This is a genomic window from Actinoplanes sp. KI2, from assembly GCF_025630775.1.
Classification (GTDB): Bacteria; Actinomycetota; Actinomycetes; order Mycobacteriales; family Micromonosporaceae; genus Actinoplanes.
The window spans coordinates 169876-265988 of the sequence record NZ_JAOSZE010000005.1; the positions used below are offsets into that span (position 1 = coordinate 169876).

82 protein-coding genes, 2 pseudogenes and 1 riboswitch (1 of these 85 running past the window's edge) are annotated in these 96113 nt (G+C 72.2%); of the genes and pseudogenes, 23 read left to right on the plus strand and 61 right to left on the minus strand.

The features are described 5' to 3' along the window. Positions 1–604, minus strand: partial view of an anthranilate synthase component I gene (locus ODJ79_RS07210; protein ID WP_263022519.1) — the 5' portion only. Its footprint begins 929 nt before the window's first position; the window shows 604 of its 1533 coding nt (coding positions 1–604); it begins with the start codon at positions 602–604; its stop codon lies off the left edge, out of view. After that, positions 601–984: a phosphoribosyl-AMP cyclohydrolase gene (gene hisI / locus ODJ79_RS07215; protein WP_411267272.1), complete on the minus strand. Its 384-nt coding sequence runs from the start codon at positions 982–984 to the stop codon at positions 601–603. The genes ODJ79_RS07210 and hisI overlap by 4 nt, the downstream gene beginning before the upstream one ends. 983 nt (positions 985–1967) lie before the next feature. Between hisI and ODJ79_RS07220 the strand changes: the two genes are divergently transcribed. The 4 genes from ODJ79_RS07220 to ODJ79_RS07235 all read left to right on the plus strand — a co-directional run bounded on the left by ODJ79_RS07220 (position 1968) and on the right by ODJ79_RS07235 (position 5947). Next, positions 1968–3635, plus strand: a complete 1668-nt coding sequence (locus tag ODJ79_RS07220) for a hypothetical protein (protein WP_263022521.1) — start codon at positions 1968–1970, stop codon at positions 3633–3635. A gap of 219 nt (positions 3636–3854) precedes the next feature. Further along, positions 3855–4583, plus strand: coding sequence for an ABC transporter ATP-binding protein (locus ODJ79_RS07225; RefSeq protein WP_263022522.1), 729 nt, complete (start codon positions 3855–3857; stop codon positions 4581–4583). Continuing rightward, entirely contained in the window at positions 4580–5317 is a 738-nt protein-coding gene (locus ODJ79_RS07230; protein ID WP_263022523.1) for an ABC transporter permease, read from the plus strand. The genes ODJ79_RS07225 and ODJ79_RS07230 overlap by 4 nt, the downstream gene beginning before the upstream one ends. 9 nt (positions 5318–5326) lie before the next feature. Then, the gene (locus tag ODJ79_RS07235) at positions 5327–5947 is read left to right on the plus strand and encodes a TetR family transcriptional regulator (RefSeq protein WP_263022524.1); all 621 of its coding nucleotides are present in this window, start codon (positions 5327–5329) and stop codon (positions 5945–5947) included. A gap of 33 nt (positions 5948–5980) precedes the next feature. Here the strand turns inward: ODJ79_RS07235 and ODJ79_RS07240 are convergent, their stop codons facing one another. After that, complete coding sequence (locus ODJ79_RS07240) at positions 5981–6706, minus strand: DUF2470 domain-containing protein (protein WP_263022525.1); 726 nt, start codon at positions 6704–6706, stop codon at positions 5981–5983. A gap of 94 nt (positions 6707–6800) precedes the next feature. Between ODJ79_RS07240 and rpsD the strand changes: the two genes are divergently transcribed. Then, positions 6801–7409 carry a 30S ribosomal protein S4 gene (gene rpsD / locus ODJ79_RS07245; RefSeq protein WP_263022526.1) on the plus strand — a complete coding sequence of 203 codons (609 nt, stop codon included), beginning with the start codon at positions 6801–6803 and terminating at the stop codon, positions 7407–7409. 42 nt (positions 7410–7451) lie between these two features. Here rpsD and ODJ79_RS07250 read toward each other — a convergent pair whose 3' ends face one another. Together ODJ79_RS07250 and ODJ79_RS07255 are read right to left on the minus strand one after the other, a co-directional pair. Next, on the minus strand, positions 7452–9248 hold the full coding sequence (locus tag ODJ79_RS07250) for an ABC transporter ATP-binding protein (RefSeq protein ID WP_263022527.1): 1797 nt from the start codon (positions 9246–9248) through the stop codon (positions 7452–7454). Beyond that, a complete protein-coding gene (locus ODJ79_RS07255; RefSeq protein ID WP_263022528.1) occupies positions 9245–11035 on the minus strand; it encodes an ABC transporter ATP-binding protein in 1791 nt (596 codons plus the stop codon). The genes ODJ79_RS07250 and ODJ79_RS07255 overlap by 4 nt, the downstream gene beginning before the upstream one ends. A 99-nt stretch (positions 11036–11134) precedes the next feature. Between ODJ79_RS07255 and ODJ79_RS07260 the strand changes: the two genes are divergently transcribed. Further along, positions 11135–11767 carry a TIGR03085 family metal-binding protein gene (locus ODJ79_RS07260; RefSeq protein ID WP_263022529.1) on the plus strand — a complete coding sequence of 211 codons (633 nt, stop codon included), beginning with the start codon at positions 11135–11137 and terminating at the stop codon, positions 11765–11767. Between the two features lie 68 nt (positions 11768–11835). After that, positions 11836–13119 carry an APC family permease gene (locus ODJ79_RS07265; RefSeq protein WP_263022530.1) on the plus strand — a complete coding sequence of 428 codons (1284 nt, stop codon included), beginning with the start codon at positions 11836–11838 and terminating at the stop codon, positions 13117–13119. Here the strand turns inward: ODJ79_RS07265 and ODJ79_RS07270 are convergent. Further along, on the minus strand, positions 13011–14414 hold the full coding sequence (locus ODJ79_RS07270) for a PLP-dependent aminotransferase family protein (protein WP_263022531.1): 1404 nt from the start codon (positions 14412–14414) through the stop codon (positions 13011–13013). The two genes, ODJ79_RS07265 and ODJ79_RS07270, sit on opposite strands and share 109 nt — an antisense overlap. A 200-nt stretch (positions 14415–14614) precedes the next feature. On the opposite strand from ODJ79_RS07270, the gene ODJ79_RS07275 reads away from it, so the two are divergent. Beyond that, the gene (locus tag ODJ79_RS07275; protein ID WP_263022532.1) at positions 14615–15832 is read left to right on the plus strand and encodes an MFS transporter; all 1218 of its coding nucleotides are present in this window, start codon (positions 14615–14617) and stop codon (positions 15830–15832) included. Here the strand turns inward: ODJ79_RS07275 and ODJ79_RS07280 are convergent. Then, the gene (locus ODJ79_RS07280) at positions 15829–16722 is read right to left on the minus strand and encodes a carbohydrate kinase family protein (protein ID WP_263022533.1); all 894 of its coding nucleotides are present in this window, start codon (positions 16720–16722) and stop codon (positions 15829–15831) included. The two genes, ODJ79_RS07275 and ODJ79_RS07280, sit on opposite strands and share 4 nt — an antisense overlap. A gap of 140 nt (positions 16723–16862) precedes the next feature. On the opposite strand from ODJ79_RS07280, the gene ODJ79_RS07285 reads away from it, so the two are divergent. After that, the gene (locus tag ODJ79_RS07285) at positions 16863–18686 is read left to right on the plus strand and encodes an AMP-dependent synthetase/ligase (protein ID WP_263022534.1); all 1824 of its coding nucleotides are present in this window, start codon (positions 16863–16865) and stop codon (positions 18684–18686) included. 2 nt (positions 18687–18688) lie between these two features. Here the strand turns inward: ODJ79_RS07285 and ODJ79_RS07290 are convergent, their stop codons facing one another. Next, entirely contained in the window at positions 18689–19543 is an 855-nt protein-coding gene (locus ODJ79_RS07290; RefSeq protein ID WP_263022535.1) for a sigma-70 family RNA polymerase sigma factor, read from the minus strand. Between the two features lie 76 nt (positions 19544–19619). On the opposite strand from ODJ79_RS07290, the gene ODJ79_RS07295 reads away from it, so the two are divergent. Together ODJ79_RS07295 and ODJ79_RS07300 are read left to right on the plus strand one after the other, a co-directional pair. Then, on the plus strand, positions 19620–19961 hold the full coding sequence (locus ODJ79_RS07295) for a VOC family protein (RefSeq protein WP_263022536.1): 342 nt from the start codon (positions 19620–19622) through the stop codon (positions 19959–19961). Beyond that, positions 19954–20406, plus strand: coding sequence for a pyridoxamine 5'-phosphate oxidase family protein (locus ODJ79_RS07300; protein ID WP_263022537.1), 453 nt, complete (start codon positions 19954–19956; stop codon positions 20404–20406). Before ODJ79_RS07295 ends, ODJ79_RS07300 begins: the two co-directional genes overlap by 8 nt. Positions 20407–20527: 121 nt before the next feature. Here ODJ79_RS07300 and ODJ79_RS07305 read toward each other — a convergent pair whose 3' ends face one another. Then, positions 20528–21982, minus strand: coding sequence for a PLP-dependent aminotransferase family protein (locus ODJ79_RS07305; RefSeq protein ID WP_263022538.1), 1455 nt, complete (start codon positions 21980–21982; stop codon positions 20528–20530). Positions 21983–22041: 59 nt separating this feature from the next. On the opposite strand from ODJ79_RS07305, the gene ODJ79_RS07310 reads away from it, so the two are divergent. Both ODJ79_RS07310 and ODJ79_RS07315 read left to right on the plus strand, forming a co-directional pair. Then, positions 22042–22659 carry a YczE/YyaS/YitT family protein gene (locus ODJ79_RS07310; protein WP_263022539.1) on the plus strand — a complete coding sequence of 206 codons (618 nt, stop codon included), beginning with the start codon at positions 22042–22044 and terminating at the stop codon, positions 22657–22659. Positions 22660–22734: 75 nt separating this feature from the next. Next, positions 22735–23163, plus strand: coding sequence for a hypothetical protein (locus tag ODJ79_RS07315; protein WP_263022540.1), 429 nt, complete (start codon positions 22735–22737; stop codon positions 23161–23163). A gap of 50 nt (positions 23164–23213) precedes the next feature. Here the strand turns inward: ODJ79_RS07315 and ODJ79_RS07320 are convergent, their stop codons facing one another. Further along, on the minus strand, positions 23214–24047 hold the full coding sequence (locus tag ODJ79_RS07320; RefSeq protein WP_263022541.1) for a hypothetical protein: 834 nt from the start codon (positions 24045–24047) through the stop codon (positions 23214–23216). Between the two features lie 58 nt (positions 24048–24105). Here ODJ79_RS07320 and ODJ79_RS07325 point away from each other — a divergent pair, with 58 nt between their 5' ends. Continuing rightward, entirely contained in the window at positions 24106–24585 is a 480-nt protein-coding gene (locus ODJ79_RS07325) for a MarR family winged helix-turn-helix transcriptional regulator (protein ID WP_263022542.1), read from the plus strand. An 18-nt stretch (positions 24586–24603) separates the two neighbouring features. On the opposite strand, the gene hisF is transcribed toward ODJ79_RS07325, so the two are convergent. Next, positions 24604–25365, minus strand: a complete 762-nt coding sequence (gene hisF, locus ODJ79_RS07330) for an imidazole glycerol phosphate synthase subunit HisF (RefSeq protein WP_263022543.1) — start codon at positions 25363–25365, stop codon at positions 24604–24606. A gap of 175 nt (positions 25366–25540) precedes the next feature. Next, the gene (locus tag ODJ79_RS07335) at positions 25541–26461 is read right to left on the minus strand and encodes an EamA family transporter (RefSeq protein ID WP_263022544.1); all 921 of its coding nucleotides are present in this window, start codon (positions 26459–26461) and stop codon (positions 25541–25543) included. A 71-nt stretch (positions 26462–26532) separates the two neighbouring features. On the opposite strand from ODJ79_RS07335, the gene ODJ79_RS07340 reads away from it, so the two are divergent. Continuing rightward, a complete protein-coding gene (locus tag ODJ79_RS07340) occupies positions 26533–27456 on the plus strand; it encodes a LysR family transcriptional regulator (RefSeq protein WP_263022545.1) in 924 nt (307 codons plus the stop codon). Here ODJ79_RS07340 and priA read toward each other — a convergent pair. From priA to hisD, 7 genes are read right to left on the minus strand one after another with little or no spacing between them, the layout of a single operon-like run. Next, positions 27408–28127 (minus strand): bifunctional 1-(5-phosphoribosyl)-5-((5-phosphoribosylamino)methylideneamino)imidazole-4-carboxamide isomerase/phosphoribosylanthranilate isomerase PriA, encoded by a 720-nt coding sequence (gene priA / locus ODJ79_RS07345; protein WP_263022546.1) that lies wholly within the window; start codon positions 28125–28127, stop codon positions 27408–27410. The two genes, ODJ79_RS07340 and priA, sit on opposite strands and share 49 nt — an antisense overlap. Before the next feature lie 12 nt (positions 28128–28139). Then, on the minus strand, positions 28140–28457 hold the full coding sequence (locus ODJ79_RS07350) for a hypothetical protein (RefSeq protein WP_263022547.1): 318 nt from the start codon (positions 28455–28457) through the stop codon (positions 28140–28142). A gap of 6 nt (positions 28458–28463) precedes the next feature. Continuing rightward, positions 28464–29084, minus strand: a complete 621-nt coding sequence (hisH, locus tag ODJ79_RS07355; RefSeq protein ID WP_263022548.1) for an imidazole glycerol phosphate synthase subunit HisH — start codon at positions 29082–29084, stop codon at positions 28464–28466. After that, complete coding sequence (locus ODJ79_RS07360) at positions 29081–29233, minus strand: hypothetical protein (protein WP_263022549.1); 153 nt, start codon at positions 29231–29233, stop codon at positions 29081–29083. Before ODJ79_RS07360 ends, hisH begins: the two co-directional genes overlap by 4 nt. Next, on the minus strand, positions 29233–29844 hold the full coding sequence (gene hisB, locus ODJ79_RS07365; protein ID WP_263022550.1) for an imidazoleglycerol-phosphate dehydratase HisB: 612 nt from the start codon (positions 29842–29844) through the stop codon (positions 29233–29235). The genes ODJ79_RS07360 and hisB overlap by 1 nt, the downstream gene beginning before the upstream one ends. Next, on the minus strand, positions 29841–30902 hold the full coding sequence (locus tag ODJ79_RS07370) for a histidinol-phosphate transaminase (protein ID WP_263022551.1): 1062 nt from the start codon (positions 30900–30902) through the stop codon (positions 29841–29843). The genes hisB and ODJ79_RS07370 overlap by 4 nt, the downstream gene beginning before the upstream one ends. Further along, the gene (gene hisD, locus ODJ79_RS07375; RefSeq protein WP_263022552.1) at positions 30899–32209 is read right to left on the minus strand and encodes a histidinol dehydrogenase; all 1311 of its coding nucleotides are present in this window, start codon (positions 32207–32209) and stop codon (positions 30899–30901) included. Before hisD ends, ODJ79_RS07370 begins: the two co-directional genes overlap by 4 nt. 141 nt (positions 32210–32350) lie before the next feature. Here hisD and ODJ79_RS07380 point away from each other — a divergent pair, with 141 nt between their 5' ends. Further along, complete coding sequence (locus ODJ79_RS07380; RefSeq protein ID WP_263022553.1) at positions 32351–33058, plus strand: LON peptidase substrate-binding domain-containing protein; 708 nt, start codon at positions 32351–32353, stop codon at positions 33056–33058. A gap of 187 nt (positions 33059–33245) precedes the next feature. Here the strand turns inward: ODJ79_RS07380 and ODJ79_RS07385 are convergent, their stop codons facing one another. From ODJ79_RS07385 to mraZ, 26 genes and pseudogenes are all read right to left on the minus strand, one after another. Next, entirely contained in the window at positions 33246–34142 is an 897-nt protein-coding gene (locus tag ODJ79_RS07385; RefSeq protein WP_263022554.1) for a hypothetical protein, read from the minus strand. A 78-nt stretch (positions 34143–34220) separates the two neighbouring features. Then, the gene (gene dnaE, locus ODJ79_RS07390; protein ID WP_263022555.1) at positions 34221–37754 is read right to left on the minus strand and encodes a DNA polymerase III subunit alpha; all 3534 of its coding nucleotides are present in this window, start codon (positions 37752–37754) and stop codon (positions 34221–34223) included. A 77-nt stretch (positions 37755–37831) separates the two neighbouring features. Then, positions 37832–39283: a MinD/ParA family protein gene (locus tag ODJ79_RS07395; protein ID WP_263022556.1), complete on the minus strand. Its 1452-nt coding sequence runs from the start codon at positions 39281–39283 to the stop codon at positions 37832–37834. 214 nt (positions 39284–39497) lie between these two features. Continuing rightward, complete coding sequence (locus ODJ79_RS07400; RefSeq protein WP_263022557.1) at positions 39498–40469, minus strand: hypothetical protein; 972 nt, start codon at positions 40467–40469, stop codon at positions 39498–39500. A gap of 17 nt (positions 40470–40486) precedes the next feature. Next, complete coding sequence (locus ODJ79_RS07405; RefSeq protein WP_263022613.1) at positions 40487–41371, minus strand: RluA family pseudouridine synthase; 885 nt, start codon at positions 41369–41371, stop codon at positions 40487–40489. A 79-nt stretch (positions 41372–41450) separates the two neighbouring features. Beyond that, on the minus strand, positions 41451–42035 hold the full coding sequence (lspA, locus tag ODJ79_RS07410) for a signal peptidase II (RefSeq protein ID WP_411267277.1): 585 nt from the start codon (positions 42033–42035) through the stop codon (positions 41451–41453). Beyond that, a complete protein-coding gene (locus ODJ79_RS07415; protein ID WP_263022559.1) occupies positions 42032–42454 on the minus strand; it encodes a TraR/DksA family transcriptional regulator in 423 nt (140 codons plus the stop codon). Before ODJ79_RS07415 ends, lspA begins: the two co-directional genes overlap by 4 nt. Before the next feature lie 315 nt (positions 42455–42769). Next, positions 42770–44488, minus strand: coding sequence for a potassium/proton antiporter (locus ODJ79_RS07420; RefSeq protein WP_263022560.1), 1719 nt, complete (start codon positions 44486–44488; stop codon positions 42770–42772). Further along, a complete protein-coding gene (locus ODJ79_RS07425; RefSeq protein ID WP_263022561.1) occupies positions 44485–44784 on the minus strand; it encodes a DUF167 domain-containing protein in 300 nt (99 codons plus the stop codon). Before ODJ79_RS07425 ends, ODJ79_RS07420 begins: the two co-directional genes overlap by 4 nt. 49 nt (positions 44785–44833) lie before the next feature. Further along, the gene (locus ODJ79_RS07430) at positions 44834–45691 is read right to left on the minus strand and encodes a hypothetical protein (RefSeq protein WP_263022562.1); all 858 of its coding nucleotides are present in this window, start codon (positions 45689–45691) and stop codon (positions 44834–44836) included. Between the two features lie 69 nt (positions 45692–45760). After that, positions 45761–46576, minus strand: coding sequence for a DivIVA domain-containing protein (locus ODJ79_RS07435; RefSeq protein ID WP_263022563.1), 816 nt, complete (start codon positions 46574–46576; stop codon positions 45761–45763). Between the two features lie 44 nt (positions 46577–46620). Further along, positions 46621–46926: a YggT family protein gene (locus tag ODJ79_RS07440; protein WP_263022564.1), complete on the minus strand. Its 306-nt coding sequence runs from the start codon at positions 46924–46926 to the stop codon at positions 46621–46623. 23 nt (positions 46927–46949) lie between these two features. Continuing rightward, positions 46950–47654 (minus strand): cell division protein SepF, encoded by a 705-nt coding sequence (locus tag ODJ79_RS07445; protein ID WP_263022565.1) that lies wholly within the window; start codon positions 47652–47654, stop codon positions 46950–46952. A gap of 208 nt (positions 47655–47862) precedes the next feature. Further along, a complete protein-coding gene (locus ODJ79_RS07450) occupies positions 47863–48567 on the minus strand; it encodes a YggS family pyridoxal phosphate-dependent enzyme (protein ID WP_263022566.1) in 705 nt (234 codons plus the stop codon). After that, positions 48564–49685, minus strand: coding sequence for a cell division protein FtsZ (gene ftsZ, locus ODJ79_RS07455; protein WP_263022567.1), 1122 nt, complete (start codon positions 49683–49685; stop codon positions 48564–48566). Before ftsZ ends, ODJ79_RS07450 begins: the two co-directional genes overlap by 4 nt. Positions 49686–49946: 261 nt before the next feature. Continuing rightward, entirely contained in the window at positions 49947–50714 is a 768-nt protein-coding gene (locus ODJ79_RS07460; protein ID WP_263022568.1) for a cell division protein FtsQ/DivIB, read from the minus strand. Positions 50715–50718: 4 nt separating this feature from the next. Further along, positions 50719–52146 carry a UDP-N-acetylmuramate--L-alanine ligase gene (gene murC / locus ODJ79_RS07465; protein ID WP_263022569.1) on the minus strand — a complete coding sequence of 476 codons (1428 nt, stop codon included), beginning with the start codon at positions 52144–52146 and terminating at the stop codon, positions 50719–50721. Between the two features lie 43 nt (positions 52147–52189). Next, on the minus strand, positions 52190–53299 hold the full coding sequence (gene murG / locus ODJ79_RS07470; RefSeq protein ID WP_263022570.1) for an undecaprenyldiphospho-muramoylpentapeptide beta-N-acetylglucosaminyltransferase: 1110 nt from the start codon (positions 53297–53299) through the stop codon (positions 52190–52192). Further along, a pseudogene (locus tag ODJ79_RS07475) lies at positions 53220–54699 on the minus strand (FtsW/RodA/SpoVE family cell cycle protein); the annotation flags it as partial. The gene murG and the pseudogene ODJ79_RS07475, both read right to left, overlap by 80 nt. Before the next feature lie 71 nt (positions 54700–54770). Further along, a complete protein-coding gene (gene mraY, locus ODJ79_RS07480; RefSeq protein ID WP_263022572.1) occupies positions 54771–55874 on the minus strand; it encodes a phospho-N-acetylmuramoyl-pentapeptide-transferase in 1104 nt (367 codons plus the stop codon). Then, positions 55871–57256, minus strand: coding sequence for a UDP-N-acetylmuramoyl-tripeptide--D-alanyl-D-alanine ligase (locus tag ODJ79_RS07485; protein WP_263022573.1), 1386 nt, complete (start codon positions 57254–57256; stop codon positions 55871–55873). The genes mraY and ODJ79_RS07485 overlap by 4 nt, the downstream gene beginning before the upstream one ends. Then, positions 57253–58770 carry a UDP-N-acetylmuramoyl-L-alanyl-D-glutamate--2,6-diaminopimelate ligase gene (locus ODJ79_RS07490; RefSeq protein ID WP_263022574.1) on the minus strand — a complete coding sequence of 506 codons (1518 nt, stop codon included), beginning with the start codon at positions 58768–58770 and terminating at the stop codon, positions 57253–57255. The genes ODJ79_RS07485 and ODJ79_RS07490 overlap by 4 nt, the downstream gene beginning before the upstream one ends. A 48-nt stretch (positions 58771–58818) precedes the next feature. Beyond that, positions 58819–61191 carry a penicillin-binding transpeptidase domain-containing protein gene (locus tag ODJ79_RS07495; protein WP_263022575.1) on the minus strand — a complete coding sequence of 791 codons (2373 nt, stop codon included), beginning with the start codon at positions 61189–61191 and terminating at the stop codon, positions 58819–58821. Positions 61192–61193: 2 nt separating this feature from the next. After that, entirely contained in the window at positions 61194–62258 is a 1065-nt protein-coding gene (locus ODJ79_RS07500; RefSeq protein WP_263022576.1) for a hypothetical protein, read from the minus strand. Between the two features lie 410 nt (positions 62259–62668). Further along, a complete protein-coding gene (gene rsmH, locus ODJ79_RS07505) occupies positions 62669–63727 on the minus strand; it encodes a 16S rRNA (cytosine(1402)-N(4))-methyltransferase RsmH (RefSeq protein WP_263022577.1) in 1059 nt (352 codons plus the stop codon). A gap of 260 nt (positions 63728–63987) precedes the next feature. After that, complete coding sequence (mraZ, locus tag ODJ79_RS07510; protein WP_203807536.1) at positions 63988–64419, minus strand: division/cell wall cluster transcriptional repressor MraZ; 432 nt, start codon at positions 64417–64419, stop codon at positions 63988–63990. Between the two features lie 523 nt (positions 64420–64942). Between mraZ and ODJ79_RS07515 the strand changes: the two genes are divergently transcribed. Continuing rightward, a complete protein-coding gene (locus tag ODJ79_RS07515; protein WP_263022578.1) occupies positions 64943–65950 on the plus strand; it encodes an endonuclease domain-containing protein in 1008 nt (335 codons plus the stop codon). A 31-nt stretch (positions 65951–65981) separates the two neighbouring features. On the opposite strand, the gene ODJ79_RS07520 is transcribed toward ODJ79_RS07515, so the two are convergent. From ODJ79_RS07520 to ODJ79_RS07530, 3 genes are read right to left on the minus strand one after another with little or no spacing between them, the layout of a single operon-like run. Next, positions 65982–66704 (minus strand): TVP38/TMEM64 family protein, encoded by a 723-nt coding sequence (locus tag ODJ79_RS07520; RefSeq protein WP_263022579.1) that lies wholly within the window; start codon positions 66702–66704, stop codon positions 65982–65984. 37 nt (positions 66705–66741) lie between these two features. Beyond that, positions 66742–67455: a type 1 glutamine amidotransferase gene (locus ODJ79_RS07525; protein ID WP_263022580.1), complete on the minus strand. Its 714-nt coding sequence runs from the start codon at positions 67453–67455 to the stop codon at positions 66742–66744. Beyond that, a complete protein-coding gene (locus tag ODJ79_RS07530; protein ID WP_263022614.1) occupies positions 67445–68668 on the minus strand; it encodes a Mur ligase family protein in 1224 nt (407 codons plus the stop codon). The genes ODJ79_RS07525 and ODJ79_RS07530 overlap by 11 nt, the downstream gene beginning before the upstream one ends. A 364-nt stretch (positions 68669–69032) precedes the next feature. Next, a riboswitch (cyclic di-AMP (ydaO/yuaA leader) is annotated at positions 69033–69237 on the plus strand. 21 nt (positions 69238–69258) lie between these two features. Here ODJ79_RS07530 and ODJ79_RS07535 point away from each other — a divergent pair. Both ODJ79_RS07535 and ODJ79_RS07540 read left to right on the plus strand, forming a co-directional pair. Then, entirely contained in the window at positions 69259–70053 is a 795-nt protein-coding gene (locus tag ODJ79_RS07535) for a C40 family peptidase (RefSeq protein ID WP_263022581.1), read from the plus strand. A gap of 96 nt (positions 70054–70149) precedes the next feature. Further along, entirely contained in the window at positions 70150–70974 is an 825-nt protein-coding gene (locus tag ODJ79_RS07540) for a hypothetical protein (protein WP_263022582.1), read from the plus strand. 61 nt (positions 70975–71035) lie between these two features. On the opposite strand, the gene leuS is transcribed toward ODJ79_RS07540, so the two are convergent. Both leuS and ODJ79_RS07550 read right to left on the minus strand, forming a co-directional pair. Continuing rightward, on the minus strand, positions 71036–73834 hold the full coding sequence (leuS, locus tag ODJ79_RS07545; RefSeq protein WP_263022583.1) for a leucine--tRNA ligase: 2799 nt from the start codon (positions 73832–73834) through the stop codon (positions 71036–71038). A 182-nt stretch (positions 73835–74016) separates the two neighbouring features. Continuing rightward, positions 74017–76863 (minus strand): M36 family metallopeptidase, encoded by a 2847-nt coding sequence (locus ODJ79_RS07550; RefSeq protein WP_263022584.1) that lies wholly within the window; start codon positions 76861–76863, stop codon positions 74017–74019. A gap of 349 nt (positions 76864–77212) precedes the next feature. Between ODJ79_RS07550 and ODJ79_RS07555 the strand changes: the two genes are divergently transcribed. Genes ODJ79_RS07555 through ODJ79_RS07565 form a run of 3 tightly spaced genes read left to right on the plus strand, consistent with a single transcriptional unit; the run spans position 77213 to position 82007 of the window. Further along, entirely contained in the window at positions 77213–78259 is a 1047-nt protein-coding gene (locus ODJ79_RS07555; RefSeq protein ID WP_263022585.1) for an AAA family ATPase, read from the plus strand. 2 nt (positions 78260–78261) lie between these two features. Further along, positions 78262–79557: a DUF58 domain-containing protein gene (locus ODJ79_RS07560; protein ID WP_263022586.1), complete on the plus strand. Its 1296-nt coding sequence runs from the start codon at positions 78262–78264 to the stop codon at positions 79555–79557. After that, entirely contained in the window at positions 79554–82007 is a 2454-nt protein-coding gene (locus ODJ79_RS07565; RefSeq protein ID WP_263022587.1) for a DUF3488 and DUF4129 domain-containing transglutaminase family protein, read from the plus strand. Before ODJ79_RS07560 ends, ODJ79_RS07565 begins: the two co-directional genes overlap by 4 nt. Here the strand turns inward: ODJ79_RS07565 and ODJ79_RS07570 are convergent. Beyond that, complete coding sequence (locus ODJ79_RS07570) at positions 81970–82269, minus strand: hypothetical protein (RefSeq protein ID WP_263022588.1); 300 nt, start codon at positions 82267–82269, stop codon at positions 81970–81972. The two genes, ODJ79_RS07565 and ODJ79_RS07570, sit on opposite strands and share 38 nt — an antisense overlap. Positions 82270–82284: 15 nt before the next feature. Continuing rightward, positions 82285–82791 (minus strand): YgaC family protein, encoded by a 507-nt coding sequence (locus ODJ79_RS07575; protein ID WP_263022615.1) that lies wholly within the window; start codon positions 82789–82791, stop codon positions 82285–82287. A gap of 45 nt (positions 82792–82836) precedes the next feature. Between ODJ79_RS07575 and ODJ79_RS07580 the strand changes: the two genes are divergently transcribed. Beyond that, on the plus strand, positions 82837–83142 hold the full coding sequence (locus ODJ79_RS07580) for a hypothetical protein (protein ID WP_263022589.1): 306 nt from the start codon (positions 82837–82839) through the stop codon (positions 83140–83142). A 659-nt stretch (positions 83143–83801) separates the two neighbouring features. Here the strand turns inward: ODJ79_RS07580 and ODJ79_RS07585 are convergent. The 9 genes and pseudogenes from ODJ79_RS07585 to ODJ79_RS07625 form a co-directional block, all read right to left on the minus strand. Then, positions 83802–84188, minus strand: a complete 387-nt coding sequence (locus tag ODJ79_RS07585) for a DUF3040 domain-containing protein (RefSeq protein ID WP_263022590.1) — start codon at positions 84186–84188, stop codon at positions 83802–83804. A gap of 98 nt (positions 84189–84286) precedes the next feature. Beyond that, on the minus strand, positions 84287–85582 hold the full coding sequence (gene dinB / locus ODJ79_RS07590; protein ID WP_263022591.1) for a DNA polymerase IV: 1296 nt from the start codon (positions 85580–85582) through the stop codon (positions 84287–84289). 37 nt (positions 85583–85619) lie between these two features. Further along, a complete protein-coding gene (locus ODJ79_RS07595) occupies positions 85620–86780 on the minus strand; it encodes an alkaline phosphatase family protein (RefSeq protein WP_263022616.1) in 1161 nt (386 codons plus the stop codon). After that, positions 86780–87526 (minus strand): methyltransferase domain-containing protein, encoded by a 747-nt coding sequence (locus tag ODJ79_RS07600; protein WP_263022592.1) that lies wholly within the window; start codon positions 87524–87526, stop codon positions 86780–86782. The genes ODJ79_RS07595 and ODJ79_RS07600 overlap by 1 nt, the downstream gene beginning before the upstream one ends. A gap of 50 nt (positions 87527–87576) precedes the next feature. Beyond that, the gene (locus tag ODJ79_RS07605) at positions 87577–87984 is read right to left on the minus strand and encodes a subtilase-type protease inhibitor (protein WP_263022593.1); all 408 of its coding nucleotides are present in this window, start codon (positions 87982–87984) and stop codon (positions 87577–87579) included. A gap of 77 nt (positions 87985–88061) precedes the next feature. Further along, complete coding sequence (locus tag ODJ79_RS07610) at positions 88062–91499, minus strand: error-prone DNA polymerase (RefSeq protein ID WP_263022594.1); 3438 nt, start codon at positions 91497–91499, stop codon at positions 88062–88064. Positions 91500–91508: 9 nt separating this feature from the next. Then, positions 91509–93413, minus strand: a complete 1905-nt coding sequence (locus ODJ79_RS07615) for a DNA polymerase Y family protein (RefSeq protein WP_263022595.1) — start codon at positions 93411–93413, stop codon at positions 91509–91511. Between the two features lie 505 nt (positions 93414–93918). After that, positions 93919–94560: pseudogene (locus ODJ79_RS07620) on the minus strand (hypothetical protein); the annotation flags it as partial. Positions 94561–95188: 628 nt separating this feature from the next. After that, positions 95189–95590 carry an SAV_6107 family HEPN domain-containing protein gene (locus ODJ79_RS07625; protein WP_411267278.1) on the minus strand — a complete coding sequence of 134 codons (402 nt, stop codon included), beginning with the start codon at positions 95588–95590 and terminating at the stop codon, positions 95189–95191. Between the last annotated feature and the right edge of the window lie 523 nt (positions 95591–96113).

Genomic DNA, 96113 nt, shown 5'->3' on the forward strand with positions numbered 1-96113 from the left:
GCCGGCCGACCGCGTTGTGGTACGCCGCGAGCCGGGCCCTGTCGTCGGCGTCCTCGGCGAGCAACGCGTTCGCCACCAGGATCGCCGAGCCGTCGTAGTGGTCGAGCACGACCAGGTCGGTGGCGAGCATCATGCCCAGCTCGGGCAGCGACAGGTCGTCCTCGGCGGTCGCCGGCAGCCGCTCGAACCGGCGGACCAGGTCGTAGCTCAGATATCCGACCATGCCGCCGGTCAGCGGGGGCAGGCCCGGCTCGGCCGGGCCGTCGGCGAGCGCGGCCACCGTCTCGCGCAGGGCGGTCACCGGGTCGCCGTGCAGCGGCACGCCGGCCGGGGGCGCACCCAGCCAGGCCGCCTCGCCGCCCCGCTCGACCAGGGTGGCGGCGCTGCGCACGCCGATGAACGAGTACCGCGACCAGGCCGCACCGGACGGGCCGGCACCCTGCTCGGCGGACTCCAGCAGGAAGGTGCCGGGGCCGCCGGCCAGCTTGGTGTAGACGCCGACCGGGGTCTCGCCGTCGGCCAGCAGCCGCCGGGTCACCGGCACGACCCGCCGGCGCTGCCGCAGGAAGGTCGCCTCGTCGGGACTCACCGCACCGCTGGTCACTGATCCTCCCTCGGGGCCGAGACCGGAAGCTGTGTAAAGAAGCAGTCGTGCGCGCCGGTGTGGCAGGCCGCGCCGACCTGCTCGACGGTGACCAGCAGGGCGTCGCCGTCGCAGTCGAGCGCCACCCCGCGCACATATTGATAGTGGCCTGAGGTGGCGCCCTTCACCCAATACTCCTGGCGGCTGCGCGACCAGTAGGTGGCCCGGCCGGTGGTGAGGGTGCGATGCAGCGCCTCGTCGTCCATCCAGGCGAGCATCAGCACGTCGCCGGTGCCGTGCTCGCGCACGATCGCCGCGACGAGCCCGTCGGGGGTGCGCTTGAGCCGGGCCGCGATCGCCGGATCCAGGTCGGTCTTGACTGCCACGCTCCGATTCTCCACCCCGCCGGAACCGGGGTCGGCACGGCCCGCGGCGCGGCCCACGATCCGGGCACGGGGGATGACCCCGGACGTCCAGGACGGTACCGTCGTCGTGCGCCGCGCCCGGCCCAGGACGCGGCCGCCCGCCCGCCGGATGGGGTCTGCGCAGCTCACGGGCGCGGGTGGGGCAGCCTCGCGACGGGAGTCTTAAGCCCATGGAGCCCACGTCCAACCCCGACAACACCCGGTCGTCGCGCGGTCTCTCGCGCTTCTGGCCGGTTCATCGGGAGGGCGAAGACCCGTCCAGCGACGCCGAGCATCCCGAGATAACCATCGCTCATCCGGGTGAAACTCAGATGGTTGCGCTCGGTTCGAGACGTCTGCCCGATCCCGCGACGGCCGCCGAGGGCGGCCCGATCCCGGTCGCGGCGGTGCACGGCACGCCGGTGCCGACCACATCGCCCTTTTCCGGTACGCCCTTTTCCGGTACGCCCGTCGCGTCGGCGACTCGCGGACCGGTCGGCGGTCCGGACGGTCCCCCGCCGAACGGCCCGGGCTCCTCACCGGCGTCCAGCGGAGCCAGCGGCGGCCTCGGCCCGGTGGGGGCGTCAGGCGGGCCGGGATCGCGGGGCGGCCCGGAAGGGTCCGGCGGCCCAGGAGCATCCGGCGGATCGGGAGGGCCGGGCGGATCGGGAACGGCGGGGCTCGGCGGGGACGAGACAGGCCCCGGAGGCGGTGGGCAGCACCAGGTACGGGATGGCGATCCAGATCACTCCGGCGCGTCGGAGCCCGGCGAAGGCGCAGCTCAGGCCGTAGAGTCCTCGCGACCTAATCCGTGGGACCGGGACACCGGCACGTTCGGCGGCTTCGGGCTCGGCGGGCGCAACGGGCGCTTCCTGTTCGGCGGGCGGACCATCGCCGGCGAGCATCAGCCCGGTCTGAACGGGCACCGCGGTCCCGAGGCGAACGGACGGCCGACCAAGCCGAAGGCCGATCCGTCTACTGTGGATAACCCGGCCGCGAAGACCACCGAGCCGGCGACGACGGCAAGCGACGAGAACGGGCGTGACGACATGAACGGACGGGCCGGCGTTTCCGGTTTCCCCGCACCCGGCTTCGCGGCACCCGGCTTCGCCGCGCCCGGCGACACCCACGTCGACGGCGACGCCGACGCGCCGCCGCCCGGTCGGCCGGGCGCGTCCGACCAGCCCGGCGCCGACCCCGGCCGGCAGACGGCCGGCTGGGCGTCCATGCCGACCTCCACCAACCCGATCGTCACGCCGACCTCGGGCGCCCCAGCCTCGGGCACGCCCTCCCCCGGCTCTCCGGCCTTCGGCACGACCAACCCCGGCTCTCCGGCCTTCGGCACGACCAACCCCGGCTCACCGGCCTTCGGCACGACCAACCCCGGCTCATCGGCCTTCGGCAGCCCGGCGCCGGGCGCCCCGGCCTTGGGCGGGCCCGTCTCGGGTGCCCCCGGTTCGGGCGGCCCGGCCTACGGCTCGCCCGCCTCGGCGGCCCCGATCTCGGGCGGGCCGACCCTTGGCGGGTCCACCTCCGGCGCCCCGGCCCTGGGCACACCCACTTCTGGCGCGCCGACCTTCGGCACACCCACCTCGGGGTCTCCGGCCTCGGGCGGACCTGCCACGGGCGGGTCGGCCATCGGCGCATCCACCTCCGGGGCTCCGACCCCCGGCCTGCCCGCCTCCGGAGCTTCGGCCCTCGGCACGTCCACTTCGGGCGTGCCCACCCAAGACGCTCCGGCCGAAGGGACGCCCGCCTCAGGCACGCCGGCCCAGGGCACGCCCACCCTCGGCACGCCGGCCCAGGGCACGCCCACCCTCGGCGCGGCGGGCTCGGTGCAGCCGCTCTCCCCCGGTTTCACTCCCGCCTACGGCCAGCCTCCGTCCTATGTGCCCGCGCTGCCCGACCCGGCGGCCGGCCCGGTCTCCGGCGTCCCGGCCCCGCGTGCGGCCGCCGCCCTGCCGCCGGCGCCGTCCGTGCCGCCGCAGCAGTCCCTGCCACCGCAGCAGTCCCTGCCACCGCAGCAGTCCCTGCCACCGCAGCAGTCCGTGCTGCCGGCGCAGCCCGTGCTGCCCGTGCCGTCCGGGCCGTCCGGGCCGTCCGGGCCGGCGTCGGCCAAGGCGTCGGTGAGGGCCGCCGAGCAGCCCTCGCCGCTGGTCACGCCGCCGGGCGAGCCGCGGATCGCGTCCCTATCGGCCGGCCTGCGGATCAGCGACGACGATCTGCGGCCCTGGGACGACCAGAACGCCCTGCGGCCGCCGTCACCGCGCCGGTCGGCCAGCCTCGAGGACGCCGAGCCGATCCGGCGTGGCCGCCGCGCTGCGCCCGACGACGGGCCGGGCGGCGCCGAGGCGCTGCGCCCGGGTGACGTCGCGGCGGGGCACATCGCGTTCTGGGACGACGACGCGACCCGGCACTTCCGGGCGGCCTGGCACGAGGTGAAGGCCGAGTTCGTGGACGACCCGGTGCAGGCGCTGACCCGGGCGCACGACCTGCTCACGGACGCGGTGAACGAGTTGACCGAGGCGCTGCTGGCCGAGCGGGACGAGCTCGACCCGCTGCGCGGCACCGCCACCCCGGACACCGAGAGCATGCGGATGGCGATGCGCGGCTACCGGGAGTTCCTGGACCGCATCCTTTCCCTGTAACCCCGCTCTCCGGAGCCCCTGTCACCTCGTTCTCCGAAGCGCCCGCCGTCGATCGACGGCGGGCGCTTCGTTTTGGGCCATGCAGGACAACCCGGCGGCCGGGGTCGGGGCGCAACCATGCACCCGGGCCGTCCGCTGCACCGGGGACTTGTCATATCCCGTACATCTTGGTGTTTTGCTCTTGCCGTCGAATTCAACATGCGGTGAAATCAACGTGTGATGAATTACCAGAGTGCGATCGAGGTGTCCGGCCTCGTGGTGGAGCGGGGGAGGCGGCGCGTGCTCCACGGGATCGACTGCTCGATCCCGGTGGGGAGCGTGACCGGGTTGCTCGGGCCGAGCGGCAGCGGCAAGACGACGCTGATCCGGGCGGTCGTCGGGGTGCAGATCGTCAAGGCGGGCACCGTGACGGTGCTCGGGCAGCCGGCCGGGAGCGCGGCGCTGCGGCGCACGGTCGGGTATGTGACGCAGGCCCCGAGTGTTTATGCGGATCTGTCGGTGCGGGAGAACGCGCGGTACTTCGCCTCGCTGTACGGGCTGGGCGCGACCGAGGCCGACCAGGCGATCGCGGATGTCGGGCTCGCCTCGGCGGCGCGGCAGCTGGTCGGGAACCTGTCCGGCGGGCAGCGCAGCCGGGCGTCGCTGGCCTGCGCGATGGTCGCCTCGCCGGAGGTACTGGTGCTGGACGAGCCGACGGTGGGGCAGGATCCGGTGCTCCGCGCCGACCTGTGGGCGAAATTTCATGAGATGGCGGCTCGGGGGACGACCCTCCTCGTGTCCAGCCACGTGATGGACGAGGCCGGTCGGTGCGACCGGCTGCTGCTGATCCGGGACGGCGAGATGATCGCCGACGACACCCCGGCCGGGGTCCGCGCCGCGGCCAGCACCGAGGACCTGGACGAGGCGTTCCTGCGCCTGATCCGCGAGCGCGAGGAGGTTGCGGCGTGAGTATCGGGATCACCCTGTCGACGTCCGGGCGCATCGTCCGGCAGCTGCGGCACGACCGCCGCACGGTGGCGCTGCTCATCGTGGTGCCGGCCGTGCTGCTGACGATCCTCTACTACATGTACGAGGACGTGCCGCTGCTCTTCGACCGGATCGCGCTGACCATGCTGGGCATCTTCCCGTTCGTGATCATGTTCCTGGTCACCAGCATCGCGATGCTGCGCGAGCGGACCAGCGGCACCCTGGAACGGCTGCTCACCACCCCGCTCGGCAAGGTCGACCTGCTGTTCGGGTACGGCATCGCCTTCTCGGTGGCGGCGGCGGTGCAGGGCGCGGTCGCCACCGGCGTGGCCTACTGGCTGCTCGGGCTGGACACCGCGGGCACCGCCGGGCTGGTCCTGCTGATCGCCGTGGTCGACGCGGTGCTCGGGGTGGCGCTCGGCCTGTTCTGCAGCGCCTTCGCCCGCACCGAGTTCCAGGCCGTACAGTTCCTGCCGGTGGTGGTCATCCCGCAGCTGCTGCTCTGCGGGCTGTTCGTGCCGCGCGAGGCGATGGCCGGCTGGTTGCAGGCGATCTCCAACGTGCTGCCGCTGACCTACGCGGTCGACGCGCTCCTGCAGGTCGGCAAGTCGGCCGAGGCCACCGCCACGATGTGGCGCGACGTGATCATCGTGGCCGGGGCCGCGGTGCTCGCGCTGGTCCTGGCCGCCGCGACGCTACGGCGCCGCACACCCTAGGAGAGGTCGTTGGTGAAGCGGAGCGGGCGGCGCCCCGGCAATCAGGACACTCGATCGTCCATTCTGGACGCCGCCCGCCGGAACTTCGCGGAGAAGGGCTTCGACAAGGCGTCGATCCGCGCCATCGCGGGCGACGCCGGGGTCGACCCGGCCCTCGTGCACCACTATTTCGGTACGAAGGAGAAGCTGTTCCTGGCTTCGATGAACGCGCCGATCAACCCGGGCGAGTTGATCCCCGAGGCCCTCGCCGGCCCGCGCGCGCAGGCCGGCGAGCGGCTGATCCGGCTCGCCCTGACCGTCTGGGACTCGCCGGCCGGCTCGGCGGCGCTGGGCATGTTCCGGTCGGCGCTGTCCAACGAGTGGACGGCCCGGCTGCTGCGCGAGTTCGTGATCACGCAGATCCTCCGGCGGGCGATCGGCGAGCTGATCGTCGATCCGGCCGAGGCGCCGATGCGCGCGTCGCTGGTGGCCACCCAGATCGCCGGCGTCCTGGTCGCGCGGTACGTCCTGAAGATCGACCCGCTGGCGGGCGCCGACCGCGAGGTGATCGTGGCCGCCATCGGGCCGAACATCCAGCGGTTCCTCGACGACCCGATGCCCGAGGTGTTCAAGCGGGACGCCGCCACCTAGGATCTCTCCCGCCGATCGCGCGGGCGGACAGACCTAGCCGGCGCAGCGGTGGCAGAGCACCGGGTGCAGCAGGTGGGCCAGGTCGTGGCGGTCGGTGACCGGGCGCGGGAAGGCGAGCCGGGCCAGCCTGTCGTCGAGGCGTACCAGGAAGCCGTACCGGTCCATCCGGACCACCCGGGGCTCGCTCTCGGGCTGGAACGCCGAGCCGAGCTGGCGGCGCACGTACGCGCTCATCTCGGCCAGGTGATGGTCGGCCAGGTCGGCGATCAGGTCGAACTCGATCTGCCGCAGCGGGTCCGGGGTGGCCGCCGCGAACTCGTCGGGGTCCACGTCGACCAGCTTCTCGCCGCGCTCGTGCCGGACCTCGGCGACGTCCATCCGGTGCAGCACCTGGGACTCGCCGACGTCGAGCAGGTCACCGGAGGCGTCGATCTCGGCGTAGGCGAGCGCGGCCTGCCGGGCCTCGTCACCGTCGAGCCGGGTCGCCCAGCCGGAGACCCAGACCCGGCCGAACGCGGGCGAGCCGGCGACCGGCGGCACGTCGGTGACGTCCAGCACCAGCGCCGTGTCCCCGGCGCCCGGCTGCGGCCGGAGCGCGGTCGCGACGGCCCCGCCGGCCGGGGAGAGCAGCAGCACCCGGCCCTGAGCGTCGGTCACGTGGCGCACCGGGATCGGGCCCGGGCGGCAGGCGATGTGCGCGACCGCCGGCAGGTGGCCGGCCGCGATCGTGCGGGCGACCTCGGCAGTAGTGGGCTGCATGGCTGGTACCTCCGCGGACGGGTTAGGCTTGCCTTAGTAAGGTGAGGCTAACCGTAGCACCGGCCTCGAGCGCAAGTGACCCTTCGGAGACTTCATGAACAACTCTCGGCCCAAGGCCAAGCTGTCCCGTGCCCTCGGCATCCCGCTGACGCCCAAGTGCGTGAAGTATTTCGAGAAGCGGCCGTTCCCGCCCGGCGTGCACGGCCGCGCCCGCCGCAAGGCCTCGGACTACCAGGTGCGACTGCTGGAGAAGCAGCGCCTGCGGCACCAGTACAACATCAGCGAGGCGCAGATGCGCAAGGCGTACGAGGACGCCCACCGCGCCGAGGGCAAGACCGGCGAGGCCATGGTCACGCTGCTGGAGCGCCGGCTCGACGCTGTGGTGCACCGGGCCGGGCTGGCCCGCACCATCTACCAGGCGCGCCAGCTGGTCGTGCACGGCCACTTCACGGTCGACGGCAAGAAGGTGGACCGGCCGGGCTTCCGGCTCAAGCCGGGGCAGGTCGTGCAGGCGCGCGAGTCGAGCCGGGCGAAGCCGCCGTTCCAGGTCGCCGCGGCCGGCGCGCACCTGGACGGGCCGACCGCGCCGTACCTGTCCACCGCCCTCGAGGAGCTGCGCACCACCCTGCTGCGCGTCCCCGAGCGCAGGGAGGTCCCGGTCCTCTGCGACGAGCAGCTGGTCGTGGAGTTCTACGCCCGATAGCCGCGGCGGTGGAGTCGGCCGGATCGTCGGCCAGAGCGCGTCCTACTGACCGGCGCCTTGGCCAGGGCCATGGGACGAGCGGGTCTGCTCGAGCCAGGACGCGTAGAGCTTGGCGTAGATCGAGCCCTCCTCGGCGACGAGCACGGCGTGCGGGCCGCGTTGCACGACGCGGCCCGCGTCCACCACGATCACCTCGTCGGCCGCCTGCGCGGTGGAGAGCCGGTGCGCGATCGCCACCGTGGTCCGGCCGCGGGTCACCAGGTCGAGGGCGCGCTGCAGGCGTACCTCGGTGGCCGGGTCGACCGCGCTGGTCGCCTCGTCCAGCACCAGCAGGTCCGGGTCGGCGACGTAGGCGCGGACCAGCGCGACCAGCTGCCGCTCCCCCACGCTGAGCGCCTCGCCACGCTCGCCCACCGGGGTCTGGGTCCCGGCGGGCAGGCCGGCCAGCCAGTCGGCGAGACCCAGCTCGTCGAACGCGATCCGCAACTGCTCGTCGGTGAGCGACGGCTCGGCGAACCGGATGTTCTCGGCGATGGTCGCGTCGAACAGGAACCCGTCCTGCGGCACCATCACCACCCGCGAGCGCAGCGACGAGAAGCGCACGCTCGTCAGCGGCGTGCCGGAGAGCAGCACCTCACCGGAGGCCGGGTCCATCAGCCGGGTGAGCAGCTTCGCGAACGTGGTCTTGCCGCTGCCGGTCTCGCCGACGACCGCGTACTTCTTGCGCGCCTCCATCGTCAGGTCGACGTCGGCGAGCACGATCGGCCCGCCCGGATAGCGGAACGACACGTCCCGGAACCGCACCGACAGCGGGCCGGGCGGCAGCGCGACCCCCTCGTCGTCCGGGTCGGCGACATCCGGCGAAAGATCAAGCACATCGAGGACGCGACGCCAGCCCGCGACCGCGTTCTGCGCCTCGTTGAGCATGTCGGTCGCGATCTGCACCGGCTGGATGAACAGCGTCACCAGGAACAGGAACGCGGTCAGCTCGCCGACCGTGAGGTGACCGCCGACGCCGAGCAGCGTGCCGACCACCACCACCGCGGCCAGCGCCAGACCGGCGCCCAGCTCGCCCGAGGAGAAGCTGGTCACGCTGGTGCGCAGGGCCCGCTGCTGTGCCACCCGCAGGCTCTCGATCGAGGTGTCCAGGCGCTTGCCGGTGCGGCCGGAGACCCCGTACGCCCGGATCACCATCGCGCCGACCACGCTCTCCGCGACCGCGCCGAGCATGACGCCGGTCCGCTCGCGGACCGCGCGGTAGACGGCCGCCAGCCGCTTCTGGAAGAGCCGGATCACCGCGACCGCCGGGCCGAAGGCGAGCAGCACGACGATGGTCAGCTGCCACGAGTAGAAGAGCATGACCACGGTGGACACCAGCAGCTGACCCGAGGAGAGCAGCAGTTGCACGCCGCCGAACTGCAGGAACTGGGAGATCTGGTCGACGTCGCTGGTCACCCGGGACACCATCGAGCCGCGCCGTTCGGACTGCTGGTGCAGCATCGACAGGTCGTGGATGTGCCGGAAGGTGCGCGAGCGCAGGGCGCCGAGCGCGGTCTCGCTGACCGTGAACAGCCGGCGGGTCATCAGGTAGCCGGCCCCCGTGGAGATCATCAGGACCACGAGGCAGGCCGCCACGACCTCGAAGACGTAGCCGAGGTCGGGGCCGCCGGCGGCCCGGATGCCGTGGTCGATGCCCTGCTGCACGGCGATCGGGACGGCCACTTTGCCGAGCATCTGCACGATGGCCAGCGCGATCGTGCCGGCCAGCCCGGGACGCAGCTCGGGCGAGAGCGACAGCCCTCGCTTGACGGTCGCAAAGGTGCCCTCGGCGCTGCTCATGCCTCGACCCGTTCCTGCTCGGCCTTCTCGTACGCGGTCACCAGGTCGGCGTACCCGGGGTGGGTGGCCAGCAGATCGGTGTGCGTGCCGGTGGCGACCACCTTGCCCTGCTCCAGGTAGATCACCTCGTCGGCCAGCGCGATCGTGGCCCGCCGGTACGCCACCACCAGGATCGAGGCACCGGCGTCCCGGCCGCGCAGCGAGCCGAGAATGGCCGCCTCCACCCGCGGGTCGACGGCGCTGGTCGCGTCGTCGAGCACCAGCAGCCGGGGCCGGCCGGCCAGCGCCCGGGCCAGGGTGATCCGCTGGCGCTGGCCGCCGGAGAGGGACGTGCCGCGCTCGCCGACCGCGGTGTCCAGGCCCTCGGGCAGCTTCTCGACGAACCGGTCGGCCTGGGCCAGGCGCAGCGCCCGCCAGGCGTCGTCCTCGCCGACCCCGTCCCGCTCGAGGGTCACGTTGCCGCGCACGGTGTCATCGAAAACAAACGGAATTTGCGGTACGAGCGCGGCCGTGCCCGCCAGCGACGCCTCGGTCAGCGACGGCAGCGCTTCGCCGTCCAGCCGGATCGTGCCGTCGGCCGGGTCGACCAGGCGGATGGCCAGCGAGGCGATGGTTGATTTGCCGGATCCGGTCGGGCCGACCAGGGCGACGGTCTTCCCCGCCGGGACGGTGAAGGACACGCCGTTCAGGACCAGCGGGCCGTCCCCGTACCGGAAATCGACGTTCTCAAACGCCAAAGCCGCCGCTTCGCCCGATTTTTCCAGCTTTATCGGGCCGTAGTGCAGATCGCCGGTGCTACTCAAAACCGCCTGCACGCGATCCCAGCCGGCGACGCTGCGCGGCAGCTCGGCGACCACCCAGCCGATCGCCCGCACCGGGAACGCCAGCACGGTGAACAGGAACGCGACGGTGACCAGCTCGGACACGCTGATCGCCCCGGATTGCAGCCGCCACGCCCCGAGCAGCAGCACCGCCAGGGTGCCGACGCTGGGCAGGCTGTCCATCACCGGGTCGAACAGGCCGCGCAGCCGCCCCACCGAGATCAGAGCGTCGCGCAGCTCGGTCACGAACACCGCGAACCGGCGGGACTCGTCCTCCTCGCGGCCCATCGTCTTGACCACGAGCGCGCCGTCGAAGCTCTCGTGCGCCACCGCACTGACCTTCGCGCGCATGTGCTGGGCCCGGATCTGCCGGGGCGACATGTGCCGGGAGTAGACCACGTTCAGCCCGAACAGGGCCGGGAACAGCGCCACCCCGACCAGCGCCAGCACCCAGTCGGTGAGAAACAGCGCGAGCACCGCGGCCAGCACCATCACGATCGTGCCGACCGCGAACGGCAGCGGCGCGATCGGCACGAACGCGGCCTCCACGTCCGAGTTCGCGTTGGACAGCAGGGTGCCGGTGGCGTGCGACTGGTGCCAGGACGGCGGCAGCGACAGGTAGCGGCGGGTCACCGCGCGGCGATAGCGGGCCTGCAGCCGGAACTGCATGAACCCGGCGCCGAGCCGGCGGCCGAAGATGCTGGCCACCCGCAGCGCGCTGATCCCGAGGAAGACCGCGGCGACCAGCGCCAGCGTGCCGGCCCGGACGTGCTGATCGGCGAAGGCGGGCACCACCACGTGCCCGACGACCGCGCCGACGACGTACGAGTTGGCGATGATCAGCAACCCGAAGAGGCTGCTGCCGACGACCCCGACGGTGAACAGGCGCGGCTCGTCCCGAATCGCTTGCCCGAGCACCCGCAGTCCCCGTCCCAGCACGTCCCGGCTGGCCCTGCTGCTGCTCAATGTCCCAACCCGATGTGTAAGCCTTCGCCGGGAGCACCGGCCTTACCGAACAATCCTGCCGCCGTTTACACCCGTGACAATGTGTCTACCATCACGTTCGTGACTGCGTTTGCCCGAGAAGAGCGTCAGCGCCTCGCCGACCTCCTGCTTCAGGTCGGCCCCGACCAGCCGACACTCTGCACCGGCTGGACCACCCGCGACCTCGCCGCGCACCTGGTCGTGCGCGAGCGCCGGCCGGACGCGGCGGCCGGGGTGATCCTGCCACCGCTGCGCGAGCACGGCGAGCGCATTCGGCGCGCCACCGCCGCCCGCCCGTTCCCCGAGATCGTCGCCGACGTGCGGAACCCACCCTGGTGGAGCCTGGTCAGCAACCCGCTGCTGGACGAGCTCACCAACACGGTGGAGTTCTTCGTCCACCACGAGGACGTACGCCGGGGCGTGGCCGGCTGGCAGCCGCGCGACCTGGCCGAGGACCACGCCCGAGCGATCTGGCGGGCCGTGCAGTTCACCGGCAAGATGGCGCTGCGCCGGGTGCGGATGCCGGTGCGGATCCGCGAGGCGAACGGCTACGGCGAGTTCACGGTCGGCGGCGAGAGCGCTCAGCTGATGGTCGTCGCGCCGGCCGGCGAGCTGGCCCTGTTCCTCTCCGGCCGGCAGGGGGCGGCCCGGGCCGAGGTCGAGGGCCCGGCCGAGCAGGCCGAGCGGCTGCGCGCGGCGAATCTCGGGGTCTAGCTATTGGACCAAGCCACTGGCACCGGATTGGCCCAGACGTCGAGCCAATCGGGCCGTAGGTTCGACCCATGAAACTCACCGTGGCGCAGGGCACCGCGCTCAGCGTCGGCGCCGTCCTCGGCACCGGCGTGATCTCGATGCCCGCCCTCGCGGCCGGCGTGGCGGGCCCGTCCTCGCTGGTCAGCTGGGCCGCGCTGATCCTGCTCTCGGCGCCGCTGGCCCGGACGTTCGCGGCGCTCGGCGCGCGGTACCCGGACGGCGGCGGCGTCGCCACGTACGTCCGGCTCGCCTTCGGTGCCCGGGCGGCGGCCGCGGTCGGCTGGTGTTTCTACTTCGCCGTGCCGCTGGGCGCGCCGGCCGCGGCCGCGTTCGCCGGCAACTACGTGGCCGACGTGCTCGGCGGCGGCCGCCGTACGGTGATCGCCACCTTCCTGGCGATCGTCGGCGTGGTCTATCTGATGAACTGGTTCGGCCTGCGGGTCTCCGGCCGGGTCCAGCTGTGGCTCACCGGAACGCTGGCCGTCCTGCTGCTGGTCACGGTGGTGACCGCGCTGCCGCACACCAACTGGCACAACCTGACCCCGTTCGCGCCGCACGGCGTGGCCGGGATCGGGGCGGCCGCGGCGGTGCTGGTCTGGGGCTTCGCCGGGTGGGAGGCGGTGTCGTCGCTCTCGCCCGACTACCGCAACCCGCGGCGGGACGTGCCGCGGGCCACCGCGATCGCGGTCGCCGTGGTCGGGGTGCTCTACCTGGCCGTCGCGGCGACCAGCGTGCTCGTGCTCGGGCCGGCCCTGGGGCAGAGCCCGGCGCCGCTGGCCGACCTGCTCGCGGTCGGCGTCGGCGGCCCGGTCCGGATCGTCACGGCGGTCGTCGCAGTGCTGCTCACGGTCGGCGCGGTCAACGCGTACCTGGCCGGCGCGTCCCGGCTCGGCGCGGCGCTGGCCCGGGACGGCGCGCTGCCGCCGAGGGTGTTCGGCACCACCCGGCGGTCGCTGACCTTCGTGCTGGTGGCGAGCCTGGGCGCGGTGGCGCTGCCGGTCCGGCTGCAGACCTCGATGCTGCTGGTCACCGGGTGCTTCACGCTGGTGTACGTGCTGGGCACGGCGGCGGCGCTGCGGCTGCTGCCGGCCGGACCGTCCCGGACGTGGGCCGCGGTGGCGTTCGCGGCGGTGCTCGGGCTGCTGGTGCTGACCGGGAGGCCGGCGCTGCTCAGCCTGGCGGTGGCGGCCGGGGCGGTCGCCTATCAGGCGTGGCGGGCGAGGAGACCGGCGAAGATCGCCATCCCCTCGCCGATCAGCGCGGGGTCGATCGCGCCGAACCCGACCACAAAGCCCTCCTGCGAGGTGGCGTAGCGGCCGAGGTCCTCGATGGCCAGTCCGCTCTTCCCGGCCGCTGCCACCACCGGAGCCGCGTGGCCCCGCCGCAGCAGCGCGGTCACGTGCAGGCCGGCCGACGCCGGCAGCACCTCCAGTTCCGGCATCGCCGACAGGTGCGCGCAGATCTCCGCATGCCGCCGGCCGTAGTTCCGCCCGGCCCGCCGGACGTGCCGGGCGAGCAGACCCTCGTCGATGAACCGGGCCAGGGCCGCTTGCAGCGGCGGCGACCCGTACCCGTCGTTCAGCTGCCGCGCCGCGGCCACCGCCGCCCGCAGCCCCGGCGGAACGAGGACGAACCCCGTGCGTACGGCCGGAATCATGCTCTTGGAAAAGGTGCCCGCGTAGATCACCCGCCCGGCTTCGTCCAGGCTGAACAGCGGCTCGAGCGGCCGGGCCGAGAACCGGAACTCGCTGTCGTAGTCGTCCTCGACGATCGCCACCGGCCGGCGGGCGGCCCAGTCGAGCAGCTCCCGCCGCCGGGCGAGGCTCATCGCCCGGCCGAGCGGGAACTGGTGCGACGGCGTCGCATAGACGAGCCGGCACCCCGCCGGCAGCGCCGTCACGACCAGGCCCTCCTCGTCGACCGGCACCCCCACCACGCGGCAGCCGAGCGCCTCGAAGAGCCGTCGGGGCGGCGGATATCCCGGCTCCTCGACGGCCACCACGTCGCCGGCTCGCAGCAGCACCCGCGCCACCAGGTCGAGCGCGTGCTGCGTGCCGTTGGTGACCACGACGTCGTCGGCCGACACCCGCACCGACCGGGCGTACCCGAGATAACGCGCGATCGCCGCCCGCAGCGCCGGATGCCCCTCCGGCCCGGCGTAGACCCCCGGGTGGTTCGCGCCCGGCCGCATCTCGGCGGCCACCAACCGGCGCCAGGTGTCGAACGGGAACAGCCGCGCGTCCGGAATCCCGGTGCGGAAGTCGTACCGGGGCGTCGCCGTGTCCGCGCTCGCCGGCGCCGGTTCGATCGCCCATCCGCGGCGCGGCCGCAGCGGATCGGCCGCCGCTGCGCGGGCCGGCCGGGACGCGGCCACCGAGGCCACGAACGTGCCCGACCCGACCCGCGACGTCAGGTAGCCCTCCGCCACCAGGCGTTCGTAGGCGGTCGCCACGCTTCCCCGGGAAACCCCGAGATCGATCGCGAGGGTACGGGTGGCGGGCAGCCGATGCCCGCGCGGCAGCCGGCCGTCCACAATGGCCGCCCGCAGCGCACGATAGACGGCCACGGTCTTCTCGCCCGCCGGGAACGCCTCGATGACCAGATCCACCGCCCCATTCTGATATGGGCAAAGCGATATGCCGGGCGCCCGGCAAAGGTCAAATAGGCTCCGTGCATACGGAACGGGGGTCGTCGCGCTGACGTGCCACGAACACGGAGACGGCCCGCCGACCGCTCCCGGCTGTTGCATTAATCGGCGTCGGTAAATACCTTACGCTAGGTGACCCTTCTGCCACCGAGCGGCGTGCCGTGACCACCACTCTCTGGCGTAACCGGGAGTTCAACCTCCTGTGGTCCAGCCAGTCGCTCTCCGACCTCGGCAGCGCCGTCGCCCAACTGGCCGTCCCGCTGCTGGTGCTCGAACGGACCGGCTCCGCGGTCAAGGCCGGCGCGGTCGGCACCACCGCCCTGGTCGTCAAGCTCGCCATGCGCCTGCCGGCCGGCGTCCTCGCCGACCGGATCGACCGCCGCCGCGCCCTGCTCGCCTGCGACGTGGTCCGCCTGATCGCGTTCCTGCTGCTGGCCGCCGCGGTCGTGACCGGCCGCGCCGACCTCGCGGTGATCATCGCGGTCACGGTCCTGGACGCCTGCTGCACCGCGCTGTTCAACACCATCGAGCTCGCCTCGATCCGCAGCATCGTGCCCAGGTCCCAGCTGCCCTCCGCGGTGGCCCGCAACGAGGCCCGCAGCTACGGCGCCTCGCTGGCCGGCCCTCCGCTGGGCGGCGTGCTCTTCGGCATCGCCCCGGCACTCCCCTTCGTCGGCAACGCCCTGTCCTACCTGGTGTCGTTCGCCGGCGTCGCGCTGATCCGCCGCCCGCTCCAGGCCGAACGCGACGATCGGCCGCCCGGCCACGCCGCCGCCCTGGCCGAGGGACTGCGCTTCGTCTTCGGCAACCCGTTCCTGCGCGCCGTCCTGATCATCGCCGCCCCACTGAACTTCGCCCTGAACGGCGCCATCTTCACGATCATCGTGACCCTCCAGCACCACCGCGTCGAACCCGGCGTGATCGGCCTGACCGAGACGATCGTCGGCGTCGGCGGCCTGGCCGGCGCCTTCGTGGCCCCGGCGCTCCAGCGCTGGCTCCCGTTCACCCGCCTGATCCGCGTCATCTGCTGGGCCGCCGCCGGCGTCCTGGTGGCCAGCGCGTGGCTCACCGGCATCGCCGCCGCCGTCCCGGTGGCGCTCGCGGTGTTCCTCGGCCCGTCCTGCAATGCCGCCCTCTTCGGCTACCAGGCCGCCATCACCCCCGACCACCTGCAGGGCCGAGTCCTGAGCGTCATCTTCCTCGCCGCCATGTCCGCCTCCGCCGCGGCCCCGCTGCTCTCCGGCGTCTTCGTCACGGCCTGGGGCAGCTCTCGCACGATCCTCGTCTTCGCCGCGTCGGTGGCCCTGGCCGCCTTGACCGCCACCCTGGCCGCCGGCATCCGGACCATGCGCCCCCTGGAGGAGCCCGCACCTACCTAGGCGTCCGCCAGCCGGCCGTCGACCCGGGCCCGCAGCGTCGCCCGGTCGATGAAGCTTTCCGCACCGACCGCCCGGGTACAGGCGAAGGCCCCCGCAACCGCCGCCTCCCGCAGGCAGACCTCGTCCGCCGCACCCGCCAGGAAGGCCGCCAGAAAGGCGGCCGCGAAGGCGTCGCCCGCCCCGTTGGTGTCCACCACCGGCGCCCCCGGATCCGCGGCGGCCTGATGCCGGGACCCGGCCCGGGTGTACAGCGTCGCCCCCTCGGCCCCGTCGGTGACCACCACGTGCGACGCCACCCCGTCGGCCAGCACCCGCTCGGCCGCGCCCGCAGCCAGCTGGACCGCGCTCATGAACACCAGGTCGGCGCCGAGCGCGAAATCCCGGTGGTACGGGTTCACCCCGTCCCAGTCGTGCAGATCGGTGGAGATCGTGCACCCCGCCTCGCGCAGCACCGGCAGCAGGAACCGGGCCCAGTCCATGATTGTCACGTGGGCGTGGCGGGCGGCGGCGAGCGGCTCCGCGTACGTCTCCGGCGGCAGGCGGTAGCCGGGGACGTCGCGGCCGTCGTAGATCGACAGGCGGCGCCCGTCGGGGCTCATCAGGTTGACCGCGCGACGGGTGCCGCCCGGCGAGACCGCCGCGTGCAGGGGTATCCCCCAGGCGGCAAAGGCCGAGGTCACCCGGCGTCCGGCGTCGTCGTCGCCGATCGCGTCGGCGAGCGCCACCGGTACGCCGAGCGCCCGCAGCGCCAGCGCCACGCAGGTACCCGTGTGGGACACGTCGTCGTGGATGGGTCCGGTCGGCCGGGCCGAGTCGGCACCCAGCACGGGAAGGCCGGGCACCGGGACGACGGTGTCGATCCCGGTACCGCCTAGCACAATGACGCTCATACTTCGCGAGGCTACCGGCGGGTTCGTCGATAAACTGACCAGCGTGGCGTGGTACTAGCCTGTTGACCGCACTTTCAATACTCTGCGGTAACAAACGCTTAACCCCCGTCCCCCGGCTCAAGTGCAAAAGGCGGCGCCCGATGGCTCTCGAGGTTCCTTACCGATCGATTCCCGACATGTTCTTGAAGCGCGTGGCGGCGACTCCGAACGGTCAGGCGTTCGCGACGCCGACGGCGGACGACACCGGCATGGTCTGGCACACCTGGTCGCAGGTGGGCGAGCGGGCCAAGGCGATCGCGGCCGGCCTGCACGAGCTGGGCGTGGGCCTCGAGGACCGGGTCGCGATCCTGGCCGGCACCCGGTACGAGTGGGTGCTCGCCGACCTCGGCATCAACTGCGCCGGGGGCGCCACGACGACGGTGTACCCGACCACCGAGCCCGAGGACGCGAGCTACATCGTGGCCAACTCGGGATCAAAGGTGCTGATCGCGGAGAACCCGAAGCAGGCCCTCAAGATCTCCGGCGCCGAGACCAGCGTCACCCACGTGGTGCTGCTCGACGGCCCGGCCGACGCGGGCGCCACCCCGCCGCAGCTGACCCTCGCCGAGCTGGAGGAGCGCGGCGCCGCGGCCCTGCGCGACAACCCCACGATGATCGACGAGATCGTCGCCGGGGTCGGCCCCGACCACCTCGCCACGCTCATCTACACCTCCGGCACCACCGGCCGGCCCAAGGGCGTCCAGCTGCTGCACAAGGGCTGGACCTGGGAGGGCGTCGCCCAGGAGGATCTCGGGCTGTTCGAGTCGACCGACCTGCAATACCTGTGGCTGCCGCTGTCGCACTCGTTCGGCAAGACGCTGCTCTGCGGCATCATCCACGTCGGCGTGCCCACCTACATCGACGGCCGGGTCGACAAGCTGGTCGACATGCTGGCCATGGTCCAGCCGACGCTGATGTGCGCCGCGCCCCGCATCTTCGAGAAGGTCTACAACAAGACCGTCACGACCGCGCTGGAGGCGGGCGGCGCCAAGGCCAAGATCTTCAGCTGGGCGGTGGCCACCGGCAAGCAGAAGGTCGCGCTCGAGCAGGCCGGCAAGCCGCTGCCGGCAGCCCTCAAGCTGAAGTACGCGGTGGCCGAGAAGCTGGTCTTCTCGAAGCTGCAGAACCGGCTCGGCGGCAAGCTGCGGGTGCTGGTCAGCGGTTCGGCGCCGCTGAGCCGGGACATCGCCGAGTTCTTCGCGGCCGCGAACCTTCCGATCATGGAGGGGTACGGCATGACCGAGACCAGCGCCGGCAACTTCGTGAACCGGATGGGCAAGCTCAAGATCGGTACGGTCGGGCAGGCCCTCGGCGACCTGGAGTGCAAGATCGACTCGGACGGCGAGGTCCTGCTGCGTGGCGCGCCGGTGATGAAGGGCTACCACGATCTCCCGCAGGAGACGGCGGAGGCGTTCACCGAGGACGGCTTCCTGCGTACCGGTGACATCGGCGAGATCGACGCGGACGGCTTCCTGATGATCACCGACCGCAAGAAAGACCTGGTCAAGACGTCCGGCGGTAAGTACATTGCGCCGTCGGCGATCGAGGGCATGTTCAAGGCGGTCTGCCCGTACACCTCGCAGGCGGTGATCATCGGACAGGCCCGCAACTACGTGAGCATGCTGATCTCGCTGGACGAGGACGCGATCGTCTCCTGGGCCAAGGGCGGCCCGCTCGACGGCAAGCCGTACGCGGACGTGGTCGCCTCGGCCCAGGTCCAGGAGCTGATCGACGGCTACGTACAGGAGCTGAACACCAAGCTCAACCGGTGGGAGACGGTGAAGAAGTTCGCCATCCTGCCGCGCGACCTGAGCATCGAGGCCGGCGAGATCACCCCGTCCATGAAGATCAAGCGGCGGAGCGTGGAGACCAACTTCGCCACTCAGATCGACAAGATGTACGAGGGTTCGTTGGCTCAGATCTAGAGCTAGACAAACTCGATCTCGAGGGCGGCCAGGGTCGCCGGGTCGGCAAGCTGCTCGATCCCGGTGACGTGGCCGCCCTCGATCGTGAAGACGAACGCCACCTTCGGCTCGCCGCGCAGCGCCCACACCAGGCCGGGCAGGCCGTCGATGAGCGCGGTCCGCAGCGCCTTGGCCCGCCCGTTGAAGACCCCGGCCACCTCGCTCGGGCCGCTCACCAGGGCGCTCACGCCCATCGTGACCGCCGCGGCGTCGGCGCGCAGTTGCACCGACGGATCGAGCAGCTCCAGCAGCGCCGAGAAGTCCCCACCGCGCGCCGCCGCCAAGAACGCATCCACTATTTCGCGCTTTCGGCCGATCTCTCCCTCGATGGCGGGGTCACTACCCTGCACCCGCCGCCGGGCCCGGCTGGCGAGCTGCCGGGCCACCGCCGGCGACGCCCCGATGATCTCGGCGATCTCCGGGAACGGCACCGCGAACATGTCGTGCAGCACGAACGCGAGCCGTTCCCGGGGCCCGAGCGTGTCCAGCACCAGCAGCAGCGCCGGGCCGAGCGCGTCGGCCAGCACCGCCTCCTGCTCCGGGTCGGCGGTCTCGGCGGCCACCACCGGCAGCTCGGCCGGGTCCTCCCGGCGGGCCTGACGCGAGCGCAGCATGTCCAGGCAGACCCGGGAGACGACCGTGGTCAGCCAGCCGGTCAGGTTGTCCACCTCGGTGGTGTCCGAGCGGCTCAGCCGCACCCAGGCCTCCTGCACCGCGTCGTCGGCCTCGTGCGCCGATCCCAGGATCCGCTGCGCCACCTGCCGCAGGTGCCCCCGGTCGGCCTCGAACCGTGCCGCCAGGATCTCCAGCTCGCTCATCGTCACACTCTCCGCTCGGCGTCCGTCATAGCCTTTGACGGACCGGAGCGGTCCGCTGTGACAGAAGGAGAGTCCCATGGCTATTCGCACCATCACCGTCCCGGTCAAGGACCTCGAGGCGGCGACCGCCCTCTACACCAAGCTGCTCGGCGTCGACCCGTACATGGCCTCGCCCTACTATGTCGGATTCCGCCCCGAGGGCTCGCCCGAAGTCGGGCTGAACCCGCACGGTGACCTCGCCGCCGGGCCGATCACGTACTTCCACGTCGGCGACATCAACGCGACGGTCGCCGAGCTCACCGCGGCCGGCGCGACCGTCGAGCAGGAGCCCCGCGACGTCGGCGGCGGCGGCCTCACCGCGCACCTGCGGGACGGCGACGGCAACCTCATCGGCCTGTTCCAGGGCGCCGATGCCTGACCAGCCGCGCCCGCGGATCCGGCGCAAGTCGGACGTGCTGGCCCGGCTGGCGGCTCCGGTGGCCGACTGCTGGGTGGCCACGGCCGGCGGCGACGAGCCCTACCTCGTCCCGCTGACCGCCGCCTGGCACGACGGCCGGATCATCCTGGCCACGTCCCGGCGCTCGCCCACCGCGCGGAACATCACCGCGCACGGGCGGGCCCGGGTCGGGCTCGGACCCACCCGCGACGTGATCCTGATCGACGCCACCCTCGACGAGACCATCCCGGTCGCCGACTCGGGCACGGTCGGCGAGGCCTACGCGCGGCAGAACGACTGGGATCCCCGCGAGGCCGGCGAGGGCTTCGTCTTCCTGGCCCTGCGCCCGCGGCGCATCCAGGCCTGGCGCGAGGAGAACGAGCTCCCCGACCGCCTCCTCATGCAAGACGGTGCATGGCTGGTCTAGGCGGTTCGCTTCCGCTGCTTTTACCGTACGGGTGAGCGAAGTCCCCGGTGTGCCAGGGCCGCACGCTGCAGCAACAGCTCCGACCCCGGCCGCCGGGTGGGCCCGGCCCAAGACCCCGAAGCTAGGCGATCACCGCAGGCGTTCGCCAGGCGGGCCGTGCGCCGCGGTCGAGGTCGTAGCGCACCGACGCGATCCGGCGGACCGCCTCGATCAGCGTCTCCTCGTCGAGGGCGAACGGCAGGCGCAGGAAGCGCTCGAGCGTGCCGTCGAGGCCGAACCGCGGTCCGGGCGCGAGCCGGACGTCGACGTCCTCGGCGGCACGGGAGAGCGCGCTGGAGATCGGCCCGTCCAGCTCGGCCCAGAGCATCACGCCGCCGGCCGGCACCGTGAAGCTCCACTCCGGCAGCTGCTCGCGCAGGGCGGCCACCAGGGCGTCGCGCCGGCCCCGCAGCTGGGCCCGGCGCGCGGCGACGATCTGCGGGGCCTGGTCGAGCAGGCGTACCGCGACCAGTTGCTCGAGCACCGGACTGGCCATGTCGACGCCCACCCGGATCGCGGCGAGCCGCTGCACCAGCGGGGCCGAGGCCCGCACCCAGCCGATCCGCAGGCCACCCCAGTACGCCTTGCTCATCCCGCCGATCGACACCACCCGCGAGTGCCGGTCGAAGACGGCGACCGGCGGCGGCATCTCGGCGCCGTCCAGCGACAGGTCGACGAACGACTCGTCGACGATCAGCTCGGTGCCGGCCGGGTGCGCGGTGGCGACCAGCCGCTCGCGCAGGCCGGCGTCCATCAGGTGGCCGGTGGGGTTGTGGAACTCCGGGATCACGTACGCGACCCGCGGCCGGCCCTGCCGCAGCGCCCCGAGCAGCATCTCGCCGTCCCAGCCGGTCGCCGCGTCGAGCCCGTGGGTGCTGATCCGCGCGCGCCGGGCGGAGAGCGCGGCCAGCGCGTTCGGATAGGTCGGCGACTCGACCAGCACCGGCGCGCCGGCCGGCACGGACAGCCGCAGCACCAGGTCGAGCGCCTGCTGGGTGCCCGCGGTGATCAGGATCTGCTCGGCCGAGGTGGCCACACCGCGGGCGGTGTAGCCGGCCGCGACCGCCTCGCGCAGCTCGACCAGCCCGGTCGGGTGGTAGCCGGCGCTGCCCAGATAGCGCGGCAGGTCGTCGGCGGCGGCCCGGGCCGCGCCGACCAGCTCGTCGGGCGCGGGGGACGCGGCCACCCCCAGGTCGATCACGTCGGCCTCGTCGCCGGCCGCCCACAGGCCCGAGGTGACCACCCGGTGGCCGTGCGGCAGGGTGGTCCAGCTGCCGGCGCCGCGCCGGCTGGTGAGGTGACCGGTCTCGCGGAGCGCCCGGTACGCGGCGCTGACCGTGGTCCGGCTGACCCCGAGGGCCTCGGCGAGTTCCCGCTCTGCGGGAAGCCGGACGCCGAGCGGCAGCCGCCCGTCGGAGAGCAGACCGCGCACGGCGGCGGCCAGCGCGGCGTAGTCGGGGCTGCGGTGGCGGCCGGGCAGGGAATGCCACTGACCGAGCAGGCGAGCCAGTTGGGCGCCACGCACCGAGCTCGTCACAGCCACCTCCGGCGAATTGGCTCTACGACTGTCGTCAATTGGCCTTCAGAGTGGCATTCATGAAGGCTATCGGCAACCGAGATCGGCGTCTCATTCAACTCTTCACCGGTTTGGTGCTCTACGGGTTCAGCATGGCCTTCATGGTGCGATCCGACCTCGGTCTCAATCCGTGGGACGTCTTCCATCAGGGGCTGTCCAAGGTAACCGGGATCAGCTTCGGCTGGGTGGTGATCCTGCTCGGCGTGCCGATCCTGCTGTTCTGGATCCCGCTGCGGCAGCGCCCCGGCTTCGGCACGATCGCCAACCTCGTGGTGATCGGCTTCGTGGTGGACCGGGCGCTGGCCCTGCTCCCCGAGAGCTCCGGCATCTCGGCCCGGGTCGGCTACCTGACCGCCGGCATTCTGGTCAACGGGCTCGCCACCGGCCTGTACATCGGCGCCGCGATGGGTCCGGGCCCGCGCGACGGGCTGATGACCGGGATCGTCAAGCGCTTCCCCCGGCTCTCGATCCGCTTGGTTCGTACCAGTATCGAGTTGTCCGTCCTCGGTGTCGGGTTTCTGCTGGGCGGCACGGTCGGGATCGGCACCGTCGCGTACGCCCTCGCGATCGGCCCGCTGGTGCAGTTCTTCCTGCCGCTGTGCACGGTCCGGGCGGCCCCGGAGACCCAACTGGCCTGAATGGACCGTCACGGCTCGGTGATCATCCGGACACATTTGCTTCCGGGCGCGGCGGCGGCGCGGCATCATTGCCGCATGGGGGCTGGCGGCTGGCAGTGGAACGACGCTTGGATCTTCGTGTCCGCGGTCATCGCCGAGCGCCTCGAGCGCGACCGGGCCGCGCACGCCAGCCTGCCGATCACCGGGGCCGGCCTGGCCGACGTGCTGGCCGCCGCCGACTTCCTGCACCACGCGGTCCCCAGCCGCCAGGAACTGCAGGATTCGGTACGCCGGCTGGCCGGCGCCGGACTGCTGATCGTCGAGGACGACCTGATCGAAGTGGCACCGGCCGGTGAGCAGCTGTGGCGGACCCGCCCGTTCAGCGGCCTGTCATCGGCCGTAATGACGCTCCAGGCCCAGCTCAATCGGGCCAGCACGCCGGGCGAGTCGGATTGGACCCTGGACGAGAAGACCTACAACGCGGCGGTCCGGGAGTATTCGCATCGGCTCGCTGACGGCCGCTAGGCGTCGTCGCCGCAGGGGTTGGTCTGTCCGGTGTGGTCCGCCGGGGGCGGTCACGCCGTCGCGGCCGGGCTTGCCTCGTCGGGCGCGGCCGTGGGGTCGACGCCCGACAGGAAGCCGATCGCGTTGTCGCGGACGCGGATCGCGCCAAGAGCCTGTGCCCAGCGTGCGACCTCGGCGGCGATGGCGTTCGCGGCCGCCTCGTCGCCCGAGTCGCGGGCGAGCACGGCCAGCAGCAAGAGCTGGGAGAGCGTGCCGGTCACCTGGCCGGCGCCCGCGCCCAGCGCGGTGGCCCGCTGCCAGCGGTCCAGCGCCGCCGCGTGATCGCCGCGGTCGTGGTCGTGGTCGCCGAGGTGCCGCAGCGCCTCGCGGGCGAGCAAGTCGTCCCCGCCGGCCGCCGCGAGCGCCGCCTCGTAATGAGCCGGCGCCGCTTCCCGGTCAGCGCGCAGATTGTCGGCGATCAGGCCGAGATACATCTCGGCCCAGCCGGCCTCGACCGGGCCGGGTGCCGTCTCCCGCAACCGCTTGCCCCGGCGTTCCGCATCGGCGATCGCCGCGGGATCCTTGCCCCACGGCCCGGGCTGAAAGCTTTCGCCGACCGGGTGGATCAGCCGGAGATAGTCGTTGCGCAACCGCAGGAACTCCACCTCCCAGCCGCGCGCGCCGGCCTTCTCGGCGGCCGCCAGCCGGTCCTCCGCGCCGTCCGTGCCGACCCACCAGTCCTGGTCCAGCGCCGTCTGGGCCGCCGCCATCGCGATTCGGGCCCGGTCGTCCGCGGTTCGCGCTTCTTCCTGCGCCGCGTCCAGCAGCGTGCGCGCCCGCTCCCAGCGGCCGCCCGTCGCGAGCTCGAGCGCCGCGGCGACCGCCTCGTCCATCAATGTCGTCATGGACGGGACGGTAATTTTTCCGAAAACTATCCACAAGGAAACTACTTTGGGGGTACGCGTGGCGGACTCGGTCGACCGGCACCTGGAGATCTGGACCCGCGAGCTCGCCTGGCTCGATCCCCTGACCGAGGCGATCACGGTGCGGCTCGCGATGGTGTCACGCCGGCTCACCCAGTCCCGCAAGCGGGCGCTGGCCGGCAGTGGGCTGCAGCTCTGGCAGTTCAAGACGCTGCTGGCCCTGCGCCGGCTCGGTGCCCCCTACGCCACCAGCCCGTCGCGGCTGGCCGACGCTATGGGCCTGACCCGCGGCGCGCTCTCCGCCCGGCTGGCCCCGCTCGAGGAGGCCGGCCTGATCGTCCGCAGCCACGACACGGACGACCGCCGGCGCGTCGAGGTGCGCCTGACCGACGCCGGCCACGACGCCTGTGAGCGGCATCTGAGGGCCGAGAACCGCGACGAGACCGACCTGCTCGCGCCCCTGACCGAAGACGAACGCCGGACGCTTGACGGCCTGCTCCGAAGACTGCTCCCCGGGTGAGCCAGGCAGGGAACGGGTTTACCGGACCGGGTTGCCGGCCGCGCGCAGGCTGTCCTTGACCTCGCCGATGCTGAGGTCTCCGAAGTGGAAGACGCTGGCCGCCAGCACCGCGTCGGCACCCGCCGCCACGGCCGGCGGGAAGTGCCCGGCCGTGCCCGCGCCCCCGCTCGCGATGACCGGGATGTCGACCACGGCGCGGACCGCCTCGATCAGCTCGAGGTCGAACCCGGCCTTGGTGCCGTCCGAGTCCATCGAGTTCAGCAGGATCTCCCCGGCGCCCAGCTCGGCGACCGTGCGGGCCCACTCGATCGCGTCCAGCCCGGCGCTGCGCCGCCCGCCGTGTGTGGTGACCTCCCAGCCGCTGGGCTGCTCGGCGGAGCGCCGCACGTCCAGCGACAGCACCAGCACCTGGTTGCCGAACCGCTCCGCGATCTCCCGGATCAGCTCGGGCCGCTTGATGGCCGCCGTGTTCACCCCGACCTTGTCGGCGCCGGCCCGCAGCAACACGTCCACGTCCTCGACCGAGCGGACGCCGCCACCCACGGTCAGCGGAATGAAAACACTCTCCGCGGTACGCCGCACGACATCCAGCATCGTCCCCCGGCCGTCCGACGAGGCCGTCACGTCGAGGAAGGTCAGCTCGTCCGCCCCGGCCGCGTCATAGGCGGCAGCCAGCGCCACCGGGTCACCGGCGTCGCGCAGGTCGACGAAGTTGACCCCTTTGACCACCCGCCCGTTGTCGACGTCGAGACAGGGGATCACCCGCACCGCCACAGTCATGCGCCCAGCGTAGTAACCCACCCGGCCGCCGACCCGCGCCGGGGACGAGGATCACGCGCCCGCACCACTCCGGCCGCCCCGACCCTGACGGAGTGTCCCGCACGCTGCCGGGTCGGGTGCGCGGTGGTCTTGGGCCGGGCCCACCCGGCGGCCGGGGTCGGGGAGCTTGGTGCAGTTAGCGGCCCTGGCACGCCGGGGACTCGGCCGGGGCTCGTACGGTCGAAGCAGCGGAAGCGAAAGTCGGAGCCGGACGGTCGCGGGTCAGCCCGAGCAGGATGCCGCCGACCACCAGGGCACCGCCGAGCACGTCGACCACCGTGAGGTGCTCGCCGAGCGCCAGGGCGGCCGAGGCCAGGCCGAAGAACGGGACGAGCATCGAGAACGGGGCCACGGTGGCGGCGCCGTAGCGGCGGAGCAGGAAGCCCCAGGCCGCGAAGCCGGCGAGGGTCGAGACCAGGGCGACGTAGAGCACCGCCAGGACGGCCTGGGCGTCGACGGCGCGCAGCGCGGCGAGGTCGGCCCGCGGGCCGTCGACCAGCAGTGAGAGCACGATCAGCGGGACCGACGCGACGGCGCTCACCCAGACCATGAAGCGCAGGGTGTCGGGTGGGGCGGCCGTGCGGGTGACGATGTTGGACAGGCCCCAGGCGGCGGCCGCCGCGATGATCAGCAGGAAGGCGCCGAGGCCGGCGGTCATGCCGGTGGCCACCACCGCGATGCCGGCCAGGGCGACCAGCAGGCCGATCAGCTGGATGCGGCGGGGGCGTTCGCGCAGCAGCAGGGCCGCGAAGAGGACCGTGAAGATCGGTTGGCTCTGCAGGACCAGCGAGCTGAGGCCGGCCGGCATCCCGGCGGCCATGCCGGCGAACAGCAGGGTGAACTTGACCACGCCGAGGATCAGGCCGGTCGCGACGATCCAGCGCCACGGCACCTGCGGACGGCCGACGAAGAACAGCGCCGGGAACGCGGCGACGGTGAAGCGCAGCGCGTTGAACATCAGCGGCGGGAAGTGGTCGAGGCCGGTCTCGATGGCGACGAAGTTGACGCCCCAGATCGCCATGACGGCCACGGCGAGCGCTACATCCCTCGGTTTCATCACCTGATCGTGACCGGCGCAAACCTTAAGCACCATCGAATAGTGCTGCATCGAGCATGTAGGGTCGCTACATGATTGACCTGGGCCGCCTGCGCGCCCTGCACGCCGTGGCCAGCTACAAGACGGTGCTGGCCGCCGGCGAGGCGCTGCACTGCACCCCGTCGGCGGTCTCCCAGCAGCTGGCCAAGCTGGAGCGGGAGACCGGCATCACCCTGGTCGAGAAGGACGGGCGCGGCCTGCGGCTCACCGAGGCCGGCCGGCTGCTGGCCCAGCACGCCGAGCGGGTCCTGGCCACGGTCGGCGAGGCGGAGGCGGCGCTCGCCGCGCATCGGGACACGGTGGTCGGCCGGCTCACCGTGGTCGCGTTCGCCACCGCCTGCCGGGCCCTGCTGCCGTGGGCGCTGCACAAGCTCGCGGCCGATCATCCGCAACTGTCCACCGGGCTGATCGAGGCGAACCCGCACGAGGGCCTGGAGGCGCTGCACCGCGGGCACGTCGACCTCGCCGTGCTGGACGACTGGCCCGAGGTGGCGCTGCGCTACCCGCCCGGCATCGCGCACGTGGAACTGGGCTGGGACGTGGCCGACCTGATCGTGCCGAGCGGGCACCGACTGCGCGACACGACGACGCTGGCCGAGATCGGGGACGAGCGGTGGATCTCGGCGAAGACCGGGGACATCTGCCGCGAGTGGCTGGTCCGGGTGCTGCCGGGGGTGCAGCCGGATTTCCACGTCGGGGAGTTCGAGACGCAGTTGACGCTGATCGCTGCCGGGCTCGGGGTGGCGATCATCCCGCGGCTGGCCCGGCCGGCGCTGCTACCCGATGGCGTCCGGATTGTTGGGATAGATCCGGCACCAAGACGCCGCGTCGTGATCGCTTGGCGGGAAGCCGCCGCGGCCCGCCCGGCGATCAAGGCCGCCGAGCGGGCGCTGCGGGAGTCCTGGGCTCAGGCCAGCGCGGCCAGGGCCTCGCGCACGGTGAACGCCCCGGCGTAGAGCGCCTTCCCGGCGATCACGCCCTCCACCCCGGCCGCCTCCAGCGGCTTCAGCACGCGCAGATCGTCCAGCTTGGACACGCCGCCGCTCGCGATGATCGGCTTGTCGGTGGCCGCGCACACCTCGCGGAGCAGATCCAGGTTGGGGCCGCGCATCATGCCGTCCTTGGTGATGTCGGTGACGACGTACCGCGCGGCGCCCGCCTTGTCGAGCCGGGCCAGCACCTCGTACAGGTCGCCGCCGTCACGGGTCCAGCCGCGGGCCGACAGGGTACGGCCCCGCACGTCGAGCCCTATCGCCACGCGGTCGCCGTACTCGGCGCAGACCCTGTCACACCACTGCGGGTCCTCGAGCGCGGCGGTGCCGATGTTGACCCGGGCCGCGCCGGTCGCCAACGCCCGGGTCAGCGACTCGTCGTCCCGGATGCCGCCGGACAGCTCGACCTGCACGTCGAGCCGGCCGACCACGTCGGCGAGCAGGTCGGCATTGGAGCCACGGCCGAAGGCCGCGTCCAGGTCGACCAGGTGCACCCACTCGGCGCCGTCGTTCTGCCAGGCGAGCGCGGCCTCGAGCGGGTCGCCGTAGGAGGTCTCCGAGCCGGCGGCGCCCTGGACGAGGCGTACCGCCTGGCCGTCGGCGACGTCGACGGCCGGGAGCAGGGTCAGTGTCACGGAAACTCTCCTTTATGCGCGCTTGCCGAGGATCAGGACGACCAGGGCCGGCAGGGCCATGACGATCACGATGGTGAGCACGACGCGAAGCGCGAGATCCGGCACCAGCAGCCAGACCGCGGCCGCGGCGACCAGCGGCACCAGCACGATGCCGATCCGCTGGCCGCGGCTGCGCCGGTAGATCCGTCCCGGCCGGCCGACCCGCGGGGTGAGGCGCTTGACCAGGACGCGACGCCGCTGCCGGCGGGCCACCTTGCGGGCCCGGGCCACCTTTTCCCGCTCCAGCACGGCGAGCCGCTCGGCGCGGCGTCGGGCACGCTCCTTGGACACCGGTCGCTACAGCCCGGCGACCCAGTTGCGCAGCAGCGCGAACCCGGCATCCGCGGACTTCTCCGGGTGGAACTGCGCGACGGCGAGACTGCCGAGCTCGACCGCGGCCGCGAAGGGCTCGTCGTGGCTCGCGGTGGTCACCTTGGCGCCGGCTTTCCGCAAAACATCAAGGTCCGAGGCCGCGTACGAGTGGACGAAGTAGAAGCGGGTCTTTTCGTCGACCCCGGCGAACAAATCGGAATTGTCGGGAATGCTCACGGTGTTCCAACCCATGTGCGGGATGCGCTCGGCGTGCAGCTTGGTCACCACGCCGGGCAGCAGGCCCAGGCCCTTGGTCTCGACCCCGTGCTCGACGCCCGAGTCGAAGAAGATCTGCATGCCCACGCAGACGCCCAGGGTCGGCTTACCGGCTCGGACCCGCTCGGCGATCATCGGACCGGCGCCCAGCTCCTCGATGCCGGCCATGCACGCCGCATACGCCCCCACGCCCGGCACGAACAGCCCATCGGCGGCCGCCGCAGCGTCCAGGTCGCTGGTCACCACCACGTCCACGCCGGTGCGAGCCACGGCCCGCTCCGCCGAGCGCAGGTTGCCCGACCCGTAGTCGAGCACCACCACCTTGGTCATGACGGCAGCAACCAGGCGATGCCGCCCGCGGCGGCCAGCGCCGCGAGCACCCCGACCACGGCCACGCTGAACTTCGTCGCGCCCGACTTGATCAGCTGCACGACCCCGCCGACCAGAAAGCCGGCCACGATGAACAGCACGATCGCCATCAGAGCACGCCCTTCGTCGAGGGCAGCGCGCCGGCGTTCCGCGGGTCGATCTCGACCGCCTCGCGCAGCGCCCGGGCGAACGCCTTGAACTGCGCCTCCACCACGTGGTGAGCGTCCGGCTTGCCGCCGTCGCGGGCCGCGCGCAGCACGCTCACGTGCAGTGTCACCTTGGCGGCGAAGCCGAACGACTCGAAGATGTGCCGGGTCATGCTGGTCGGGTAGACCGGGCCGATGTACGGCGCCAGCTCCGGCTCGTCGTGCACCACGTACGGCCGGCCGGACAGGTCGACCGCCGCCCGGCAGAGCACCTCGTCCATCGGGATGGTGGCCGAGCCGTACCGCCGGATGCCGGCCTTGTCGCCCAGCGCCTGGGCGAACGCCTCGCCCAGCGCGATGGCCGTGTCCTCCATCGTGTGGTGCGCGTCGATCTCGAGATCGCCCTCGGTGCGCACCGTCAGATCGAAGCCGCCGTGCTTGGCGAGCTGGTTGAGCATGTGGTCGTAGAAGCCGACCCCGGTGCTGAGGTCGCCCTGGCCGGTGCCGTCGAGGTCGATCCCGACGAGGACCTTGGTCTCCTTGGTGACGCGCTCCACGCGCGCGATGCGACTCATGTCAGGGCCTCCAGGAAAGCGTCGGTCTCCGCGGGGGTGCCGGCCGTGACGCGCAGCCAGCCGGGCAGGCCGACGTCGCGGACCAGCACACCCCGGTCGAGCAGCCGCCGCCAAGCGATTTTCTGGTCGCCACCCACCTCGAACAGCACGAAGTTGGCGTCGCTGTCGGCCACCTTGTGCCCGGCGCGGCGCAGCTCCCGGACGATCCGGTCGCGCTGCTCCTTGATCGCCTCGACCGTCGCGAGCAGGGCGTCGCGTTGCGCCAGTGCCGCCCGCGCGGCCGCCTGGGTCAGGGAGCTCAGGTGGTACGGGAGACGCACCAGCTGAACGGCGTCGACCACGGCCGGATGCGCCGCGAGATAGCCGAGCCGGCCGCCCGCGAACCCGAACGCCTTGCTCATCGTCCGGGTCACCACCAGCCGCGGGTGGTCCGCGATCAGGCCGAGCGCGCTCGGCGTGCCCGCCCGGGCGAACTCCGCGTACGCCTCGTCGACGACCACCATGCCGCGCGCGCTCGCCAGCACCTCGGCGATCACGCCGGGGTCCAGCGCGGTGCCGGTCGGGTTGTTCGGGGAGCAGAGGAACACCAGGTCGGGGTCGTTCAGCGCGATCTGCTCGCGGGCCGCCGCCGGGGTCAGCCCGAAGTCGGGGCCGCGCAGCGCCCCGATCCAGCGGGTGCCGGTGCCCTGGGCCAGCAGCGGATGCATCGAGTACGACGGGCCGAAGCCGAGCGCCGACCGGCCCGGCCCGGCGAACGCCTGGAGCAGCTGCTGCTGCACCTCGTTGGACCCGTTGGCGGCCCACACCTGCGCCGCGGTCAGGCCGTGCCCGAGGTAGTCGGCCAGGTCGGTGCGCAGCGCCACCGCGTCCCGGTCGGGGTAGCGGTTGAGGTCGCTCAGCTCCGCCTGCAGCGCCTTGGCGATCGCGTCGGTGACCTCCTCCGGCAGGGGGTACGAGTTTTCGTTGGTGTTCAGCCGGACCGGGACGTCGAGCTGCGGCGCGCCGTACGGCGTCTTGCCCCGCAGATCCTCCCGGATGGGCAGGTCGTCGATATTCACCCCTCGAACCTCACCTTCACGGCATCGCCGTGCGCCGGCAGGTCCTCAGCGGTGGCCAGCGCCACCACGTGGCCGGCCACGTCGCGGAGGGCGGCCTCGTCGTACTCCACGACGTGGATGCCGCGCAGGAACGACTGCACCGACAGCCCCGACGAGTGCCGCGCGCAGCCGGCGGTCGGCAGCACGTGGTTGGACCCGGCCGCGTAGTCGCCCAGCGACACCGGCGACCAGGCGCCCACGAAGATCGCGCCGGCGTTGCGGACCCGCATGGCCCACTGCCGCGCATCCCGCGTCTGGATCTCCAGGTGCTCCGCCGCGTACGCGTCGACCACGCGCAGGCCCTGCTCGAGGTCGTCCACCAGCACGACGCCGGACTGCTCCCCGGTCAGCGCGGCCAGCACCCGCTGCTCGTGCTTGGTCGACGCCACCTGCCGGGTCAGCTCCGCCTCGACCGCGGCGACCAGCGCCTCGGAGTCGGTGACCAGCACGGACGCCGCCAGCGGGTCGTGCTCGGCCTGGCTGATCAGGTCGGCCGCGACGTGCCGCGGGTCGGCCGTCTCGTCGGCGAGGATCGCGATCTCGGTCGGGCCGGCCTCGGCGTCGATCCCCACCACGCCCTGCAGCAGGCGTTTCGCCGCGGTGACCCAGACGTTCCCCGGGCCGGTGATGATGTCGACCGGCTCGCAACGGTCGTCCTCGGACGCCCCGTCCGAGCCGTAGCCCAGCATCGCGATCGCCTGCGCGCCGCCGACCCCGTAGACCTCGTCGACGCCGAGCAGCGCGCACGCGGCGAGAACCCGGGCGTCGGGCAGGCCGCCGTTCTCCTTCTGCGGCGGGCTGGCCACGACCAGGCCCTCGACGCCGGCCTCCTGGGCGGGCACCACGTTCATCACCACGGTCGACGGGTAGACGGCCAGGCCGCCGGGCACGTAGAGGCCGACCCGGCGCACCGGGAGCCAGCGCTCGGTGACGGTGCCGCCGTCGACCACCGTGGTCGTCACGTCCGACCGGCGCTGATCGGCGTGCACCTTGCGGGTCCGCCTGATCGACTCGAGCAGCGCGGCCTTCACCTCGGGGTCGAGGCTCTCCGCCGCGGCCGCGATCGCCTCGGCCGGCACCCGCAGCCGCTCGATCTGCACGCCGTCGAACTTCGCGGTGGCCTCGCGGATCGCGGCGAAGCCATGCTGATGGACCGCCTCGACGGTGGGTCGAATCTGCTCGACGGCCACCGAGACGTCGAGCTGGGCACGGGGCAGCAAGCCTCGCGGATCCCGGCGGGAGCCGCGCAGGTCAGTCCGATTCAGCACGGCTCCGAGTCTAGGCGGCGGCCCGTTGATCTCCTTGTCGGCCACAGCCCGGCCCAGGCCTTGGGACAGTGATCACTTACCGGATACGCGGGAGATGTACGGACGGGTTGACCATGGTCAGGCGGCCGATAGGCTGAACGCGTGAGCAAGCGGCTGCCGGTGTTCCCCCTGGGTACGGTGCTGTTTCCGGGGCTCGTGCTGCCCCTGCACATCTTCGAGGAACGCTACCGGGTCCTGGTGCGCGAGCTCGTGGCGAGCCCCGAGGACGGGCCGCACGAGTTCGGCGTGGTGACGCTGCGCCGGGGTGTCGAGGCGCCGTCCCCGGAGGGCGAGGACGGCCCGGCGCCCGAGCCGCCGCCGGTGCGGGCCGAAGACCTCTACCCGGTCGGCTGCACGGCCGAGTTGCGGCAGGTCACCGAGCTGCCGGACGGCCGCTTCGACATCATGACGGTGGGCCGCCGCCGATTCAGCATCGTCGACATCCAGCAGGGCGCCGAGCCGTACCTGACGGCCGGGGTCGAGTGGCTGCCCGACGAGTCACCCGACGAGATCGCCGCGCAGCTCGCCCCCCGGGCGCTGGCCGCGTTCCGCACCTATCTGGACCTGCTGCGCCCCGACTCCGAGACGATCGACGCGGTCCCCGGCGACCCGACCGTCCTGTCCCACCTGATCGCGGCGACCGCCCAGCTCACCACCGACGAGCGGCAGTTGCTGCTGGCCGCGCCGGACACGGCCACCCGCCTGCGCGCCGAGCTGAAGCTGCTCAACCGCGAGGCGGGGCTGCTGGCCCGGGTGCGAGCGGTGCCGGTCCCGCTCTCCGACCTGGCCCGCCCCGCCAGCCCGAACTGACCGCCGCGCCCGCTCTACGCAGATCTACGTCCCGCTCCGCGCGCCGCCGCGCCCCGCTCTGCACACCGCCGCGCCCCGCTCTGCACAGCGCCGCGCCCCGCTCCGCGCTCCGCCGCGCCCCGCTCCGCGCTCCGCCGCGCCCCGCTCCGCGCACTGCCGCGCCCGGTGGCCGCACCGACCGGCCGGGTCAGGTGCGCGGCGGCTCCGCGGGAGCCTGCGGGTGGGCCGGCTCCGGGTCGAGCGTCTCGTCGTGCCCCGGGTCGAGCGTCTCGTCGTAGGGCTCGGCCATCGCGGCGTTCGGGCCGTAGCCCGGCTTCGCCCCCGGCTGGTCGAGGTCGGGATCGTTGGACCAGCCGGCCAGCAGCGTCAGCACGATCGCCGCCGCGAACGCGGACACGAGCTTCGGCCCGGTCGAGTGCACCTCCGGCGGCGCCATGTAGGTCGCCCCCTTGGTGGCGATGTCCCGCCAGTGCTCGTACCCGCTGCGCCCGATCATCTCGCCAATCCAGGGCGCCACGTAGAACCCCGCGCCCAGCGTCCCGGCGACGACCCCGAGCAGCAGGAACGGCCCCCGGTCGCGGCGCAGCAGCAGCCAGGCGACGACCGCGACAAGTAGCCCGAAGCCGAGCCCGAGCAGGGTGTACCACCCGTCGGCCGCAATGTACTGCTCCGGCGACGGGTCGTTGACCACGATGCTGTCCCCGGTGGCGACGACCGGCACGCTCGGCGCGAGCCACGCCCACAGCAGGCCCAGCGGCACGCCCAGCAGGAGGATGACTACCGCGCTCAGCACGGAGACCACCGCGGTCCGCCGCCACGGCCGATGCGACGTCCCGGCCATCCCCCACCACCGCGCGCCGAACCCGGCATATGCCACCGGCTCCGGCCCGGTCGGATGCGCCAGCACATAGCCGCCGCTCTCCGCTGCCAGGCCATAGACCTCAGGGCCGCCCTCGTCGCCGTACGAGGGGTCGGCCGTGCCGTCATAGGCCGGGCCGCCCGGGCCAGCCGCGGCGGGGTCGGCCGGCGGGCCGGAATGCTGCGCCGGCTCCGGGGTGGGAGCCGACTCCTGACTCGGGTTCACCCTACGATCCTGCCAGGTCGCGGCGGCCGCTGCCGCGCGTGCCCCGATCGATCCCGGCCCACCTGCACATTTCCTTCGTCAGGCAACCGCGGACGGGCCGAGGATCATCTTGAGGTCGGCCCGCAGCGCCGGCGTCGGGGCGACCCGCACCGCCCCGAGCCGCAGCACCGTGGTCCGGCTGCCGTTCTGCAGGTGGACGTGCACCTCGGAGTCCCCGGGGTGGCTGGTCAGGATCTCCTTGAGCTCGGACACCAGCGGCGGCGTGCACCGGGTGATCGGCATGGTCAGCGTGACCGGCTTGCTGTCCGGATTGTGGCTGATGTCCGGCAGCGACATGTCCATCGCCATGATCCGCGGGGTGTCGTCACGCCGGTCGACCCGGCCCTTGACCACCACGATCGCGTCCTCGGCGATGTACTGGCCGATCACCTCGTAGGTGTTGGGGAAGAACAGCGCCTCGACGCCGCCGGCCAGGTCTTCCAGGGTGGCCGACGCCCACGCCCGGCCCTGCTTGGTGATCCGCCGCTGCACGCCGGTGAGGATGCCGGCCAGCGTGACGACCTGCCCGTCCGGGACCGAGCCCTCCTCGTTGAGCGCCGCGATCGACGTGTCGGCCGCGTTCGCCAGCAACTGCTCGAGGCCGGCGAGGGGGTGGTCGGAGACGTACAGGCCGAGCATCTCCCGCTCGAAGGCCAGCTTGTCGCGCTTGTCCCACTCGCTGTCGCCGATCGGCGGCATCGCCACCGTGGCCGAACTGCCGCCCATGGTGTCGCCGAACGCACCGAAGAGGTCGAACTGCCCGGCCGCCTCGTTGCGCTTCACGTCCGCGTACGCGTCGATCGCCTCGGCGTGCACCGCGAGCAGGCCCTTGCGGCTGTGCCCCATCGAGTCGAAGGCGCCGGCCTTGATCAGGGATTCCACGGTCTTCTTGTTGCAGGCGACCGCGTCCACCTTCGACAGGAAGTCGTAGAAGTCCTGATACTCGCCTTTCTCCTTGCGGCACCGGGCGATCGCCTCGACGACGTTGTGCCCGACGTTGCGGATCGCGGCGAGACCGAACCGGATGTCCTTGCCGACCGGGGTGAACGGGCCGGCGGACTGGTTGACGTCCGGCGGGAGGACCTGGATGCCCATGCGCCGGCACTCGGCCAGGTACATCGCCATCTTGTCCTTGTCGTCGCCGACGCTGGTCAGCAGGCCGGCCATGTACTCGGCCGGGAAGTGCGCCTTGAGATACGCCGTCCAGTACGACACCAGCCCGTACGCCGCGGAGTGCGCCTTGTTGAACGCGTACCCGGCGAACGGGACCAGCACGTCCCACACCGCCTGGATGGCCTCGTCGGAGTAGCCGCGCTCGCGGCAGCCGTCCCGGAACGGGATGAACTCCTTGTCGAGGATCTCCTTCTTCTTCTTGCCCATCGCCCGGCGGAGCAGGTCGGCCTGGCCGAGGCTGTACCCGGCGAGGATCTGCGCGGCGCGCTGCACCTGCTCCTGGTAGACGATCAGGCCGAAGGTCGGCTCGAGGATCTCCCGCAGCGGCTCCTCCAGCTGCGGATGAATCGGCGTGATGTCCTGCAGCTTGTTCTTGCGCAGCGCGTAGTTCGTGTGCGACTCGACGCCCATCGGGCCGGGCCGGTACAGCGCGAGCACGGCGGAGATGTCCTCGAAGTTGTCCGGCTTCATCAGCCGCAGCAGCGACCGCATCGGGCCACCGTCCAGCTGGAACACGCCCAGCGTGTCGCCGCGGGACAGCAACTCGTACGCGGCCTGGTCGTCGAGCGGCACCTGCAGCAGGTCGAGCTCGCGCTCGTGGTTGAGCTTGATGTTCTTGACCGCGTCGTCCAGGATCGTCAGGTTGCGCAGGCCCAGGAAGTCCATCTTGAGCAGGCCGAGCGTCTCGCAGGTCGGGTAGTCGAACTGCGTGATGATCACGCCGTCCGAGGCCCGGCGCATCAGCGGGATGTGGTCGATGATCGGCTCGGCCGACATGATCACCCCGGCCGCGTGCACGCCGGTCTGCCGGATCAGGCCCTCGATACCGCGCGCGGTGTCGATCACCTTTTTCACGTCGGGGTCCTGCTCGTACATCGTGCGGATCTCGCCCGCCTCGCTGTACCGCTTGTGCTCGGAGTCGAAGATGCCGGCGAGCGGGATGCCCTTGCCCATCACATCCGGCGGCATCGCCTTGGTGATCCGGTCGCCGACCGCGAACGGGTAGCCGAGCACCCGGGCCGCGTCCTTGATCGCGGCCTTCGCCTTGATCGTGCCGAAGGTGGCGATCTGCGCGACCTTGTCCTCGCCCCACCGGTCGGTCACGTACTTGATGACCTCGCCGCGCCGGCGCTCGTCGAAGTCGATGTCGACATCCGGCATCGAGATGCGCTCGGGGTTGAGGAACCGCTCGAAGATCAGTCCGTGCGGCAGCGGATCGAGGTCGGTGATCCCCATCGCGTACGCGACGAGCGAGCCCGCCGCCGAGCCACGCCCCGGGCCGACCGCGATCCCGTTGCGCTTGGACCACTGGATGAAGTCGGCGACCACGAGGAAGTACGACGGGAAGCCCATCTGGATGATGACGCCGAGCTCGTACTCGGCCTGCTTGACGTGCGTCTCCGGGATGCCGCCGGGGAAGCGGTTGCGCAGCCCCTCGTACGCCACCTCGCGGAAGTACTCCTCCTCGGTGCGGTCGGCCGGGATCGGGAACCGGGGCATCAGGTTCTTGAAGGTGAACATCCCCTCGGTGTCCACCTTCTCCGCCACCAGCAGCGTGGTGCGGCAGCCCTCCTGCCAGGCCTCCGACGAGTCGACGGCGCGCATCTGGTCGGCCGACTTCACGAAGTAGCCGTTGCCGTCGAAGCGGAACCGGTTGGGGTCGGCGACGTTGCTGCCTGTCTGCACGCACAGCAGCACGTCGTGCGCCTCCGCCTGCGCCTCGTACGTGTAGTGCGAGTCGTTGGTGACCAGCGGGCGGATGCCGAGCTTCTTGCCGATCTCCAGCAGGCCGTCGCGGACCCGTTTCTCGATGGAGAGCCCGTGGTCCATGATCTCGAGGAAGTAGTTGTCCTTCCCCAGCGCCTCCTGGTACATCGCCGCCGACTTCAGCGCCTCGTCGAACTGGCCGAGCCGCAGCCGGGTCTGCACCGCGCCGGACGGGCAGCCGGTGGTGCCCATGATCCCCTCGGCGTGCTCGGCGATGATGTCGAAATCCATCCGCGGGTACTTGCCGAGCTGGCCCTCCATCGACGCCCGCGAGTTCAGCCGGAAGAGGTTCTTGAGCCCGACCGCGTTGCGCGCCCACATCGTCATGTGGGTGTAGGCGCCGTTGCCCGAGACGTCGTCGCCCTTCTGCTCGGGGCGGCCCCACTTGATGCGGCTCTTTTCCAGGCGGGACTCGGGCGCCACATACGCCTCGACGCCGATCACCGGGATGAGCTCGGCGGCCTTGGCCTGGGTGTAGAAGTCGTACGCCCCGTGCATGTTGCCGTGGTCGGTGATCGCGGCGGCCGGCATGCCCAGCCGCTTGGCCTCGCCGAGCAGTTCCTTGACCCGGGCGGCCCCGTCGAGCATCGAATACTCGGTGTGCACGTGGAGATGCACGAACGAGTCAGACACCCGGGGCCCCCTTAAGTTGTGATGACCCCGGCGACTTTAGTCGGCCGGTACGACAGAAACGAGGGGGCTCGCAGAGCTCACTCGGCGAAGGGCTCGATCATCAACGAGGCCGCGCGGAGCCACGCCTGCTTGGTGTCCGGCTGGAGTTCCTGGTACTCGATCGACGACCCGACCTCGAGCGACGGGTCGTACGGCACGATCGCCACCGCCCGGGTACGGGTGCCGAAATGCTTGGCGAAATCGGCGAGCATCGGCAGCGGCCCCGGCGACGGGCAGGAGATCAACGTCACCGCGTTCGACACCAGGTCGCCCATGCCGCTGTCGTCGAGCACGTCGAGCATCCAGTCGGCGGTGAACGCGGCGTCCTCCCGGGGCACCGTGGTGATCACCAGCTGGTCGGCCTGGCGCATCACCGTCTGCCAGTTGACGCTCTCCACGTTGTTGCCGGTGTCCACGCAGATCACGTCGTGGGTACGCCGCAGCAGGTCGGTCACCCGGCGTACGGTGCCCTGGTCGAGCCGCTGCGCGAAGCGCGGGTTCTCCTCGCCGGCCAGCACGTCGTACGACCCGTCGGAGGCGTGCCGCAGGTAGCCGTCCAGCTCGCTGAGCAGCCCGTCGCCGTGCAGCGCCTCGATCTGCATCAGGTCGGCCAGCAGGTGCTTGATGGTGCGGGCGTGCCGGGCGCTGCCGGCTCGCAGGCCGAGGGTGCCGCGCAGCTCGTTGTCGTCCCAGGCGACCACGCCCCGGCCGCGGACGCTGCCGATGGTGGCCGCGGCCAGCACCGTGGCGGTGGTCTTGTGCACGCCGCCCTTGGGGTTGGCGAAGGCCAGCACGCGCGGCTTGCCGAGCTTGCGGCGCAGCACCGCGACGGCGCGTCCCATCTCGTCGTCGGGCCGGGTCTGCCGCCACTCGATGCGGGCGCCGGGCGGCGACGTCGGCGCCGGGGCGGGTGCGGGCACCGGCGGGCGCACCGGGGCGGCCGCCGACGCCCGGATGTGCGGGTAGTCGCGCGGCGGCGAGACCGGATGAACAGGCTGGACCGGATGAACAGGCTGGACCGGATGAACAGGCTGGACCGGATGAACGGGCTGGACCGGATGAGCGGGCTGGACCGGCGGCGCGACCGGTGCGGACCGGGCCGGGCTCGGGCTGAAGTAGCTGTGCGGTTGCTCGACCGGCGGCGCGGGCGACTGCTGCGCCGGAGGCTGCGCGCGGCCCTGGCGGCGCGGGTCGAGCGGGTTGATCGGTCGTTGCGGCATCGGCCGGGGCTGGTCGAAGCCCGGCGGCGGCGGTTGCTGCGGCTCGAAGCCGTGCGACGGACGCGGCTCCAGCGGCGCCCGGGTGTCCAGCGGGTTGTACGGCCGGCGGGTCGGCAGTGGCTGCCCGAACTCGGACGGCGGCGCGGAGGCGGGTGCCGAGGACGGCTCCTCCTCGGCCGCGGCACGGCCATGCCGGGCACGGTCGAGCAGCGCCCGCCAACGCGGGGCTGGTTCCGCAGGCCGGCCCCAGCCGGTCTCGGTCCCCTCCACGGCTCGTCCTCCCTGCCGTCGTTCCCGATGGTGCCCACGGCTGCCCGTTGCCCTTGACAGGCTACGGAGCGAACCCTGTTCGGGCCACTGCCTGATCGACCATCCCGGTCATTCTCCTCGATCGGGACTCGGCGCCACGATGGTGCTCAGTGGCCGTCCGTACGTTTCGCGGCCGAGAGAATCAACGGTCGGCCGGCGCTGGAGGTGCTGCTGATCACGAGCCGGGTGGCACCTGAGCAGCACTCACATTTGACGCTGAAGGTACGGCAGTGCGCTCCTCCGGTGCCGCGGCAGAAGGATCGGGCAAGGGGTCGGCGCTCGCCGGTGAGTCAGACATCACAGGGAGCCCGGACGAAGACAGTATCGGCGTGGGCGTCGGTGAGGCAATGGCCGAACCGGCGTTTGGCACAGGAATCGGAGATCCGCTCGGTTCCGCCGGAATAGTCCCGTCCTGCTCCGGCAGCGGCGGCCGGAACTCGGCCCGGTCGAGTTGCCGCACCTCGGGGGCGGGATCGACCACCCGGACCCCGGCCCGGTTCGCGACCACCTGCAACGCACCCGGGGCGGCGCGGACCACGGCCGCGAAGACACAGGCACATCCCGAGCGGTACGCGTCCGCCTCGGCCCGGGCCGTCTCGGCCGCCGACGCGTACGCCTCGCGGGCCCGCGCCACGTTCGGCCCGCCGCCGGTCGCCTGCCGGCCCAGCTGCTCGTACTGGGCCCGCTCCTGGTCGCGCTGGATGGCCACGTCGAGCATTCCGGACAGCACGTCGGCGGGCAGCCGGTAGACCGGGATCCGCACCACCGGGGTGTGCCGCCCGGCCAGCGGCGCCCGGGTGAAGACCTGGGCGACCGTCGCGCCGTCGAGGATCCCCGGCAACGCGCCCGCCGGCACGTACTCGGCGAGGCTGACCAGGGCCCAGGTATCGCCGGAGGGCGGCGCCGACGGATTGGTCAGCGCGGCCAGCTCGGCGCGGGAGTTGCGCAGGTAACCGGAGACCGCCTGCCCCTGCACGACGCCGACCTGCACCAGATCGCCCTGGGCCCCGGGGGTCGCGTCGTCCCGCCGGCTCGCCCAGATGGCGGCCAGCAGCAGAGCGAAGGCCGAGACGACGGCGAGCCCGAGCACGGCCCGCACCGCCACCACGCCCAACACCGGCTCCCGTACGGGTTCGGCCGGCCCCACGTCACCGCTCCCCGAGGTCAGCTAGCGTCCTGCAGGACGTCCAGCGCGTACTTGAGGTCGTCAGGGTAGTCGCTGACGAAGCGGACCTCATCGTGCGTTCGGGGATGGAGGAACCCCAATTCTCGGGCGTGCAGCCACTGCCGGTTCAGCTTGAGCCGGGCCGCGAGAGTGGGGTCGGCGCCGTACGTGAGATCGCCGACGCACGGGTGGCGCAACGCCGAGAAGTGCACCCGGATCTGGTGGGTGCGGCCGGTCTCCAGCTTCACGTCGACGAGGCTGGCGGCCCGGAACGCCTCGAGCGTGTCGTAGTGGGTGACGCTCGGCTTGCCGGCGGACATCACCGCGTACTTGTAGTCGGCGGTCGGATGCCGGTCGATCGGGGCGTCGATGGTGCCGCGCAGCGGGTCGAGGTGCCCCTGGACCACGGCGTGGTACCGCTTGTCCACCTCGCGCTCCTTGAAGGCCCGCTTGAGCACGCTGTAGGCCAGCTCGCTCTTGGCCACCACCATGAGCCCGGTGGTGCCGACGTCGAGCCGGTGCACGATGCCCTGCCGCTCGGCGGCGCCGCTGGTCGCCACGTTCTGCCCCATCGCGGCCAGCCCGCCGATCACGGTCGGGCCGGTCCAGCCGGGGCTCGGGTGGGCGGCCACGCCGACCGGCTTGTCCACCACCACGATGTCGTCGTCGCTGTAGACGATGCTCAGCCCGGTCACCGGCTCGGCCACCACGGCGGGCGCGGTCACCGGCGCGGGCAGCGTCACCTCGAGCCAGGAGCCGGCGGTGACCTTGTCGGACTTCGGCCGCGGGTAGCCGTCGACCAGCGCGTCGCCGGCCTCGACCAGGGTGGCCGCGGCCGTGCGGGACAGCCCGAAGAGCCGGGAGACGGCCTGGTCGAGCCGCATGCCGTCGAGGCCGTCGGGCACCGGCAGAGACCGCTGCGTCACGCCGCGCCTGCCAGGCGTGGGCTCAAGACCGTCGCGCTCACGCCGGCTCCGCCTTCTTGCGTACGGCCTTGCTGCCGTCCCGCTGCCGGCCCATCAGCTCGAGCAGCACCGCCAGGCAGACGCCCACGGTGAGACAGCTGTCGGCGATGTTGAAGACCGCGAACTTCTCCGCGTACGGCGCGAACGCGCTGATCATGTCGACCACGTGCCCACGGAACGGGCCGGGCGCGCGGAACAGGCGGTCGGCGAGGTTGCCGAACGCGCCGCCCAGCACCAGCCCCAGCGAGATCGCCCACGGGATCGAGCGCAGCTTGGTCGCCATCCAGCAGATCCAGCCGATCACGACCAGCGTGATCACCGGGAACACCCAGGTGTGCCCGCTGCCGAAGCTGAACGCCGCCCCGCTGTTGCGCAGCAGCGACAGGTAGATCAGGCCGCCGAGGATGCGCACGGGCCGGCCCTCGGTCAGGTGCTCGGTGCTGAGCCATTTCACCCACTGGTCCAGCGCCACCGCGAGCACGGCGGTGCCGATGAGCACAGCGAGGGCACGGCGGCTGAAACCGGGCCGGGCGCCCGGCTCCGGCTGCACCGTGGTCGCACCGGAAGCCTCGTCGGCGTTCAGCGTCGTTCCTCCAACTGCTTGCAGGTCACGCAAAGGGTAGCGGAAGGGAATGCGGCCAGTCGCTCGACCGGGATCGGGTTGCCGCATCGCTCGCACCAGCCGTAGTTGCCCTCGCCGAGACGCTCGATGGCCCGCTCCACCTGGGTGATCCGCTCGAGCAGGTTGTTGGCGAGGGTGATCTCCTGCTCGCGCTCGAACGTCTTGGTGCCCGCGTCGGCCTGATCGTCGCCGGCCGAGTCGGCGAGCCGGTCCCGCTGGAGCTCGGTGATCTCGCTGAGCGACTCGTCGTACTCGTTCTGCAGCGCGTCCCGGCGCGCGACCAGCGCCTTGCGGATCTTCTCGGTCTCGGCCGCGGTGCGCGTCCGCTTCGTGGCGGCCTTGGCGGTCGTTGCGGTGCTGGTGTTGGTTGCCTTGGCCATCGTCGCTCCCTCGGCCGCACCCCCCGGCGCGGCGATCAGCGGTCTTTCGGACCCGGGGCCGGGTCCGTTCTGGTCGTGCCGGTCGCGTCCCCCTCGAGCGCTCGGCCGCACTCCGGAGGGGCCGCCCACGTGCCCGGACGCCCCGTAGATCTTGCCCCACCGGCACAAATGGCGCGGCCGAACCGTCAGCCGCGCACTCCGGAGGGTGGCAAGGATACGGAACGTATCCATCAGCGACAACAATTGCTCACGATCTTGCCGGGCTAAACCTCTATAAATGCCCCAGTCGGATACCTGACCGTTCCGGATCAGGGCCTACCGCCCGGCCGGCTCTTCCCGGCCCTCCTCGCCGAACCAGCGGGCCAGCCGGCCGCGGCGGCTCACCGCCCGCAGCCGCCGCTCGGCCACGTCCCGCGCGGCCGCCGTCGCCACGATGAGCATGGCGTCGCCGGTACGCAGGCGGGTGTCCGGGCCCGGCACGAAACCGGCGCCGTCCCGCACGATCAGCGTCACCGAGGCACCGACCGGCAGTCGCAGCTCGTCGATGTGCACCCCGGCCAGCCGCGAGCCCGGCGCCACGTCCAGTTGCAGCAGGTCGGCGGCGATGTTCTCGAGCGGCGCGGTCTCCACGTGGATCTCGGCGGGCTCGGCCGGCGCGGTCACTCCGAGCATCCGGGCCGCCGGGCCGAGCGTGCTCGCCTGCACCAGGGTGAAGATGATCACGAGCAGGAAGACCGCGTCGAACAGGCCGTCCGCGCCCGGCGTGCCGGCCGAGAGCGGGATGGTGGCCAGCACGATCGGCACGGCTCCGCGCAATCCCGCCCAGGAGAGGAAGGCCGTGCCCCGCCACCCCACCCGGAGCGGCGCGGGCTCGCCGCGCCGTTCGTAAGACGAGGCGTCGGCGGCCGCACCGCCGCGACCCGGGGACCCGCCGCGCGGACCGGCCGGACGGCGTCCCAGCCCGCGCAGGCCGGCCGCCCAGCCCCGCATGCCGGCCGCGCTGCCCCGCGGACCGGCCGCGCTGCCCCGCGGACCGGCCGGGCGGCGCCGCAGACCACGTACCGGGCGGGCCGCCACGGCCGCGATCACCACCGACAGCGGGCGGGCCAGCAGCACCAGGGCCAGGCCGGCGACCAGGGCCGGCACCAGCGCGCCGCCCAGCCGGCCGGGCGAGGCGAGCAGGCCGAGCAGCACGAACAGGCCGATCTGGGCGACCCAGGCGAGCCCGTCGGCGAAGCCGAGGACGGCCCGGCGGTGCGGCAGCCGGCCATTGCCGAGAACCACCCCGGCCACGTAGACGGCGAGGAACCCGGAGGCGTGTGCGACCGCGCCGGCCGCATAGGCGAGGACGGTCAGGCCGACCGCGGCAATCGGGTAGAGGCCGGCCGAGGGCAGCGCCGCGCGCCGCAGCGTCCACCGTCCGGCCGCGCCCACCCCGAATCCGATCACGGCGCCGGCGGCCAGTTCGTACCCGACCATCAGCCCCTCGTACCACCAGGGGTGCTCGACCACCGCGGTGGCCGACAGCAGGACGACCAGCAGGACCACCGGGGCGTCGTTGAGGCCGGACTCCGCCTCCAGGGTGGCCACCAGGCGCGGCGGCAACCGCAGGCGGCGCAGCGTCGCGAAGACCGCGGCGGCGTCGGTCGAGGAGAGCACGGCGCCGTAGAGCAGCGCCAACCGCCAATCAAGACCCAGGATCAGATGTACGCAGAGGCCGACCACGACGACGCTGACCGCCACGCCGATCGTCGCGAGCGAGGCGCTGAGCCCGAGCACCGGCCGCAGCGTGCTCCACCGCGCGGTCAGCCCGCCCTCCGCGATGATCACGATGAGCGCGCAGAAGCCGAGGGTCCGGGTGAGCTCGGCGTCGTCGAAGCGGATGCCCAGGCCCGCCTCCCCGAGGACCATGCCGAGGGCCAGATAGACCAGCAGGCTGGGCAGGCCGAGGCGGGTCGACAGGCGCACCGCGGCCACCGCCACCAGCAGCACCGCGGCGCCGATGAGCAGCGCGACGTCCAGGTGACCGGTCACGTGCCGTCCCGCAGCGCGGCGAGGCGGCTGCGGATCTCGTCCCCGGCCGGCACCGTGAACACCTTGTCCCGGCTGGTCGCGCCGATCTTGAGCGCCACCTCCCCGGCCCGCAGGCCGAGTGCGCCGGCGAGGGCCTTGCGCACCGCCTCGGTGGCCTTGCCGTCGACCGCGGGCGCGGCCACCGCCACGATCAGCGCGGGCCCGTGCGGGCCGTCATAGCGACCACCCACCCGATCTCGCCCGGCACCGGGCCGGACGCGTACCGCGACGGATTGACCGGAGGCGTGGTTGACCATGCCTCATTGTGCCGGGAAATGCGGCCCGTGATCGCCGAGGTGACCAGGCTCAACGCCGCGCGGCGCCGGCCACCAGGCGATCGACCGGGCGGCACAGGCCGCAGGGGCTGAAACCGAGCTCGACCGCCTCGTTCACCGGGATCGGCTCGGTGAGCTTGCCGACCAGGTGCGGACAGTCGGCGACGTGGTAGCGCGGACGGCCGTCGACGACCAGCACCTCGCCGTTGAGGCGGGCCACCCGGACGGCGTCGGCCGGGCTGACCTTCTGCGGGAGCGGCTCGTCGGCCGGATCCTCCTCGTCGGCGTCGTCCAACTCGTCGCCGCCGTCCGGGCCGGCGTCGAAGTCATCGCCCACCGCGACCGGCTCGGCGTGCACCGGCTCGGCGTGCACCGGCTCGGTCTGGCGCCAGGCGGGCTCGTCGGAGCTCTCCCGCTCGGCTGCGGGGGTGGTCAGGCCGTCCACGGCGTCGCGCCGCCCGGCCTCGTACGCCTCGTCGACCGCGGGAACGGGCTCGACCTCGTCGTAGTCGTCGTAGGCGACCGGCTCCAGCTGGACAGTCTCGCGCTTGTCCGACAAATCGGACTGGGCCGATTCAGTTGATTCGGCGGCGAACACGGCTCCGCCCGGGGCAAAATCGTCCATGCCGCGTTCGGGCGACGTGGCCTCCGCGGCAAACTCGGGCGCCGCGGGGCCCGGCATCGCCCCGGCCGCGGCTCCGCGGGCTGCGGCTCCACGGGCCCCGGCTGCGCGAGCCACGGCGTTCCGCCGCGCGCCGATGATCAGGGCGACCGCGGCCAGCAGGCTGGCCACGATCGAACCGATGAGCAGACCGCTCGATCCGCCGGTGAGGCCGAGCACGAGCAACGTCACCGCGACGAGGATGAGCAGCAAGCTAGCAACGATCATGGCTCATCCTCGTCGGGTTCCTGGTCAGCTCGTCCTTCAGGGGTACTGCCGAGGGGTGTCGGCGACCGGTCAGCGCCCGGACTCGATGGCGCCGGTGCGGGAGCCGCCGTACGACCCGGCCAGGCCGGCCGCGGCGAGACCGCCGGAACCACCGACCGCGCGCTGCGAGTCGGCCCGGGTCAGCTCGGCCTCGAGACCCTGCCCGCGACCGTCGAGGTCACGCAGCTGGCTCTCCAGGTACGCCTTGAGGCGCGTGCGGTACTCCCGCTCGAACTGCTTGAGCTCCTCGATGTGCTTCTGCAGCGCCGACCGCTTCGCGTCCAGGCCACCCATGGCCTCCTGGTGACGCTGGCGGGCGTCGCGCTCGAGCGCGTCGGCCTTGGCCCGCGCCTCGCGGGTGACCTCCTCCGCCTTGGACCGGGCGTCGGAGAGAAGCTTGTCGGCCTCGCGACGGGCGTCGGCCACGTGGTCGTCGGCCGTGCGCTGGGCCATCATCAGCACGCGCAGGGCCTGCTGCTCGCCGTCGCCGGTGCCGCCGCCGGGAGCGCCGACCGGGCCCTGGGCCCGCACCTGCTCCAGCTCGGCCTGCATCTGACGGGCGGCCTGCTCGGCCTGCGCCTTGTCCCGCTGGACGCGGTCCAGCTGGGCCTTCATCTCGTTGAGCTCGGCAGCGAGGCGGGGGTCGGCGCCCGAGACGGCTGGCGCGCCACCCCGGCCGCCGCGCTCCACCTGGGCGCGCAGCTCGTTGTTCTCCTCGATCAGACGGGCGAGCTCGCGCTCGACCTCGTCCAGGAAGGCGTCGACCTCCTCCTCGTCGTACCCCCGCTTGCCGATCGGGGGTTTCTTGAAGGCGACGTTGTGCACGTCGGCCGGGGTCAGCGGCATCGCATCTCCTCGGGTCAGTCGCGGCCGCGGTGTGGGGCTGCTGTCTAGCTGTAGTTCCGGATCAGGTTGGCGAGCACGAACTCCATGAGCACGAACAGGATAACCAGCAGCACGATGAAAGCCAGGTCCAAGCTCACGTTACCAATGCGCAACGGTGGGATCACCCGCCTCAACGCCTTGAGGGGCGGATCAGTGACGGTCCACACCGTCTCCAACGCCGCCGCGGCGCCACGGCCGGGTTGCCACCGCCGTCCGTACTGGAGCACCGCCGACAGGACGAACCTCGCCAGCAGAACCAGGAAGAAAAGGTAGACGATGAGATAGAGGATCTGGAACAGGATCGACAGCACTTCTGAGGGTCCCTCGTTCGGGTTCAGCTCTGGTTGAAGAACCCACCCTCAGCGATCTTGGCCTTGTCCTCCGCGGTGACCTGGACATTCGCCGGAGAGAGCAGGAAAACCCGGTTGGTCACGCGCTCGATCGTACCGCGAAGGCCGAACGCCAGTCCCGCCGCGAAATCGACCAGGCGGCGGGCGTCACCCTCATCCATCTCGGTGAGATTGATGATCACCGGCACGCCGTCCCGGAAGTGCTCGCCGATGGTCCGCGCCTCCCGGTACGTGGTCGGGTGCAGCGTCGTGATCTGGTACCGCTGCTCCTCCTCGACCGGGCGCGGAGCCGGCTGCGGCGCGTGCACCCGCTCCTCGGCCAGGGCCAGGTTGTCCCGGGTCTGGTAGCTCACCGGGGTGACGGGCTCACTCGCCATGGTCGACCGAGTGATGGAACGCACGCGGGCCCGATCCCCGGCGTCCACCCGATCGTGGTCGTCGCGGTCGATCCGGGAGAGCCGGTCCGACGGGCGGGACCGCTCGCCGCGGGCGCGCGGGACGGTCCGCTCCTCCTCGAGGTCGTCGTCCTCGTCGGCGAACTCGTCGGCGTAGCGGTCCGACGCGTACCGGTCGCGGTCACGGCTGCGGTCACGGTAAGAGCTCTCCCGATAGCCGCGCTCCTCGTACCCGGTCTCCTCGTCCTCCTCGACGAGGCCCAGCCAGACACCGGCCTTCCGAATCGCGCTCATGCCCCCACCCCATCCCGCATCGCGAAAGTGCCGACCCGACCAGCCATGTCCCCCACCTTTTGTCCGCTGCGCGGCGCGCGCCCCCCGGCGTACCGCATCCCCCCTTGCACGGGCAGCGATCCGATCCGGACCGGCGACCCGCGGCGAAACCGTGCCCCAAAGCTTTCGCTTTAAACGACACCTATGTAGTTTGCTGCCCGCCGCAAGGCTACCGCAGCGTGTTTCGCATTCCGAGCAAAGAAGTGCCGATCCGGACGTGTGTCGCTCCGTGCCGAATCGCCGCTTCCAGGTCGCCGCTCATCCCGGCCGAGACCGTGGTCGCCTCCGGATGGATCGACACCAGGCGCGCGGTGACCGTGGCGAGGTGCTCGAACGCGCGGTCCGGATCCCAGTCCTGCGGCGCGACCGCCATCACTCCGCCCAGGCGCAGCGCCGCCGAGGCCGCCACGAGGTCGGATATCCGCCAGATGTCGTCGCCGGCCGCACCGCCCCGGTCCGGGTCGCCGTCGATGCTCACCTGGACGAGCACCTCGAGCGGTGTCGGCCGGCCGGCCGCCGCCCGGTCCACGGCGGTGGCCAGCCGCACGCTGTCCACCGACTCGACCACGTCAGCGTACGCGAGCACGGATCTGGCCTTGTTGCGCTGCAACTGCCCGATGAAGTGCCAGCGCGGCGCCGCGCCCTCGGCACGCACCGCGGCGGCCTTCGGCCCCGCCTCCTGGTCGCGGTTCTCCCCCACGTCGGTGACGCCGAGCCCGGCGAGCAGCACCACGTCGCTCGCCGGATAGGTCTTGGTCACCGCGACCAGGGTGACGTCGTCCGCCGGCCGGCCCGCATCCACGCAGGCGCGGGCGATCCGCTCCCGGACCTCGGCGAGCGAGGCGGCGAGCTCGTCCCGGCGACCGGCGGTCACGAGCCGTTCTTGAGAAAGTCCGGCACGTCCACGTCGTCGAAGAGCACCCGGCGCGGCGTCTGCGCCGGCGGTGCCTGCACGGCGGGCGTGGAGGTCGTCGCCGACACCGGCGCGCCGGCCGGCTGGACCGGCGTCGCCTTGCGGGTCGTCTCGGCCGGCTTGTACGACGGGGCGCCGCCGTCGAACCCGGCCGCGATCACGGTGACCCGCACCTCGTCGCCGAGCGCGTCGTCGATGACCGCGCCGAAGATGATGTTGGCATCCGGGTGCGCGGCATCGGTGACCAGCTGAGCCGCGTCGTTGATCTCGAACAGGCCGAGGTCGGACCCGCCGGCGATGGACAGCAGGACGCCGCGCGCGCCGTCCATGCTCTGCTCGAGCAGCGGGCTGGAGATCGCCCGCTCGGCGGCCTCGACGGCGCGGTTGTCGCCGCGCGCGCTGCCGATGCCCATGAGCGCGCTGCCGGCGTTGCTCATCACGCTCTTGACGTCGGCGAAGTCCAGGTTGATCAGACCTGGCGTGGTGATCAGGTCGGTGATGCCCTGGACACCGGAGAGCAGCACCTGGTCGGCCTGGCGGAACGCGTCCATCATGCTGATGCCGCGGTCGCCGAGCGCGAGCAGCCGGTCGTTCGGGATCACGATGAGCGTGTCGCACTGGTTGCGCAGCTCCTCGATGCCCGACTCGGCCTGCACCTGGCGGCGCTTGCCCTCGAACGAGAACGGCCGGGTGACCACGCCGATGGTGAGCGCGCCGAGCTTGCGGGCGATGTTCGCCACGACCGGCGCGCCGCCGGTGCCGGTGCCGCCGCCCTCGCCGCAGGTCACGAAGACCATGTCGGCTCCCTTGAGAACCTCCTCGATCTCGTCGCGGTGATCCTCGGCGGCGTTCTTGCCGACGTCGGGCTGGGCGCCCGCGCCGAGGCCGCGGGTGAGCTCGCGGCCGACATCCAGCTTGACGTCGGCGTCGCTCATCAGCAGCGCCTGGGCGTCGGTGTTGATCGCGATGAACTCGACTCCCTTGAGCCCCACCTCGATCATGCGGTTGACGGCGTTCACGCCGCCGCCACCGATCCCGACGACCTTGATGACCGCCAGGTAGTTGTGTGGAGGTGTCATCGGGCTCAGCCTTCCCTTCGGGGTGGACGAATGTCGCGGCGTAACAGCGACGTTCGCTGCCGGGTAAGGGAGGGCGAGGAAACCCTCACCCTCTACTAGAGGCTTAGGGTTATGTCAACCATCCATCCTCTGGAGGCAACGTAAGCGGACTGCAGGCGTCAACCAAGGACCGGCGCGGCGTGTCGAGGGGCGCTTAAGTGGCGAATATCGGACCGCCCCGTAACCTCGGCCCGAATATGCCGTTCGTGGTTGAATGTCCGATCAGCGGATGGTCACCACGAGCGGCGCGCTGACATCGATCTCCTGGTGCGCCTTTTTCAGCAGCGCGGTCGCCACCCGACTCTTCGTGTCGTTCTCGGTGTCGTCGCCCCAGACCACCGTGCGGTTGCCGGTCAGCTGCAGGTGGATCTGCGCCGGCGCGGCCACCGAGATCTCCACCAACTGCTCGCGCAGCTCCGGGCTGAGCGCACCGAGCACCTTCAGTGCCGACCGGGTGTTCAGATCGGCCGCTCCCGGCGCCGCGGTGCGGATCAGCGGCAGGCCGTCCGGCCGGCGGGTCACCTCCCGGTACGGGGTGCCGGTCTCGTCGATCAGGGACAGCTTGCCGGGCCCGGTCGGCACCGCCGCCACCGCCGTACGCTCCACCACCTCGACCACGAGCGTCGACGGCCAGCCGCGCTTGACCGTCACCCGGTCGACCGCCGGGATGGCCCGCACCCGGGCCCGCACCGCGCCCAGGTCGACCCGGGCCAGCGGCTCGTCCGGCGGCACGTCGACGGCCTGCTCGACCTGCACCGGGTCGATCGTCTGCACGCCGACCACCTTGACCTGCCGGACGGCGAGCACCGACGTGCCGTACACCACCCAGGTCAGCGCCCCGGCGACGACCAGCACCCCGGCCGCCACCGCCCAGGGCACGGCGGCCCGCAACCGGCGCCGGCGGGCGCGGGCCATGAACCGCCGGGCCGAGGACGGCACCGCGTCGGTGTTCGCCCGGACCAGCCGCCAGTTGCGCCCGCCCGCACTCATCGGGTCAGATCGCCCGCTCCGCCGCGAGGGCGGCCAGCAACTCGTCGCCCATCAGCGAGATCGGCGGCGCGCCCATGGTGACCACGACGTCGCCCGGACGGCTGCGGCGAACCACCTCGGCCGGCACGTCCTCCCAGTCCGGTACGAAGACCTTGTGCTCGGCGGGCAGATCGATCGCGGCGGTCAGCGCCACCCCGCCCTCGCCCGGCCCGCGCACCTCGCCCGGCCCGAAGACCTCCATCACGATCACCTGGTCGGCGATCGCCAGCCCCTCGGCCAGCTCGGCCTGCAGGTCACGGGTGCGGTACACCCGGTACGGCTGGAAGACCACCAGCAGGCGGCCGTCGCCGGCCACCTCACGCAGGGTCAGCAGCGCCGCCTTCACCGAGGTCGGGTGGTACGCGTACTCGTCGTAGACGCGCACCCCGGCGGCGATGCCCTTGCGCTCGAAGCGCCGGCGCACGCCCGGGAACGACTCCAGCGCCTCGGTGATCTTTTCGAGCGGCAGGCCCAGGCGCAGCGCGGTGAGCACCGCCGCCGCGCTGTTGAGGCCCATGTGCCGGCCGGGCAGCGCCAGCTTGATCTCGCCGAGCTCCTGGCCGTCCAGCGAGGCCAGGTAGCGCACCCCGCTCACGGTGGAGACGACCTCGCTGATCCGCAGATCGGCGTCGGCGCTCTCGCCGTACGTGAAAACGGTCTTGCCCTGAGCGCGCAGCGACGCGATCAGGCCTTGGGTCCCGGGGTCGTCGGCGCACGTCACCACGAAGCCGTCGGCGTCGGTGAGCCCGGCGAACTCGAGGAAGCCGGCCTTCAGCCCGTCCAGGTCGCCCCAGTTGTTGAGGTGGTCGGCCTCGATGTTCGTGATGATCGCGACGTGCGGCCGGTAGATCAGGAACGACTTGTCGCTCTCGTCCGCCTCGGCCACGAAGTGCGGCCCGGTGCCGTGGTGCCCGTTCGAGCCGGCCTCGGAGATCTCGCCGCCGATCACGAACGACGGGTCCTGCCCGGCGTGCTGCAGGATCACCGTCATGATCGAGGTGGTGGTGGTCTTGCCGTGCGTGCCGGCCACCGCGATGGTCTGCCGGTTGGTCATGGCGGCGGCCAGCGCCTCGGAGCGGTGCATGATCCGCAGGCCGCGGCGGCGGGCCTCGACCAGCTCGAGGTGGTCCTGCGGGATCGCGGTCGAATAGACCACGGTGTCCACCCCGTCGAGGTTCTCCGCGACGTGGGCCATGTGCACGGTGCCGCCGAGCGCGCGCAGCGCGGCCAGCGCCGGCCACTCGCGCAGCTCGCTGCCGGAGACCGGCACGCCCCGGGTGAGCAACAGCCGGGCCAGGCCGCCCATGCCGACCCCGCCGATACCGATCAGGTGCACGCTGCCCAGGTCCTCGGCGGTCAACTCGCCGGCCGGGCTGAGCTCCGTGGTGTTCACAAGCCTCCTCCGGAGAAAAAGGACATCGCACCATTCCCCAAAATCATCTGGCCGCCACCGCTTCCAACACAAACTCCAGGAGGGCCTCGTCCCCGTCGCGGCGTCCGTACCGCGACGCCGCCTGGCCCATCATCGCGAGCCGCTGCCGGTCGCGTGCCAACGGGATGACCTGCTGCTCGATCCACTCGGGGGTGAACTCGCTGTTGTCCACCAGGATGCCGCCGCCGGCCTCGACCACCGGCAGCGCGTTGCGCTTCTGCTCCTGGTTGCTGTGCGGGTACGGGACGTAGACCGCCGGCACGCCCAGCGCGGTCGTCTCGGCCACCGTGATCGCGCCGCCCCGGCAGAGCATGAGGTCGGCCGCCGCGTAGCCCAGCTGCATGTCGGACAGGTACGGCAGCACCACGTACGGAACCGGGAGGTCGGCGGGCACCTCGAACGGGTCGTTCCGGCCGCCCTGCACGTGTAGCACCTGGATGCCGGCGTGCGCGAGCCGCTTGGCCGCCGCGGCCACCGCCAGGTTGATCGTCCGGGCGCCGGACGAGCCGCCGGAGACGAACAGCACCGGCAGGTCGGGCCGCAGACCGAACTGGTAGAGCGCCTGCGGGCGCAGCGCGGCCCGGTCCAGGTGGGTGAGCTTGGTGCGCAGCGGCACGCCGACCACCCGCGCGTCCCGCAGCGACTCGGCCTGCTGCGGCTGGCTGGGGAAGCCGACCGCGACGTTCTTGGTGAACTTCATGCCCATCCGGTTCGCCACGCCCGGCGGCACGTTCACCTCGTGGATGACGATCGGCAGGTCGCGTTTCCAGGCGGCCAGATAGGCCGGGACCGACACGTACCCGCCGAATCCGACCACCACGTCGGCCTGCACCTCGTCGAGGATCTTGCCGGCCGCGTGCGCGGACTTGTACATCCGGTCCGGCGTGCGCAGCAGGTTCAGGTTGACCGACCGCGGCAGCTGGAACGCCGGAATGATCCGCAGGTCGTACCCGGTGGGCGGGATGAGCTCGTTCTCCATGCCCTTGGGGCTGCCGAGCGCCGTGATCCGCACCTCCGGGAAGTGCCGCTGCACCGCGTCGGCGAAGGCGAGCAGCGGATAGATGTGACCGCCGGTGCCTCCGCCGGCGAGCACGACCGACCGCAGCAGAGCCATCACCGTCTCCCTTCGCCCCCCGCGGGTGTCGGAGCCCGGCCGGACCCGGCCCCCGGCTGCCGTTGCGGGGGAAGCGGCGGCAGCGGGGCCCAGAGTAGCCGCACCCACATCGCGGGCGGACGGGCGTTCAGCGCCCGGGCCGCGTCCGGCTCGGCACGGGCGAAGGAGGCGAGCATCCCGATCGCGGCCAGCGTCACCACCAGCGCGCTGCCGCCGGTCGAGATGAACGGCAGCGGCAGGCCGGTGATCGGGAGCATGCCGGTGACCCCGCCGATGTTGATGACGGCCTGGGTGACCAGCCAGGTGGTGATGGCGGTGGCGGCCAGCCGGCGGAACGGGTCGGCCGAGCGCCGGGCGATCCGGAAGCCGGTGTAGGCGAGCACCGAGAAGAGCGCGAGGATCACACCGCAGCCGACCACGCCCAACTCCTCGGCGACCACGCCGAAGATGAAGTCGTTGGAGGCCTCGGGCAGCCAGTTCCACTTGAGCACGCTCTTGCCCAGGCCGACCCCGAACCAGCCGCCCTCGAAGATCGCCGAGCGGGCCTGGATGAGCTGGTAGCAGTTGTCGTTGAGGTCGCATTTGTCGAGCGGCTGCAGGAAGTTGGTGAGCCGGGCGAGCCGGTAGTTGCCGGCGTCGGCCGAGCCCGAGCCGGCGCCACCGGAGGCCGCGGCGATGAGCAGGCCGACGCCGGCCAGGCCGATGACGCCGAGCGCGGCGAACACCCGCAGGCGCACCCCGGCCGCCCAGAGCAGGCCGATGATCAGCGCGAGCAGCACCAGCATGGTGCCCAGGTCGTTGTAGCCGACCAGGACGAACAGCAGGCCGATCACCGGGAACAGCGGGCGGGCCAGCTCGCGCCAGTGCCCGAGCGCGGGGCCCTTGCGGGCGATCACGTCGGCGCCCCACAGCACCATGCCGAGCTTCGCGAGCTCGGCCGGCTGGAGGCCGATCGGGCCGAGGTACAGCCAGAGCAGTTGGGCGTGGATCGGACCCAGGGTCACCACGCCGTGCACGTCCGGTTTCAGCACGCCGACCGAGGCGAGCGCGCCGATCAGGTCGAGGATCGCGAGCAGCACGACGGCCGCGCCGAGAATGTACTTACCCAGGTCGCGCAGGGTGGTGGCGGGCAGCCGCTGGCAGATCCAGAAGGCGACCAGGCCGAGCAGCGCGAACACCGCCTGGTTGGCGATCGTCGCGAAGGCGCTGCCGTTCTCCTCGTACGCCTTCACGCTGGTCGCCGAGAAGACCATGGTGAGCCCGATCAGCAGCAGCAGGCTGGAGCCGGCGATCAGCAGGTAGTACGAGGAGAGGGGTCGGGCGAGCATCCCGTGCACGGCGGGCAGGAGCTGCCGGCTGAGCGACGGGCGAGCCGCCTTTGATGTCCGGTCGTCCGCCATGGACACATCATCGTGGCGGCGACACGCCAGCAGTCGTCACCTCGCTGGCGTGTCGCGCCTCGTTATGTGAGTCAGCCCATGACCGCCAGGAAGTCCGAGTAGAACAGGCCGAGGCCGATCGCCACGCAGATGCCGGCCACGATCCAGAACCGGACCACGATGTTGACCTCGCTCCAGCCGGCCAACTCGAAGTGGTGCTGGAGCGGCGACATCCGGAACACCCGTTTACCGGTGGTCTTGAACGAGATGATCTGAATGACCACGGACATCGTGATGATCACGAAGAGCCCGCCGATGATGATCGACAGCAGCGTGGTGCGGGTCGACACGGCCAGGCCGCCGATCAGGCCGCCCAGGCCCAGCGCGCCGGTGTCGCCCATGAAGATCCGCGCCGGCGACGTGTTCCACCAGAGGAAGCCCACGCAGGCGGCCGCCGCGGCGGCCGCGATCATCGCGATCTCCAGCGGGTCGCGCACCTGGTAGCAGTAGTCGTTGACCCGGGCGTAGTCGGTGTCGCCGCACCAGTGGCGGTACTGCCAGAACCCGATCAGCGCGTACGCCCCGAGCACCAGGATCGAGGCGCCGGTGGCCAGGCCGTCGAGACCGTCGGTCAGGTTCACGCCGTTCGACATCGCCATGATCACGAAGACGAAGACCAGGACCGAGCCGACCTTGCCGACGTCGAGCCAGCTGACGTCCCGGATGAACGAGATGTGCTCGCTCGCCACGGTCTGCCCGTTGGTGCTCGCCACGTACAGGGCCGCGATGCCGAACCCGGCGCCGACGATGAGCTGGCCGAGCAGCTTGCCCTTGGCGCTCAGGCCGTCCGAGTTGCGCCGGCGCACCTTCAGGAAGTCGTCCAGGAAGCCCACCACGCCGCAGAAGACGAACAGGCCGAGCAGGACCAGGGCCGTCATCGTCGGCCCCTCCTGCGCGATCTGCCGCTCGGGCAGCGTGGTCAGGGCGACGTGGCCAGCCACGTACGCGAAGACGGTGGCCACGATGAAGGCGACGCCGCCCATCGTCGGCGTGCCCTTCTTGCCCTGGTGGGTGGCGGGCCCGAGGGACCGGATCGGCTGACCGGCCTTGAGCGCGGTGAAGACGCGGATGGCCACCGGCGTGCCGAACAACGAGATGATGAACGCGACCGCGGCCGCGACTATGACTGCCCTCACGGGCGACCCTCCTCGGGACGCAGTCCGTCGACCACATCCCACGTGCGGTACCTGGAACCCTTCACGAGCACGACGTCGCCGGCCCGCAGATCCCCCCTGACGATCTCCAGCGCGGCGGCCTGATCGGCCGCGAAGATCGCCTCGCCGGTCCACCCCTCGACCGTTGCTGCCCCGTCCAGGATCGGACGGGCGTTGCCGGCCACCGCGACGAGCCGGTCCACACCGAGCTCAGCGGCCAGCCGGCCGACCTCCTCATGGCCGGAGCGCTCGTGCTCGCCGAGCTCGGCCATGTAGCCGAGCACCGCGACGCGGCGCCCGTCCGCCCCCATGGTGGCGAGCGCGTTCAACGCCGCCGCGGTCGACGACGGGTTCGCGTTGTACGAGTCGTCGATCACCGTGACGCCGTCCGGCCGGACGAAGACGTCCATCCGCCGGCTCGACACGATCCCGATCTCGCCCAGCGCGCTTACCACCTCGTCGAAGGCCATCCCCAGCGACAGCGCCACCCCGGCCGCCGCGAGCGTGTTCGACACCTGATGCCGGCCAATTACGCCAAGCCGAACATTTCCGTTTTTTCCCCCAAATCCGATTGTGTACGCCGGGCGGCCGCCCGCATCCAGCGTCACGCCGGTGGCCCGCACCGCCGCCCCGGCCGACTCCCCGGTCAGCAGCACCCGGGCGCCGGTCCGCGGCGCCATCCCGGCGACCAGCGGATCGTCCGCGTTCAGCACCGCGACTCCGGTCGCCGGCAGCGCCTCCACCAGCTCGCCCTTGGCCCGTGCCGTGCCCTCGACCGAGCCGAACTCGCCGATGTGCGCCGCCCCGATGTTGAGCACCACGCCCACCTGCGGCCGGGCGATCTCGCACAGGTACCGGATGTGCCCGATCCCCCGCGCGCCCATCTCCAGCACCAGGAACCGGGTCTCCTCGGTCGCCTGCAGCACCGTGTACGGGAAGCCCAGCTCGTTGTTGAGCGAACCGGCCGGCGCGATGGTCGCCCCGAGCCGCGCCAGCAGCTGCCCGATGTAGTCCTTCGTCGTGGTCTTGCCGGAGGACCCGGTCAGCCCGACGATCGTGAGCCCGGGCAGCCGCTCGACCACGGCCCGCGCCAATGCCGCCAGCGCCGCGAGCGGCTCCTCGACGACAACACCCGGCTGGCCGGTGTCCCGGGTGCTCAGCACCCCGGCCGCCCCCGCCGCCACGACAGCGGCGGCGAAGGAATGGCCGTCCACCTTCTCGCCCTCGAAAGCGACGAAGAGCCCGCCCGGGCCGACCTTCCGGGAGTCGTACTCGACGCCGCCGGTCACCGTCACGGACGGCGACGCATTGACCAGCCGCCCGCCCGTGACCTTGGCGATCTCGTCCAAAGTCATCCGGATCACGAGCGACTCCCGTTGTTCGCGGTCAGCGCCGCGGCCAGCTCGACCCGATCGTCGAACGGCAGCATCTGCCCGTTCACCTCCTGGCCCCGCTCGTGGCCCTTGCCGAGCAACGCGATCACGTCGCCCGGCCCGGCCAGCCGGACCGCCTCGTCGATCGCCGCCCGCCGGCCGGCCACCTCGATGATCTTCGCAGAGCCGCCGGCCTCTTCGGCCCCTGCCCGGACCGCGGCGCGAATGAGAGCCGGGTCCTCGGTGCGCGGATTGTCATCGGTCACGATCACCAGGTCCGCCCCGCGCGCCGCCGCGGCACCCATCAGCGGCCGCTTGCCCTTGTCCCGGTCGCCGCCGGCCCCGATCAGGCAGATCACCCGGCCGCCGCGCCCGGCCGCCAGCTCGCGCAGCGCGGCGAGCGCCGCCACGATCGCGTCCGGCTTGTGCGCGTAGTCGACCACGCCGAGCACCTCGCCCGGCGCAACCACCTGCTCGAGCCGGCCCGGCACGCCCGGGCAGGCCGCGATCCCGCTCGCCGCGACCTGGGCGTCCACCCCGACCGCCACCAGCGAGGCGAGCGCGAGCAGCGCATTGGCCACGTTGTGCCGCCCGGGCAGGGACACCCCGGCCTCGACGGCGAGCCCGTCCGGCCCGTGCACCATGAAGCGCTGCCCGAACGCGGACGGCCGCACCTGGTCGGCCCACCACGTGGCCGCCGGGTCGCCGGCCGCCGAGTAGCTGACCGTCGACGGCTTGAACAGCGGGCGCAACGCCGGGTCGTCGTAGTTGAGCACCTCGACCCGGCTGCGCCCGTCGAACAGGCGTGCCTTGGCCGCGAAGTAGTCCTCGACGTCGGCGTGGAAGTCCAGGTGGTCGAGGCCGAAGTTGGTGAACCCGCCGACCGCGAACCGCAGCCCGTTGACCCGGCCGATCGCGAGCGCGTGGCTGGACACCTCCATGACCACTGCGCTCACCTCCCGCTCGGCCGCCGCGGCCAGGATCGCCTGCAGGTCGGTCGCCTCAGGCGTGGTGCGCACACTGGCCACCACCAGGTCGCCGAGCCGCGTCTCCACGGTCCCGATCAGGCCGGTGATCATCCCGGCCGCGCGCAGGCCGGCCTCGACCAGGTACGCCGTCGACGTCTTCCCGGCCGTGCCGGTGATGCCGATCATCGTGAGCCGGGCCGACGGGTCGCCGTAGATCGCGGCCGCGGCGGCGCCCAGCACCGCCCGCGGGTCGTCGGCCACCAGCACGGGCAGGCCGGCCGCCAGCGCGAGATCTCGACCGGCCTCGTCGGTCAGCACGGCCACCGCGCCGGCCGCCGCGGCACCGGCCACGAACTCGGCGCCGTGCCGGTTGGCGCCGGCCAGCGCCGCGTACAGGTCGCCGGGCCGCACCTCCTGGCTGGCGTGCGTGATGCCGCTGACCTCGACGTCGGCGCCGGTCAGCACCGCCGGGAGCAGGGCCGCGAGGCGCGTCAGTCGCAGCGGCGCGACGGACTCGGGACGGGGAATGCCGGACACGGCGTCAGACCCTACCCGGTGCCCGCATTCGACAGAAAACGCCACGGCTCACGGATGGATGCGGAAGGTGGGCGGCTTGGTGGCCGAGGGCGGCACCCGGTTCTGCAGCAGCGCGTACGACATCATCTTGCTGAACGCCGGCGCCGCGACCTCGCCGCCGGTGCCGTGCGGCACCTCGGCCGAGACCGCGATGACGAACCGCGGGTTCTCGGCCGGCGCCATGCCGATGAACGACCCGTAGTTACTGCTTGTGTACTGACCGTCGACCAGCCGCTTGCCGGTACCGGTCTTGCCCGCCACCCGGTAGCCGTTGACCCGGGCCTGGGTGCCGGTCGCGTCCGCATTGTCGACCACGGCCTCCATCATCGTGCGCAGCTCGGCGGCGATGTTCGGGCTCAGCACCTGGTGCGTCGCCGGCTCCCCGGCGCTGGTGACCTTGCCGTCCTTGCCGGAGATGTACGACTTGATGATGTGCGGCTGGATGTAGGTGCCGTTGTTGGCGATCGCCGCGTAGCCCGCCGCCATCTGGATGAGCGTGGCGTCGACGCTGTGGCCGATCGGCACCGAGCCGGACGCCGAACCGCTCCACTCGTCCGGCGGCAGGATCTTGCCCTGCGCCTCGCCGGCCACCCCCTCGTTGGTCGACCTGCCGAGACCGAACTTCTGCTGGTACTCGTACACCCGCTGCTTGCCGAGCTTGTCGCCGATCAGGATGGTGCCCACGTCGGAGGAGAGCGCGAGCAGGCCCGGCATCGTCATCAGCGTGCCCTTGGGCTGCGGGTGGCTGTCCGGGAAGGTGTAACCGCCGCGCCGCAGCGCCGGACCGATGGCCAGCGTCGAGTCCGGCGTGATCAGGCCTTCCTGCAGGGCCGCGCCGAACATGAACGGCTTGTGCACCGACCCGGGGTCGGCCACGATCGAGCTCGGCACGTCGTCCCGGTCGGCCGCCGAGGATTCCAGCGGCTTCTGCGCGTTGTACGGCGGGAAGCTGGCCTGCGCGAGCACCTCGCCGGTCTTGATGTCGAGCACCACGGCGCCGCCGATCGACGCCTTCCACTGGCGCAGCTGGTCGCCGAGGATGTGCTGCACCTCCCACTGCAGCTCGGCGTCGATGGTCAGCTCGATCGAGGTGCCCGGCTGCGGCTCGACGTAGCGCTGGAAGCCGCCCGGGATCGGCGCGTTCAGGTCACCCTTGCCGATCTCGAACTCCTGCGAGCCCGGCGTGCCGCGCAGCAGTGAGTCGTAGCGGCCCTCGATGCCCTCGAGGCCGGAGTTGTCCGCACCGGTGAAGCCGATCAGGTTCGCGGCCAGGTCGGCGCCCGGCTCGTCGCGGCGCTCGTCCTGCCGCACCACGATCCCGCCCAGGTTCATCGCGGCGATCTTGTCGCCCACGGCGATGTCCACGCCCTGCGCCAGGAACTCGAAGCGGGACTGCCCGCCGCCCGGCCGGGCGTGCTTGGTCATCTTCGGGATCAGCTTGGAGGCCGGCACGCCGAGCAGCGGCGCGAGGATGGCCGCCTCGGTCGCCACGTTCTTGACCAGCACCGGGTCGGCGGCCACGTACCGGGCCTCGACGCTGTGCGCGAGCACGGTGCCGTTCCGGTCCAGGATGCTGCCGCGCGACGCGGGCAGGGTGATCTCGCTGATCCGGTCCTCGCGCAGCTTGATCAGCCGCGCCGCGTCGGCCGGCGACGCGGCCACCTGCAGCACGACGAGCCGCACGCCGATCATCACGAACAGCGACAGCGCCAGCACGGTACCCAGCCGCAGCCGCCTGGTCGGGTTGGCCAGCTTCGGCGGTTCGGGCACGGCCCGGCCTTTCGGCACGGGCCGGCCCCGGCCCTTCGCGGTGGTCCGGGCGGCCGGTTTGTCATTTCCCTTTCGGGTACGGGGTGCGTAGGACGCCCGGGTCTCCCGCGTGCTTTTCGCGCTCGCGCCCCGGACACCCTCGCGAACCCGGACACCACGGCCGGGGGCCCGATCCTGGCCCGCGCCCCGGTCCCGGCCCGCCGCTCGCTGCCGGCGCTGCTCGAGCTCGTCCCGGTCGTCGTCGACGGGCTCCGGGCGGCGGCTGCGCGGCGGCTCGCGACGCGGGTCGCGCTGCTCCCGGCGACCGGCCTCGTCCGTGGCCGGCGTCTCGGTCTCGGCCGGACGCCGGCCACGCTGCGGGCGCCCGCCGTCGAGCACCTGCAGCGCCGGCCGGAACGGGTCGGTGTTGCGGCCGGCGCGCGGCGACCGGGTGCGCTGGTCGCGCTCGGCCAGGGTGCGGCCGCGCGGGGTGTACGCCCGCGCGTCGCCGATCCCGAAGCCCCCGCGGCCCCGGGCGGTCTCCTCGGTACCCTCCTCGGCCGGAAGGTCACGAGACGTTCCGCGCCGGGGCTGCTCGCCCCGGCGCGGTGTGTCGTCGTTTCGCGGTGGCATGGCTACTGCCCGGTGCCCGGGACGACGCTGCTGGTGCCGGTCATCTGGCTCCCGCCCGTGGTGGTTCCGCTCCCGGCCGCAGTGCCGTTGCCCGCCGCCGTGCCGTTGCCCGCCGCCGTGCCGTTCCCGGCCGCCGTGCCGTTCCCGGCCGCCGTGCCGTTGCCCGCCGCCGTGCCGTTCCCGGCCGCCGTGCCGTTCCCGGCCGCCGTGCCGTTGCCCGCCGCCGTGCCGTTCCCGGCCGCAGTGCCGTTGCCCGCCGCCGTGCTCGGGTTCGCCGCCGTGCTCGGGTTTGCCGAGGCCTTGCCGGGCGCGAGGCCGTCCTCCGAGGTGACCGCCGGCTTGCCCTTCGCCGGCGTGAGCACGCCGATGATCCGGCCGTCGGGCAGCGTGATCATCGCTGGCTTGTCCGCCTCGACCAGGCCGAGCCGGCGGGCCGCGGCGCCGAGGTTGCCGACGTTCGACACCGCGACCAGCTGGTTGTCCAGGTCCTGCTGCTGGTTGTCCAGCGCGGCGCCCTGCTTCTGCAGGTCGGCGATCCGGAACGAGTTCTCGTTGGTCTTCGTGTTGATCATCAGGATGCCGAGCACCCCGACGATGACCACGCCGATCACCGAGGCCACGAACGGCGCCCGCGGCGCGCTGACCGGCGCCGGCGGGGCGACCCGCAGCATCGGCGTGACCACCTCGCCGGTGGTCCGGACCGGACCGGTGACCCGCAGCGGCTCGGCCGCGGTCACCTCGACCTCGATCGGCTTGAGCGCCGCCGTGCCGTCCACCGGTGCATCCAGGACGGTCCGCCCGCCACGGCCGTCCCGCAGGCGCCCGCTGCGCACACTCTTGCCGAGCCCCCGCTCGGCGAACACGCCCAGGTCCCGCTTGCGGCTCTCCACCGACCCGGCGTCGCGCTTGCGGCTCTCCACCGACCCGGCGTCGCGCTTGCGGCTCTCCACCGACCCGGTCTCGCGCTTGCGAGCCTCGACCGACCCGGTGTCGCGCTTGCGGGGCGCGATCGGGCCGGTGTCGCGGCGACGGGACGCGCCCGCCTCCGAGCGGCTCTTGCCGACCAACGGCTCCGGCCGGCGGCCCTTGCCACGCGCGAGGTCCGACCCACGCGCCGGGTCCGACCCGGAACGGCTCTCACCACGTACCTCATCGGCGTTGTCCCGACCCCGCGCCCGCGGCAGCAAGCCCTCGCGGCCCGAGCCTCGCGTCGCCGGCTCGGCGGCAGACCCCCGCATCCCTGACCGGCGCGTGTCGGACCGGTCGGCGCGTGCCTCGTCCGCAGCCGTGAAGTGGCGCGCCCCCCGGGCGTCACTTCCCGGACCGCCACGGCCCTGACCGGCACCGCTCTGACCGGCACCGCTCTGACCGGCGTTGCCCCGACCGGCACCGTGCTGGGTGTCCGCATCGCGTGCCGGCACCGTTCCGCGCTGACCCTTGACTCGGCCCCCCGGCCGCGGCGCGTGCGTGCGCTCGCTCATGCTTTCCCCTCCCCCTCGTCGCGTTCCCCCCGGCGTAACCGCCGTCGTCCCCCGTGCGTTGACATCCGGGGCCGCTCGCGGGCGTCCCCCGATGTCGTGTCCTGCCGGCCGAGGCGCTCGACCGCGCGCAGCTTCACCGAAGCCGCCCGCGGGTTGGCCTCGACCTCCTCGTCTGTCGGCGGCTCTGACCCCCTGGTCAGCAGCCGCAGGGTGGGACCGGTCCCGGGCAGCTCGACCGGCAGGTCGATCGGCCCGGTGCTGCGCGTCCTCGCGGTGAGGGCGCGCTTGACGATCCGGTCCTCCAACGATTGGTAGCTCATCACCACAAGGCGGCCTTTCGGCGCCAATGCGTCCAAAGCGGCCGGTAGGGCCGACTCCAGTGCGACGAGCTCCCGATTTACCTCAATACGTAGTGCCTGAAACGTTCTTTTCGCGGGATTTCCACCCGTTCGTCGCGCGGCGGCCGGGATCGCCTCCTTGACCAGCTCGGCCAGCCGGGCCGTGGAGGTGATCCGCCCCTTCGCCCGCTCCCGCACGATCGCCGAGACGATCCGCGGGGCGAACTTCTCCTCGCCGTACTGCCGCAGGATCCGGACCAGCTCCCCCGGCTCGTACTCGTTGACGACCTGCTCCGCGGTGATCCCCGCGGTCTGGTCCATCCGCATGTCGAGCGGGGCATCCTGGGCGTACGCGAAACCGCGGTCCGCCTCGTCCAGCTGCAGCGACGAGACACCCAGGTCGAACAGGCCACTGTGGATCCGCTCGTACCCGAGGTCGGCGAGCACCTGCGGGAGCTCGTCGTAGACCGCGTGCACGAGATGGGTCCGGGCGCGGTGCGGGGCCAGCCGGTGCCGGGCGTGCGCGAGGGCCTCGGTGTCCCGGTCGAGTCCGATGAGGACCACGTCCGGGAAGCGCTCGAGAACGGCCTCGGCATGCCCACCCAGCCCGAGCGTGAAGTCGACGTGCACGGCGTCGGGCATGTCGAGCGCGGGAGTGAGCAGCTCGAGACAGCGCTCGAGCAGCACGGGCACATGCGTGCCACGAGGCTCCCCCACGTCGACCCCCTTTGCCACCCGGCCTTGCCGCAACGCTCGCCCCCGGCCCGGACGTCGTCCGTACCGCCAGATCCCCATCCGCTCGTGTCCCCGGCTTGTCCCGGCGCTGCCCGTTGCCGGCGGGCGTTGCCGGTGTTTTCCGGTCCGGACACGCGCCTGGCGCCGGGGAAGAGGCGCCAGGTGCGGGAGCGGCTGGAGATCTCGCAGTACGGGCGATGACGTCCGAGGCCGTGATCGGCGGCCCGGCAGGGTGCCACGCCCTACAGTCCGCCGGGCAGCACCCCCTCCTCGATGTCGGCGAACTCGTCTTCGCTCGCCGCGAGGTAGTCGTCCCAGGACTGCTTGTCCCAGATCTCCACGCGGGTACTCGCCCCGATCACCACGAGGTCGCGGTCCAGGGCCGCGTACTCCCTCAGGTGCGCCGGAATGGTCACCCGCCCCTGCTTGTCCGGCACCTCGTCGTGAGCGCTGGCGAAGAACACCCGGCTGTATGCCCGGGCGGCCTTGTTGGTCACCGGCGCCTCGCGAAGCTGGCCTGCGATGCGCTGGAACTCCGGCATCGGGAACACGTACAAACAGCGTTCCTGCCCCTTGGTGATCACGACACCTCCCGCCAGCTCATCTCGGAACTTGGCCGGAAGGATCAGCCGCCCCTTGTCATCGAGGCGTGGGGTATGGGTGCCGAGGAACATCGGCCGTCCACCCCCTGCCCCAGCGGTTCGCGGTCCGCCTGTCAACTCGGGCCGGCAGGCCTCCCAGGTCTAGCTCCCCCCTCGGCCCTGCCATTGCGCTCCACTCTACTCCACTTCCCTCCACCCGCAAGCCGAATGAGCACGCTCGCCGACCGCAGCCGCCGCCAAAGTCCCAGCTCACAGCGTTCTCCCAGGAGTGGAGCGGATCCCCATGATCATCCTCGTCGCGTACCCGACAACCTCCCCACACCCCTACTCATAACACCGCAAAACCACATGAATAACTCACCACCATTCCCCGTCAAGGCCCCCCAGGACGGAAGAAGTGGGCTCAGTGGAGCAAAGTGGAGCCCTCTCTCCCGGATCTTGAAGAGGGGGCGTTGGGCGAGAACTGGAAGTCTTCTCTGGTGCCTCCGGGCTCCCGATCTTGAAGGGCGCGCGTGAGGGAGTGCGGGTCTCCACAGGCACGTGTTTATCCACAGGGGCCGAGCGAGCACGACCACGAATGCGCAAGGGTCACCCAATGCACGACATCCCCGCAGCCGACGCCGGCGACTTCGATTGGCTGTTCGCCGAGCAGTCCGCAGTCCTGACCGTCGCTCAGGCAAAGGCCTTCTTCACCGAAGGGATCGTCCGCGGCAACCTCAGGCAGGACCGGTGGCGACGGTGGTGCCGAGGAATACTCCTCGGCCAGAACGGGCGACTCATGCGCGACCAACAGCTATGGGTCGCGGTGTTGGTGGCCGGCGACCACGCACGCCTGGCCGGGCCGGCAGCCGCAACCGAGGGAGGTGTCCGGGGTCTGCGTGCCGAGCAGATCGACGTGCTGATTCCGGCCGACCGCATCCGGAGCGACCGGCTCCCGCGGCTGCCGCTCGACATGCCCGATGTCCGGATCCATCGCACCGGCGTTCTACCCGCGCCGCACCAGCAGATCGGACGCCCGCCGCGCACCACCGTCGCCCGTGCCGTGATCGACGGGGCCGCCTGGGCGGGCAGCGACAACGAGGCACGTGACCTCATCACCCGCGCTTGCCAGCAGGCTCGCGTCACACCTGCGGCCCTGGAGAAGGTCCTCGAGTACTTCCCGAAGATCCGCCGGCACCGCCTGATAACCACGACGATCGCCGACGTCAAAGGCGGCGCCACGGCACTCTCCGAGATCGACCTGGTCCGGCTGTGCCGGCGGTTCCACCTGCCCGCGCCCGATTTGCAGCGCCTCCGCGTCGATGAGAGCGGACGCAGCCGCTACATCGACGCCGAATGGACTAGCGCCCGCCTCCTGGTCGAGATCGACGGCGGTCATCACATGGACGTCCGGCACTGGGCCGCCGACATGCTCCGACAAAACCAGATCTGGATCTCCGGCGACCGTATCCTGCGGTTTCCCGCCTGGCTGGTCCGCTCGGAGCCGATCACCGTCGCCCACCAGATCCGCGCCGCCCTGATCGCCGCCGGTCCGGCCCACGCCAACAAACCGGCTGACTCTGGCGTCAGGGGTAAACAGGGAAGGCTTTCCGTTGGCGGCTAACGCGCGCTTTCCAAGATCTGAGCAGGCAGAGCTACGCCGCGGCGGCGGCCTGACGGCGGGCGGAGCGCTTCCAACGCCACACGATCGTCGTGGTCAGGGCGAAGCCGATCAGGGCCGGCGCCAGGCTCAGCGGGTTGAGGCCGTGCGGGTCGGCCACCGCCGCGCCGATCACCGCGTAGCTCACCGCGGACGGGATCGAGGCCAGGAAGGTGCCGAACAGGTAGCGCTTGCGGCACACGCTGGTGGTCCCGTAGGCGTAACCGATCAGGCCGAACGGCGCCAGCGGGAGGAACCGCACCAGCAGCACCGCGGACAGCCCGCGCCGGTTCAGCCACCCGTCGAGGCGGGCGAGGCGGCCGCCGGCCCGCGCATGCAGGACGCCCCGGCCGGCCCAGCGGCCCGCGTAATAGGTGGCGGCGGACGCGATCACGGCGGCGGCGAGGGCGGTCACCGCGCCGGTCGCCGCGCCGAGGAGGGCGCCGCACGCGATCGTGATGGCGGTGCGTGGCACCAGCACGGACAGGAGCAGACCGCCCACCACCGCGATCGCCACCGGCGCGACCTGGCCGAGGGCCAGAATCGCGTCGCCGATCTCGCGCAGCGGGAGGACGGCAGCGGCGACCGCGAGACCGCCGACGACGACGCCCAGGACGCCGACCCGGAGCAGACGGCGTTTCCAGCCCAGGCCGGCCGCGGGAGCGGGCAGCGCGGGAGGAGCCGTGTCCGGCGAGGGCGCGAACAGGGTGTCAGTCATGCAGTCGTACCGCCCAACTGGTTGTCCGATTAACTGGTCAATTGCCCGCCGCGGCGAGCCTTTCGGCCCGGAGCCGCTCCGGCCAGGTGTCGTCAACGGGTGGAAGAGTATCCGCGCCGATTGCCCAACGCAGTAGCAGATCGGCTATAGCTGGGTTGCGAGCGAGCGCGGGCCCATGGGAGTACGTGCCCAGGATCTTCCCGTGCCAAGCGCCCTCGGTCTGGCCGTCGTTGCCGATCCCGGCGGTGACCCGGGCCAGCGGCGAGACGCCGGGCCCCAGGTGCGTACGGCCGCCGTGGTTCTCGAAGCCGGTCAGCGGGGGCAGGCCGAGCCGCGGGTCGATGTCGCCGCGCAGCTCGCCGACGGCGCGGCTCTCGCCACGGTCGGAGTGCAGGTCGAGCAGCCCGAGGCCGGGGCATTTCGCGCCCTTCGCGAAGAACGAGTGCCCGAAGAGCTGGTAGCCGGCGCAGATCGCGAGGACCGCGGCGCCCTGGTTGACCGCCCGGTGCAGGCCGCCGTCGGCGATCAGGCGTTGCGCGGCCAGCGCCTGCGGGCCGTCCTCGCCGCCGCCGATCAGGTAGATGTCGGCGTTGGACGGCATCGGCTGGTCCGAGCGGACCTCGTACGTCTCGACCGGAATGCCGCGGATCGCCGCGCGGCGGCCGAGGATGAGCAGGTTGCCCCGGTCGCCATAGGTTGAGAGCAGATCGGGGTAGATCCACACGATCCGTAGGGTGCTCTCAGTTGACACGGTCCAACTCCGCTCGGATGTCCTGGAACGCCGTGTAGTTGGCGATCACTTCGAGGCGGCCGGGCGGTACTGCCTGGATCGCCTCGTCGAAAGTTCTAACGTGCCGGAACGGCACACCGTTCACCTCGAGGCGTACGGCCAGGTCAAGGGCCCGGTCGCCGGTGATCAGCACCGGCCGGTCGCGCAGCGGCGCGAAGTTCACGTCGTACAACCAGGAGGTGTCCAGTCCGTCGGGGTCGCGGGCGTTCACCGAGAGCAGCGTGGGTGCCTGCTCGGCCATGTCGAACGCCTCGAGCCAGCTTGCCGGGTTCTTGGCCAGGAGCAGTCGGACGTTGCGTCCGTCCCGGTCGACCTGGGCGTAGCGGCCGGCCACCGAGGCGACCGTGGCCAGGTGCGGGAGCGCCTCGATCGGGCGGACCCCGAACTCGGCCGCGACCGCGAGGGCGGTGGCGGCATTACCCAGGTTGACCTGCCCCGGGAGCTGGAGCTTGACCAGGTGCCAGTCGCCGCGCGAGTCGACGACGCCCTCGTCCTCGACGCGCCAGTGCGGGCGCGGGCGGCGCAGCGGGCAGCCGGTGCACCACCAGTCGCCGTTGCCGCGCTCGATCGGGTGACCGCTCTGCGGGCAGACGAACGAGTCGTCGTGCCAGCGCTGACCGGCGCTGAACCAGGTGACCTGCTGGCCACTGCCCTCGGCGGCCCAGACGACCATCGGGTCGTCCGCATTGGCCACCACGCGCACCTCGGGGTGGCCGGCGAGGGCGTCCCGCCAGAGCTGCGCCATCATCGCCACCTCCTTGGCCCGGTCGAGCTGGTCGCGGGAGAGGTTGAGCAGGGCGACGACGCGGGGGTTGGTGGCATCGATGACCCGGGCAAGGTAGTGCTCGTCGACCTCGAGGACGGCGAACGGCGTGGTGCCGGCCTTGGCGAGCGCCGAGGTGTGCCCGGTCGGCATGTTCGCGCCGAACGAGTTGGTGGCGACCCGGCCGATGTGCGACACCGCGGCCGCGGCGAGCCGAGTCGTCGTGGTCTTGCCGTTGGTGCCCGAGATGAGGGCGACCGCCCGGCCCGAGGCGAGGTGCGCCAGCAGGTCGGGGTCGATTTTGAGGCCGAGCCATCCGCCGATGACCGAGCCGTCGCCGCGTCCCGCGGCCCTGGAGAGCGCAGCCGCGGTCTTCGACACGCTGGTCGCCACCTTGGCCCGCAGGGGCATCTTGCCGTCCGTCACGGGAGACGAGGTTACCCGACCCGCACACGGTCCCCGGTTGACGGCGGCGCGCAGGCTACCTAACCGCCTGTGGCCAGCGGACACGGGGTCGCCGTCAGTTTTTGTGTGTCCTGTTTCACCCGCCATCCTCGACGACTCGTGATCACGTCATGACCGTACGTCATGGCATTTATCCCCTCCGGGTAACAAATTGGACAGCCACCAATGTGCCGAACACGCTGGGTCACCAATACGCCACCGACGATCAAGTGAAATTGCTGGTAGCAAGGTTGGGCCGGTTCGGGACGGATCGGCTCGCGTCACTCCGGCTCACGCCGAGCCCTGCCCCGGGCCGAGGGTCGCGACCACCGCAGTACGAACGACCACAACAAGGCAATTGGGGGCAGGGACGGGGGACCCACAGGTTCTCGAGAGAGACAGCCGGTCCGCTCCGCGCCACCCGCTCCGGTGGCGGCAACGGAGCGACCTTGGGGTGAAGTCGGCCTACACGGCGACCGGGCAACCTTCCCGCCCGAACCCGACAGCTAACCTCGCAGGCGTGCCGGAGGGATTCCCTTACCGTGCCTCAGCACACTGTGAGCCGTCGACGTCGTCTGTCTGTCGGCACCGGTACCGCCGCGCTTTCCCTGGGCCTCTGCCTCTGCGCGGGTCAGCTGATCTCGACTCCGGCGGCCAGCGCTGCCGCCCCGGTCCTGACCGCCGCCCAGGCCAGCGCCAAGGTCAACCCGCTGGTGCGCACCAGCGTCAGCGCCCGGACGATCAACAAAGGTCAGTTGGTCCGGGTCACTGCCAAGTACTTCAACCCCAAGACCCACAAGGCCGTGTCGTACGGCTGGGTCCGCCTGCAGGCCTTCCGGGGCGGCAAGTGGGTCACCCAGTCGGCCGGCAAGGTCAACACCGCGGGCAGCGTCAACCTGTACATGCGGCCCGCATCCACCGTCTCCCTGCGTGCGGTGTACCTCGCCAACGCCGGATACAACCAGGGCACCGGCGGGTCGATCCGCATCACCGTGCGAAACCGCGGTGCGGCGGTGCTGGCCGAGGCGAAGCGCCACACCGGCGCCCTGTACAAGTTCGGCGCCGCCGGGCCGACGCGGTTCGACTGCTCCGGCTTCACCGAGTACGTCTTCAAGAAGGCGGCCGGCAAGAACCTGCCGCACAAGGCCAACTCGCAGCAGCACTACGGCACGGCCGTCAGCAAGAGCGCGGCGCAGGTCGGTGACCTGATCATCTTCCGCTCCGGCTCGTACGGCTACCACGCCGGCATCTACGCCGGCGGCGGCTACATGTACGACTCGCCGCACACCGGCGCGCGGGTCGGCAAGCACAAGATGTACGGCAGCAACTACGTCGTACGCCGTCTGGTCTGACGCAACACGCAGAAGGGGCGCCCGCGGTTCGCGAGGCGCCCCTTCTGTTTGCACCCTGTCTTGCCGGCAGGCGGGCCCATGATCACACTGACGCCCGTGTCATCACCCTCCCCGGATATTGACCCCTCCGTCTCACCGGCGCAGCCGCCGTCCTGGCCCGGCGGCTATCCCGCCCAGGGCCCGGCAGCGCCTTGGCAGCCGGCCGCGGGCTGGGGCCAGTACCCCGCGGCGCCGGTGCCGCCGCGCCGGTCGAACGCGACCGTTTGGATTCTCGTCGCGATCCTGGTGGTGTCGCTGCTGGCCTGTTTCGGCATCTCGGCCACCGGGTTCCTGGTCCTCCGCCACCACGACCTCGCGACGAGGACGACCGGCGGCGAGCCCGAGGCGCAGCCGTCCTACCCGAACCCCACCGGACCGCCGATCCAGAAACACACCGGTGACCTGGCCGGGTTCGTGATCGCGGCGCCGCCGGGATCGCACGCCTGGCCACACCAGCCGATCAACCAGCAGCTGCCCGACTACAAGGCCGCCGCCAAGACCTTCGCCGACTCGGCCGCGGTCCAGCCGATGCTCACCGGCAACGTCTTCCAGCGGGGCTTCGCGCGCCGGTGGGTCGACGCCCACGGCACGATGGTCGCCCTCCGCATCTTCCAGTTCGGCCTTACCACGTGCGCTGACGACTTCGCCGCGGACGTGAAGCAGGCGAACGAGTCCCAAGGGTGGAGCCCGGCGTCTCCGGTGCCGGGGGCCGACGGCGCGGACACGCAGGTGCGACCGGGGAAGGAGGCCGGGCGGATCCACTCGCTCGGCGTGCTCGTCAAGGACGAGCTGGTGGTCCTGGTCGACACGGTCCAGGCGCCGCCGAACGACCAGGCCAAGCTCACCGACCTCGTCACCCAGGAGTACCAGCTCCTGCACTGACCCGGGTACGCGGAAGGGGCGCCCGCGGTTTCGCGAGGCGCCCCTTCTGAAGGTCCGGAAATCAGACGACGACCGAGACCAGGCGTCCCGGCACCACGATGACCTTCTTCGGGTCACGGCCGGCCAGCGCCTCGGCCACCGCCTCCAGGGCGACGGAGCGCACCTCCGCCTCGTCGGCCTCCGGGGAGACCTCGACGCGGCCCCGCACCTTGCCGTTGACCTGGACCGGATAGGTGACCGACTCGGCCTTCAGCTGGGCCGGGTCGGCGACCGGGAAGTCCGCGTAGGCCAGCGTATCGTCGTGGCCCAGCCTGCGCCACAGCTCCTCGGCCAGGTGCGGGGCGAACGGCGACACCATCAGCACCAGCGGCTCGACCGCCTCGCGCGACACCACCGGCAGCGGGGTCAGCGTGTTGGTCAGCTCGATCAGCTTGGCGATCGCGGTGTTGAAGCGCAGCTCGTCCAGGTCCTCGCGGACACCGGCGATGGTCCGGTGCAGGTGCTTGCGCACCGCCGGCTCCAGCGGCGCGTCGGTGACCCGTACCGCGCCGCTCTCCTCGTCGATCACCAGGCGCCACACCCGCTGCAGGAAGCGCTGCGAGCCGATCACCGCGCGGGTCTCCCACGGGCGCGAGACGTCCAGCGGGCCCATCGCCATCTCGTACACCCGGAACGTGTCGGCGCCGTACTGCTCGCACATCTCGTCGGGGGTGACCACGTTCTTCAGCGACTTGCCCATCTTGCCGTAGCTTCGCGTCACGACCTGGTCGCCGTAGAAGTACTGGTTGTCCCGTTCTTCCACCTCCTCGGCGGGAACGTAGAACCCACGGCTGTCCTGGAACGCGTACGCCTGGATGTAGCCCTGGTTGAACAGCTTGCGGAACGGCTCGAACGACGAGACGTGGCCCAGGTCGTACAGCACCTTGTGCCAGAAGCGGGCGTACAGCAGGTGCAGCACGGCATGCTCGACGCCGCCGACATACAGGTCGACGCCGCCGCAGTCGCCGTCGCGGGCCGGGCCCGTCCAGTACGCCTCGTTGTCCGGGTCGACCAGTGCCTTGTCGTTGTGCGGGTCCAGGTAGCGCAGCTCGTACCAGCAGGAACCGGCCCACTGCGGCATGGTGTTGGTCTCGCGGGTGTACTGCTTCGGGCCGTCCCCCAGGTCCAGCTCGACCTGCACCCAGTCCTTCTTGCGGGACAGCGGCGTCTCCGGCTCGCTGGCCGCGTCGTCCGGGTCGAACGTACGCGGGGAGAAGTCGTCGACCTCCGGCAGCACGACCGGCAGCATCGAGTCGGGCAGGGCCACCGGCAGGCCGGTCTCGTCGTACACGATCGGGAAGGGCTCGCCCCAGTAGCGCTGCCGGCTGAACAGCCAGTCGCGCAGGCGGTAGGTGGTCGCGCCGCGGCCGTGCCCGTGCTGCTCCAGCCACGCGATCATCGCGGCCTTGGCCTCGACGACGCCCTTGCCGTCCAGCCAGTCGCTGTTGATCGCGGGCCCGTCGCCGGTGAAGGCGCCTTCAAAATCGGCAGGCGCTTTCACCGTACGGATGATGGGCAGCTCGAATACCTCGGCGAACTCCCAGTCACGCTCGTCCTGACCGGGCACCGCCATGATCGCGCCGGTCCCGTAGCCGGCCAGCACGTAGTCCGCGATGAAGACCGGGATACGAGTCTGATTTACCGGATTTATCGCGTACGCCCCGGTAAAGACACCCGTCTTCTCCTTGGACTCGGTGCGCTCCTCGTCGGTCTTGGCGGCGGCCGCCTTCTTGTAGGCCGCGATCGCCTTCCCGGGAGTCTCCTCGCCCCCCGTCCATTTCCGGTTCGTCCCGTCCGGCCACTCCGCGGGCGCGATCTTGTTGACCAGCTCGTGCTCGGGCGCCAGCACCATGTAGGTCGCGCCGAACAGGGTGTCGGGACGCGTCGTGAAGACGGTGATGGTGTCGTCGGCCACCGGGAAGTCGACGTGCGCGCCACGCGACCGGCCGATCCAGTTGCGCTGCATCAGCTTGACCGGCTCCGGCCAGTCCAGAGTGTCCAGATCCTCGATCAGGCGGTCGCCGTATGCGGTGATCCGCATCATCCACTGCTTCAGGCTGCGCTGGAAGACCGGGAAGTTGCCGCGCTCGCTGCGCCCCTCGGGGGTGACCTCCTCGTTGGCCAGCACCGTGCCCAGCCCCGGGCACCAGTTGACCGGGGCCTCGCTGATGTACGCCAGCCGGTGGTCGTCGACCAGCTTGCGCCGCTCGACCGCGCTCAGGGAGGCCCACGGTGCCCCCGGGGTCGGCCGGGTGCCGGCCTCGAACTCGGCGATCAGCGCGGCGATCGGGCGGGCCTTGCGGATCTTCTCGTCGTACCAGGAGTTGAAGACCTGCAGGAAGATCCACTGCGTCCACCGGTAGTACTCCGGATCGGTGGTCGCGAAGGTGCGCCGGTCGTCGTACGCCAGGCCCAGCCGCCGCAGCTGACCCCGGTACCGCTCGACGTTCGCCGCCGTGGTGACCGCCGGGTGCGTGCCGGTCTGCACCGCGTACTGCTCCGCGGGCAGGCCGAACGCATCGAAGCCCATCGGGTGCAGCACGTTGAAGCCGGCCATCCGCTTGTACCGGGTGTAACTGTCGGTGCCGATGTAGCCGAGCGGGTGACCCACGTGCAGACCCGCGCCCGACGGGTACGGGAACATGTCCTGCACATGCAGCTTGGGCGCGCCGGCCCGGGGATGCGCCGGATCGGCCAGGTCGCCGGCCGGGTTGGGCGCGTGGAACGTCCCGTGCTCGGCCCACCATGCCTGCCAGCGCGGCTCGATCTCGTTGGCCAGCGCGGCCGTGTAGCGGAACCGCGGGGTCTCTGACTCGCTCATCGTCTCGGCATCTCAATCAGTCTGTGGACACAAAAAAGCCCCTCGCTCAGGAGGGGATCGCCGTGCTGTGTCCGTCTAACGGCGGCGGCAGCACGGCCGGCTAAGAAGCAGGAACGGCCGGGCCATGCGTGCATGATACCGGTCGCCGCGAAGCCGCGGCGACCGGTATCCCGTACCTCAGATCAGGCTGCCGGTCCGTAGACCGAGAGCTCGGTGGAGTCCAGGAACACGCAGCTGGCGTCCGCCGGCGGTTGGCCCGCCGGGCAGAGGCCGGCGTCCTGGCCCTGGGTGGTCAGCATCGTGTACCGGATGTACCCGACGCCGGTGCCGGTGCCGGCGGCCAGCGCGACCGTGGTCGCGGTGACCGTCCCCGAGGGGAAGGTGCCGGCCGCGGCCTGGGTCCAGGTCGTGCCGTCGGGCGAGGTCTCCACCCGGTAGCCGCCGGTCGAGACGGTCGCCGGGTCACCGCAGGTGGCCGACGGGTTGATCACCAGCTGGCTGATGTTCACCCGCCCGGACAGCTTCAGCACGACCGTCTGGCCGGTCGCGGACACGTCCGAGCCCCAGCCGGAGCTCTGCGACTGGTCGATCAGGAACGCCGGCCCGCACTGCGGCGAGTAGTCCGGACCGGTGAAGCTGACCACCGAGCCGCCGCCGCTGGAGGCCGCCCAGTCCTTGCGGACCGACCAGTTCTGCACGACGGTGTGCGACGGGATGGACAGCGTGGTGACCTGCTGGTCGTATCCGGCGCCACGGGCGAAGACCTTGGCGTACGTGCCCGGCAGGATGCCCGAGATCGTGTAGCTGCCGTCGGCGGCCGTGGTGGCCTGCAGGTCGCCGGCGAAGCCGGAGGCGTGCCCGCCGAAGCCGACCGTGAGACCGGCGACCGGCGTACCCGAGTCCGAGTCGGTGACCTTGCCGGTCAGCGCGCCCCGCGGGGTGTTCGCGGCCGGCGGCATCGAGAAGTCCTCGACCGGCTGCTTGTCGTCGCCGTCCACGGCGGCCGCGAAGTAGCCCATGCCGCGGTTGGCGAACACCTTCCAGATGGTCTTCTGCAGCTTGCCGCCGTTGACCACCAGGTCGGCCGCCAGGATCGAGTTGCGCTCGTCCAGGTAGGACGGGTTCGCCGGGGACAGCTCCATGGCCCGGGTGATCAGCGACTCGGCCTTCTTGCTGCCGATCGCCCGCCGCAGGTCCCACAGGGTCTGACCCCAGATCTCGCCGTCCGCGTGCACCTCGGTGCCGCGGGCGGAGATCCGGCCGAAGTCGCCGTACGTGTAGCCGCCGGAGCCGGCCGCCGCGGTGCCCGGGCAGGTGGTGGCCGGGGCGCCGACGGTGCAGTCGAGCGGCTCGGTGCGGATCGTGCCGCCGCCGTCGACGTACTTGCCGACCATCACGTCGCCGACCGTCGCGGTGTCCTTCTCCAGACCGGTGCCGACCAGGTAGTCCAGGGCGTACCAGTCGCTCCAGGCCTCGCCCATCGAGCCGGCCTGGACGTCACCGAGCGTCGAGTTGCCGTTGGCGTCGACGACCAGGCGGTTGGACAGGCCGTGGGTGTACTCGTGGTACACCACGCTCGAGTCGTCACCGGAGTTGCCGGCCAGGAACCGGGCGCTCGGCAGGAAAAGGTACATCTGCATCCGCGGCGAGATGCCGTCCGGCGGGGTGTTCATGTTGGCGTTGTTGTCGTGGTTGGCGTCGGGCAGGCCGTTCGCGGTGTTCGCGCCGTCGTCCGACTGGCCCTGCACGGCGTCCCCGTCGACCGCCTCGAAGTTGCCGGCGGTCCGGGTGAAGCCGATCGGCTTGGCCAGCAGGTGGTCGTGCCAGGTGCCCAGGAAGTAGTACATCTGGACCGCGTTCTGCGCCCGGTTGGTCTCCCACGAGTACGCCGTCTTCGGGTCCCAGGAGCATTTGAACGCCGCCGAGCACTTCCCGCCGACGGTGCTGCTGAAGTCCACGAACGGGAACTGGAAGCTGCGCTTGCCGGACGGCGCGATCTCCTCGGTCGGGTTCGCGACGTTGTCGTCGTTGATGTCCGAGTAGACGTGGGCGATGTTGCCGGCCAGCCGCGGCGAGTCGTTCGGCAGCCACTTGCTCAGGCTGATCGTCTTCTGCGTGCCGCCCTGGGTAGCGCCCGGGTAGTTGTAGAAGACGTCGCCGGCGTCGGCCTCGACGGTGCTCTGCCGGTAGAGGATCTGGCCGTCGGCCGCGTCGACCACGTGCACGTAGCCCTCGTCGACCGAGATCGTCTGCCAGGCCAGGCGGGGTCCGCCGGCGGCCTGGAAGTAGACCAGCTTGGCGTTGCCGCCGTCACTGAACGTGGTCTTGCGGGTGGCGCCGGCGTCAACCTTGGTCGCCTTGGCGGTGGAGGCGCCGAAGACGTCCTTGACCGCGGCGTCGCGTGCGCCGGCGGCGGACAGCCGGGGTGCGGCGGCGGTGGCCGGGAGTGCCTTGAGGGGCGAGCCGTCGATCTGGATGAGCCGTCCGTTCTTGGCGACATGCGCCTTCAGCCCGTTGCCGAAGACCGGCACGCCGCCGACCGACTGGACGAAGCTGAGGTGGTGCGTGCCCTCGACGTCGACGTAGTCCTGGCGCAGGGTGAGATTCGCGACAGACGCCGCGTTCAGGCCGAAGACATCCTGGTGAGCGGCCAGGTAGTCGAGCGCGATCGTGCTGGGCTTTTGCGTGCTGGGCCCGGTCAGGAAGCCGTCGAGCCGGGCGACCCGGCGCGGCGTCCCGGTCGAGCGGTCGACGTCGACGATTCCCTGTACGCCGAGCGAGTCGCGCAGCTTGTTGACGGCCGACGGCGACGCGGACGGCACGACCGCGGCGCGCAGGGCGGCGGTCGGCTGCGCGGAGGCCGCGGCGCCCACGCTCTCCCGGCTGTCGTAGTCGGCAAGACGCTGCTGCTGGGTCTTACCCGGAACCTGCTTCTGATCTTTCGCGGCCTGTGCGGCAGCCGGTAACAACCCCGCCAGCAACACCACGCCGGCGGCCGCCGCCCCCATCCGCCGGGTCACGGTCGGCACGGATAACGGTCTCAAAATTCTGCCCCTCTCGACCGGGCTCGGTGCAGCCCAGCCAGGAGCGGATGCCCTCGCCGGCCGCACCCCACTTGTGTGGCCCGTCGATGGCTGACTCTCTCCGAGAATTGATAAATCCAACTAGAGCGATGTCCGATTCTTTACCCATCCGATACCTGCGTCCGGTTGACGCTTGTCGAAATGCGGCGGCGGCTGGGGTCGGCGGTTTGGTGTGATCGGGCTAACCTGTGGGGACGGGCGGCGTGCCTGCAGGCCCGCGTACCTTTCGCTGCCCATTTCGCGGCATGAGAGCGACCTGGTTCGCGGCGTGAGAACGACTCTGGGAGGAAGCCTCGTGACAACCCCGACCTGGGACGAGCCCGGTGGGCCGATGACGGGCGAGGAGTTCCGCTCCGCGACGACCGCCATCATGGCGAACATCGAGCAGGTCATCGAGGGCAAGGCGGCCACGGTCCGCCTCGCGCTGGCCGTGCTGCTCGCCGAGGGCCATCTGCTGATCGAGGACGTTCCCGGCGTCGGCAAGACCAAGCTGGCGAAGGCGCTGGCCCGGTCGATCGACTGCTCGGTCCGGCGCATCCAGTTCACGCCCGACCTGCTGCCCAGCGACGTGACCGGGGTCAGCGTCTACAACCAGGAGACCCGGGACTTCGAGTTCAAGCCGGGCGCGGTCTTCGCCAACCTGGTCGTCGGCGACGAGATCAACCGCGCCTCGCCGAAGACGCAGTCGGCCCTCCTCGAGTGCATGGAGGAGCGGCAGGTCACGGTCGACGGCACCACCTACGAGCTGCAGTCGCCGTTCATGGTCATCGCGACCCAGAACCCGATCGAGATGGAGGGCACCTACCCGCTGCCCGAGGCGCAGCGCGACCGGTTCACCGCCCGCATCGCGATGGGCTACCCCGACCCCCGGGCCGAGCTCGCCATGCTCAGCGGCCACGGCGCCCACGACCCGCTGAACGACCTGCGCCCGGTGGCCGACGCCGCGCTGGTCCGCCGGCTGATCGCCACGGCCCGCGACGTACACGCCGCCGACGCCGTCCAGCAGTACGCGATCGCCCTGGTCACCGCCACCCGCGAGGCCCCGGAGATCCGGTTGGGCGCCTCCCCGCGGTCCACCCTCCAGCTGGTGCGCACGGCCAAGGCGGTCGCCGCGCTCGAGGGCCGCGACTACGTGCTCCCCGACGACCTGCAGGCGCTGGCCGTGCCGGTCCTCGCGCACCGCATCATCCCGACCGCGGACGCCCAGCTCAACCGCCGCACCACCGACGCGATCGTGGCCGAGATCGTGCACCGGCTGCCGCTGCCGCACGAGCGCAACCGCTCGCCCTACGACACCCGGCCCGGCACCGGCGGCGCCCAGTACGAGTCGCGGGGGCGCTGATCATGCGGGAGGCCTTGCGGGGGCTCACCACGCGCGGCCGATCGTTCCTGGCCGCGGCGGCCGCGGCCGGCATCTCGGCCCTCGTCCTCGGCGAGCGCGACCTGCTGCGGGTGGCGGTGCTGCTCGCGGCCCTGCCGCTGCTGGCCGCCGCGTACGTGGGCCGCAGCCGCTACAAGCTGGCCTGCACCCGGTCCCTGGAGCCCGGCCGGGCCCCGGTCGGCTCCAGCGCGCGGGTCATCCTGCGCCTGCAAAACATGTCCCGGCTGCCCACCGGCACCCTGCTGCTGGAAGACAAGCTGCCGTACGCGCTGGGCAGCCGCCCCCGGGTCGTGCTGGAACGCCTCGGCGCGCACCAGGCCAGCTCGGTCGCCTACACGGTCCGCGCCGACGTGCGCGGCCGCTACCCGATCGGCCCGCTGGTGATCCGGCTGACCGACCCGTTCGGCCTGTGCGAGCTGACCCGCTCGTTCCCGAGCATCGACCGACTGACCGTCATCCCGCAGGTGTTCCCGCTGCCCACGGTCCGTCTGGGCGGCGAGTACGCGGGCACCGGCGACAGCCGCGCCCGGTCGGTGGCCGTGCACGGCGAGGACGACGCCGCCACCCGCGAGTACCGCCGCGGCGACGACCTGCGCCGGGTGCACTGGCGCTCGACGGCGCGCACCGGCGAGCTGATGGTGCGCCGCGAGGAGCAGCCCTGGGAGAGCCGGGCAACCGTGGTGCTCGACACCCGGGTCTACGCGCACCGCGGCGAGGGCCCGACGGCCAGCTTCGAGTGGGCCGTCTCGGCCACCGCGAGCATCGCCATGCACCTGCGGCAGGCCGGCTACAAGCTGCGCCTCGTCACCGGCTCGGGCATCGACATCGACGCGTACGACGGTGGCGAGAGCCTGATCCTGGACACCCTCGCCGACGTGAAGCTGGCCCAGAACGGCGACATCGCCCTGCTGGTCGAGCAGGTCCGGCGGCGCTCGGACGGCGGTCTGGTGGTGGGCCTCTTCGGCTCGCTCACCGTGGCCGAGGCCGAGCTGCTGACCGGCCTGCGCAGCAACGGCGCCACCTGCATCGGCTTCGCCATCGACAGCTCCACCTGGATGCCGATGACCCCCGGCGAGCGGCAGGAGGCCGACCGCGAGCACGCCGCCGCGGCGCTCGCCCTGGTGCATGCCGGCTGGCGGTCGGTGCCGGTCACGCACGGCGCCACGCTGCCCAACCTGTGGCCGGCCGCCGCCCGGGGCTCGAGCGGCTTCGCCTGGCGGGCCGCGATGGCCGAGACCGTCGGCGGGGTGATCCGATGACCGGCCGCCGTCGTCTCGGAATGGTCGCGGCCTGCGCCACGCTGCTCGCGGCCGCCCCGATCTCGTCGATCTTCGAGTCGTGGGACTGGCTGGTCCGGTGCATCCTGGCGGTCGGGCTGATCGCCGGGGCGGCGCTGCTGGCCCGCACCATGCGCTTCCCGGTCTGGGCACAGGCGCTCAGCATGGTCGTGGTGCTGCTGCTGACCCTGACCTGGATGTTCCCCAGCGGGCACGAGATCCTCATCCCGCAGCCGGCCACCTTCGGCCACTTCGCCGACCTGTTCACCCAGGCCGGGCAGGACACGAGATCGTACGGCGTGCCCGTACCCGACCGGGACGGCCTGCTGTTCATCACGGTCCTCGGCATCGGCTCGGTGGCGATCGCGGTCGACCTGCTCGCCGTCGTCGCGCGCCGCCCGGCACTGGCCGGCCTGCCGATGCTGGCGATCTACTCGGTGCCGGTCGCGATCTACGTGGACGATGTCCCGGTCCTGCCGTTCATCATCGGCTCGTTCGGTTTCCTCTGGCTCCTGGTCTCCGACAACATCGATCGGGTACGCCGTTTCGGTCGCCGCTTCACCGGTGACGGCCGCGACGTCGACGTCTGGGAGCCCTCTCCGCTGGCCGCCGCGGGCCGGCGTCTCGGCGTGGTCGGCGTGGCCGCGGCCGTGCTGCTGCCGCTGATCATGCCGAGCATCACCGGCGGACTGCTCTCGCAGATCACCCAGTCCGGCAGCGGGATCGGCGACGGCACCGGCGGCGCCGGCAACGGCGGCCGGATCAGCCTGTTCGCGAAGCTCAACGGCCGCCTGACGCAGGGCGACACGGTCCAGGTGATCAAACTGACCACCGACGAGCGGTACCCGTTCTACCTGCGGTTCGGCGTCGCCGACCAGCTGACCAAGGAGGGCTTCGGCAACCGCAACCCGACCGGCAACTCGCTCAAGAGCGGGCTGCCCGACCCGCGCAACGGCGCCGTGGGCGGCGACTTCCAGCAGTACCACGCCCAGGTCGAGATCAGCGGCAGCTTCGACCAGACGCTGCTGCCGATCTACGCGAACACGGTGCGGACCGGGGACCTCGGCGACGGCTGGTCGTTCGACCCCAACGAGCAGGTCATCTTCTCGAGCCGGAAGTCCACCAAGGGGAAGAAGTACAGCTTCGACTACGTACGGGCGACGTACTCCGAGGTGGAGCTGCGGACCGCGGAGCCGCTGAGCCGCGACAACGGGCTGCGCGCGCAGTACACGAACACGCCGCCGGACCCGTACGTCGACACCCTGGTAGCCGGCCTGATCAAGGGCAAGACCACCGAGTACGACAAGATCCGCGCGCTGTACAACTACTTCTCCAAGGAGAACCACTTCAGCTACAGCCTGTCGACCGGCCCGGCCGGCTCGAGCTCGGACATCGCGGCGTTCCTGAAGAACAAGGTCGGCTACTGCCAGCAGTACGCGGCGGCGCTGGCCTGGATGGCGCGGGTGGCCGGGATCCCGGCGCGGGTCGCGTTCGGCTTCACCAAGGGCGTCCAGCAGGGCGACTCGTGGATCATCACGAACCGCAACGCGCACGCCTGGACCGAGGTCTACCTGCAGGGCTTCGGCTGGATCCCGTTCGATGCCACGCCGGCGTCGAGCGTGGCGGGCTCGACGCGTACGGACTGGGCACCCAACGTCGACGACAGCACCGCCCCGGTCACGTCGTCCGCGGGCACCGCGGCGCCCGGGACGAACCCGTCGGCCGCGGCCGGCAACCCGGGCAAACTGGACCGCGGCCCCGACGGCCCCGGCCCGTCCGGCACGGTGACAGCCGGGCCGGCGACCCTGTCGTACACGACGCTGTGGATCGCCGCGGGGGTGGCTCTGCTGATCGCGCTGCTGCTGGTCCCGGCCGTCCGCCGGGTGCTGGTCCGCCGCCGCCGGCACGCCGCGACGGTGCCCAAGGCGCCGAGGGTGCTGGCGGCATCGGGCACCGGTCCACCGGGCGAGCACGGCATCGTGGTCACCGCCGAGGCGGTCCAGGCCCGCGCGGACGCCCACGCGGCCTGGGACGAGCTCCTCGACACGATGATCGACTACCGCGTCCCGGTCGACCCGACCGAGACGCCGCGGGTCACCGCCCAGCGCCTGGTGAACGACGCGGTCCTGCTCGAGGAGCCGGCCACCGCGGCCAAGCTGCTGGGCACGGCCGAGGAGCGGGCGCGCTACGCCCGCAAGCCGTTGCAGGGCGCCGAGCTGAACGTCGCCCTCCATCGGGTACGCAAGGGCCTGGCCCGCTCCGCCAACCGCCGCACCCGGATCGTGGCGACGCTGTTGCCGCCGTCGGTGCTGCTGCGCTGGCGCCTGGCGATCGCCGAGGCGTCCACCCGGGCGGCCGCCGCCTCGAGCCGCCTGCGCGACTCACTGGCCCGCTTCAGCCCTCGCCGCCTGCTGACCAGCCGAAGCCGCTGACCCACCCGCGGACGCCGCCCTGCGGCGTCCGCGGGCCCAGCCGGTGTTTGCGGCCCAGCCGGTGTTTGCGGCCCAGCCGGTGTTTGCGGCCCAGCCGGTGTTTGCGGCCCAGCCGGTGTTTGCGGCCCAGCCGGTGTTTGCGGCCCAGCCGGTGTTTGCGGCCCAGCCGGTATTTGCGGCCCAGCCGGTATTTGCGGCCCAGCCGGTATTTGCGGCCCAGCCGGTGTTTGCGGCACGCAGGCGTCGGCCGGTCCGACCGCAAAGCGGCGCGCGGCAGTCATCGGGCGGCGGAGTATGCCGCCAGCCACGCCTCACCCACCTCGCCGAACGGCTCCCGGCGGGCGGTGACCATCGCGAGCAGCTCATCGGCCGTCGCACGGGCCTGGGCGATCTCCTCGGCCGGGTAGCCGTAGAGCACCTGATGCTCCTCGAACTCGTCCTCGTCGAGCAGGCGCACCGTGCCGTCCCGCAGCCGGATCACGTCCAGATCGAGATCGACCGCCTCGACCCGGTCGCGGTGCCGCACCGGCTTGTCGGTCACGTCGATGTAGAGCGCGGTCTGCGTCTCCTCCGGCCCGTTCCAGGCGGCGATCCACCGCCCTTCGTCCGGCACCAGGACGACGAAGTCATGCCGCACGATCACCGGCTCCTCGAACCCGCGGCGCAGCGCCGTCCCCGCCCGGCTGCCGAACCACCAGCCGAACCGGTCGCTCCCCAACTCCTCGGCGGACCACCACCAGTGTCGCTTGCCGCCCCACTTCGTATATCGCATGTGGACCGCCATGCTCACCCCCGAAAACTGTCGTACGCCGCCTCTAGTGTCTACCGCGTGACGATGGTTATGGAGTTCGCCCGTTTCACGATCCACGAGGGCGCCGAGGCCCAGATGATCGCCGATCGGCCGGCGATGCTGGCCGCGCTGCGGGCCCGTTTCCCCGCCTGCCTGGCGGCCTATCTGACGCGAGAGGAGGATGGCACCTGGCTCGACGTCCTGCTGTGGCGCAGCCACACCGAGGCCGAGGAGTCGGCCCGCCTGATCGCCACGATCCCCGAGTGCGCCGCCTGGCTGGCACACATCGCCGAGTCCGGCGGCCTGCGCCACGCCGAGGTCCTGGACGCCTGCCCAGCCCCATAGACCACACCACAGCCAGACAGTCGGCGGCACGGCCCAGATCCTCGCGGACTCAGACCCGCCGGTCGGCCGGCGGGTCCACGTCAGGCAAGGGGCAGGTCACGCCGGCGCACGCCACCTCGGAGCGCAGGGCAGGCGAGGATCGGACGGGCTCGGCGCAGTGGATTTCGTCTTGGCAAGCAGCGCGGGGCCGGCACGGTGCGCTGAGCGGGACGTCGGTGCGCAGAGCGGGGCGTGCGCAGGCCAGGGCGGGCGGGCGCGGGCGAGGGCGGGCGCGGGCGAGGGCGGGCGAGGGCGGGCGCGGGCCAGGGCGGGCGCGGGCGGGCGCGGGCCAGGGCGTGCGCGGACCGGGCGTGTGCAGGGCATCGGTGTGAAGCGGGGCGTGCGCAGGCCAGGGCGGGCGCGGGCCAAGGCATGCACGGGCCAGACGTCGGTGCGCGGAGCGGGGCGTGCGCTGAGCAGGGCGTCGGTGCGCGGAGCGGGGCGTGCGCTGAGCAGGGCGTCGGTGCGCAGAGCAGGGCATGCGCGGAGCGGGCGCGTTAGGGGGCCAAGCATCGATAAACGGCGATGGCGGCCGTGGGCCGCCATCTGCCGGTCGCTCGGCGCGGTGGGCGCCGGCGGTGTTCAGGATGTGCGTGCGCTCGTTGCCGGGCGCGCGAGGGTCAGCGGTGTCCTTCCGGGCGCTGACGCCACCGGTCCTCGAGCCGGTCGATGAATCCTGCCTTGCGCGTCTGCCGGGTGCGGCGAGTCGCGGTGCCGCCGACGGCGTGGAGGTCGGGGGCGTTGCTCTTGCGACGGGACTGCATCGCGAAGGCGGCCGAGCCGAGCATCACCACGAAACCGGCCACGCCCAGGGGCGTGTTGCCGATGACGGTTCCGAGGACTACCAGGCCAAGACCAATGATGATCACGAACGCAGCGACCAGAATCCGACGACGTGCGTGGAAACGCGGGTCGCTGGCCCGCACAGCCGAGGCAAATTTGGGGTCCTCGGCAAGCGACCGCTCGATCTGATCGAACAGCCGCTGCTCGTGCTCCGAGAGCGGCACGGCATTCCTCCCCGGGCGCATATCCCAATCCCGAAGCGGGATCGGGGTGAAACAGGTAGGTGGCGCGGGACAGCCGTCGGCTGCCTTACCGAGCAAGTCTACGAGGGGGTGGGCGGCTCGGAAAGCGGGACGACCGTCCGCTGGGGGTGATTTTCGGTGCGCCGAAGATCGGTTCGTCCCAAAAGACTGGCTGGACCGACGCTTGCCCGCCCGAACCGGGCCGCGATCGCGTCGGTCGCGGCCTCCGCCTCGCGCCAGCCACGCTCCGGTTCGCCCAGACTGAGCTGACGCGACGTGGTGGCCGCGGCGGTCAGCCCCTCGACGCGGACGCCGACGAGCCGGATGTGATCGGTCGCGCCGAGCGCCTCGAACAGCGCCCAGGACGTCTCGAAGATCTCACGGGCCACATCCGTGCTGGTCGGCATCGTGCGTGACCGGTTGACGGTGCGGAAGTCGGCGAGCCGCACCTTGATCGCCACGGTGCGCCCGACCTGGCCGCTGCCCCGCAGCCGCGCGCCCACCTTTTCCGAGAGCGCGAGCAGGCTGCGCCGCAGCAACACCCGGTCGGCCACGTCGGTGTCGAAGGTCATCTCGGCGCCGATCGACTTGTCGACCTGCTCGGGGGTGACCCGGCGCGGGTCGCGGCCCCAGGACAGCTCGTGCAGGTGCGACGCCGCGGCCTCGCCGAGCGCGCCCCGCAGCATGCCGATCGGCGCCCGGGCCAGCTCGCCGACGGTGGTCAGACCGAGCCGGCGCAGCGTCTCGGCGGCCCGCTCGCCGACGCCCCACAGCGACTCGACCGGCAGCGGGTGCAGGAAGTCGAGCACCAGCGCGCCGGGCACGACGACCATGCCGTTGGGTTTGGCGCGGGTCGAGCCGAGCTTGGCCACGAACTTCGTCGGCGCGACCCCGACCGAGCAGGTCAGCTCCTGCTCGGCGAACATCCGCTCGCGGATCCGGGCGGCGATCTCGGCGGGGCGGCCGAGCAGCCGCTGGGCGCCGGCGACGTCGAGGAAGGCCTCGTCGGAGGAGAGCGGCTCGACCAGGGGAGTCACGTCCCGGAAGATGCTCATGACCGCCTCCGACGCGGCCGCGATCGACGGCCCGTCGACCGGCAGGAAGATCGCCTGCGGGCAGAGCGCCCGCGCCCGCGCCGTCGGCATGGCGCTGCGCACCCCGAACCGGCGCGCCTCATAGCTGGCCGAGCTCACCACCCCACGCGGCCCGATGCCACCCACCACGACCGGTTTGCCGCGCAGCTCGGGCCGGGATCGGATCGCCACCGAGGCGAAGAACGCATCCATGTCGACGTGCAGGATCGTGCAGCCGGTGTCATCCGCCTCCGGCCCGAATCGCGGGTCACGACCCCGCGGCACCACCTGACTACGTCCCACGTCAGGGACCCTAGTCCGACCCCCTGACAAAAGCGGGTCAGCGGGAGATCAGCAGCGGGACCATCATCTCGGCCGCGGTCACCGAGCCGTGGTAGGCGATCAGTTTGCCGACCGTGGGTGGCTCCCACCCCGTGGCCAGCGCGACCACCCGCTCCAGGCAGATCACCACGACCTCGCCGATCCGGTCGGCGTGCTCGGGCGCCACCTCGCCGAACAGCCCGCGCCCGATCGCCTCCTCCCGGGCCAGCACCCAGGCCGACGACCCGAAGACTCCCTGCCAGGCGGCGATCACGTCAGCCCGCGCGCCGGGGGCGGTATAGAGGTATCGCACCCGCGGCTCCCCCGCCACCCCGACGATTCCAGCGGATAAATCGGAATTGTCCGCGAGGTCGTACCGGCCCGGCGCCGGTACGTTCAACTGCCCATGGTCGGCGATCACGAGCAACGCCGACCGGGCCGGCAGCCCGTGCAGGAGACGATCAAGCAGCGCATCCACGTCCGCCGCCGCCGAACGCCAGCGCGGCGAGTCCACCCCGTCCGCGTGGCCGTAGTGATCGAGGTCGGGGTGGTAGCCGTACACGATCCCCGGCCCCGCCCCCAGCGCCGCCAGCATTCCCGCCGCCAGCGATGCCGGGTCGGCGGCCCCGACGTATTCCGCACCCCGGGTGGCCGAGACGCTGAGCCCGCTCCCCGCGTACTCCGGCTTGTTGACCACCGTCACCGCCAGCCCCGCCGCCGCGGCCAGCTCGAACCGCGTCGCCACCGGCTGCCATGCCCGCGGGTCCGGGTCGTCCGTCCAGCGGATGTGGTTGAGCACCCGCCCGTCCGGCCGCCGCGTCGTGAACCCCAGCACCCCGTGCGCGCCGGGCACCGCACCCGTACCCACCGTCACCAGGCTCACCGGCGTCGTGGACGGAAAACCCGCGGTCAGGCTGCGGCTCCCGGCCGCGAGATCTTTCAAGATCGGCGCGTACGCCGAGGCCACCGGCACCTGGTACGCGCCGAGGCCGTCGACGAGCAGCACCGCCACCCGGTCGACCCCGTCCAGCGGACCGGCCAGCCCGAGCACGTCGACCGCCCCGGGCACGCCGAGCACCGCACACACGCTCGGCAGCAGGTCCGCGAGGCTGCCGCTGCCGTACTCCGGCAGGACCGGCGTCAGCGCGTCGGCCGGCAGATGGTCGGCCGGTACCTCGATCACGGGCGGCGGGCGAAAAGGTGGAGTTGCGAGGCGATGTCCCGGAACGGGGGCCGGGCGGACAGGGCCAATTCGAGTTCGAGCATCGCCTGCGGGTCCTCCTCGACGACGGCCGCCGGCAGGAGGTCGGCCAGGACGCGTACGCCATGGGTCTCCTCCACCTCGAGACCCGCCGAGCGCAACAGGTCCGCCGCGCTCTCCGCGTCGTAGCGACGGCGCAGCGTGTCGCGCGCCCCCGCGCGCCCGTCCGGGTCGGTGACCAGCGCGGACGCCGACCGCAGGTGCCCGTTGATCGCCCGGCCGAGGATGGCCGCGGCCCGGCTGGCCACCAGCACGCTGACCGCGCCGCCGGGACGCAGCGCCGCGGCGACCGCCGCCACCACGTCGGCCGGCTGGTCGACCACCTCGAGCATCGCGTGGCAGAGGATCAGGTCGACGGTCGCCGGCTCGACCAGCCCGGCCAGCGCGTCCCCGTCGCCCTGCACCGCGCGCACCCGCTCGGCCACGCCCGCGTCGGCGGCCCGCCGGGTGAGCGCCGCGAGCGCATCGGGGCTGGCGTCGACGACGGTGACCCGGTGGCCCGACTGCGCGAGCGGCACCGCGAACCCGCCGGTCCCCCCGCCGACGTCGACCACGGTGAGTTCGCGTCCGGCGTGCCGGTCCAGCTCCCGGCGCAGCACCGCCCAGACGGCGGCGGTACGAGCGCTGACGAGCGGCCGGGCAGTTCGCGTCGTTCCGGTTTCCACACGGGCAGCGTAACGGCCCGCCGCCCGCCCGCTGAAAACCGCCGCCGGGGTCAGAAGTCGAAGAGCACCCCGAGCGCGCGATGCATCTCGCAGCTGTTCCCGTATTCGTGCTGCCAGGCCACGGCGGTCCCGAGCCAATGGCCGGAGATCTGGGCGGTCACGGGCAGATAAATCATCATGCACATGCTGTGCCGGGGCTTGATCCGGTCCGGGTTGCCGCCGGCCGCGGCCAGTTCCGCGCAGGCCTGGGCCGGTTGGGGATGACCGCCGCCGGGCGGGTAGCAGTCGAGCTTGACCGCGGTCGCGAAGCCGGCGTTCGCCATGTAGGTCAGCGTGAGATCGGCTCGCGGGCCCTGGCCACCACCGGCATGACCGGGCTCGGGCGGGGTGGCGACCGCCGGGCTCGCGGTGAGCAGGACGGCCGCCGCCGCAAGACCGATCATCGTCGTACGAATCATCGTGCATCTCCGATTTTTCCGGCAAATACGGCAATAGGCAGAATACCGCCGGTCACCGGAACTCGCGGGAAGCAGCGTCACCGGAAGTCGCGGGACGCCGGCGTCACCGGCGGGGTGGTCGCCTCGATCCGATCGGCGACCAGGTTGAGCACGCCCTCGGACTTCTCCAGCCGGCCCCGCACGATCAGCGCCGGGCTGGTCTTCGCCACCCGGCGGTACCGCTGCCACAGGCCGGGCGAGCAGGTCACGTTCAGCATCCCGGTCTCGTCCTCGAGGTTCACGAAGGTCACCCCGCCCGCGGTGGCCGGCCGCTGCCGATGGGTGACGATCCCGCCGACCCGGATCCGGGTGCCGGTCGGCACCCCGCCCAGCTGGGAGATCCGCACCGCGCCCACCCGATCCAGCTCCGCCCGGATGAACTGCGCCGGGTGCGCATCCGGGGACAGCCCGGTCGCCCACACGTCGGCCACCAGCCGGTCCACCTCGCTCATCCCGGGCAGCATCGGCGCGGCCGCCCCGGACACCGTGCCCGGCAGCTTGTCCGGCTTGTCCTGGGCGGCCGCGCCGGCCGCCCAGAGCGCCTCCCGGCGCGACAGGCCGAACCCCGCGAAGGCGTCGGCCGTGGCGAGAGCCTCCAGGTGAGCGGCGGTGCAGCCGGTACGACGGGCGAGGTCGGTCATGCTGCGGTACGGGCCGTGGGCGCGCCGCTCCTGCTCGATCGACTCGGCCAGCTCGTCCCCCACCGTACGGACGCTGGAAAGCCCTTGGCGGACGGCCGGGCCGTTCAGTCCCCAAGCGTGCGGAGGCTCCCCTGTCCGACCGCCCCGCCACCGCCCTTGACCGGACTGAAGGCCATCCTTCTCGCTCTTGTGCCGGGTCTCCGGCGTGGTCTCCAGCGTCGCCTTGGCGTCGCTGACGTTGATGTCCGGCCGGCGCACCTCCACACCGTGCCGGCGCGCGTCGTCCACCAGCGACTGCGGCGAGTAGAAGCCCATCGGCTGCGCGTTCAGCAGCGCCGCGCAGAACGCGGCCGGGTGGTAACGCTTGAGCCAGGCGCTGACGTAGACCAGGTACGCGAAGCTGATCGCGTGGCTCTCCGGGAAGCCGTAGTTCGCGAACGCGCACAGCTTCACGTAGAGGTCGTCGGCCAGTTCCCCGGTGATCCCGTTCGCCGCCATGCCCTGGTAGAGGCGCTCGCGCATCTCCTCCATCTTCTTCACCGAGCGCTTCGAGCCCATCGCCCGGCGCAGCTTGTCCGCCTCGAGCGGGCTGAACCCGGCCGAGTCCATCGCCAGCTGCATCAGCTGCTCCTGGAAGAGCGGCACGCCCAGCGTCTTCTCCAGCGCCCGGGTCATCGTGGGATGCGGCATCTCCCACTTCTCGACGCCGTTCTTGCGCCGGATGTACGGGTGCACCGAGCCGCCCTGGATCGGGCCCGGCCGGATCAGCGCCACCTCGACCACCAGGTCGTAGAACTCCCGCGGCTTGAGCCGGGGCAGGGTGGCCATCTGCGCCCGGCTCTCCACCTGGAACACCCCGACCGAGTCGGCCCGGCACAGCATCTCGTACACCTCGGGGTCGGACGGCCGGATGTCGCCGAAGTCGAGCTTGTCGTCGATCATGTCGAACGCGTAGTGCAACGCGGACAGCATGCCGAGGCCGAGCAGGTCGAACTTGACCAGGTTGATCGCGGCGCAGTCGTCCTTGTCCCACTGCAGGACGGTGCGGCCGGGCATCCGGCCCCACTCGACCGGGCACACCTCGCTGACCGGGCGGTCGCAGATCACCATGCCGCCGGAGTGGATCCCGAGGTGGCGGGGAAAGGTCTGCAACTCATTGGCGTACGCGACGACCTGCTCCGGAATGTCGTCGATGTCCACGGTGGCCACGTCGCCCCAGCGGTCGATCTGCTTGCTCCACGCATCCTGCTGCCCGGGCGAGAAACCAAAAGCCTTGGCGATATCGCGTACGGCGGAGCGGGGCCGGTAGGAGATGACGTTGGCGACCTGCGCGGTGTGCCGGCGACCGTGTTTCTCGTAGACGTGCTGGATGACCTCCTCGCGGCGGTCCGACTCGATGTCCACGTCGATGTCCGGCGGCCCGTCCCGCTCCGGCGCCAGGAACCGCTCGAAGACCAGGTCGTACTCGAAGGCGTCCACATTGGTGATGCCGAGCGCGTAGCAGACCACCGAGTTCGCCGCCGAGCCCCGCCCCTGGCAGTAGATGTCGTTGTCCTTGCAGAACTTGACGATGTCGTAGACGACCAGGAAGTAGCCGGGGAAGTCCAGCTCCTCGATCATCGCGAGCTCGTAGGCGATCTTCTTGTAGACCTCGGGCACCTCCTCGGGCAGGCCGTACCGGGCCCGGGCACCGCGCATGGTCAGCTCGCGCAGCCAGCCCATCTCGGTGTACCCCGCCTCGGGGATCGGGAACGCGGGCAGTTGCGGCGCGACCAGCTGCAGGTCGAAGGCGAGCGCGGCGCCCAGCTCGGCGGCGAGCTCGACCGCGCCCGGGTAGGCGCCGAACCGGCGGGCCATCTCGGCGCCGCTGCGCAGGTGGGCGGTGCCGGCCGCGGGCAGCCAGCCGTCGATCTCGTCGAGGCTGCGCCGGGCGCGAACCGCGGCGACCGCGGTGGCCAGCCGGCGCCGGGCCGGGGTCGCGTAGTGCACGTTGTTGGTGGCGACTTTTTTGAGGTGGCGCCGGTGGGCCAGCTCGTACAGCACGTCGTTGCGGTCGCCGTCGTAGGGATCGCCGTGATCGGTCAACTCGACCACGACGTTCTCGGCTCCGAAGTTTTGGCTGAGCCGGTCCAGCTCCCGGGCAGCCGCCTCGATGCCGCCGGTGGCGAGCGCGTGCGGTACCAGGCCCTTGCGGCAGCCGGTCAGCACCATGACGTGGTCCTTCAGGCGCTCGGCGATCCTTTCGGTCCCGCCGTAGTCGGGCTTGCCCTTCTCCCCGCCGGTCAGCTGCCCCTCGCCGATCAGGCTGCCCAGCGCGGCGTAGCCGGCCGCGTCCTTGGCCAGCACCAGCAGGTGTCGCCCCTCCGGGTCGGGCTCGCCGTTCTGCGGTTTGGACAGCCCCAGGGACAGCTCGGCCCCGAAGATCGTGGGAAGCTCCAGGTCGCGGGCCGCCTCGGAGAACCGCACCACGCCGTAGAAGCCGTCGTGATCGGTGACGGCCAGCCCGGTCAGGCCGAGCCGGGCCGCCTCCTCGGCCAGTTCTTCCGGGTGGCTGGCGCCGTCGAGGAAGCTGAAGTTGGTGTGACAGTGCAGCTCCGCGTACGGGACGGTCTGCTCTTTCTTGATGATGGGCGGCGCCTGGTAGGGCTGACGCTTCCGGCTCCAGACCGGCGAATCGCCACCGTCCGCGTCGATCGCGAGCGGGTCCACCGCGTACGGCTTGGCAGCCTGCTGCCCGATCTGCCGGATGCCGTCCCCGGTGGGCGGCTCGACCCGGCGCCCGGTCAGCTCGGCCTCCAGCTCCTTCCACGACTTCTTCGGGTTGTGAAAGCTCACCCGTGCTCCTCAGTCATAGATGGCCTCCACCGCCCAGTGGCCGCTCTCCAGGGACAGCAGCAGCGCACGGCCGTCCTCGAGCTGCACCTGGAAACGCGCCCGCCGCCGGCCCTCGCCGACCGCCCACCAGCGCTCGTCGATCGGCCAGGGACCGGCCCAGCCGCTGATCGGGATCGGCCGGCCGCGCTCGACGATCAGGGCGGCGGGGTCGCCGGTCAGTTCCAGGCGGGCGCTGACGCCGACCGGGGTGCCGGCATCGTCGAGGACCACCGCAGGCGGAGGTTGCGGCGGAACGACCGCGGGCGCCGGCTTGGGGATCCGCCCCGGCCAGGGCGGCAACGCGGCCGGCGGGCTGGACGACCGACGGCCTTTGCGCCGCACGGCCGGCACCGCCACGACCGTGAGGCCCGCCATCGGCCCGCCCGCACCCGCCTGCCCGCCCGCGCCTGCGCCCGCCTGCCCGCCCGCACCCGCCTGCCCGCCCGCACCCGCCTGCCCGCCCGCGCCCGCCGGGCTGCCGTCGTGTTGAGCGGCTCGGGCTGCTCGGCGGGACGCCAGGTGGATCACTCCGTCGGCCTCCGAGCTCGCGCCCGGATTTATCTCCATATCGGAGAACAAATCGAGGTCGGGCGAGCCGGAGCGGGCCAGGATCGGGGTGGTGGTGACGTCCGGGATGGGCTCGGCGTGCGGGGCGGCCGGGCGGGTCGGTTCCCGTTCGTCGCCCCACGGGACGAAACGCACCTGGTCGTCGGCCGAGCGCCCGCCGCCCAGCACCGGCGTGACCAGCGCCTCCGGCCCGAGCAGGCCCTGCACCCGGCTGAACGCCCGGTGCGCCCGATCCCGGTCGGCCCCCGCGTCGCCCCAGAGCCCCGGCTGGAGTCCCAGGTGGACGATCACCCCGTCCGGCACCAGCCGCAGCCGCACCAGCCCCGCGGTGGGCCGCGCGGGCGCCCCGCGGCGGGCCCCGGTGAGCCAGCCGTCCAGCTGCCAGCGCACCCGCTCGGCGATCGCCGCCGAGGTCAGCGTGCCGTCGTGCCGCCACACCCGGTGCAGTTCCTGGCCGTCGGCGGTGACCGCCTCGATCCCGAGCCGGGTGCAGGCGAGCCCGTGCGCCGCGAGCCGCTCGTGCAGGCGCTCCGCCAGCACCTTCCCGGCGAACGCGGCCACATCCACCCGCTCCAGCGGCTCGTCGTAGGTGTCGGCGACGTCCAGATCGGGCGGCGGCCGTCGAACCGCGAGCGGTCGATGGTCCTGCCCCGAGGCGAGCCGATGCGCGAGCGCCCCGTCGAACCCGAACCGGCTCAGCACATCCCCCGCCGGCAGCCGCGCGAAGTCCCCGAGCGTCTTGATCCCCAGCCGCTTGAGCAGGTCGACCAGTTCGGGCCGCTCCAACGCGGCGATCGGCATCCCGGCCAGAAACGCCGCCGTCTGCCCGGGAGCCACGACCCGCCCGTCCCGCGCGGCCAGTCCCGCCGCGAACACCCCGTCCGCAATACCCACCTGGCTCTCCACCGCGCAGGCCTCGGCGATCTGCTCGACGATCCGCTCGGCCGCGGCCTCCTCCCCGCCGAAATACCGGGCCGGCCCACGAGCCGCGAGCGCACAACTCCCCGGCCGAATCACCTCCACGCCGACCGCGACCTCTTCCACCGCGGCCACCACCGGCTCGAAGGCCCGGGCATCCCGCCCGGGATCGTGCTCCACCACCACCAGCTGCGGACACCGGCTCTGCGCCTCCCGGCGCCGCAACCCATGCCGCACCCCCTCCAGCCGAGCCGTCTCCGAGCACGCCACCACCCGGTTCTCCTTGAGCACGACAACCGCCCCCGACCCGTCCACCCCGTCGACGATCTCGGACGCCACCACCGCCCAGTCCGGACACCACACGAGCAGAGTCCGCCCCTCCCCGCCCACGTCACACCACCGCCAGGCGTTCCCGAGGCACCGGCCCGGAAGCCGACCAGATGGTGGCCGGGCGAGACGCCGCCTCGGCGACCCGGCGGGTCCCCGGGGCACCCGACACCGCAGCGGCGACCAGACGGTTTCCCGCGACGGCTGGGGCACCCGACGCCGCAGCGGCTGGGGCACCCGACGCCACGACGGCTGAGGCACCCGACGCCACGACGGCTGAGGCACCCGCCGCCGCAGCGGCTGAGGCACCCGACGCCGCGTCGGCGGCCAGGCGAGACGCCGTGACGGCAAGCGATCGGGCCGCCGCTCCACTGCCCGGGCGGCCTTTCCGCTTCGCACGGGTCGGTGGGGCCGGAAGCGGACGAATGGCGATGGATGCCGTGGTGGCCGTTGCCGCTGGGGGCTGTTGCGGTGCCGGGGCCGGTTCGGGGGTGGTCGGGAGGTCTGCGGCGGGACGGTTGTCCGAAGTGGTAGGTGTGGGTGGGAGCGTGAACGGGCGGACGGTGACGCCCGGCAGCCACATCGTGGCCTCCCGCGGGCGGGCCGCCGCGCCGCGGCCGCGGGCCAGGACGGTCACCTCGCGCCGGCGCAGCCGTCCCCGGCCGGGGCCGAGTCCCTCCCAGCGGCCCTCGGTGACCTGCAGGGTCACGTCGGCGCCGTCCCACGGGCCGAACGGCATCAGCACGCAACCCCGCTGCCGGGCCCGCGCCACCAGGCGGCTCGCGATCGACGGGGACACCCCGCCGGGCACGGCCACGACCACCACGTCGACGCCGTCGATCAGGGCGGCCACCACGGTCGGCCACTCGGGGCCGGGGTTGGGCACGAGCGCAAGCCGATCGAGGGCGATGCCACTCTCGGCCGCGGCGATGGCGCCCAGCGCGGGCACGCCGACCACCGCACACCAGGATCCGGTACGCGAAGCCTCGGACAGCAGCGCCAGCAGCAGCGAAGTCCCGCCACCGACCGGCTGCGAACGCCCGGTGGCGACCGAGACGGTGCTGCCCCGGCGCAACCCGCGCCCCGGCAGCAGCCCGCTCAGCTCGGGCGCCACCGGCAGCACCCGATGTACGCCCGGCTCCGCCGTCTCACCCGCCGCCCGAACCAGCTCGGCAAGGGCGGCCGCACCGTTGATCATGCGTCCCGCCATCGTTGCCCCGCTCCGTGTTGCCGTGTTCCAGTGTTCCCGCCGGCCCGCCCGGCTCCCGGGACGAACCGCGCGATCACCCGCCCTTCATCCCGAGCAGGCACCGCCAATACATGCATCGCCCACACCGGACGAACCACGCCCCGCCAAAGCCGGCCCAACCCAAGGTGAGCTGTCGCGCTCTTTGGGCCGGCGAAGCGGCAGCGACCACGTGACCAGCAGCCCAGACACAAGCCGGCCCACGCAACGCCGGCAAGCGCCCCGGCAGCCCACGACACCAGCCGACATAGCCGGCAGCCCGCGCGAAGCCGATCGCGTGACCATGGCCGGAGTGGCCTGGCCCGGACCCGGGTGGCCGGACCCGGGTGGCCGGGACCGGTGGCCGGGACCGGTGGCCGGGCCGGGACCGGTGGCCGGGCCGGGACCGGTGGCCGGGCCGGGACCGGTGGCCGGGCCGGGACCGGTGGCCGGGCCGGGACCGGTGGTCGAGGCCAGGTCGCCGGACCGGGTGGCCGAGGCCGGGTGGCCGACCCCGGAGCCGGGCGGCCGGCTCCGGGGTCGAGGCCAGGTAGCCGAGCCGAGGCCGGGCGGCCGGGCCGGGTGGCGAGCCGGCGTGCCTAGGCGCGCCTGGTCAGGCGGCCAAGGGCGGCTGGTAGGCCAGGCCCAGGGACGACTCGACCACGGTCACGAACTGCTCTGCTGCCCTCAGGAGGTCGTCGGCCTCCCGGGGACTCACCACGCGCGGGATGCCGGCCTCGGCCGCGGCTCGTTTGGCGGCGCCCAGGGCGAAGTAGCTGGCCCAGTCGGCGAACTCGGGGGCCACCAGCACCAGCAGCGACCAGACGCTCGTCATCCGGCTGCGGCGGGTGGGTGCGGCGGGGCGGGCGCGCGCGGCCAGCACGGCCGCGGCGGCGCGCAGGGCGGCCAGGTGCGCGGCCGCGTAGCGGAGGCCGTCGGGGCGGGTCAGCGCCGCCTCGGCGAGGCCCTGCCGGGCGATGGCCAGCAGTTGGGCAGGAGTGCGGTGCGGCAGCATGTGCGCCGGGACCGTGGGCGCCTCCGCCTGGACGGCCGCGGTCGGCGCATGTGCCAGGCCGGGGGTCCGTATGAGGGCCGGCGCCGTGGTGCTCGCCATAGGTCGTGTCTCCTCGCGTGTGTCGCATCCGACGTGCCGTGCGAAACCGATCGCGGTATCGATCCGAGCTGGGCGAACCGAGCTGGGCCGAACCGATCGCTGTCGAACCGATCGCTGCGGAGGAAGACGCAGCGCCCGTGTGGGCGAGCCGGCCGGGCGTGAAGCTTCCCCACACCACACCCGGCCGGACCTTGCCGGCGGGTCCGTCGCCCACCACCCGGGGGTCGGGGGGTGGCGGGCGACGGTCCTGCCTTGTCTGAGGGCGCCGGGCCCGCGAATGCCCGGAACCTCTCGTGCAGCACTTCGCGGGTGCCACACCCGGGAGCAAAGCCGCGAAACTCGCTCCCGGCGTCATCCCGGACGCCGGAGCCTCGGAGGAAGGCTTCGAACATCCGTTCTAACTATCGAAGAGACTAGCACGCCT

What these genes read in the sequence shown, in the direction of transcription:
- ODJ79_RS07225 (WP_263022522.1), top strand. Translation starts at nt 3,855, where the DNA reads ATGAATTACCAGAGTGCGATCGAGGTGTCCGGCCTCGTGGTGGAGCGG.
- ODJ79_RS07240 (WP_263022525.1), bottom strand. Translation starts at nt 6,706, where the DNA reads ATGCAGCCCACTACTGCCGAGGTCGCCCGCACGATCGCGGCCGGCCAC.
- rpsD (WP_263022526.1), top strand. Translation starts at nt 6,801, where the DNA reads ATGAACAACTCTCGGCCCAAGGCCAAGCTGTCCCGTGCCCTCGGCATC.
- ODJ79_RS07250 (WP_263022527.1), bottom strand. Translation starts at nt 9,248, where the DNA reads ATGAGCAGCGCCGAGGGCACCTTTGCGACCGTCAAGCGAGGGCTGTCG.
- ODJ79_RS07265 (WP_263022530.1), top strand. Translation starts at nt 11,836, where the DNA reads ATGAAACTCACCGTGGCGCAGGGCACCGCGCTCAGCGTCGGCGCCGTC.
- ODJ79_RS07280 (WP_263022533.1), bottom strand. Translation starts at nt 16,722, where the DNA reads ATGAGCGTCATTGTGCTAGGCGGTACCGGGATCGACACCGTCGTCCCG.
- ODJ79_RS07285 (WP_263022534.1), top strand. Translation starts at nt 16,863, where the DNA reads ATGGCTCTCGAGGTTCCTTACCGATCGATTCCCGACATGTTCTTGAAG.
- ODJ79_RS07290 (WP_263022535.1), bottom strand. Translation starts at nt 19,543, where the DNA reads ATGAGCGAGCTGGAGATCCTGGCGGCACGGTTCGAGGCCGACCGGGGG.
- ODJ79_RS07295 (WP_263022536.1), top strand. Translation starts at nt 19,620, where the DNA reads ATGGCTATTCGCACCATCACCGTCCCGGTCAAGGACCTCGAGGCGGCG.
- ODJ79_RS07300 (WP_263022537.1), top strand. Translation starts at nt 19,954, where the DNA reads ATGCCTGACCAGCCGCGCCCGCGGATCCGGCGCAAGTCGGACGTGCTG.
- ODJ79_RS07310 (WP_263022539.1), top strand. Translation starts at nt 22,042, where the DNA reads ATGAAGGCTATCGGCAACCGAGATCGGCGTCTCATTCAACTCTTCACC.
- ODJ79_RS07315 (WP_263022540.1), top strand. Translation starts at nt 22,735, where the DNA reads ATGGGGGCTGGCGGCTGGCAGTGGAACGACGCTTGGATCTTCGTGTCC.
- ODJ79_RS07320 (WP_263022541.1), bottom strand. Translation starts at nt 24,047, where the DNA reads ATGACGACATTGATGGACGAGGCGGTCGCCGCGGCGCTCGAGCTCGCG.
- hisF (WP_263022543.1), bottom strand. Translation starts at nt 25,365, where the DNA reads ATGACTGTGGCGGTGCGGGTGATCCCCTGTCTCGACGTCGACAACGGG.
- ODJ79_RS07335 (WP_263022544.1), bottom strand. Translation starts at nt 26,461, where the DNA reads ATGAAACCGAGGGATGTAGCGCTCGCCGTGGCCGTCATGGCGATCTGG.
- ODJ79_RS07340 (WP_263022545.1), top strand. Translation starts at nt 26,533, where the DNA reads ATGATTGACCTGGGCCGCCTGCGCGCCCTGCACGCCGTGGCCAGCTAC.
- hisH (WP_263022548.1), bottom strand. Translation starts at nt 29,084, where the DNA reads ATGACCAAGGTGGTGGTGCTCGACTACGGGTCGGGCAACCTGCGCTCG.
- ODJ79_RS07360 (WP_263022549.1), bottom strand. Translation starts at nt 29,233, where the DNA reads ATGGCGATCGTGCTGTTCATCGTGGCCGGCTTTCTGGTCGGCGGGGTC.
- hisB (WP_263022550.1), bottom strand. Translation starts at nt 29,844, where the DNA reads ATGAGTCGCATCGCGCGCGTGGAGCGCGTCACCAAGGAGACCAAGGTC.
- ODJ79_RS07405 (WP_263022613.1), bottom strand. Translation starts at nt 41,371, where the DNA reads ATGCGGCTCGACCAGGCCGTCTCCCGGCTCTTCGGGCTGTCCCGCACG.
- ODJ79_RS07415 (WP_263022559.1), bottom strand. Translation starts at nt 42,454, where the DNA reads ATGGCCAAGGCAACCAACACCAGCACCGCAACGACCGCCAAGGCCGCC.
- ODJ79_RS07425 (WP_263022561.1), bottom strand. Translation starts at nt 44,784, where the DNA reads ATGGTCAACCACGCCTCCGGTCAATCCGTCGCGGTACGCGTCCGGCCC.
- ODJ79_RS07430 (WP_263022562.1), bottom strand. Translation starts at nt 45,691, where the DNA reads ATGATCGTTGCTAGCTTGCTGCTCATCCTCGTCGCGGTGACGTTGCTC.
- ODJ79_RS07435 (WP_263022563.1), bottom strand. Translation starts at nt 46,576, where the DNA reads ATGCCGCTGACCCCGGCCGACGTGCACAACGTCGCCTTCAAGAAACCC.
- ODJ79_RS07445 (WP_263022565.1), bottom strand. Translation starts at nt 47,654, where the DNA reads ATGAGCGCGATTCGGAAGGCCGGTGTCTGGCTGGGCCTCGTCGAGGAG.
- ftsZ (WP_263022567.1), bottom strand. Translation starts at nt 49,685, where the DNA reads ATGACACCTCCACACAACTACCTGGCGGTCATCAAGGTCGTCGGGATC.
- ODJ79_RS07460 (WP_263022568.1), bottom strand. Translation starts at nt 50,714, where the DNA reads ATGAGTGCGGGCGGGCGCAACTGGCGGCTGGTCCGGGCGAACACCGAC.
- murG (WP_263022570.1), bottom strand. Translation starts at nt 53,299, where the DNA reads ATGGCTCTGCTGCGGTCGGTCGTGCTCGCCGGCGGAGGCACCGGCGGT.
- ODJ79_RS07495 (WP_263022575.1), bottom strand. Translation starts at nt 61,191, where the DNA reads ATGCCACCGCGAAACGACGACACACCGCGCCGGGGCGAGCAGCCCCGG.
- mraZ (WP_203807536.1), bottom strand. Translation starts at nt 64,419, where the DNA reads ATGTTCCTCGGCACCCATACCCCACGCCTCGATGACAAGGGGCGGCTG.
- ODJ79_RS07515 (WP_263022578.1), top strand. Translation starts at nt 64,943, where the DNA reads ATGCACGACATCCCCGCAGCCGACGCCGGCGACTTCGATTGGCTGTTC.
- ODJ79_RS07520 (WP_263022579.1), bottom strand. Translation starts at nt 66,704, where the DNA reads ATGACTGACACCCTGTTCGCGCCCTCGCCGGACACGGCTCCTCCCGCG.
- ODJ79_RS07530 (WP_263022614.1), bottom strand. Translation starts at nt 68,668, where the DNA reads ATGCCCCTGCGGGCCAAGGTGGCGACCAGCGTGTCGAAGACCGCGGCT.
- leuS (WP_263022583.1), bottom strand. Translation starts at nt 73,834, where the DNA reads ATGAGCGAGTCAGAGACCCCGCGGTTCCGCTACACGGCCGCGCTGGCC.
- ODJ79_RS07560 (WP_263022586.1), top strand. Translation starts at nt 78,262, where the DNA reads ATGCGGGAGGCCTTGCGGGGGCTCACCACGCGCGGCCGATCGTTCCTG.
- ODJ79_RS07565 (WP_263022587.1), top strand. Translation starts at nt 79,554, where the DNA reads ATGACCGGCCGCCGTCGTCTCGGAATGGTCGCGGCCTGCGCCACGCTG.
- ODJ79_RS07575 (WP_263022615.1), bottom strand. Translation starts at nt 82,791, where the DNA reads ATGGCGGTCCACATGCGATATACGAAGTGGGGCGGCAAGCGACACTGG.
- ODJ79_RS07605 (WP_263022593.1), bottom strand. Translation starts at nt 87,984, where the DNA reads ATGATTCGTACGACGATGATCGGTCTTGCGGCGGCGGCCGTCCTGCTC.
- ODJ79_RS07625 (WP_411267278.1), bottom strand. Translation starts at nt 95,590, where the DNA reads ATGCTGCCGCACCGCACTCCTGCCCAACTGCTGGCCATCGCCCGGCAG.